Annotated in this window: 83 protein-coding genes, 1 pseudogene and 1 CRISPR repeat array (1 of these 85 running past the window's edge); of the genes and pseudogenes, 60 read left to right on the top strand and 24 right to left on the bottom strand. The window is 60.2% G+C overall.

The genetic code is table 11. From position 1 onward, the window contains the following. The 5 genes from iolG to KTAU_RS19650 all read right to left on the bottom strand — a co-directional run. Positions 1-623: the 5' portion of an inositol 2-dehydrogenase gene (gene iolG, locus KTAU_RS19670; protein ID WP_151729970.1), read on the bottom strand. Its footprint begins 397 nt before the window's first position; only the first 623 of its 1020 coding nucleotides appear in the window; the start codon lies at positions 621-623; its stop codon lies beyond the left edge, outside the window. Positions 624-747: 124 nt separating this feature from the next. Then, entirely contained in the window at positions 748-1698 is a 951-nt protein-coding gene (locus KTAU_RS19665) for a TIM barrel protein (protein ID WP_228026550.1), read from the bottom strand. Positions 1699-1868: 170 nt separating this feature from the next. Next, positions 1869-3755: a 3D-(3,5/4)-trihydroxycyclohexane-1,2-dione acylhydrolase (decyclizing) gene (gene iolD, locus KTAU_RS19660; RefSeq protein WP_228026549.1), complete on the bottom strand. Its 1887-nt coding sequence runs from the start codon at positions 3753-3755 to the stop codon at positions 1869-1871. 179 nt (positions 3756-3934) lie between these two features. Next, positions 3935-4981: a 5-dehydro-2-deoxygluconokinase gene (iolC, locus tag KTAU_RS19655; RefSeq protein WP_151729969.1), complete on the bottom strand. Its 1047-nt coding sequence runs from the start codon at positions 4979-4981 to the stop codon at positions 3935-3937. A 340-nt stretch (positions 4982-5321) separates the two neighbouring features. Next, complete coding sequence (locus KTAU_RS19650) at positions 5322-6395, bottom strand: LacI family DNA-binding transcriptional regulator (protein ID WP_228026548.1); 1074 nt, start codon at positions 6393-6395, stop codon at positions 5322-5324. Positions 6396-6558: 163 nt separating this feature from the next. On the opposite strand from KTAU_RS19650, the gene KTAU_RS19645 reads away from it, so the two are divergent. The 4 genes from KTAU_RS19645 to KTAU_RS19630 all read left to right on the top strand — a co-directional run bounded on the left by KTAU_RS19645 (position 6559) and on the right by KTAU_RS19630 (position 18600). Further along, complete coding sequence (locus KTAU_RS19645) at positions 6559-7458, top strand: SPL family radical SAM protein (protein ID WP_151729967.1); 900 nt, start codon at positions 6559-6561, stop codon at positions 7456-7458. Positions 7459-7702: 244 nt separating this feature from the next. Next, positions 7703-11680: a serine/threonine protein kinase gene (locus KTAU_RS19640; protein ID WP_151729966.1), complete on the top strand. Its 3978-nt coding sequence runs from the start codon at positions 7703-7705 to the stop codon at positions 11678-11680. A 21-nt stretch (positions 11681-11701) separates the two neighbouring features. Beyond that, entirely contained in the window at positions 11702-13414 is a 1713-nt protein-coding gene (gene mads7, locus KTAU_RS19635; RefSeq protein WP_151729965.1) for a methylation-associated defense system protein MAD7, read from the top strand. 29 nt (positions 13415-13443) lie between these two features. Continuing rightward, positions 13444-18600 (top strand): ATP-binding protein, encoded by a 5157-nt coding sequence (locus KTAU_RS19630; RefSeq protein WP_151729964.1) that lies wholly within the window; start codon positions 13444-13446, stop codon positions 18598-18600. Between the two features lie 183 nt (positions 18601-18783). Here KTAU_RS19630 and KTAU_RS19625 read toward each other — a convergent pair whose 3' ends face one another. From KTAU_RS19625 to KTAU_RS19615, 3 genes are all read right to left on the bottom strand, one after another. Next, on the bottom strand, positions 18784-19923 hold the full coding sequence (locus KTAU_RS19625) for a pentapeptide repeat-containing protein (protein WP_151729963.1): 1140 nt from the start codon (positions 19921-19923) through the stop codon (positions 18784-18786). A 5-nt stretch (positions 19924-19928) separates the two neighbouring features. Then, positions 19929-20564 (bottom strand): DUF4388 domain-containing protein, encoded by a 636-nt coding sequence (locus KTAU_RS19620; protein ID WP_151729962.1) that lies wholly within the window; start codon positions 20562-20564, stop codon positions 19929-19931. Positions 20565-20825: 261 nt separating this feature from the next. Then, on the bottom strand, positions 20826-22418 hold the full coding sequence (locus KTAU_RS19615) for a sodium:solute symporter family protein (RefSeq protein ID WP_371875123.1): 1593 nt from the start codon (positions 22416-22418) through the stop codon (positions 20826-20828). Between the two features lie 420 nt (positions 22419-22838). Here KTAU_RS19615 and KTAU_RS19610 point away from each other — a divergent pair, with 420 nt between their 5' ends. Together KTAU_RS19610 and KTAU_RS19605 are read left to right on the top strand one after the other, a co-directional pair. After that, complete coding sequence (locus KTAU_RS19610) at positions 22839-23045, top strand: DUF3311 domain-containing protein (protein WP_151729961.1); 207 nt, start codon at positions 22839-22841, stop codon at positions 23043-23045. A 590-nt stretch (positions 23046-23635) separates the two neighbouring features. After that, positions 23636-25849: a S9 family peptidase gene (locus KTAU_RS19605; RefSeq protein ID WP_151729960.1), complete on the top strand. Its 2214-nt coding sequence runs from the start codon at positions 23636-23638 to the stop codon at positions 25847-25849. 158 nt (positions 25850-26007) lie between these two features. On the opposite strand, the gene KTAU_RS19600 is transcribed toward KTAU_RS19605, so the two are convergent. Continuing rightward, positions 26008-26409, bottom strand: a complete 402-nt coding sequence (locus KTAU_RS19600) for a hypothetical protein (RefSeq protein ID WP_151729959.1) — start codon at positions 26407-26409, stop codon at positions 26008-26010. Positions 26410-26828: 419 nt separating this feature from the next. On the opposite strand from KTAU_RS19600, the gene KTAU_RS19595 reads away from it, so the two are divergent. Together KTAU_RS19595 and KTAU_RS19590 are read left to right on the top strand one after the other, a co-directional pair. After that, entirely contained in the window at positions 26829-28337 is a 1509-nt protein-coding gene (locus KTAU_RS19595; protein ID WP_151729958.1) for an APC family permease, read from the top strand. 149 nt (positions 28338-28486) lie between these two features. Continuing rightward, positions 28487-30052 (top strand): APC family permease, encoded by a 1566-nt coding sequence (locus KTAU_RS19590; protein ID WP_151729957.1) that lies wholly within the window; start codon positions 28487-28489, stop codon positions 30050-30052. 421 nt (positions 30053-30473) lie between these two features. Here the strand turns inward: KTAU_RS19590 and KTAU_RS19585 are convergent, their stop codons facing one another. Beyond that, positions 30474-31004 (bottom strand): hypothetical protein, encoded by a 531-nt coding sequence (locus KTAU_RS19585; protein WP_151729956.1) that lies wholly within the window; start codon positions 31002-31004, stop codon positions 30474-30476. Here KTAU_RS19585 and KTAU_RS19580 point away from each other — a divergent pair. Then, positions 31003-31749, top strand: coding sequence for a hypothetical protein (locus KTAU_RS19580; protein ID WP_151729955.1), 747 nt, complete (start codon positions 31003-31005; stop codon positions 31747-31749). The genes KTAU_RS19585 and KTAU_RS19580 overlap by 2 nt on opposite strands. A 325-nt stretch (positions 31750-32074) precedes the next feature. Here the strand turns inward: KTAU_RS19580 and KTAU_RS19575 are convergent, their stop codons facing one another. The 3 genes from KTAU_RS19575 to KTAU_RS19565 all read right to left on the bottom strand — a co-directional run bounded on the left by KTAU_RS19575 (position 32075) and on the right by KTAU_RS19565 (position 35157). Further along, positions 32075-33109, bottom strand: coding sequence for an NAD(P)-dependent alcohol dehydrogenase (locus tag KTAU_RS19575; protein ID WP_151729954.1), 1035 nt, complete (start codon positions 33107-33109; stop codon positions 32075-32077). After that, on the bottom strand, positions 33106-33915 hold the full coding sequence (locus tag KTAU_RS19570) for an iron-sulfur cluster assembly protein (RefSeq protein ID WP_170293445.1): 810 nt from the start codon (positions 33913-33915) through the stop codon (positions 33106-33108). Before KTAU_RS19570 ends, KTAU_RS19575 begins: the two co-directional genes overlap by 4 nt. A gap of 150 nt (positions 33916-34065) precedes the next feature. Further along, positions 34066-35157: an amidohydrolase family protein gene (locus KTAU_RS19565; protein ID WP_151729952.1), complete on the bottom strand. Its 1092-nt coding sequence runs from the start codon at positions 35155-35157 to the stop codon at positions 34066-34068. A 514-nt stretch (positions 35158-35671) separates the two neighbouring features. On the opposite strand from KTAU_RS19565, the gene KTAU_RS19560 reads away from it, so the two are divergent. The 4 genes from KTAU_RS19560 (at position 35672) to KTAU_RS19545 (ending at position 40692) form a co-directional block, all read left to right on the top strand. After that, complete coding sequence (locus tag KTAU_RS19560) at positions 35672-36574, top strand: IclR family transcriptional regulator (protein WP_151729951.1); 903 nt, start codon at positions 35672-35674, stop codon at positions 36572-36574. Positions 36575-36769: 195 nt separating this feature from the next. After that, the gene (locus KTAU_RS22240) at positions 36770-38638 is read left to right on the top strand and encodes a pentapeptide repeat-containing protein (protein WP_174844079.1); all 1869 of its coding nucleotides are present in this window, start codon (positions 36770-36772) and stop codon (positions 38636-38638) included. 229 nt (positions 38639-38867) lie between these two features. Beyond that, positions 38868-39635, top strand: a complete 768-nt coding sequence (gene fabG, locus KTAU_RS19550; RefSeq protein WP_151729950.1) for a 3-oxoacyl-[acyl-carrier-protein] reductase — start codon at positions 38868-38870, stop codon at positions 39633-39635. A gap of 196 nt (positions 39636-39831) precedes the next feature. Next, positions 39832-40692, top strand: coding sequence for a class I SAM-dependent methyltransferase (locus KTAU_RS19545; protein WP_112426897.1), 861 nt, complete (start codon positions 39832-39834; stop codon positions 40690-40692). A gap of 222 nt (positions 40693-40914) precedes the next feature. On the opposite strand, the gene KTAU_RS19540 is transcribed toward KTAU_RS19545, so the two are convergent. Beyond that, positions 40915-41580 carry a thiaminase II/PqqC family protein gene (locus KTAU_RS19540; RefSeq protein ID WP_151729949.1) on the bottom strand — a complete coding sequence of 222 codons (666 nt, stop codon included), beginning with the start codon at positions 41578-41580 and terminating at the stop codon, positions 40915-40917. Positions 41581-41756: 176 nt separating this feature from the next. Here KTAU_RS19540 and KTAU_RS19535 point away from each other — a divergent pair, with 176 nt between their 5' ends. After that, the gene (locus KTAU_RS19535) at positions 41757-42047 is read left to right on the top strand and encodes a hypothetical protein (RefSeq protein ID WP_151729948.1); all 291 of its coding nucleotides are present in this window, start codon (positions 41757-41759) and stop codon (positions 42045-42047) included. Positions 42048-42245: 198 nt separating this feature from the next. Here KTAU_RS19535 and xylB read toward each other — a convergent pair whose 3' ends face one another. Both xylB and KTAU_RS19525 read right to left on the bottom strand, forming a co-directional pair. Beyond that, complete coding sequence (xylB, locus tag KTAU_RS19530; RefSeq protein WP_151729947.1) at positions 42246-43793, bottom strand: xylulokinase; 1548 nt, start codon at positions 43791-43793, stop codon at positions 42246-42248. Positions 43794-43983: 190 nt separating this feature from the next. Beyond that, complete coding sequence (locus KTAU_RS19525) at positions 43984-45048, bottom strand: sugar phosphate isomerase/epimerase family protein (protein WP_228026546.1); 1065 nt, start codon at positions 45046-45048, stop codon at positions 43984-43986. 561 nt (positions 45049-45609) lie between these two features. Between KTAU_RS19525 and KTAU_RS19520 the strand changes: the two genes are divergently transcribed. From KTAU_RS19520 to KTAU_RS19495, 7 genes and pseudogenes are all read left to right on the top strand, one after another. After that, positions 45610-46932 (top strand): branched-chain amino acid ABC transporter substrate-binding protein, encoded by a 1323-nt coding sequence (locus KTAU_RS19520; RefSeq protein ID WP_151729946.1) that lies wholly within the window; start codon positions 45610-45612, stop codon positions 46930-46932. Positions 46933-47292: 360 nt separating this feature from the next. Next, complete coding sequence (locus tag KTAU_RS19515; protein WP_151729945.1) at positions 47293-48246, top strand: branched-chain amino acid ABC transporter permease; 954 nt, start codon at positions 47293-47295, stop codon at positions 48244-48246. 46 nt (positions 48247-48292) lie between these two features. Further along, a complete protein-coding gene (locus tag KTAU_RS19510; protein WP_151729944.1) occupies positions 48293-50290 on the top strand; it encodes a branched-chain amino acid ABC transporter permease in 1998 nt (665 codons plus the stop codon). A 92-nt stretch (positions 50291-50382) separates the two neighbouring features. Then, positions 50383-50964, top strand: a pseudogene (locus tag KTAU_RS19505) (ABC transporter ATP-binding protein); the annotation flags it as partial. A 6-nt stretch (positions 50965-50970) separates the two neighbouring features. Next, positions 50971-51264: an ABC transporter ATP-binding protein C-terminal domain-containing protein gene (locus KTAU_RS22500; protein ID WP_443098650.1), complete on the top strand. Its 294-nt coding sequence runs from the start codon at positions 50971-50973 to the stop codon at positions 51262-51264. Between the two features lie 72 nt (positions 51265-51336). Continuing rightward, entirely contained in the window at positions 51337-52056 is a 720-nt protein-coding gene (locus tag KTAU_RS19500; protein ID WP_170293444.1) for an ABC transporter ATP-binding protein, read from the top strand. A gap of 232 nt (positions 52057-52288) precedes the next feature. Beyond that, complete coding sequence (locus KTAU_RS19495) at positions 52289-52834, top strand: phosphoribosyltransferase (RefSeq protein WP_151729942.1); 546 nt, start codon at positions 52289-52291, stop codon at positions 52832-52834. A 170-nt stretch (positions 52835-53004) separates the two neighbouring features. Here the strand turns inward: KTAU_RS19495 and KTAU_RS19490 are convergent, their stop codons facing one another. After that, positions 53005-53886: a class I SAM-dependent methyltransferase gene (locus KTAU_RS19490; RefSeq protein WP_151729941.1), complete on the bottom strand. Its 882-nt coding sequence runs from the start codon at positions 53884-53886 to the stop codon at positions 53005-53007. A gap of 235 nt (positions 53887-54121) precedes the next feature. Next, complete coding sequence (locus KTAU_RS19485) at positions 54122-54523, bottom strand: Hsp20/alpha crystallin family protein (protein ID WP_170293443.1); 402 nt, start codon at positions 54521-54523, stop codon at positions 54122-54124. A gap of 255 nt (positions 54524-54778) precedes the next feature. On the opposite strand from KTAU_RS19485, the gene KTAU_RS19480 reads away from it, so the two are divergent. Genes KTAU_RS19480 through KTAU_RS19460 form a run of 5 tightly spaced genes read left to right on the top strand, consistent with a single transcriptional unit; the run spans position 54779 to position 62438 of the window. Continuing rightward, positions 54779-56143, top strand: coding sequence for an SWIM zinc finger family protein (locus KTAU_RS19480; protein WP_151729939.1), 1365 nt, complete (start codon positions 54779-54781; stop codon positions 56141-56143). Between the two features lie 37 nt (positions 56144-56180). Next, positions 56181-57806, top strand: a complete 1626-nt coding sequence (locus tag KTAU_RS19475; protein ID WP_151729938.1) for a DUF5691 domain-containing protein — start codon at positions 56181-56183, stop codon at positions 57804-57806. Further along, the gene (locus tag KTAU_RS19470; RefSeq protein ID WP_151729937.1) at positions 57806-58987 is read left to right on the top strand and encodes an ATP-binding protein; all 1182 of its coding nucleotides are present in this window, start codon (positions 57806-57808) and stop codon (positions 58985-58987) included. Before KTAU_RS19475 ends, KTAU_RS19470 begins: the two co-directional genes overlap by 1 nt. Before the next feature lie 3 nt (positions 58988-58990). Next, positions 58991-61255, top strand: a complete 2265-nt coding sequence (locus tag KTAU_RS19465) for a DUF5682 family protein (RefSeq protein WP_151729936.1) — start codon at positions 58991-58993, stop codon at positions 61253-61255. Then, on the top strand, positions 61245-62438 hold the full coding sequence (locus KTAU_RS19460) for a VWA domain-containing protein (RefSeq protein WP_151729935.1): 1194 nt from the start codon (positions 61245-61247) through the stop codon (positions 62436-62438). The genes KTAU_RS19465 and KTAU_RS19460 overlap by 11 nt, the downstream gene beginning before the upstream one ends. 95 nt (positions 62439-62533) lie before the next feature. Here KTAU_RS19460 and KTAU_RS19455 read toward each other — a convergent pair whose 3' ends face one another. After that, positions 62534-63961, bottom strand: a complete 1428-nt coding sequence (locus KTAU_RS19455; RefSeq protein ID WP_151729934.1) for a mercuric reductase — start codon at positions 63959-63961, stop codon at positions 62534-62536. 195 nt (positions 63962-64156) lie between these two features. Then, entirely contained in the window at positions 64157-64972 is an 816-nt protein-coding gene (locus KTAU_RS19450) for a class I SAM-dependent methyltransferase (protein WP_151729933.1), read from the bottom strand. A 602-nt stretch (positions 64973-65574) separates the two neighbouring features. Between KTAU_RS19450 and KTAU_RS19445 the strand changes: the two genes are divergently transcribed. The 14 genes from KTAU_RS19445 (at position 65575) to KTAU_RS19385 (ending at position 83188) form a co-directional block, all read left to right on the top strand. Continuing rightward, positions 65575-67041: an isochorismate synthase gene (locus tag KTAU_RS19445; RefSeq protein ID WP_170293442.1), complete on the top strand. Its 1467-nt coding sequence runs from the start codon at positions 65575-65577 to the stop codon at positions 67039-67041. Then, complete coding sequence (gene menD, locus KTAU_RS19440) at positions 67022-68863, top strand: 2-succinyl-5-enolpyruvyl-6-hydroxy-3-cyclohexene-1-carboxylic-acid synthase (protein WP_151729931.1); 1842 nt, start codon at positions 67022-67024, stop codon at positions 68861-68863. Before KTAU_RS19445 ends, menD begins: the two co-directional genes overlap by 20 nt. A 2-nt stretch (positions 68864-68865) precedes the next feature. Beyond that, on the top strand, positions 68866-69756 hold the full coding sequence (menH, locus tag KTAU_RS19435) for a 2-succinyl-6-hydroxy-2,4-cyclohexadiene-1-carboxylate synthase (RefSeq protein WP_151729930.1): 891 nt from the start codon (positions 68866-68868) through the stop codon (positions 69754-69756). 36 nt (positions 69757-69792) lie between these two features. Beyond that, complete coding sequence (gene menB, locus KTAU_RS19430) at positions 69793-70611, top strand: 1,4-dihydroxy-2-naphthoyl-CoA synthase (protein WP_151729929.1); 819 nt, start codon at positions 69793-69795, stop codon at positions 70609-70611. Positions 70612-70644: 33 nt separating this feature from the next. Beyond that, the gene (gene menC / locus KTAU_RS19425) at positions 70645-71751 is read left to right on the top strand and encodes an o-succinylbenzoate synthase (protein WP_151729928.1); all 1107 of its coding nucleotides are present in this window, start codon (positions 70645-70647) and stop codon (positions 71749-71751) included. A gap of 38 nt (positions 71752-71789) precedes the next feature. Next, positions 71790-73352, top strand: coding sequence for an o-succinylbenzoate--CoA ligase (locus KTAU_RS19420; RefSeq protein ID WP_228026545.1), 1563 nt, complete (start codon positions 71790-71792; stop codon positions 73350-73352). Between the two features lie 108 nt (positions 73353-73460). Then, a complete protein-coding gene (locus KTAU_RS19415) occupies positions 73461-73775 on the top strand; it encodes an L-rhamnose mutarotase (protein WP_151729927.1) in 315 nt (104 codons plus the stop codon). 247 nt (positions 73776-74022) lie between these two features. Continuing rightward, the gene (locus KTAU_RS21705; protein ID WP_170293441.1) at positions 74023-74193 is read left to right on the top strand and encodes a hypothetical protein; all 171 of its coding nucleotides are present in this window, start codon (positions 74023-74025) and stop codon (positions 74191-74193) included. A gap of 527 nt (positions 74194-74720) precedes the next feature. Next, positions 74721-76229, top strand: a complete 1509-nt coding sequence (locus KTAU_RS19410) for a CoA-acylating methylmalonate-semialdehyde dehydrogenase (RefSeq protein ID WP_151729926.1) — start codon at positions 74721-74723, stop codon at positions 76227-76229. Positions 76230-76825: 596 nt separating this feature from the next. Beyond that, entirely contained in the window at positions 76826-78508 is a 1683-nt protein-coding gene (locus tag KTAU_RS19405) for an ABC transporter substrate-binding protein (protein ID WP_151729925.1), read from the top strand. 282 nt (positions 78509-78790) lie between these two features. Further along, positions 78791-79792: an ABC transporter permease gene (locus KTAU_RS19400; RefSeq protein ID WP_112426947.1), complete on the top strand. Its 1002-nt coding sequence runs from the start codon at positions 78791-78793 to the stop codon at positions 79790-79792. 5 nt (positions 79793-79797) lie between these two features. Further along, entirely contained in the window at positions 79798-80796 is a 999-nt protein-coding gene (locus tag KTAU_RS19395) for an ABC transporter permease (protein ID WP_151729924.1), read from the top strand. After that, positions 80796-82013 (top strand): ABC transporter ATP-binding protein, encoded by a 1218-nt coding sequence (locus KTAU_RS19390; protein WP_308789055.1) that lies wholly within the window; start codon positions 80796-80798, stop codon positions 82011-82013. Before KTAU_RS19395 ends, KTAU_RS19390 begins: the two co-directional genes overlap by 1 nt. Continuing rightward, a complete protein-coding gene (locus KTAU_RS19385; RefSeq protein WP_151729923.1) occupies positions 82010-83188 on the top strand; it encodes an ABC transporter ATP-binding protein in 1179 nt (392 codons plus the stop codon). Before KTAU_RS19390 ends, KTAU_RS19385 begins: the two co-directional genes overlap by 4 nt. Here KTAU_RS19385 and KTAU_RS19380 read toward each other — a convergent pair. The 3 genes from KTAU_RS19380 to KTAU_RS19370 all read right to left on the bottom strand — a co-directional run bounded on the left by KTAU_RS19380 (position 83179) and on the right by KTAU_RS19370 (position 86817). Then, positions 83179-84612, bottom strand: a complete 1434-nt coding sequence (locus KTAU_RS19380; protein WP_151729922.1) for an amidohydrolase family protein — start codon at positions 84610-84612, stop codon at positions 83179-83181. The two genes, KTAU_RS19385 and KTAU_RS19380, sit on opposite strands and share 10 nt — an antisense overlap. Positions 84613-84719: 107 nt before the next feature. After that, the gene (locus KTAU_RS19375; RefSeq protein ID WP_151729921.1) at positions 84720-86075 is read right to left on the bottom strand and encodes a dihydroorotase; all 1356 of its coding nucleotides are present in this window, start codon (positions 86073-86075) and stop codon (positions 84720-84722) included. A 97-nt stretch (positions 86076-86172) separates the two neighbouring features. Next, positions 86173-86817, bottom strand: coding sequence for a cysteine hydrolase family protein (locus tag KTAU_RS19370; RefSeq protein ID WP_151729920.1), 645 nt, complete (start codon positions 86815-86817; stop codon positions 86173-86175). Between the two features lie 380 nt (positions 86818-87197). Here KTAU_RS19370 and KTAU_RS19365 point away from each other — a divergent pair, with 380 nt between their 5' ends. The 16 genes from KTAU_RS19365 (at position 87198) to KTAU_RS19290 (ending at position 104583) form a co-directional block, all read left to right on the top strand. Beyond that, positions 87198-88049: a TIM barrel protein gene (locus tag KTAU_RS19365; protein WP_151729919.1), complete on the top strand. Its 852-nt coding sequence runs from the start codon at positions 87198-87200 to the stop codon at positions 88047-88049. Positions 88050-88165: 116 nt separating this feature from the next. After that, positions 88166-89185: a BMP family protein gene (locus KTAU_RS19360; RefSeq protein WP_151729918.1), complete on the top strand. Its 1020-nt coding sequence runs from the start codon at positions 88166-88168 to the stop codon at positions 89183-89185. 304 nt (positions 89186-89489) lie between these two features. Continuing rightward, positions 89490-90668 (top strand): ABC transporter permease, encoded by a 1179-nt coding sequence (locus KTAU_RS19355; RefSeq protein ID WP_151729917.1) that lies wholly within the window; start codon positions 89490-89492, stop codon positions 90666-90668. 10 nt (positions 90669-90678) lie between these two features. Beyond that, complete coding sequence (locus KTAU_RS19350; protein ID WP_170293440.1) at positions 90679-93375, top strand: ATP-binding cassette domain-containing protein; 2697 nt, start codon at positions 90679-90681, stop codon at positions 93373-93375. 128 nt (positions 93376-93503) lie between these two features. Continuing rightward, entirely contained in the window at positions 93504-94286 is a 783-nt protein-coding gene (locus KTAU_RS19345) for an SDR family NAD(P)-dependent oxidoreductase (RefSeq protein ID WP_069804998.1), read from the top strand. A gap of 107 nt (positions 94287-94393) precedes the next feature. After that, positions 94394-95380: a thiamine pyrophosphate-dependent dehydrogenase E1 component subunit alpha gene (locus KTAU_RS19340; protein ID WP_151730009.1), complete on the top strand. Its 987-nt coding sequence runs from the start codon at positions 94394-94396 to the stop codon at positions 95378-95380. Further along, complete coding sequence (locus KTAU_RS19335) at positions 95377-96408, top strand: alpha-ketoacid dehydrogenase subunit beta (protein WP_151729915.1); 1032 nt, start codon at positions 95377-95379, stop codon at positions 96406-96408. Before KTAU_RS19340 ends, KTAU_RS19335 begins: the two co-directional genes overlap by 4 nt. 90 nt (positions 96409-96498) lie before the next feature. Beyond that, positions 96499-96762, top strand: a complete 264-nt coding sequence (locus tag KTAU_RS19330; protein ID WP_069805002.1) for a DUF2118 domain-containing protein — start codon at positions 96499-96501, stop codon at positions 96760-96762. Between the two features lie 183 nt (positions 96763-96945). Continuing rightward, entirely contained in the window at positions 96946-97779 is an 834-nt protein-coding gene (locus KTAU_RS19325; RefSeq protein WP_069805003.1) for a FadR/GntR family transcriptional regulator, read from the top strand. Beyond that, positions 97767-98018 (top strand): 2-hydroxymuconate tautomerase, encoded by a 252-nt coding sequence (thmT, locus tag KTAU_RS19320; protein WP_069805005.1) that lies wholly within the window; start codon positions 97767-97769, stop codon positions 98016-98018. The genes KTAU_RS19325 and thmT overlap by 13 nt, the downstream gene beginning before the upstream one ends. Further along, entirely contained in the window at positions 98018-98386 is a 369-nt protein-coding gene (locus KTAU_RS19315; RefSeq protein ID WP_069805007.1) for a VOC family protein, read from the top strand. The genes thmT and KTAU_RS19315 overlap by 1 nt, the downstream gene beginning before the upstream one ends. A 337-nt stretch (positions 98387-98723) precedes the next feature. Further along, positions 98724-99839 (top strand): M24 family metallopeptidase, encoded by a 1116-nt coding sequence (locus tag KTAU_RS19310; RefSeq protein ID WP_170293439.1) that lies wholly within the window; start codon positions 98724-98726, stop codon positions 99837-99839. A 16-nt stretch (positions 99840-99855) separates the two neighbouring features. Next, entirely contained in the window at positions 99856-101016 is a 1161-nt protein-coding gene (locus tag KTAU_RS19305; protein ID WP_069805011.1) for a mandelate racemase/muconate lactonizing enzyme family protein, read from the top strand. Positions 101017-101161: 145 nt separating this feature from the next. Next, on the top strand, positions 101162-102256 hold the full coding sequence (locus tag KTAU_RS19300; RefSeq protein ID WP_151729913.1) for an NAD/NADP octopine/nopaline dehydrogenase family protein: 1095 nt from the start codon (positions 101162-101164) through the stop codon (positions 102254-102256). Positions 102257-102377: 121 nt separating this feature from the next. Next, a complete protein-coding gene (gene dpsA / locus KTAU_RS19295; RefSeq protein WP_170293438.1) occupies positions 102378-103331 on the top strand; it encodes a dipicolinate synthase subunit DpsA in 954 nt (317 codons plus the stop codon). Next, positions 103324-104583: an amidohydrolase family protein gene (locus KTAU_RS19290; RefSeq protein ID WP_151729912.1), complete on the top strand. Its 1260-nt coding sequence runs from the start codon at positions 103324-103326 to the stop codon at positions 104581-104583. The genes dpsA and KTAU_RS19290 overlap by 8 nt, the downstream gene beginning before the upstream one ends. Here KTAU_RS19290 and KTAU_RS19285 read toward each other — a convergent pair. Then, positions 104536-106665 (bottom strand): heavy metal translocating P-type ATPase, encoded by a 2130-nt coding sequence (locus tag KTAU_RS19285; RefSeq protein ID WP_151729911.1) that lies wholly within the window; start codon positions 106663-106665, stop codon positions 104536-104538. The genes KTAU_RS19290 and KTAU_RS19285 overlap by 48 nt on opposite strands. Before the next feature lie 184 nt (positions 106666-106849). Here KTAU_RS19285 and KTAU_RS19280 point away from each other — a divergent pair, with 184 nt between their 5' ends. From KTAU_RS19280 to KTAU_RS19265, 4 genes are all read left to right on the top strand, one after another. Further along, on the top strand, positions 106850-107191 hold the full coding sequence (locus KTAU_RS19280; protein WP_069805020.1) for a CU044_2847 family protein: 342 nt from the start codon (positions 106850-106852) through the stop codon (positions 107189-107191). A gap of 131 nt (positions 107192-107322) precedes the next feature. Continuing rightward, on the top strand, positions 107323-108882 hold the full coding sequence (locus KTAU_RS19275; RefSeq protein WP_151729910.1) for a trypsin-like peptidase domain-containing protein: 1560 nt from the start codon (positions 107323-107325) through the stop codon (positions 108880-108882). An 18-nt stretch (positions 108883-108900) separates the two neighbouring features. Then, positions 108901-111960, top strand: a complete 3060-nt coding sequence (locus KTAU_RS19270; protein WP_069805024.1) for a DEAD/DEAH box helicase — start codon at positions 108901-108903, stop codon at positions 111958-111960. A gap of 58 nt (positions 111961-112018) precedes the next feature. Then, positions 112019-113269, top strand: coding sequence for a hypothetical protein (locus KTAU_RS19265; protein ID WP_069805026.1), 1251 nt, complete (start codon positions 112019-112021; stop codon positions 113267-113269). Positions 113270-113677: 408 nt separating this feature from the next. Continuing rightward, a CRISPR array of direct repeats spans positions 113678-114885; the repeat unit is 37 nt; unit sequence CTTTCAGTATCCTCGTGCGGATCGTCCCCTCTGCAAC. Positions 114886-115343 lie beyond the last annotated feature (458 nt).

Here is a 115343-nt window from a genome sequence, read left to right as displayed (position 1 = left end):
ATGTCTGGCTCGTTCAGGGCATGGGCCAGGGCAAAGACCTCTTCGACCTCACTGGCAAGCAAGAAGCGGGCCGTATCGAAATCGTGGATCGTCATATCAAGGAATAGGCCGCCGGAGACTCGAAGATAGGCCACCGGAGGGGGAGCGGGATCACGGCTTGTAATGTGGAGCATCAATGGCAAGCCAATCTCCCCTTGCTCAACAGCCTGCCTGACGCGGCGGAAATGAACATCAAAGCGGCGATTAAAACCTGTCTGGAGCTTGACCCCCGCTCGCTCGACGGTGGCCAGTGCCCGATCAATCGACTCCAGGTCGAGAGCCAGCGGCTTCTCACAGAAGATATGCTTCCCGGAGCGAGCGGCTTCCTCGATGAGCTGAGCATGAGTCGTTGTCGGCGAGCAGATCAGGACAGCCTCGATCTGCGGGTCTGCCAGGATCTCTCGATAATCTGAGCAGAAGCGAGGTATGTCGCACTCGCGGGCACAGGACTCGGCGGCCTCAGCACAGGCGTCGGCCACGACCAGCAAGCAGGCTCGTGGAAGTCGTGTTGTCAGGTGATGAGCATGGAGGCGTCCGATTCGTCCGGCGCCGATCAAGCCAACGGTTAGCTGTCTAGCAGTCATCCCGTTATCCTTTCCTATCCTCTTGTCTGGCTGCTCGTGGCTGGTTTTGGTTAGCAAGCTGACAGGTGTTTCTGAACATCGGCATGTGGGTGCTTCTCCATCTTGGAGAAGGATAGCAGCCGGCCTAGAGACCAAGATCACGTAAGTACTGGCGATTGCGCAAAGCGCTGAGATAGGGGCTGCCCATACTGGGCAGCACATCCTGCTCGACGACGATCCATCCCTGATAGCCATGCAGCTGGAGCCAGGTTACCACCGTAGGGAATGGAACCGCTCCCTGTCCTAGCTCACAAAAGAGGCCGTGGCGCAGTGCAGTGAAGTAGTCCCACCTCTGGGTACGAGCCTCCTGGGCCACTGCTGGCGAGCAGTCTTTAAAATGAACATGCCAGATCCGCGAATCAAAGCGATGGAGGGCCTCCTCGATCAGCCCCGGCTCATTGCTGCCGCTGCCGTAGAGGTAGTGGCCAGTATCGAAAGCCAGGCCGATGACGTTCGGATCGGTCAACTCTAGGAAGCGAGCAATCTCTTCTGGTGTTTCCACATAACCGGCGCAATGATGATGGAAGGCTGTGCGTAGTCCCGTGGTCTCGTAGACCATGCGAGCAACGGTCTCGCTGTTACGAGCGAAGATGCGCCACTCGCGAGCGCTTAATCCCTGGCTGGGGGAAATGCGTCCAGCGCAGGACGTCCGGAGGGGATCACACCCATTCTCATCGGCCAGGAGCAGCAGAGGTCTCCACGTAGCTCCGCCGATCTGGGACACTGCAGCGAGCAAGTTGGCAATACGCAGGGCCTGATCCAGGCCAGCCCGCAGCGCGCTCGTCTCTCTCAGCATCACGGGAATAAAGGCCGCCACAAGCGTCAACTCGCGTTTCTGTAGTTCTGCGGCCAGCTGCTCTGCCTCGGTGGGCAGGTAGCCCCAGTCTCCTAACTCGGTCCCTTCATAGCCAGTGGCCCGCAGCTCATCCAGCATCTGTCTCCAGGGGATAGCCAGCCCCTGCTTCTGGGTCTCATCGAACTCCAGCATCCCCCAGGAGCAGGGAGCGTTGGCTATGCCGATCTTCTCCATTGCCATTTCTACCCGCCTTGTAGCTCAAGCAAGATCAGCCATAGATCAGATATCTACCTGACAGTCCCCGCTTCGATGCTACATGGCTCTCACCATGCGTTGGCGGAGCCTTCTTCGGCGCCTTACCTTCCCAGGGCGGAAGGCGCAGGATCAGCCAGGTACTCCGTATTCTATGACTATAAGAAGTACCGTTCTTCAGCGCGCATTGTCTCCCACTCACGGCGAGCCGCCTGGACCTGGGGACTAGAGCTTACCTCAGCCACGGCCACATCCCACCAGCTTTCATAAGAAGGCACACTCTCATAGCGGTCGCACGGTACATAAATCACCGTTGTGCGGTCCAGCGTGCGAGCAGTTTCCAGGGCGGCCACCACATCGGCGGTATCGCGGCAGCGGATCACATAAGCGCCCAGGCTGCGGGCGTTCTCCGCTAGATCAACGGGCAGTGGCACCACCTCGAAGCCGGCCTCATCGCCGGGCAGGCTTCCATTGCGAGGATAAGCATAGCGCGTCCCAAAGCCGCCCTGGCCGAGCGAGCGGCTCAGCGAGCCGATACTCTTGAAGCCCTGGTTATCGAAGAGCACGATCACCAGCTTATAGCCTTCCTGGATCGAGGTCACAATCTCCCCGTTCATCATCAGATAGGAGCCGTCGCCGACCAAGACATAGACCTCCCGTTCAGGGGAGGCCATTTTTGCTCCCAGGCCTCCTGCGATCTCGTAACCCATGCAGCTATAGCCATACTCCAAGTGGAACTGTTTTGGATGGCGTGAGCGCCAGAGCTTATGCAAGTCGCCTGGCAAGCTTCCGGCGGCACAGACCACGATTCCATCGGGAGAGCCGCATTCATTGACAGCTCCAATCAGCTCGCCCTGCGAGGGAAGTGGCCCATGACGCATGCCGTAGAGGCGCGAAACCTCAGCCTCCCACTCGCGATGCAGGTCTTCGGCACACTGTCGATACTCGGGCGCCACTTGATAGCCTGCCAGCAGCGGCAGCAGCTCCTCCAGCGTCGCCCGGGCATCGCCCACCAGCGAGAGCGCCGAGTGCTTCGCCGCATCAAACTCCGATACATTGATATTGACAAAACGTACCGCCGGATGGCGGAAGGCAGTCTTCGAAGCCGTCGTAAAGTCGCTATAGCGCGTTCCAATTCCGATAATCAGGTCGGCCTCGCGGGCCAGGCGATTCGCCGCGAACGTACCCGTTGCGCCGATTGCCCCCAGATTAAGAGGATGATCAAAGCGCAGGCTGCCCTTCCCAGCCATCGTCTCAGCTACAGGAATTCCCGTCTCGGTCACCAGGCGTTCCAGCAGCGTCCAGGCTTCAGCATAGATCACGCCGCCACCCGCGATAATCAGCGGGCGCTGGCTGGCTCGTATCCAGGCGACGGCCTCGTCCAGTCGTCGGCGATCAGGCCGTGGGCGAGGCACATGCCAGACCCGCTTGCGGAAAAACGCCTCCGGATAAGTGTAGGCCTCCGTCTGCACATCCTGGGGCAAAGCCAGGGTCACTGCTCCTGTCTCCGCTGGACTCGTCAGCACACGCATCGCTTCGGGCAGAGCCGTCAGCAGCTGCTCCGGGCGCGTGATACGATCCCAGTAGCGGCTCACTGGCTTAAAGCAATCATTGACCGAGATATCCTGAGTATGCTCTGACTCCAACTGCTGCAACACTGGAGCCACATTGCGCCGAGCAAAGAAATCTCCGGGCAGCAAGAGCACAGGGAGCCGGTTAATGGTAGCTGTGGCGGCGCCGGTGACCATATTCGTAGCCCCCGGTCCAATCGAGGAGGTACAGGCAAAGGTCTGCAGGCGGTTCTTGACTTTTGCATAGGCGATGGCCGTATGGACCATTGCTTGCTCGTTGCGAGCCTGATAATAACGAAAATCCGGTATCTCCTGGAGGGCCTGGCCAATGCCTGCCACATTGCCATGACCGAAGATCCCAAAGCAGCCCGCGAAAAAAGGCTGCTCTACGCCGTCACGCTCTACATACTGATTGCGCAGAAAGGCAACCAGCGCTTGTGCCATTGTCATGCGTCGGCCAGCATGCTCACTCATCGTTCTCCTCCGGGCAGTCAGCTTGCTCACAGTCAACGAACGCGCTTGCAGGAGAGCGCCCAGGGCAGCAGGATCAGGCAGAAGCCACTGCCCTCCTCTTGCGCTCCTTGTTCCACTTCCGTTCCCTACTGGCGCTGCCCTCCACTTCTCTCCAGTTCATTCCAGTTCAGCTGCCTCACCTAGAGGCCACCGTGTTCCTCGACGAAGGCCATCACCTCAGCATAGGTCGGCATAAAATCGGCGCAGCCATGCCGTGTTACCAGGATCGCACCGCAGGCGTTGCCCAGACGCGCGGCCCGATACCAATCCCAGCCTTGTAACAAGCCATAGAGCAGACCAGCGGCAAAGGCGTCACCGGCGCCCAGAATATTCTGGACAGGCACCGGGAAGCCGGGCACCTCCAGGCAGGACGGAGAGCCGTTCGCCTCGCCGGATGGTGCCTGGTGGACTCGCGAGCCACGAGCGCCGCGCTTTTCCACCAGCGTCCGCGGACCCCGACGTAGCATCTCACGGATCGCCTCTTCGACATCACCGCTCACCCGGGCATCTGAGATCTGAGAGTGTGCCACCTGCACCTGCCTGGCATCGCGCAGCATCGCTGCTTTGATCTCATCCTCGGTTCCGATCACCAGATCGACCAACGGCAGCGCCGAGCGAAGCGCCACGCCGAAGGCGCGCTGATCATGCCACTGGTCGGGACGATAATCGATATCCAGGACCACCATCGTTCCTTGCTCGCGAGCCAGCTCGGCAGCAAAGAGGGTGGCGCTGCGACTGGGCTCCTTGCTCAGACCGGTGCCGGTGATTAGTAAAATACGTCCTTCCCCCAGCGGCGTTGCCAGGACGTCGTCGATCGTCAGTTCAATGTCAGCACAGTGATCGCGATAGTAGGTGAGCGGGAAACAATCTGGTGGCTGGATGCCCAGCACTACGGCGCTGCTCCGATAGCCTGGCTTGCGCACCACGTAACGCGTCTCTACTTCCTCGCGGGCCAAGAAATGGAGAATAAAATTGCCCACCTGATCATCGCCAACGGCGGTTAGCAGCGCCGAGCGCAACCCCAATCGTCGGGCCCCGACACAGATGTTGGTAGGACAACCACCGACGTAGGCGGCAAAACTTTTAATTTCCTCAAACGGCGCTCCGATATCGTTGGAGTACAAGTCGAGAGAGGAGCGCCCTATGGCAACGAGGTCATAGGCTCTCTGCCGCTGTTCTAGCTCCATCGACGAGCCTCCTGTGCGATCTGATCTTCCTTGACCGAATGGACATCCTCACTCTCGCAGCTTTGTCCCAAACAAGGAGAGGCTGACCCAGCCCCACGCCACACTAGTGCATTCTGGCCTGCCGTCACTCCATACTCCGCCGCCACCACCTTTGATCTCAAGTCGCTTGCTTGTTCTGTCCTACGGACAAGCGCTTGTAAGGCCAGATGATGGACTACTCTCCGGCCACTCCGTCTATCCATTCGATCTCACCCTGCCTGGAGATGAATGCGGGTCCGCCAGACGGTCGCCCTGCCTTCTGCCTGTCTGCCTTTCTTTCATCCGCTCCGCCCACCACAGGCTACGAGGCGGGCGGCGGAGCAGTGCTTTCACGCACCACCAGCATCGGGGCGAGGACATGATTGCGCCCCTCCTGTTCATGCAGTAGATCGAGCAAGACCTGCATCGCTAGGCGCCCAAGCTCAATACGCGGCTGACGTACCGTGGTTAAAGGGGGGCTAATATAGCTGGCCATCTCGATATCGTCGAAGCCAACGACACTCAGCTCAGCAGGGACCGCCAGGCCACGACGGTAGCAGGCCATCAGGATTCCGATGGCCATCATATCATTCTGGCAGAAGACAGCAGTCACTCCCGCATCGAGCAGGCGCTGAAGCGCGCGGCGCCCACAAAGGACATCTTCCTGGGGGGAAGCTTCTTCTGCCGCCATGATCGCCACCCACTCCTCGCGTGGCACCAGGCCGGCGCTAGCCAGAGCGGCCTGATAGCCTTCCAGCCGTTGGCGGCAGGAGCGCGGGCGACTATGTGTGCCTAGATAGCCAATGGCGCGATGACCAAGAGCGAGCAGATGCTCAACTGCTAGCCGCGCCCCGAGCAGGTCATCCACCGCCACCCAGTGGAGCAGCTCGTACTGCGACTCAGCCTGGCTGTTGATCAACACCGTCGGTACGCGAATCTGATCAAGTCGCTGCTTATATTCCCCCGTGATGCGCGAAGAAGCCACCAGAATGCCGTCAACACGCCGACGATGGAACGTCTCGATCACCGCAATCTCCTGCTCAGGATCGTTATGCGTGGCGCTCAAGAAGACGCTTAGGCCAGCCGAGCGTGCGACCTCCTCGACCCCGCGCACAACCTCACTCAGGAAAGGATCGGCAATTGAGGTTACCGCCAGACCAATTGTGCTGGTGCGCCGTGTTTGCAAACTTTGGGCGATCGCATTGGGTGTATAGCCCATCTCCAGCGCCAATTGTTGGATACGCTTCCGCGTCTCTTCACTGATCAAGGGGCTGTCGCGTAAGGCGCGCGAGACGGTGGTATGGGAGACACCGGCCACTCGCGCAATATCGGCAATGGAGATTTCACGCGAGCGTTTCGCTCCAGCAACTCGACTTGTGGCAGATGAGCTGCTCACTCTGCTTCTGTTCCTCCTGCTTCCCGATGACAGCCGCTCTGGCTTTGGTTTTGCACACGTGTGCATTAGCAGTATAGTGGATGGCCTGGGTTGCTGTCAAGGGGGATTTGCCGCTTTTTTTTGCCGGCAACAGAAGTTTTTATCCGAGGATGTGCTATCCTGAATGAATGGGCGAGTTTGTGCTTACAATCAGGGGGAAACTATGCATGTCTCTAGTGTGGAGGCCAGCGGCATCCTTACACCGCAGCATGGGGGTTTTTTGGCTGCACCTCCCTATCCGTTTACGCATGCCTTGTCCGCTTATACAGGCTGCGCCTATGGCCAGACAGCGTGTGGCCAGTATTGTTATGCGCGCTTCTTGCCAAACTGGAAGACTGCTGGCCTGGGTGTTCCCTGGGGTCTGGCTGTGCAGGTGAAAATCAATGCCCCGCTGCTATTGGAGCAGACACTGGGTCGTATGTCCCCCGAGCGACGGCGTGGTCTGCGCATTTTTATGAGTACCACCACCGATCCATACCAGCCGCTTGAGCGGCGCTATCAGGTAACACGCCGCTGTCTGGAGGTCTTTGCTTCTTACCCTGACCTTGATTTGTTAGTGGTGCAGACGCGCTCACCACTGGCCGAGCGCGACCTCGATCTACTGCACCAGATTCCCTATGCCTGGCTTTCGGTGACGATCGAGACGGATGATATGGCCTATCTGCGCCAGTTGGGCGGTGGGCCTGCGCTGGAACGCCGCTGGCAGCTGATACGCCAGGCCAGTCGCCTGGGAGTAAAGACACAGATTACAATTAGCCCTTGTCTGCGTTTTACTGATGTCGAGACCTTTGGAGGTCAGCTCCTTGAGAGCGGTGCACGTCGTTTGGTGGTGGACACAGTTGAGGGCGACGGCGCAGGCGGTGAGCGCACGGCACGCACTCCTTTTGCACACCTGGAACCGGCTTGGCAGAACACGCGACCCGCACATGCTCTTTACGCCTACCTGCGTCTGCATGGGCCTAGTCGCGGCCTGGCTGTCGGTTGGGGCGCAAGCGGCTTCTGCGGTATCGCTCCCCGCTCCTAGCCTCCTCCTTTTCACTGCCGTTGCGCACCAGCTAGCAAGGGCCTCGGCTCTTTGAGGCGGACCTGCGCTGATGGTGTAGAAAATGGATGCTTGCTCGCCAGGAGAAAAACATGCTATAATCCGACATCTCTTTTGCAGCCATATGATGGCAATATCACACTGCAATGAGGGCTATTTGGCAAGAGATGCTATGCGTCGTTACTGTCCCGGTCTCTCTTTGACCAAGGAGTAAGGAGGCGCACCTGTGGCTGAGTTGATCAGTACGAGCGACTTCGCAAGCGAGGGAGAGCAGCGGGCAGCTGCGGCCTTGCGCCAGGGGTTGCCCGCCTCGTGGCTGGTGATCTGTAATAAGGTCTTTCCAGCGAAGAATGGGAAATCCTTCGAGATTGATTTTCTAGCAATAGGCCAGCGCTGGATCTTTGTGATCGATGAGAAGTCCTGGCAGGGTCCCTGGCGGGGCAACGAGGAGTTCTGGACTCGGGCCGATGGGACATCAGAGCGGAGTCCGCTGGCAAAGGTCGATTACGTGGCTAAGGTGGTGGCCGGCTCCCTGCGAGAAAAAATCCCTTCTCTGAGGGGGAACGAGCACTTTGTGCACGGCGTTGTCCTCCTCTCTTCGCCAACTGCTCAGCCGATGATTCACGATGTGCGAGCTTCGACGGCCCTTTTTAGGCTGGACGAGGTGTGCGAGCGCCTGCAGGAGTTAGATGAACACCAGGGCAATCCTTTGGTCGGTCAGTTGCATTCGCTGCTGAGAACTACGCTGACGGGCCTGCCCGCGCGCCCCAAGCTTCCACGTCAGATCGGTGACGTGCTTCAGATTGAGGAGGCAGAACAGGTACGTCCGAAGCTCTACCGCTGCCGCGCGCTCGAGAAGGTTTCTGGGACCAATCGACCTCGCATTGTTATGCTCTATGAGCTTGATCTCGATCCACTAGAACGTCAGGAGGCGCAGGAATTCTATACGCGCACGTATAAGGCGCTGGAGCAATTACAGCCAACGGGCCTGGTGCCGCGAGCCGAGACCCCTTTCCCTTGGTCAGATAGGTTTATGGTGGTAGCTATTGTTCCACCCGAGGGCGAGGGCCGTGCGTTGAGCGCTCTGCCGCTGCCGGAGACGCGCGAGGAGTTTCTGAAAGACCTGCAAATGGCGGCAATAGCCTTTAAAGGGTTGGCCCAGATCCATGATCAGGGCGTCCTTCATCGCGCGTTAACTCCCGCTGCGCTCATGGTGCAGTTTCCAAAGGGTCAGCCGCCCCGTGTGCTCTTCACCGACTTTTATGCAGCGCGCGTCAGCGGTATGTCCATTGCGGCGAAGCTCGATAAGACCGCAGTCGACGACCCCTACGCTGCCGAGGATGTGCTTATCGGCTACGAGTTCGCGACACGGCAGACGGATACCTTTAGCCTGGCACTGGTGATGCTTGAGCGCCTCTCCGGTACTCCTATTTCCCTGCTGCGCCCGACAGTCAATGAGCCACCACGTCTGCCCGATGCCCCCCGCTGGCGGTCTTTCCTTCCTCCTGAGCCATCGGCAGCCTTGTCAGAGCTTTTCCGCTCAGTCCTGCTGCCTTCGCGGGAGGAGCAGCCCCCCAGCGCTGAGGAGCTGGCTCAGCGCCTGGAAGAGATCCTACGCCAGGCCCAACAGCCCCAGGTCAGTGAGCTTCCTCAGACCCTGGTGAACGGCAAGTTTATCGTCCACCGCTTGCTCGGCCAGGGAGCAATGGCCCGTACGTATCTGGTGAGCGAGAAAGACCAGCCAGGGCGGGGACAATTGGTGCTGAAACAGTTCCTGCAGCCAACTGAGGCCCATGATCATGCAATTCAAGAATACAAGGCTTTAAAAAATATAAAGAGCAAGTATTTTCCGGCCATCCAGGAGCCAGGGGAAGATCCTCATATTGCGATGGAGTATATCCCTGGCCCGACGCTGCAGCAGCTCGAAGGAGAATTTCCCTGGCCTCTAGAGCGCTGGTGGCCCTTCGCCCAGGACCTGCTGAAGGCCCTGGCGACGCTAGAGGAATATGGCATTCTTCACCGCGACATCAAACCTGCCAATATTATTCTGCACGAGGTCGATAACCATCCAGTCCTGATCGATTTCGGCTTTGCCATCCGGCGAGGCGAAGAGCGTAGCCTGGCTGGTACGCCGCTCTATCTGCCGCCCGAGGCGCTGACTGCTGCCAGTCCGCCCGCCGATTGCGATCGCTATGCGGCTGCTGTCGTGCTTTTTAAGATGTTGACAGGCCAGTTGCCTTTTACCTACAGCACGGAGGGGCAACGTATTCTGCGTCCTGTAGAGGACTTGCCAGGTGCTGATGAGCATGTGCAGCGCCTGGCTGCCGTGCTCTTGCGCGCGCTTGATCCCGAGCCCCAACAGCGACCTGTCAGCGCTCGTCAGTTTCTGGCAGAGTTGGAACAGGCCGAGCTGGCAGCAGTGGTAGCGGCAGAGGAGACAATGCCGGTCCTTGAAACTGGTCAGGAACGGGAGGCGCGAGTCAATCCCTGGGTGGAGCAGGTGCGCGGTCTCTATCGCAAGAGTGCCAGCGGAAACGCCGACAATCGCGGCCTGGACAGCGACTTTGTGCGTCAGACCTACGTAGAGACGGACCTCGATCGGAAGCTGCTGCCGCTTGTGCTGGCCCGGCGCCCGCTCGCGCTTTTCCTCTCGGGCAATCCTGGCGACGGCAAGACGGCTTTCTTGGAGCAGGTGCGCCAGAAGCTGGTTGAGCTAGGCGCCAATCCCGTAGCAGAGCGCTCCGATCAAAGCGGCTGGGAGCTGGTCTATCAGGATCATGTCTTCCGTAGTTGCTACGATGCTTCTGAGGCCCACGGCGGGTTGAGCGCCGATGAGCAGCTTACGCGCCGGCTCCAGGAGTTGGAAGGCTCCGAGCGTCCAGCGGCAGCGCTGACAGTGCTGGTGGCTATCAATGATGGTCGTCTGGCCGATTATTTTGAGCGCTACGGTGAGCGCTTTAGCTGGTTGAAGAGGCAGCTGAGTCGCGCCCGCCGCAGTGAGTCGCTGCGAGAGCAAGAGGTCTGGCTGGTCGATTTGAAGCGACGCGCTTTTGTGGCCTTGCCCGGCGAGCAGGCGCGGGAGCGCTCGCTCTTCCGCCGCGTGCTGGATAGCCTGGTGGCAAAGGAGCACTGGACGATCTGCCAGTCTTGCACTGCCGAGGCCATCTGTCCGATTTATCAGAATGCACAGATGCTGCGTCAGAACCGCACCAAGCAGCGGTTGGAATTCCTCTTGTTGCTGCATCATCTGCGCCACCAGCGTCATATGACGATGCGTGACCTGCGTTCGGCTCTGGCCTTTCTGATCACAGGCAATCTGAGCTGCAGCGAGGTGCATGCTGCTCGCCAGGGCGAAGATGGGGGAGCGGCTTTGCTAGAGCGCGCGTGCTGGCAGAGCGCTTTTGCTCCCGTCGAGGTTGACGATGAGCTGCTGCGCGATCTGCGGGCGTTTGATCCTGCACGCTTTCCTCAGCCTCATCTGGATCGCTTCCTGCATTTCCATCAAGGGTCATCAGATGCCCTGCTGCGCGTTGAGTTGATGGCTGACGGAAAAGATTTGCCGCGCCAGCGTTTCCGCGAAGAGCGCGATTGGCTGGCTGCCTGGAAGCGCCGCCTCTATTTCTATGGTCCGCGTCTGGATGATGAGGATCTGCGTCCAGAACTGCCTTCCGTGCGCTGGCCCGATCTTCTGCCTTACCGCTATGCTCTGCTCTACCTGCAGTTGCTGAAAGGTGAACAGGAAGAGTTGGAGGAGACGCGCCGCAAGCTGGCTCTTGGCATTTTGCGGTCGGATGGGATCAACGCCGATTTGCCAGATGGCCATTTGAGTGTGGTGGTGCGCGCTTCGGAGGAGCAGCAGCTGATTATTATGAAGCAGCTCCCGCTGGAGCAGTTCATTCTGGAACCAGTCGGCACTAGCGATAATGAGGTCGTTGAGACCTTACCCGAGTTCCTGGTACTGCGCCATTGCTCGGGAACGCCTCGCCTGGAGATCTCTCTCGATCTGTTTGAGCTGCTGCTGCGCCTGGCGGATGGTTTGCAGCCAGAGGCTCTAGAGCTGCAGCCGCTGCTGGAGGATCTACGCCATTTCAAGCATGCGGTGCTGCTGATGGAAACAAAGGATCTTGTGTTGATCGAGAAAGGTCAGCACCTGCACCACTTGACGCAGCGCGACGGTAAGGTGATCAGAACAGCCATTGCTTGATCCGCTGGAAGGAGGGCCATCGTGAAGGTCAAGTTGCCGAAGGAATTGCGCGGAGTCCGCTTTTCTCTGGTACTGCCCATTGAGTTGAATGATTTCGATATCGAGCTGTTGCTGCCTATCCTCTTCTTTACTATTCTGGCCGAGGGTCGGGGACGCGCTCGTATACCAAATGACCCTCGGACCATCGATGTCTATATTAATAAGCTTAGCCAGCATCCGGCGCTTGAGGGTTTCACCACTCCTCGCGAACGACGTTTGCTGGAACGTCTGGTACGCACTGCCCTGATCACAACCGGGCATACCGGTCGAAAGCGTGAAGCTGAGCAGATTACCTCTATTGTGACTTACAGCATACTTTCTTACAAGCCTGGCTTCCCCAAGGAAGCCAGTCGCCTGCGGAGCGCGGACCTTTTTCTCTACCAGGCGATGCACAGGTACCTGAAAGGCGATCAGGCCCTGCGCCAGTTTCTCAAAGAGATTTTCGGTCGCGGCGTTAAACTCGGCAAGGCGGGCGACCTGGGTGGGGAATACGATGGCACTACTGAGGTAGATACGTTGACGCGCCTCTCGCTGGCCTTTCTCGATGGCTTTGAGAGTGCCCGGCCAGGCTTGAGTCGTGAAAAAGATGCCCACCCCGGAGCCTGTCCCGGACTGACCTACGAGCTAGCGGCTGACCTTGTGCAATATATGTCGGCTTACCACAGGGCGATGCCCATGCCGGCTTTTATTCATCATCTCTTGACCTTGATCAATTTCGAGCTGTTTATCTACACTCTGAAGGTTGTCTACGCGGTGAATGCATTGGTCGCGCAGCCAGAGAGCTTGCCTCCCGCGATGGGCGAGCCTCCGGCCCCATCACCCCCAACCCTCTATGTGGACTTCACCGGCCAGCCTGGCCCCAGCCAGGAGATGGCCCATGCCTGTGTACGCCGCGATATCGAAGCCTACCAGAGCTTTCTCTCGGCGAATCTGCTGCTGCGCCAGCTGCAAAGCTATGTGGAGCAGCTCAGGCGCAACAGTCGCCGTCGAGCTCTCATAGATGGCCTCCTTGGAGGCGCAACCACAGGCCCTCTTTACCTGCAGCGTTTACTGATGCTACGCGACCAGTCCAGTATCTGCGCCGATATTCAGGCCCAGGCCCGTGATGATACTGACAAGATCTTTGAAGAGAATAAAGATCCAGAAGATCCAGAAAGCAAGCTAGCGATAAAATACCTGGATGAGCTGCTCGCCAGTGCTGAGAGCGATTTAGATGGTCTGGTCATCCTGCTGAAAGAAGGCCAGCGCGATGCCACTCAACAGTTTGTTAAGTGGTACTGGAGCACTGGAGGATTGACGCGCACTGAGGGGCTGCTTCGAGGGCAGCACAAATATCGCCCATCCTGGCAATATGCTCCGACCAACGATCTGTTGGCGGTTCTGGTGCAGCTTGCCGCTGCCCGTCTGAATGACAGCGAGAACGGCCTGAATGGAGACCAGAGCAATCATGGTCCCATGCCCATCCGCCTGCAGGACTTCCTGCGCTTCCTCGACGAGCGCTTTGGGCTGCTGGTTGACCGTCCGCCCGCTCCTTTTGTGGGCGCCGAGTATACTGCCGCGGCCCAGGAGAATCTACGGGCGATGCTGCGCCGCCTGCGCCAGATGGGTATCTTCCGCGACCTCTCCGACGACTTCACGGTCCAGCGTCTGCACCCACCGTATGCGGCCACATCCGCGCTAACCAGCTACTACTAAGAAGCATTGAGCCTGGAAAGGGTCTACCTATGGTAATCTCTTCTCCACAGAGCGAGCTGAAGATCGAGCTACTGGCCGAGGCGCTGCTAAAAGAAATCAGGGGGACAAGCGCCGGCCATTGTGCTCGTATTGACTTCCTGGAACTGGACGATGCGCTGCCCCTCTGCCAACGGCTACGCACAAGTGAGCAGGCAAAGCAGGGAACCATGTTCCATATCCTGGCTACTGAACGCCAGCCTGGACCCGACGACTTGCTCTTTATCACACCTGACCGCGCGATTGAGCTACGCAACCGCAAGATTGGACGCTTCTGCCTCTTCATTCCTGCTGGCAGTGTAGACGCTACTGCCAGCTCGCTGGCCAATGCCTTCGCTCCCATCGATGGACGGGCGCTCTATGAGGCCGCCCTCCAGCAGCTACGGCGCCGACTCCAGGAGCACTCTCCCGAGGCCGCCGCCCAGGTTCAAGCAGTTTTTAGCCACCTGCGCCGCTGGCCTGGCTTAAGCTATGAGCGACGCCTGGACTTCGTTATCGCCGTCTACGCCCATGTACAGGATGGCACAGAGGAGACGATTGGTCTGGAGCTCTGGCGCGTCGGCCTCATCAGCGATGCACGCCCCGATTTCGTCAATTTTCTGGAAGTCAATCGGCGCCTGACGACGCTGTTAGCTCGTCCCAAGAAGTTCGATGCCACCCTGGTCGAGCGCGTGCAAGAGCTGAAGGTTGAGAGCACAACGGCCACAGAGCTGCTGCGCTTCCTCCAGGGCAAAGCCCTCAGCGATGTGCATAACTGGTCACGCGCTCTGGTAGAGAAAGAGCTGACGCTCGATCGTTGGGAATTCGTCCAGCATGAAAAGAGCGACCTGCATAAATTTGAGGTCGAATCTTTCGTCAATGCCAAAGGAGCAGTTGAACACTTCTGTCACCTGGCTCAGCCAGACGGCGTTGGTGGTGCCCTGTACGCTTACTACGGAAGCAACGGTGATGTGGTGGTACGCTGGAAGTGCAAGCCAGATAAGCCGCGCAACCTCGGCGGCTGGCGCGTGGCCATCGTGCCCCAGGACAGCGAGCCAGGTTTCCGCGAAAGCCTGTGGGAGCAGGACTTCACCCCTGGGCGACGCAAGGTCACGATCAAGCTAGAGAAGCTGGGACTCGATAGCGAGGAGCTGCCCGATTATCTGGTCTGCGTGCGCATCGCCCCCTTGGGGCCTGACGGCAATGAGATGGTGAAGGACAACGATGGGGAGAAGCAGCTCTATTACGAAGATAGTCTCGCGTTCTACTTGACCCTTGATCCAGCTCACCTTCCTCCCGAGCAGACTCCCCGCGAAAAGCGCCAGACTGTCCCTACCCTTTCCTGGGGACGGCTCAAAGTCGGTAGCGAGGTCCGCGAGACAATCCTGGAGGAAAGCCTGCCCCAATGGCAGAAGGAGCGCGCCTATTTCAGCCTGCTGCTTAATGGCAAGCACCGACTGACGCTGACACTGAGCGAGACGCTGCAGCAGCTGGAGCAGCGCGTTCTGAAGGAACCGGCTCAGGGTGGCTGTTTTCTTCTGGAAGTTGATGATCTGCAGCCCGTCGATGGGGAAGCTATTCAAGCGTTTCAGCTCGCCGCTGGCGAAAGCGAGAGCTGGCAACATTTCTGGCGCCAGCGCGAGCTGTTCTTCCGACGCCTGCGCCAGTCTGAGGGACGCGACCTCATCGAGGTGGCCGATTGGAGCAACAGCCCTGAGCTGGCCGACGCCGCTGTCCGCTACGCCCAGGCCTACCATGACCTGCTCCAGGACCTGCGAGCACGCGCAGCTGATGAGAGCGAAATCAAACAGGCTCTCTCGATTGACAGCCTGCTCATCCGCTTTCTACATCAGCGGCAGGCCGAAGAGGCCCTGGTCATCCTGCCAACCCACCCGCTGCGTGCCGCCTGGTTTGCCGGCTACACCCGGCTGCTTTCCTCCTGGGAGGAGGAGCTGCTGGAACAACAGGAGAGTCAACGCAAACAGAAAGTCGATCTGGAAGCACTGCGCCTGCTTGTCCCGGCCAACGTCCCTCCCTTTGCCTACCACGCCGCCACACCGACGGTCTTCATTTTCTTCCAGAATCTGCTTTTCTTCCACGGAGTGGCGCTTCCCGCCGATGCCCCTGATCCGCATCGGCGCTATACCGACGTCGCTACTGTGCTCAAGGCCAGCCCGGACCAGGCCGTCCCGGGCGATATCCGTCCTGAGCGGCTTGGCGAGCATCTCAAGCTCTTTCAGGCCCTCCATCCCTACGCCAATCCGCTGGTCTTGACGCTGGTGAACCCGGATCGTGGCGCGCTGCTGGGCGAGGCCCTGAAGGGTCTGGCCCCCTCGCAAAATGAAGCGGAGGAGACAGAGCTACCAGTCGGCACCCTGCCCCTGCTCCAGATCACTTCATACAGCGAAAGCTGGCAGAGCGGCACCTTGCAGACTCTGGCCCAAACGCTGCAACAGCATGGCAACTGGCTCTTCCGAAACGCAGGCTACCAGACGGACCATTTCCTGCCGGCCCTCTCAACCACCGCCCGCCCGCTGCGCCTGTTGCAGGAAGGAAAGCAAGAGCCACCCGAGGCTCACCTGGCCATCGTCAGCGACCTGATGCGTCCTCGCGTCGTTGCGACGTCGACGCCGGGCGCGTCCTCGCCGAGCAGCACAGTTAGCAGCTTCTCCCTCTATGGTCTGCTCGCACGCTTTATCTCCCAGTTCAGCCAGGAGAACGGTACCTTGCTCTGGCGCTACCAGATCAACACCTTCGGCGGTAAGCCCCTTCCTCACCCCGAGGGACCACGCTATAGCGAGACACTGGTCAATCTGCACACAGCGCTTCTGAAAGCCGGTGGCTACTTACTCAGCGGTAGAGCGGAAACTCAGCCCACTCTGGAGGTCGCGCTCACGGACGAGCGCCGCGCCCTGCTGGAGAAGCTCCATCAAAGGACGAACTGGGTCATTACTCTGGACCGCTTCTTTACGCTGGACTACTACGACTCGCCCCACTTGCCCGGACTGGAGGACATAGCCCGTAAGTATGTACTGGACTATTCGCCTGAGTTCACCGAAGGGCTGGGCCATCGCATGATGGTGACCACCTCCTGGCACCAGGAAATCAGCTCGATGCTCGCCCAGGCTATGGACGAGTTGGGCTTCTCGCAAATCGAGGAGAGTGTCAGCCACCTGCTGCACTACTTGAAAATCATCTCGGGACGTCTGGCATTGGAAGCACTGGAGTCCCCAACCAGCACCGCCGCCGCCGTGGGGCTAGGCGTGGTCACAGCCTGGCTCCAACGCCAGGGCCGCCTCAAGCAGGCCGTCCTGCTACCCGTTGACCTCTACCCGCGTATCTTCTCACCGAACAGCACAGGGCAACCCGTCCAGAGCGAGCGCCGCTGCGACCTGGCACTCATCACCCTGAAGCGGAACATTGTCGAGACGACCTTTATCGAGGTCAAGTGGCGTCGCGGCACCGCCCCACTTGAGCGCCTGGCCGCCGATATGGCCTTGCAGATGGAAACGACCGCTGAGACGATGCGTCAGCGCTTCTTCGATCGTCAGCAGCTCGATGGCGCCCTGCAACGCGCCTATCTGGCCAATGTCCTGCGCTTCTACTTCGAGCGCGCCCGTCGCTACCAGCTTTTCAATCCCGAAGCCGAAGGCACTTTCTTGGAAAATCTGGCCCGCTTCGAAAAAGAAGAGCTGGCCTTCCGTCCCAGCTATGAGGGCTATATCGTCAGCCTTGAGAGCGAGCCTCGGAAGCAGCCGCTGATCATTGGAGACGCCCGCATCCGTCTGCTGACTGCCAGCGACTTCCAGAATCTGCCCGAACTTTTACAGGAGCCAGCCCTCAATCTCGAGGAAGAGGCCCTGGTCTCCGAGGAGTGGGCAGAATGGGAACCACAGACGCCTTTCGTCGAGTCTGAAGAGCAGCTGTCAGCAGCCACTCCTTTAGGAAAAGGAGATGCATTTACTGCAGAACCAGCGGGCCGGCCAGCCGCTGAGCCTGGTCTTCTACCCAGACTTGAGCGGCAGTTAGAGAAACTCAGCAGGACAGAAGCAGAGAACACGCTGCTCATTCGCACCGGCCAGAAAGAGAGCCAGATGGCAGCCGGGCCTGTCTCTATGTCCACACGCATTCAGCTGGGGCAGGCCGCCAGTGGCCCAGTTTACTGGAAGCCGGGCATCCAGGGTAGCCCGCATCTCTTCATCCTGGGTATCCCCGGACAGGGGAAATCGTGGACAATTGAGCATCTACTGAGTGCCCTAAGCCAGCAAGGCGTCCCGGCCCTGGTGCTGGACTTCCACGGCCAGTTTGCCGATCCCCAGGGGCGCTACTTCCAAAGCGTTCACCCGCAGGTTCTCGATGCAACGAAGGGCCTGCCTTTCAGCCCCTTTGAATGCAGCGTCTCCGGTCCAGCCTGGCGATCCAACGCCCTGGCAATTTCCGAGATCTTCGCTCAGGTCGCCGGGCTTGGAGAGATGCAACGCGATGTCATCTACACGGCTATCCGTGACGCCTACCGGGTCCACGGCTTTGAGGATGAACTGAGTGCCCAAGAACGCAGCGCGTTGACTTATCCTTCCCTCTACGAGGTCTTCCATCGTATTGAGCGACTGGAGCAGCAGCGCCGGGTGGGTCACGTGACCGCACGCTGCCGGCCATTGCTGGAAATGGACCTCTTCCAACCCGCAGAGTCCCCTGTCAATCTCTCCTCGCTGATCGGGCATGGACTGGTCATCGACCTGCATCAGCTCTACGCGGAGCTGCTGCAGCTCAGCGCTGGCGCCTTCCTCCTGCATAAGATCTACAAAGACATGTTCCACTGGGGTCCTGCCGAGCGGTTGCGGCTGGCCATCGTCCTGGACGAGGCCCATCGCCTGGCCAAGGACAAGACCCTGCCCAAGCTCATGAAAGAGGGACGCAAGTTCGGCATCTCAGTGATCGTCGCCAGCCAGAGCCTGGGCGATTTTCATCCCGAGATTCTCAACAACGCCGGCACACGCATCATCTTTCGCCTGAACCATCCCGAATCGCGCAAAGCCGCGGGCTTCATCCGCGCTGGCCAGGCCAACCAGGTCGCGGAGCGGATCGAGCAACTGAGCGTCGGCTCTGCCTACGTTCAGACCCCCGAAATGCGGCAGGCCCTGATTGTGCGTATGGGAGCTGGCTCCTCATAAACAAGCTGCTGCGTCAAGGGCGGGAGGAATAACGGACAGACGGGCCCTGTGGCAGCAGGAAAGCAGGCTTACAAGGCTGCTCACCAGCTACCAGCAGGACCCGCCTGCAGTCTGCTCCCTCCCCAGCAGCCGCGGAGCATATCCTTCCGATTGCGTTCGCGACAGATCCCTCAAGGTCTCCATTCATAGAGGTCGACGCACCACGTTGGAGCCGATCCCCAGACGCCAGCCGGTATAGGGATCGATCACAATCTCCTCCAGCGCGCTGCGATCAAGGCCATTGAACTGCTCGGGCTCCGCCTGGATCTGTTGCAAATCGGCTCGCACAAAGAGACTATTGGTCAGCACCGCCGCAGTCAGACGCGCCTGCTGCAAATTGGCGCCGCGACAATCGGTAGCGTACAGATAGGCCTCGGAGAGGTCGGCGCCTTTGAGCAGTGCCTCTACCAATGAGGCCCGGCTGAGATCACAGCCACTTAGATCAGCACGCGAGAGATTGGCCCTGGCGCAGTCGACCTTGCTCAGATCGGCCCTCCTGAGCACCGCCTGGAACAGATAAGCGCGATTCAGGCTTGCCCCTCGGAGATTGGCCTCATGGAGGGCCGCATCAACCAGATTGGCGCCATAGAGCGAGGCCCCACAGGCATAGACCCCGTTCAGGTTGGCCTTGCTCAGGACGGCCAGATTGAGACGCGCCCCACTGAGATTAGCTCCACTCAGGTTAGCCTCGCGCAGATGAGCGCCAACCAGATTGGCCCCACTCAGATCAGCACGACTCAGATCGGCCTCGTCCAGAATTGCGCCGCTCAGATCGGCCCCACTCAGATCGGCCCCAGAGAGATTGGCACGGCTCAGATTGGCCAGACTCAGGCGAGCCTGGCTTAAATCACAGCGCCGCAGATCGACCCCAATGAGGCCAGCCTCAACCAGCATCGCCCCGTGGAGATCGGCCCCCCGTAGATCCACTCCTCCCAGATCCGTCGAGCGCAGGTCAGCCTCACGCAGCGAGGCCCCCAGGAGATTGGCCCCAATCAGATTGACCCCGATCAGAAAGGCCTTACTCAGGTTGGCTCGACTGAGATTGGCATGACTGAGATCAGCTTTACGTAGATAGGCCCCGCAGAGATAGGCCCCGCTTAAATTGGCCTCCGAGAGATTGGCCCCGCGCAGATTGCCGCCACTGAGATCTACCTTCTGCAAATCAAGCCGACTCAGATCGGCCCCATCAAGCATAGGAACGCGCTCCTGCCGGTAGGCCTGGACGATCTCCACCAGGGCCTCTTCTCGTCCGAGTCCCCCTAACTGCGGCTCAACCTCAAGCATACAACCTACAATCCTTTCCTCTGAATGATGCCACGTTGTTCCAGATCGCTCAGTAGCTGGCTCACCACCTGCGGCTCCTTGCCCATCAGCTGAGCCAGATCGAGCACCCGGCGCCGGCCATCAATCAGCAAAAAGAGCTGGCGATGAGCGCGCGAGAGATGATACTGCTCGATCAGAAGCAGAGCTTGCTGGAAGGGCAGTACAGGATAAGGCACCGCGTGGTAGGAAGCATCAGAAGAACGAGCACCCCGCAGCCCCGGCCCGCTCGCAGCCACCCCCGGCTGGGAGTCACGAGCCGCGACAGATGGCGGCCCTGACGAGGCCGCTGGCGTCGCTGGACGCGGCGGCTGTGTAATACCAGCAGCCAGCCAGGCCAGTAACTGCTTTGTTGCCTCATCAAGTACCACGGGAGTAAAACTATAGCGACACCTCCCCCAGGTACTCAGCCAATTGAGCGCGGCATGATCTTTGCGGCGACCAGCACTGGCCTGGGTGACCTGACCTTTCACAAAGGTGATCACTCCTTCCTCGAAGAGGTCGCCAGTTCCTCGCCAGGCCGTGAGTGTGCCGCTGCCACGCGCGAGCTGGATCAGCTGAATAATCGTGACCAGGTGATCCGTCACGCCTTCCTGCTCTGACATAAGCCTGCTCCCCAGAGAAACCAGCCATAACCGTCACACCCCAGATCAAGACATCCTTGCCAAAGGACGTACGAGCCTGGATAGCGCCCTCGTAGCAGAACCAGACCATCCGGAAGAGAAGAAAAGGAAAGCGATGCCTGTGTCCAAGCGGCTCCCTTCTGCCGACGTTCTGCCGACGCAAGATGCTCCTTTTCTGACCTGGCGTCTGCCTTCCTTGAGTTGCTTCCTCGCTCGTCTCCGAGCCAGCTAGTAAAACGGGCGCTAGCGGTTGGCCATACGCTCGTCCTCTAGAGGGAACGCCCCGACAGGAGCAGTTTGACGGAGCTGGCGCGCCTGCTGCAGGAGCCGTTCCTCTGAGAAACCGGTCACTGGGCGGATCGCATAATCAGCCGGACTAGTGTTATCCTGCCCACGCGGCAAACCGAGCAGGTCAAAGAGGGGCGTCAGAGCACAACACAGGACCAGATTCAGCACAAGCCCGGCGAAGGCAGCGTAGACATGGAACGAGAGGCCGCCCAGCGTCAGCGGATAGACTGTGCTAAAGTTTTGCGTGAGGACCATCCAGGTGCTAAGGATCATCCCCCCAGCCCAACCACAGATGAGAGCCAGATGATGGAACCAGCGTGTATAGAGGCCCAGGAGCACCGCAGGCAGGATCTGAATGATCCAGGCGTTGGCGAAAAGCTGCAGATTGATGGCGAAATCTGTCGGGAAGAAGAGGATAAACAGCAAAGCTCCAAACTTAATGACCAGGGAGGCTGTCTTGGCTACTGCCGATTCCTCACGCTCTGTACAGTTAGGATGGAAATATTCGCGATAAATGTTGCGGGTAAAGAGATTGGCTGCTGCAATCGACATGACTCCAGCGGGAACCAAGGCCCCAATGGAGATGGCTGCAAAGGCGAAACCGGCCAGCCACGGCGGCAACATGCTGGCGAAAAGCGCTGGCAGGGCACTATTGGTCTTGTAGAGAGGGGATGGCTTGATACCGGCAGCAATGGCCATAAAGCCAAATAAGCCAATGAGCGACTGCAGAAAGGTGTAGGCCAGCAGAAACGGCAGGGTCCGCTTCAACGTACGGCGGCTATTGGCACTTAACATTGCAGTAAAGGCGTGTGGATAGAGAAAGAGCGCCATCGCCGAGCCAAGAACGAGCGTCGAAAAGGTGCTGTACTGTGTAGGAGAAAGGGTCAGTTTATCGGCAGGGACAGACGCGAAGATGTGTGACAAGCCACCCAGGCGGAGAGAGATGATTACAAAGCTGACTATGGCCACCAGCCAGATAGAGAGATCTTTAAAGATAGCGATGAGGGCCGGCCCCCGCAAACCGCTGACATAGGTGTAGAGAGCCAGAATAAGGAAGGCGATGAAGAGGGCCAGCTCGACATTGATCCCCATCTGAGCAATGCAGACCTGGATACCGTAGATCTGAATGGCGATATAGGGCATGGTGGCCATGATGCCGGTGACCGCCACGACCAGCGCCAGCGCACTGCTACCGAAACGCTCACGTACAAAGTCGGCCTGGGTAACGTAGCCACGATGGCGCGCAATAACCCAGAAGCGGGGTATCATGATCAGCGCAAAGACAAAGGCCAGGGTCAGATAAGGCGAGGCAAAAAAGCCCTGCGCGCCTTCGGCATAAACCAGGGCCGGCACCGCCATGAACGTGTAGGCAGTGTAGAGATCGCCCCCAATGAGGAACCAGGACACCACCGGCCCAAAGCGCCTGCCTGCCAGTGCCCACTCCTGGAGCCTGTTCAGATCGCCAGGCCGCCAACGCGAGGCCAATAGGCCCATGATGGTCATTACGATGAAAACGCCTACGAAGACCGCCAGCATTCCCCATTGAATCATATGTCTCTTCTCCTATGGCACGACTCTTTCAGGAAAACACCACATCACAGCGCTGTGCATGCCAAATGAGCCTGACCCGCTCCTATTGTTTTCCTGCGTGAAGAGCCACTCAACTGTAGTGCTTCATTTCCTTAACTGTATCTTGTGTACCTTGCATCCAGGTAATTCAGTCTGTTCCATCCTCTCTCTACCTGGTTCGTTTTTATCATGTTGTATGCTCTTCGATAAGTGTCAGTATAGCACTACATCAAAGTACAGCGCGGGACCATAGCCTTTTTTTCCTAATTCTGACAAGATAAAGTCACGCGAGCCTCTCTCGTGAGCCTATACTAAACCTGAGTAGTCTAGCCTCGGGAAAAGAGCAGTCCCTGTTCCCACAAGGCAAGACGATTATGATCAGGAGAGAGTGAGACGACGATGCTACCCGAAGAATCGCTTCCAAGGCGAGGGCGCCTCTGGCCCTTTGCGCTTTTGCTTATTCCTTTCCTCACGACCGTCTGCCCGGTTCTCTATAACCAGGTAGAGCCAACGCTGTTCGGGGTGCCTTTCTTCTATTGGTTCCAGATGCTCTGGATTATTGTCACGGCCGCCATCGTGGGCCTCGTAGTGCTGCTGACCGAGTAACTGCCAGGAGAGAGGGTCTTCCTTTTAGCAGCGGGTCGCTCGCTTCCTCTACCACCCCTCGCTTCGATGCGGGTAGTAGCTGGGGGTGTGCGCCTTCAGCGGCTCCCCTGGTTAGGGGATCTTCCGTATCTGGCTTGCTCGCCTACCTCCTCGACCACTATTCTCGTCGAGTTTCTATCCTCAGCGGCGACTTCGCTTGCAAGCCGCTGATCTTACCGGCAGCGCCTGTACCTTTCTGAGCGTCGCAATCGGCGCTTGCGTGGTAGTCCTCAATGTGGTATCACTTTCCTATGACACGGCTTGACAGTCTGCCAATAGTAAGTCTCGATCATTGTCGACGACCAAGAGCGCCTTGTTCTCCTACTGCCTTCGGATCAGGTAATCACTACTTTTCCTTTTCTGCATGCCAGTATTTGATACGCCACCCCTCTCTTCAGGTAAATGCCCCCTTCTCCTGCGCTTATCGAGGGCTAAATGGCCATCATCTGCTCGATGGCAGGCAGGACTATTTTCACGCTGCTAGCCGCCTTTTTTCTACTGTTCAGTAGTATGAAGATGATGTTTCTCTTGAACACGTACTGGAGCGAGCAATGTTAGAAGAGCAAGATGAAAACAAAACAGAGCCGCGCCTGGTGCCAGCACAGGTCACCGCGTCCTCCGAAGCTCCCGATCAGGCAGAGCCAGACCAGGAGCAAGCCAGGAGCACGGTCATGCAACCGGAGGTCTCAGACACAGCAACCATCCAGGGCCAGAGTGCTGTGTCCGTTGAGGCCGCTACGGCAGCTGGAACTGGGGTTCCAGCTGCCGTTCCAGCGCCTATGAGGCTGACCTCTGTGACGGTAGAGGAGCTGCTAGATCTGCAGATTGCTTCGGACCCCCAGCTCTCTCCCGATCGCTCCCTGATTGCTTTCACCCTCCAGCGGAACGATCGTAGTACTCAGAGTAGTAAAAGCGCCATCTGGCTGGTTCCGAGCCGTAAAGAGGCCGCCGGTGGTGCGCGCCAGCTAACCGTCGGCGACTACCAGGATTTTGCACCTCGCTGGTCGCCACAAGGTGACTACCTGGCCTTCTTGAGCACTCGCCACGGCGGCCAGCCCCAGCTCTTTCTACTCTCGCTTCATGGAGGGGAGGCACGCCAGTTGACCCATCTGCCCAACGGAGTCAGCGAGTATAGCTGGCGCCCCGATGGTCAGGCCCTGCTTGTACATAGTCCCTGGAAACCAGCTGATGATCAGCGGACCGGCCCAGAGGAGGAGGAGCCGGCACTCGTCTACACACGGCTCGACGAGCAGTGGGACGGGATAGGGCACTGGCATGGGCGCCGGGTGCAGCTCTGGCTTGTTCCCCTGGAGGGAGAAGTGGTACGCCTGACCGCTGAGCCGGTGCACCTGGTGCAGTCATGTTGGTCACCCGATGGTAGCGAAGTCGCTTTCTGTGCCAATCGCCGCCCACAGCCCGACCTCAGTACCAGCATGGCCCTCTGGGTCCTGACGCTGGCCACAGGACAGCTCCGGCGTCTGACTCCCGAGGAAGGGCTGGCTCAGATGCCTTCCTGGTCGCCCGACGGTCGCTATCTCGCCTACTATTACGCCCCCGATCAGACCGAGACCTGCAATATCACCCCCTGGATCGTAGCTGCCGACGGTAGCGAGGCACCGCGCCCCGTCTTTCCGGAGCAGGTCGACTACACGTGCCAGGTCACCATTACTGATGAACTCCGTCCCACCAACGAGTGGCTCACCCGCCCGCAGTGGTATCCCGACAGCCGACAGCTCCTGGTGACAATCCACGAGCGTGGCCAGGCTCACCTTTACCGTGCCGATCACGAGACGCAGCAGCTAACGCCTTTGACCAGTGGTCCCGGGCGCTACCTGAGCCCTCATCTGGCAGATGATGGGTCGCTGATCGCTGTCGTGCGGGCTGACTGGTTCACACCAGGCGATATCTGGTCCTTACGAGGCGATGGTACGCAGCTGCAGCGTCTGACAGGCGTCAATGAGCGCTTTCTGCGCAGCCATCAGCTGATTCGCCCGCGACGCCTGACCTGGCAGGCTGCTGATGGACTGACGATCGAGGGCTGGCTCTATCTGCCGCCGCTGGCCGCTGGTCAGCAGGCCCCGCTGATTCTGGCCGTCCACGGTGGCCCAAGCTGCGCCTGGGGCGACGCCTACGTCCACGAGTTCCAGGTACTGGCTGGCCAGGGCTTTGCCGTTTTGGCCGCCAATCCACGTGGCAGCGACGGGTATGGCGAGGCTTTTCGCCGTCGCATCCTCAACGATTGGGGAGGTGAGGATCTGGGCGATTTGCTGGCTGGTCTGGATTATGTGATCAGCACCGCTCCTATCGATGAGAAGCGCCTGGGTATCACTGGCCTGAGCTACGGTGGCTATATGACTGCCTGGGCTATTACTCAGACGACACGCTTTAAGGCCGCGGTCAGCCGCAACCCGGTGACCTACTTACCTCTCTGCCGTTTGCTTTCGGATCAAGCCCTCTGGTTTGACCTGGCTATGGGCGGCGCTGGAGAAGAGCGCCTCCTTGAACGCTCACCATTGGCTTTCATAGACCGCATCACGACGCCTCTGCTGCTCCTGCACGCCGGCGATGACCTGCGCTGTCCCTTCAGCGAATCGCTGCAGCTGTTCAGCGCCCTGCGCAAACGTCGCCAGATTGTCGAGCTGGTGCGCTATCCGGGAACCAGCCATACGATGGATTGGCCAACGGTTGGCACACCAGCTCAGCGCTGTGATCGATTGCGCCGTACGTTGGAGTGGTTTCAGCGCTTCCTGCTGCAGGAAGGATAGATTGCAGATCATTAATGCTTGCAAGGAGACAAAGACCCGGCCTCTCTCAGAGGAGGTCCGGCGGTACGAGGGGGAGCCAGGCTTCTCTTCCCCCTCGCCCGCCTGGAGATCTGTCCAGCAGCATCTTGGATGAGCGTCGCCCAAGGGCATCAGGTAGGCTAACGACCCGGCAAGAAGATAAGGACCATACAGACAAGAGCTGCGAGAGCCAGGAGCAGGCAGTAGATCCCCCCCAGTAGACGCGAGAGAGTCTGAGAGCTTGGGCTCCAGCTTAGGCTCCGCCAGGCCGTGGCCCCAGTCACGAGGATAATGCCTAGCAGGAGAAGAAAGGCCAGCACACGGCCCTCGACGTTCTCAACAGTACTGCCGGTCAGCAGAACCAGCGGCGTCGCGACCGCCGAGAAAAGGAGAATACCCGCGACGATATCAAGGGCCGCCATGCCCAGAAAGCCGGCCTCATCGAAACGATAGTAGCGCAAGCGCGCTGTGGCCCTGACAAGGGTCACCAATGCAGCAATATATACGAGCAGACTGAGCAGGATAAACAGAAAGATAGACATACCTCGCGTTAGAACAGAAACTTCCTTGGCGGATTACTCTTCTCTATCAGTGCTTCCGTGCCCTATGAAACTGAAACTAAGTTCACTAGAGTAGACGCGTGAGCAACGCTCTGGGTTTCTAGTGGCCCCTTTTTTTCTCTAGATACTTGCTGGCTGGTAGCCCAGCAATGCCGCTCTGATTCCTAAGAATCACAGCTGCTCACAGGCCCGGAGTTGCCCGCCTAGCAAGGAGGAGCCTCCTAGCTTCCTGTAGTTCTGAACTTTACCATCTCTATGCAATCTATCTTGAGTGAATGGGATAAGATACCCTAAAGCATTGACATTTTAGTATAAAAAGGTAGACTTTTATTAAAAGCTCTGCCTTAGGCTCTCCCTGCCAGGAGGCAACGACAAAAGAAAGAAAGAAAGAAAGGGACCTTATGGAAGTGGAGAGTTCTGCTGCCCAGCTAGCAACACATCCACCATCAGGAAGCGCACTACCTTCCGAGCACTACGTGGAACGGGTGATGCCTCCTGTCCTCAGCAAGTTGGACATGACAGCTATCTTCTTTGCAGCCATCTTCTACTTAACGAACAGTGCCACAGCGGCTGCCGCTGGCGTAGTTTCCCTCCTCTACTGGCTGATCTGCGGAGTAGCCTTCTTTCTTCCCTGTGTCTTGAGCACGGCGCAGCTGGGCCTGTTGTTTCCCCACGAGGGCGCTCTCTACAACTGGACCTATCGTACTCTGGGAACCTTCTGGGGTTTCTTTGCTGCCTTCTGTGCCTGGCTTCCAGGCATTCTAGCCCTCGTCAGCGGCTTCGGCACAGCCATTACTTATCTCCAAGGTTTGCACGATGGTTGGCTGACCGCCCCCTGGCAACAGGGAGTGGTGCTAGCCATTCTTATTCTCCTGAGCACTGTCCTGACTGTGCAGCCACTGCGCGTGTTACAAGGAGTGCTGAATGTCACAGTAGGCTTGCTTCTGCTGGCAGTGCTCCTGATCACTGTGGCAACTTTCGCCTGGCTCTTCACCGGTCACGCACCAGCCACCAGCTTCAGTCATCTGGACGACTGGCAACCAGGACCAGCCAACTTTGTGCTCTTCGGCTTTCTCATCCAATCTTACCTGGGCACTGAGGTCCCTCTGGCGATGGCCAGTGAAATCCGCCCTGAGCAGCGCAGGCAAGTGATTCGCTCCCATCTGCGCTGGGGCAGCCTGCTCGTTTTTGCCAGCTACCTTGTGACCACCTTTGCCGTGCTTGTGGTTCGTGGCCCACAGGGAGCCTCTGATCCTGTTGTCTTTATCAGCCTGGTTGATCAGGCACTGGGACGAATCGCAGGCAACGTGACGGCAGTCTGCCTGCTCTGCTTCTTCGTAATCGCCCCGTTGATTTACAATTACACCTTTGCGCGTTTGTTGCTGGTCGCAGCCATCGATGGGCACCTGCCGACAAGCCTGGCCAAGCTGAATCGCGTACGCGCTCCAGCCAACGCCATTTACTTCCAGTCGGCAGTGGCTCTGGTTTTTACCGCCCTTAGCTATTTCGCCCTTCCCTACCTTTTCCCCATTGGTCAGCCTGCCGACTTGTCGACGATCATTTTCACGGTCTCCCTGGCCGCGCTCACGCTGGTCTGGCTCACTTCGATCCCTTTTCTCTTTATCGACGTTCTCGTGGCTGCACGGCGTCAGCCAGCGCTCTTCCAGAAGTACCGGATTCTCCCTTTACCTGTGTTCTGGGTGCTTGCCCTGTTGGGAACCCTCTCCTGCCTGCTGGCAAGTGTGGATACGTTGCTGAATTCCTGGATTCCTGATCTGCTGACTCCCACGGCCTGGTGGCTGGCAGTCGGCGGCACAACACTCGCCTGTCTTACCCTGGGATTGCTGGGCAGTATGGTGGCCCGCAGTGAAGCCAGCTGGGAGCGCTGGCGGGGGCAGGCCGGTTTGTAATCCATGAAAGAGAAGGAAGACAGGCTGCTCATGGGGAAGCAAGTGCCCATCCCATAGTGAGCGGACAGCTTGCCCTCCCTGCTTTCCTTGACTATCTGTCCAGGTTCGGCTGATGATACCGTACAAGATCAATCTTAAGGAGGCTTGCGATGTTAGAGCAGCAACCGCTCATGTTGAGCGAGGCAGCCCAGAAAGAGAAGCGTAAGCTGCGCAAGGAGCTGTCGCTCTTCTTCATGGTCTGTTTTACCTTGACAGCCATGATCAATATCGATACGCTGGGGGCCGTCTCTTCCCAGGGAGGCCAGGTGTTCCCCTGGTTGCTGATTACAGCTCTTACGTTTCTGATTCCATATGGCCTGCTGACGGCCGAGCTGGGCAGCACCTTCCCGGAGGAGGGTGGCATCTACGTCTGGTGCAAGCTGGCCGGCGGGCGCTTCTTTGCAGCCATTGCTTCGATCTTCTATTGGGTGTCTAATCCACTCTGGGTCGGCGGGACCCTGGCTGTGACCACTATCGCCGCTTTGAAGACGTTCTGGTTCGGGAACAGCGATGTGCTCTTCGGTGGAAGTAAAGTTAGCGATGCAATCGTTGAGATATTGATCGCTCTGATCTTTATCTGGTTCACGACCTGGAGCGCAATCGTCTCTCTGCGCATCGGGAAGTGGTTCTCGACGATCGGGATTATTTTGAAGCTCTCCCTGCTGGGGCTGTTTGTGATTCTGGCTTTGGCTTTCTTCTTCGGGGGTAAGGCAAGCGGCGCTCACTTGAGCTGGGGGGACCTGCTGCCGACCACGAATCTGGGGCTCATTTTCAGTAGCATTATTCCGGTGCTGGTCTTCAATTGGGCCGGCTTTGAGCTGCAGAACGGAGCGGGAGAGGAGATGTTTGAGCCTCAGCGCGATGTCCCTCGCTCACTGCTACGCGCCGGTGTGATCGGGGTGTTGGCCTATGCGATCCCGATTCTGGTGATTCTGTTAGCGCTGCCGAAAAATCAGCTCTCCAACGTTGGGGGCTTCCTCGATGCCTACCAGGCGGTGGCGAGTGTTTTGCCCACTCCAGTGGCGACGGCCCTCGGCTGGTTGATCGCCCTGGCTCTGATTCTGACTTTGGCCAGCGCCGGCGGTACCTGGCTGATGGGGGCCGATCGCACCTATGCGGTGACGGCTCTCGACGGGGCCGCCCCGCTGATTCTGGGACGCTTCAGCGCTCGCTTCGGTACCCCACTGGCCACGAACTTGCTTTCGGGTACGGTGGCAACAGTGGCGATGGTGGCAGCGATTCTGGTGACTGCTTTCGGCTCCGGCGAGCTGTCAACACTGTTCTCACTGGTACTGGGCTTCACAATTTCGACAACGGCTCTCTCCTATGCGTTTATCTTCATCTCCTACATTGTCTTGCGTTACAAGTATCCAGAGGTGGAGCGCCCTTATCGGGTGCCCGGGGGCATGGTCGGTCCCTGGATCGTAACTCTGCTGGCTCTGGCGTCAGTGCTGCTGACAGCCTATTTTACATTGGTCCCTACGGACGAAACGGTCAGCGGCTACCAGATCAGTCGCTTGACCTATGAGTTGACTCAGCTGCTGCCGATCGCGATTGTCTTGGTGGTGGCTGTTATCTTCTATCTGTGGGGACGCTTTGAGCAGCAGCGCTCGACTCTTGGGAGTGTCTCCGGCGAACTAGTGACCGACGAGGCCGCTCCCAGTGCCAACCAATAGCTAACGCGGCAGAGGACAGGCTCCGACCCCGCTTTGTTAGACAGAGGAAAGGGAGCGGTCGCCAGCAGCCGCCCTGTCAGTGCGGGCTGCTCCCTGGCCGCTCTCCTCTCTTCTGATCTGAAAGTGGCTACACTGTGCCGCCTGGCTAAGGCCATGAGCCGGCTTTCAGGTGGCATCTGGCAGACGTTCCGCGCCTTCGAAAGCCCAGCGTCACCAGAGCGTGCTTTCCGTGCTCCACTCCAGCCAAACTAGCCCGAATACTAGAAGACAGAGGTTTGTTCCTGGGCGGCTACCTTTACCATCAGGGGGAGACGCCCGGCTTCAAGGCCGTTCAATCTGGCTACCACAAGATGTAATCCTTCAGCTTCAAAGACAGGTTGCACGGCTTCCCGCACGACGGCCTTGCCAGGCGGATAGGTCGTCACATGTTGGCCAAAAAAAGGCTCAAAGGGCGCATCTGCAAGCTCCGGGGAGCGGAACGCAGGACAGAGCGGGCCGGCGTAGCCTGGTCATACGGACCGCTAATTTCAAACGACAGCTCGGGATTCCCTTCTCCACAGACAACACAGTAGATGATGAAGGGAATGAGCTGGGGAAGACGGGCCACCACTACACCGTTGCCAAGGGACAGGAGCAGGCTTACCTGCGGCTGCAGCAGGCCCGGCCAGAACGGCTCATCCTGGATAGTATCTCTGACTGATCGCCCCTCACTGAGAGTCACTGAGGCCCTTTTTCCAATTCTTCGGATATGCCAGGAGGGCTGATTTTGAGGAGGCTTCGGGATCTCTTGCTCTCCAATCGGAATGTCCCCCAGGACATCCTCGCTCCAGGAGCGCGCCTGCTCTCCCCCGAATCTGGAACGCAACTCTTCTGCCAGTTGATCAAAGCCAGGGGGACGCCTTGGAGAGAGCAGCAGCAGTGCTTGAATCCAGGGCTTCATGTGAAGGAACATGGTAATTCTCTCCTTCTCGCTCGCAATGAGCAGGTTTCTCTCAGCCATTTTCCTGGAGAGTGTTGGTCAACCTCTCTCACGAGCGCTGTCGCTCACTCTCTGTCTTTCCCATGAGAGGAGGAAGGTTGTAGCAGGATTCCACCTTCCTCGTGGGGATATGTTGCCTTCCCCCTCCCTTCCCAACTATCAGCAGAGCAGAAGGAAAAAGCCCCTGACCAGATCTAGCTACCCCTTCGTGTTAAGGCTGGAAGGACCAGAGATCAGCATCCTGGAACAACACTGGCCCAGCAAGCCACTCAGCAGCTCCAGTGATGTACATCTCCCAGAAAGAGCCAGAGGCTCCCACGTAACACGCCGTTTCATCCGCTGTAAAAGCGATACCTACCGTATCGGTTCCATCAATCAGATTGCCGTTAATATAAAGATCACCCATCTCACTAACTTCGGCATAGAGAGGATCAGCGGAGGCCAGACCTACGCCATAACCACAGATAAACTGATCCCTATAGAATACATAGTCAATTTCAGCTTCAACAGTGAGAGTAAAGTTGACTGCGGGATGCACCTCCCGACCCTTTCCCAGGATCGGGATTCTTCTACTCTGCCTCACTATGCGGTGTGGTCTGTGGAGTACGCTGGCCAGATCATACTTTTTTATGCCTGTCTGCGTCGTGCCGATCTGACACGACCTTTGGCCAAATCGGTGATGGTAGGGATCGAAGCGGTGGGACTCCAGTCTTTATGAATGCAGCCAGTCTAACTGCTAAATTGGATCTAACTATATTAGTTTATATCATGGGATATTGACAGAATCAAGGTCTTACAGAGATGCTCTTGCTCAGAAGCAACCTCGGATATAGCGCTATAAAGCAGCTCTGCCCTTCGCGCGAATGAGTTGAGATATCAGCCAGCAGCCCGCCCATCTGAGGAGGAAGCCCGACCCTGCTTTGTCAAGAAGAGGAGAGGGGGCCAGTTAAAGACTGGTCCCCCTGCAGGGTGGTGAGCACAGGTGCCTATGACCAGTCCCCTCTCTCCTGCTCACAGGCACTTTGCCAGCGCCTGGTTCCCCTTCAGGCGCCTTCAGGCACCAGAATGCCGCGCCCGTGCAGGCGCCCGCTCTCCAGGTCGTGAATGGCATCCAGGGCCGCCTCTAGTGGATAGACCGCCGTATGCAGCCGGACCTTCCCCTGTGCTGTCAGCGCCATCAGCTCGACCAGATCGTTGTAGGTTCCGACCAGGTTGCCGATAAAGTTAATCTCGGTCGAGATAATATCAATGGTCGGCACAACCAGACGACCGCCGTAGCCGATGACGTAGTAGTAGCCGGCGCGGCGCAGCATGGCAATCCCGCTTTCCAGAGCGCCGCCCTCGCCCACGAAATCCAGGATCACCTCGGCGCCCTGGCCTTCGGTTATCTCGCGCACCCTGCTCACCTCACTGCCATCGGCCAGCACCGTGTGATCCGCTCCCCAGCCGCGCGCCAGCTCCAGAGCTTCCGCCGACTTGTCGACAACGATCACTTCAGCGGGAGTCAGAGCCTTGAGACACTGGACGCCGATATGACCCAACCCACCGGCTCCGATAACCACTGCCTTGGTGCCAGGATAGAGCAGAGGCACGGCCTTCTTAACAGCGTGGTAGGCCGTCAGGCCGGCATCGGCCAGGGCCGCGATGTCCTTGGGAGCTAGAGAGGGATCAAGCTTGACCACCGCGCGCGCCGTGGTCTTTAGAAAAGTGGCCATACCACCATCGGTGGAAATCCCCGGGAAGGCTGAGTTGGCACAGTGCATGTCGTTCCCGGCACGACAAGCCCGGCAGAAGCCACAGGTAATGAGTGGATGCACAATGACCGTATCGCCGATGGCAACGTTGCTGACCGCTGAACCGATGGCATGCACCCAGCCAGCATTTTCGTGCCCTAGCGTATACGGCAGCGTTACACCCGACTTCTCGGCCCACTGCCCTTCGACAATGTGCAGATCAGTGCGACAGAGGCCAGCCCCTCCAATGCGCACAATGACATCGAAGGGGCCACTGATACTCGGTTCAGGCACCTCCTCAACCACTGGCGATTGATTGTAGGCATGGAGACGAACGGCTTTCATAGGGGATTCTCTCCTTCTTCGTTGTGCGCTGTCTCTGCGCCAGCGTGCTGGTAACGAGTGCGAAAGAGAGCGCTACACATAGCCGTATTGAAGAGCAGGCTCAGGCGCACAGAGCGCAGACGGCGCAGAAAGCTCTGCAAATCACCGGCAGGGATAGGCTCCCCTTGCTCGTCGACAAAGAGGGGTCTGCCTGCCCCCAACAATCCCAGGGCCTGCCCACGTTCGACATAGGCCCGGGCTGCCCTGCCCAGCGTCGATAACTGCAAGGTGGCTCCAGGTAGACACACGCAGGCCACATCAGCCGCTTCATCCCAAGAGAGATCTTCCAGACGCCGCGTCCTCAGCACGTCTTCACTCAGGCCAGCTTGCAGCAAACGACGCAGTAGGAGATCCTGACGCGTCAGAAAACCCTTGCGCAGGAAGGTACGCCGCAATTCCTGCAAGTCGCTGTCCGTCGTGACCTCATTGGGAAAAGCTGCAGCAAAACTGAGACCACTATTGACTGCCTCTGAGATGGTTTCTCCTTCACAGTGGTCGAGTAGATGCACTTGAACGCTGCTCACCCCTGGCACGGTTCGCGCTCTCTCGGCCAGGTCTGAGACCATCAGATAAGCAAAGTTGGGAGCACACCAGAAGGTCGGTAGCTTCAAAAAGATGTCGACCTTCGTCCCGCTGATTTCGACACGGTCGACGAACCCCAGGCGTACCAGGGGCGTATCTAGCTCGGGATCAAGGACATCGGCGATGGCCGCCCAGACTTGCTCTGGCCTCACGAGGGGAGCGCTCACGGCTTCTTGGATGGGCATAGTTCGTTCTCCTCCTGTCTCGCCATCGATACAGTCCATCCATTCGGAGAGCGGCAGCCGGGACAGCAGCTGCACGGATAGCGACAGCTCCTGGCAATCAGGCCAGGCTCTGGCCGCCGGCTGAGCTGCCTGGCCGCCGCTCAGCATAGCTCAAGCTCCTGTCTCAGCCCGAGCAGAGCTGCTGGCCTCGCTCGTTTGGGGCCTGCTCATACCTTCTACAGTGGACGCCTGTTGGGCTAGCTCGTCGTTACGTAGCTTCTTAAGCTGCTCCTCGGGGTCAATTCCGTAGAGACGCGCCGCATTCAGACCCATAATTTTGCGCTTCACATCGAGTGTCAAATCAACCTTGAACTCGTCCTTGAGATCCTGGGGCAACTCGAAGGCCATGAAGCGCTCAACTAGCCAGCGCGGCTCCCAGATGGCGTAATCGCTGCCAAAGAGGATCTTATCCGGCCCGACCCAAAAGAGCAGGTTAGCCATGATCTCAGCGAAGTAGCGCGGGCGCGGGTAAATAAAAGGCAGGGCCACCGCCAGACCGGCGTAGACGTTTTTCTCCTGAACAGCAATCCAGCAGAAATCTTCCAGACGCGGCAGGCCGACATGCTCAACGATGAAATTTAGCTCGGGGAAATGGGAGGCAGCATCGTCGACATCAGCGACATCGAAGGCATCACGATTGAGAGGATAAATGGTCGGGCCTTTGTGCACGTGGATATTAGTGATTCCCAACCTGGCACATTCCTCCAGGTAACGATAGGCTTCGGGGCTGGAGAGCTTGTAGCCCTTGGAGGCGCCACGCCACTCCGCGGTGTAGAGTTTGACTCCTTTGATATCCCATTCGTCTTTCTGGCGCCGTAGATACTCCAGGCCCGCATCACCATCGCGCGCATCCCAGGCGCCATTGAGGATAAAGCGCTCAGGATAGCGCTGTTTCATGACACTGTTTTGCTCAATGGTGTTGAAGCCATTGATGAAGAACTCGGTGAGGTAGGTGGGCTGGAGAATGGCCATATCAACATAGCCTTTGACAAATTCATCCTGGGCCATGCGCTCCGGGCTATAGCGCTCGAAGTCGCTGAGCGGCCAGACATACTCAGCTGGGGAAAGGTTGCGGTGATAATCATAGAAGCAGTCGATCCAGCCGCGCCCGTACTGGTTGCGCTGGTTGGCAGGACTGGCGTCCCAGAGGTGAGTGTGGGCGTCAATGATGAAGATCTCTTCGCCCGTCGAGGTACGAAACATTAGCTGGCCTCCTTTGTGTCCAGCAGGTCAACAGCGACCCGGGCAGTGGCTCCTCCGCAGCTCGCTTCGTCGAGACCAGCTTCAGAGCCAGCCCCGGCCCTCAGTAGATTACGAGCAAGCGCAGGAGTCAAAACGCACTACGCTCCCTACTCCTTCAGAACAGGCGAATCCTTTTTGCTTGTTTGCTTGCTGGGCAGTACGACTTGGGGCCATGCCTGCGCAGGCTGATTCGACCCGGCCACAGACTCCAATCAGGGCTGAGGTCGAGCCGGTTCCAGCCACCTTGCCTACATTGCCAGCATAGCACAAAACGGTATCAGTGTGTAGATTGCAATTTCATTATTTGAAATACTGTCTCAATCTGCTTGACACTAGCTTGACACTAAGACGCGGCTCAGTATAATCCCAGGTAAGGAAGACCCTGCTCTATCCGTTAAGGAAGAAGCGTAGCCACTACAGCCAAGCAAGCCAACCGTAGCCCGTACGCCCAGCCGTGCAAAGGAGCAATAGAGTTATGGCCAAGCGCTCTCACGCCCACCATCAAATTCAGACATCGTCCCCTTCCGAGTCTAAGCGTGATATCCTACGCTCGGCGCAGCGCGTGCTTGCAATCCTTGAGCTGATCGCCCGTACTCCTGGTGGACTGACCGTCCGAGCCGTGAGCAAACTGCTACAGCTTAATATCAGCACCTGCTATCACAGTCTGAATACGCTGCTGACCGCTGGCTACGTCGAGCGCCTCCCCAGTGGCCACTACGTGCTCGGGCCACAGATCCCGTACTTGAATGACGCCTACCTGCGCACACTCACCTACGACTGGCCAGCGACGGACCCGCAGGAGAGCTGGCGAGCCGTAGCGCGAGTCCCAGCTCATCAGCCTTCGCTGTCGCAACGGCTGCGCCCCATCCTTCACAGTCTGAGCGAGCGCAGCCAGGAGCCAGCCTATCTGGCTGGCTGGCGCTACGGTGAGGTGGAACTGCAGGCCATCGTCGAGCCAGCTCACGCCGAACGCATTCCAGGCATCTACATTGGCTATCGCGGCCACGCTCATGCCCACGCCCTGGGCAAAGTCCTTCTGGCCTATAGTCCGCCAGCCTTCGTCGAGGACTACCTGGCCCGTCATACTCTGATTCGCCTGACTCAACGGACAATCGTGGAACGTACTCTTCTCTGCGAGGAGCTTCACACCATCGCCCACCAGGGCTACAGTATTGATCGCGAGGAGCTACACGCCGACACTGCCTGCCTGGCAGCGCCTGTCAGAGATGCCCAGGGCCGAGTGATGGCAGCTATCGCTATCTCGTTTCGTAGTGATCTGCTCTCCCGCCGCGGGGAATGGCTCACCGCCCAGGTCCTGCGCGCCGCTCGTCAGGCCAGTGCCGAGCTACGCCTCAGCAGGCCATGCGAGCAATGCTAGCTGGCCTCCCGCAGGCTGGAGAGAATCGGCGCCGTGACCGGTTGACCTCTGGCTATCCGCCCATCCCTCGCAAAAGTCCTGTTCGACAGTCAAAAATAGACCGGGACGTACGTAGTTGTTTATAATAAGGGACACAGGAGCTGCTACCATTCACAATAGTGCGGAGAAGAGAGATCAAGCCAGGAGTCTAGTGCTATGGTCGAAACGTTGATTATTGGGGGCGTTATTATCTTCGTGCTGGCAGGGGGCCTGGGAATTTTCCTCGGCTTGCGTGTTCAGCGCCTGTTCATCGAAAGCGTCCGCAAGCAGCAAGCAGCTTGGGAGCGGGCAGAGGAGGCTCGCCGCCAGGTCTGGGAGCAGAAGCAGCAACGCGAGATGGCAGCCCAGAAACAGAGCCTGGCCAATCAGGTTGAGCAGTTGCGCAAGGCATACGAGGAACGCCTCAATCAGGCAATCAGCCAGTTTGGGGTGGAGCTGGAGCTGGCGCGCCTGCCGCGGGTGGATGAGACCCCCATTCTCTCGAAAGCTGCCGAGGAGGGGGCTGCCATGCCCGCCCATTGGCGGCCAGCAAATCTATATAAGGCCGACCTTTCGCAGCGCGACCTTTCCCATCGTTATCTGGGACGCGCCGATCTCCGTGGGGCCCGTCTGGTCGGAGCCAATCTTTCGATGGCCGATCTCTCGCGCGCCTGCCTGGCTGGCGCCGATCTGACGAGAGCTAATTTGACAGGGGCCAATCTTTCGTACGCTGATCTGCGCGAGGCTAATTTGAGCGAGGCCACCTTGCTGGTCGCAGATCTGCACCAGACCAATCTGATAGGGGCTCGTCTGGATAATGTCTATAGTGTGACAGAGGAGCAGCTGCGCTCGGCCATTCGTGGTTCACAGATTCACAGCGAGCTTGAAGTAGAAGAAACCTCGCCACGCATGCCAGCTGTCCGTCCAACACGTATTATCCCCGAACGCCCGGCTCCTAGCACGGGTAGCAGTGCCTCACGCTCGCGGAGTCACGATGGTTCTGCAGCAGCGGAGACTACCCTTCCAGCTAAGGCAACCAGCACCAACAGCCCACGTTCCGGCTCCGTTAGCGCCTCCCCAGGCGTGGAAGAGGCCGCCTCTTCCTTTGCCAGCGCTGTCATCCCGCCCACGGCTGGTTCCCCGGCCAACCAGGAATCGTCGAATCCGTCGACCTCTTCGCCCTTGTTCACAGCCAGCACAGCCTCTGAATCAGCTTCGGCAGGAGCTTCTCTGTCGGGCCACGAGGAGCAGGAAGAGCCGTCGGCCCCGGCTGCTTTGCCAGACGCCGCAGCCGATGAGACAGGCCAGCGAATGGAGAGCAACGAGGACTATTTTTCACCTGAGAGCCTGGCCTACATGATGGAAGAGCGACCAGCCGGCCAGCAGTCTGAGATCCCTGCCTGGCTGAAGGCCCTTGAAACCTCGGCAGGAGGCGCACCTCTGAATTTCACCACCAGTGCTGAGAGTGAACCCCAGGGCTTCCCTCCGCCAGACAGCGCTGATGAAGAGCATGGAGTGACTGCAGTTGAGAGCGCGGAAACCTCGTTCTACGCCTCCGAGAGCCTTGAGCAGCAGGAGGAGTTTCCCGCCTCTACTACTCTCCCCTGGACAGCTTCTACCTGGGAACGGGCCTGGAAGGAGGCCGTTGAGCGCGTCAGCTCCTTCTCCCAGGAAGAGACAGGCGCAGCTGAGGGGGAGAACAATCAAGAAGCCAAGGGATCGACGGCCAACGCCGCCCCATTCACCTTCCGCGTACCTGATACCGCTTACGAGACTCAGCCCATCAGCGGCAGCGAGGCGCAGGAGGAGCCTTCCGCCTCTGCTTCCTCCGCGACCTTCCCGCAGGTCCCGGAAACACCTTTCTCTGTTCCTACCCTGGATACGCTACCTTTCATCGAGCGCCTGGTTGATCCTCTGCCTCAGTCGGAGCGCACCAGCGCCGAAAGCCTGCTCGATCCCCAGGTGACTGATCATATTGTCGACACCCAGGAGCTGCGGGCGATCAAGCAGAAGTCACCAGCCCCTGGAGAGCAGGCCTCTTCGTAAAGAGGCAGGAGAGACTGGGCTTTCCCCAAACAAACCAAGGCTCCCTTCGCGCTGCAGCGCCCTACAGCGCTATAGAGAGAGTGATGTGCCTCTGCCTGAGGGCGAGCGGGGTGCCCTTGTCAGCTGAACGGCTCCGCCATTCCGACACTTCACAGGCAGCACAAATATGCTATACTAGAGCGGCAAACGGGCGGGGACGCCAAGGTACTTGACAAGGAGTAGATGTTTTATGGCCAGAGAACAGCATCTGCCACTGGAAGGCAAGATCGCGCTTGTGACTGGAAGTAGCCAGGGTATCGGGCGGGCAGTGGCTCTGCGTCTGGCTCAGGCGGGAGCTGATGTCGCCGTGAACTATTATCGCCACGCAGAAGCCGCCGAGGAGGTACGGGCCCAGATCGAAGCCCTCGGCAGGCGGGCTATCATGGTTCAGGCCGATGTGAGCCAGGAGGAAGATGTCATCCGGCTCTTCGAGCAGATCAACCGAGAGTTGGGACCGGTTACTGTCTTGGTGAATAATGCCGGAACCACGCGCGATAAGCTGATTCTACAGATGTCACTCGCTGATTTCGAAGATATTTTGAATATTAACCTTCGCTCAGCCTTTCTCTGCACCCGCGCTGCCCTCCGTTCGATGATGAAGGCGCGCTGGGGCCGGATTGTCAACGTAACTTCGGTCGCCGGCCTTCTCGGCAATGCCGGCCAGGCTAACTATAGCGCATCGAAGGCCGCCCTCATCGCGCTAACGCTGAGCACCGCTCGCGAGATGGCGAGCCGTAACATCACAGCTAACGCCGTGGCACCCGGTTTTGTCCCGACGGAGCTGACTTCCAAGCTGACAGAGCAGCAGCGTAAGCAGATGCTCGACTTGACTCCTCTTGGGCGCTTTGGGACCCCCGAGGAGGTCGCTGCTACCATTTGCTTCCTCTGCTCGCCCGAGGCCGGCTATATCACTGGTCAGGTGATCTGCGTCGACGGAGGCATGGCCATGCATATCTGATCAGCCGGCCTCCCTCTCTATTGGCTCCTCGGTTTCGATCATTCCCTCTGTTGCTGCTCTTCTTTCCTTCCGCCTTGCTCGGCTCCCCTTTTTTTGACAGGAGGATTTTCGGCGCAGGGCGACTGATCCTGAAACAATTTTGGGGCGAACTTGCTCTAATTCGATAACACCGACACCAGCTCAGGAGGCTCAACTGATGGGCTTGATTGAAACCGAGGAAACCAACCAGTTCACATTCGAACCGTTCGCCGCACATCACTTCTATACGGAGATTAATCGCGCGCTCGTGCAGCAGGCCCTGGCTCATTTGGAAGGGCAACCCCGTGAGCAGCCTTTGACCATCGTCGATATGGCCTGCGGCACCGGCGCAGTCACACGCCTGATCGCGGAAGAGCTGACCCGCCGCGGACGACAGGCGCGTCTCATCGGGGTTGACCCTTCCGCGGAGGCCCTACGCCGCGCGCATAAAAGCATGGAGGCCCTGGGAATGCAGGCCGAGTTCATCCAGGGCGAAAGCGAGGACCTGCCACGCATCGTGCAGAATGTTGACATGGCTTTCTTCTGCAACGCCATCCATCTGGTCGCCGACAAGCTGACCGCTTTCCGTCAGATCGCCGCTATTTTGCGCCCGGGCGGTATCTTCGCCTGCAACAGCGCCTTTTATGAAGGCACCTACGTCGCAGGCACCGAGCGCTTCTATCGGATGTGGACGCGCCGCGCTGTGGGTTGGTTGCGCAAGACTCACCCCGATATTCGTCCTTCGCGCGAGACCAAGGCTCAGGCGATGCAGTGGCTTTCTCCCGAGGAATACGCCACGCTTTTCCGCGACGGGGGCTTCAGCCGCGTGGAAATGACACAGAGACAGGTATCAATCTCGCTCGATGCCTGGAAGGACCTGGGCCAGTACTGGCTCTTTATTGAGGGCGCTCTGCCCGGTGTACCGCTGCCGATCGGGGCCCAGGCGCTGGCAGTAGCCGTCTATGAGGCTGGTCAGGAGCTGGGCGTGCAGGAGGTTCCTCGCATGTGGCTCCAGATGGTGGCGATAAAGGATGCCTGACGAAGCCGGCAACGGCGAGCCTACGGGAAGCCACTGCGCCACGGTTCACTGCTCGCTCTCGCTCAGCCAGACAACATGCGCTCTCTACCCATTTTCAATCAGCCGCCGCCGGAGAGGTTCTCCTGGGCTGGGCCACTGGCCCAGGTCACCCTTCCCCTGTCGTGGTCTGAGAGAAGCCGCTCCAGGCGCCGGGATGCCTGCGCTGCTGCTCGCCGGCAGGCATCAAGAGGAGGCAAGCGGCGCCTGGAGTACAGCATCGTAGAACTGTATTTCGTACTGATGGCTGAGACGTATCACCTGGGTCAGGCGCTGGCGCTCTGCCGGTTCGAAGTGCCGTTCGCTGAGCCAGCGCTCCAGGGGAGTGAGGCGCTCACTGATGGCCAGATGGGCACTGAAAAAGGCTACCTGGGAGGCTTCCAGGTTGTAATGGCGCATGAGCGCCGGGTAGACGCGAAGGCAAAGCCGGGCAAAGACTTCCTCGCTGGCCCCCACTGCCACCAGCCACTCCACCGGGGTAGCTGTCTCTACCATCCAGTAAAAGAAATTGAGCAGTGCCAGACAGGCCGCTAATGGCTCAACCTGGGCAAAGGCCGCTCGCGGTACGCCGACCGCCGCTCCGAAGCGCAGCAGCAGCTCAGGACCTCCTTTCTTGGCCGCCAGCTTATCGATGAGCATCTCCTGCAGCTCTAAATTGGGAGCGGCCCGCGCAATGGCCAGACCATCAAGACGATAGGCATCGCGGACAATGAGCCAGTCCTGCAGAGCAAAGAGACCCAGTCTCTCCCGGGCCAGCGTACCTGTCTCAATGCCGCTCCAGAAGGGATGGTGAAGAATGCGCTCACGCAGTGACCGTAGCTCCGGCGTGAGCAGCTGATCAAACCATACCATTACTTAGTTCCCTCTCGGTTGCTCTTTTTTCTTATCTCATGCCGACGGTCCGGCTCAGACAGCTTACGCCGTCTTATTGTTGCCGGGTAGACCACCGATCGGCTACACTGTAAGTGCAGTCGCTGCATACTGCTGCCTGCGCCTGAACAGGATCGGGAGGAGGTGGGAACAGAAGCATGCTGGATAACTTGACGCTTATCCCACTGTTTGCCTTTACCTTAGCCGCACTCATGTTTATGGGACTGGCGATCGACAGCTTTGTTGATCGGGGCCTCTCCTTGTCCAGCCTGGCACGCTTCTGCCTGGAGTTGGCATTGAGCAGTCTGCTGCTCTTACCTGTGGCCTATGTCCTGCTTGACGCCAGCGGCGAGTGGTACATCTTCATCGGAATCACTGCTTTGCTGCTGATAGCAGCACTCTGTGCCCTGCTGGGGCAGCTTGCCCGCCTCATCAGCCCTAGGCGCTAAGTGCGCCAAAGAGAGGGAAGCGCGCCAGACAGGTGTTGGTCAACCTAGCGCAACTTAACCAGAGGGCAGTCACGGCACGGCTGCCGACCTCGACACCGGCGCGCTTCTCTCTTTTGCTCCCTGTGTGCTTGCTCCAACAGCCAGCCTGACCGTTTCAGCCTGCCTTCGAGCGGGAGCTAGGAGGGCAGGAGGCAGGACCTAGCTGAGACCAGCCAGGGCGTGAAAGACGGTCCTGAGAGCAGGATAGAGAGCGCGATATTGCTCATAGAAGCGAGCATAGAGTGTGACCAGCTCGGGCCGCGGCGCCGTGCTTTCGACCACTCTGACAGTGGCCTCACAGGCCGCCTCAACCGAGGGATAGAGGCCAGCCGCCACTCCCGCCAGCAAGGCCGCTCCAAAGGCAGGCCCCTCGCTGGCATTGGTCACGGCCAGCTCTACACCCAGTATATCGGCAATGATTTGCCGCCAGAGAGGACTCTTGGCTCCGCCGCCCGTGGCACGCACCTGCTCTAGCTGCAATCCCTGAGCGGTAATAATGGTGAAGCAGTCCTTGAGACTAAAGGCCACACCCTCCAGGACGGCTCGAATAAGATGGCGGCGATCATGAGCGGCAGTCAGACCGATCCAACCGCCACGGGCATAGGCATCCAGATGCGGCGTGCGCTCCCCTTGCAAATAGGGCAGGAAAAGTAGCCCCGCGCAGCCAGGCGGAGCGCCCTCCGCTTCGCGTGTGAGCAGCTCATAGGCATCCAGATCAGTCCAACGCTCCAGAGCACGCTCAGGCAGTCCCAGATAGTCGCGCACCCAGCGCAACGAGAGGCCTGCTCCCTGTGTTACCCCCATCAGATACCAGGCTCGCGGCACGGCATGATTAAAGGTGTGAATGCGAGGTGTCGGACCTGAGCGATCGACATGAGGGGCCTCAGCATGGGCTAGCACCACCCCACTGGTGCCGATCGAGACCAGGGCAAGGCCAGGCCGCACGACGCCATTACCTACCGCCCCACAGGCATTATCGGCTCCCCCGCCAGCCACTGGAGTACCAGCGGGCAGACCCGTGAGAGCAGCCACTTCCTCCGTAATCGTACCGGCGACGGCATCCGCTGGCACCACCGGCGGCAGCAGAGCAGGGTCAAGCCCAATAGCCTCCAACACGGCGCTCGACCAGCTGCCCTCAGCTACATTCAGCAGACAGGTCCCGGCAGCATCGGAGATCTCCATCGCCATTGTTCCAGTCAGGCGATAACGGATATAGTCCTTGGGCAGCAGCACGGTCCGAACGCGCGCAAACAGCTCCGGCTCATGCTCGCGCACCCAGAGAATCTTGGGCGCAGAGAAACCCGGCAGCGCCGGATTAGAGACCAGCTCGATCAGCCGTGCAGCCCCCACCTGCTCGGTCATCCAGCGACACTGCGGCTCGCTGCGCTGATCCGCCCAGATGATACAAGGGCGAATCACCTGGGCCGCTTCATCTAACAGCACGATGCCATGCATCTGGCCAGAGAGGCCGATCCCCCGCACTGCTGAGGGTTGAACCCCAACCCTGGCCCCCTGCTCCAGACAGGAGCGAATCGCTTTTACCGTTGCCTGCCACCAGTCAGCCGGATTCTGCTCGGCCCAACCGGGACGCGGATGAAAGAGTGGATAGTCCACAAAAGCCGAGGCCAGAGGACGGCCATCCACTGCAGCAAAGATAGCTGCTTTCACGCCAGTGGTGCCCAGATCAATACCAAGTAGCGCTTCCATTGGCATGCATCCTGGAAAAACAGATCAGCAGAGTGGGGTCATGCGCCTGCTGGCCATAGCGGGGACTGCCTCCCATGCCAGGCAATCAGACGCAAGTAGGCCCGCGTCTTGCCTGACGACTGGCTTGCCCCGCACGGGCAACAAGACGAAGACCCCCTCTGCCGTCGCGCTTCAGCCTATTTCGTACTCCTCAGCGCTTCTTACGCTGCTGAATAATGCCATCGATATAGGCCTGATCAAGACCCAGCGTCTCGTAGACGATGCGATAGCCCTCGACAGCGTCGGCCCGCGCCCGCGCCTCGGCGAGAGCCTGGCGATCGATCTTGCGAGCCAGGTCATCGATAAAGGTCCACTGCAGGACTGAGCGACGCACCGCTGCGATCTGGTCCTCGGTATAGGGGTAGAGATCATAGCCAATGCGCTCGCCATGCTGGCCATAGCCAACATCCTGCAGCGTCATGGCCAGCTCCAGGGTCTGCATAAAGAAAGAAGCGCCGACCATATTATCGTCGTCAAAGGTGCCCCAGCCAGAGTTGGCATGCTGATGGCCCAGACGCCCCTCAGCATGCAGGAGGGCAGCGTACTCCGCCAGGTTTTCCCCGTTCATGATCAGGTGCTGCCAGTCCATATTGACCAGCAGCCGCGAAGTATCGACGCCCAGGCGCCCGATGCGCTCGATAGTATAGAGGCAGGCAGCGATATTGCGCATCAGGATATTCATAGCTGGTTCACTATTCTTATGCTCCAAGAAGACTTTGACGCCCTTGGAAGCGGCATGAGCGACAACTTCGGCCACCCCTTCGACAAAGAGATTCCAGGTGTGGGCGTAGTCGCGCTGAAAGTTATAGTTATAGCCCTCGGCCCCGGGCCAGATAATGAAATTGGCGCCCAGGGCGGCGGCCAGATCGACACCCCGCTTGAGGGTTTCGATGCCGCGACGACGCAGGGCCGGGTCGGGATTAATGAAAGCACCGAGTTTGTAGGTGGGGTCAGTGTGGAGGCCGGCGGCGATGCAATAGATATCCATCGGGCCCAGAGCGGCCTTGATAGCCTCGACGGTGTCCTCATTGATCTCGCCGGGATAATGGTACTCGAGGCCATCGACCAGATCGGCCAGTCCATCAACCACGCGCTTCGTGCGCGTGACCATGTCCTCATTAGCCACCTCGGGATGGTAGCCAGGCGGGACAAAGCGCGTGACGTTGGGACCAAAGGCCCAAATCCCAACGCTGTTTTTGATAGCTTGATGTTCCACTGCTCCCTCCTTAGAATGAGATTCCGGTGGACTGTCTCCGGGTACGGTTGTGTCTGTCTGGCCCCCGTTGCCCAGGAAGCAATCGCCGATCCTCCTTTAAGTATACACCCGAGGGGCCAGCAAAGGCGATGGGAAGGCTCGCTCAAGGCGAGTCGTTCTGTTCCCGAGCGGGCGGAGAGCAGCACGCCGGGAAGGTGCCGCTGATCAACCTGGCCAAGCGAAGCGCGCTGGGGAAGGATAGAGCAGGGTGAAACAGAAGTTCCAGAAGAGAAGCATAAAGAAGGTATTGACAGAGAAAACCGGGGGTCTTTATAATCAGCCCATCTACCAGCCTGGTTGATCTTGCAAGCCACATATCCTGCTGGTGGCAAATCCAGGTCACGTCAGCAGAAGGATGGTGGGACGGTGAAAGCAAGGCCGTGTGAGGTTTTACCAGGATCATAGCGTAATGACTCGTAGGGGGTGAATTTGTGCGCTCCCCAAAAAGTTGCGCTCACCGCCCTGCTTTCACCCGCTTTGCGCGGTGCAGACCTGGTATTTGCGAAGGAGGCTGTTCTTCACATGAAGAGAAACTGGTTACGCTTCATGGCGATGACGATGGGTATACCTCTGCTTGTAGTAATGCTGGTAGCCTGCGGAGCCGGCACGACAACAGGCACAAGCACCAGCACAACACAGGGGTCCACCATCATCAAGGTCGCCACTGATTTTCCAGTCAGCGGCGCGGACGCTGGTATTGGAAAATCGACCGAGAACGGAGCGCACCTGGCCGTTGATGAGGCCAATGCTAACCATGTGATCCCCGGCTATACACTGCAGTTCGATCCCCAGGACGATGTTGGTGCCTCGGGCGTCCACGATCCGACGAAAGGCGCGAATAACATGAAGGCCCTGGTCGGCGATGCTCTGGTGGCAGGCGTGGTTGGCCCACTCAACAGTAATGTGGCCCAGGCGGAGATGCCGATCGCTAATCAGGCCCCGCTGGCAATGATCAGCCCGGCGAATACCAACCCCTGCCTGACTAAGGAAGGGGCCGACGTGGGCTGCACCGGAGCAAATGACCTGGTTCCCAAGCTGCGCCCCACAGGCAAGGTGACCTACTTCCGCGTCGCGGCTACCGATGACCATCAGGGGCCCGCAATGGCGGACTACCTGTATAATACGCTGCATCTGCGCACAGCTTACGTCATCGACGATACGGAGACCTACGGCGCCGGCCTGGCTAAGTACTTTGTCCAGGAGTGGACAAAGCTGGGTGGCACGGTGGTCGATGGCAAGAGCCACAGCGTCAAGAGTACTACTTCCTATTTGAATCTGCTGACGGCAGCAGCAGCCTCCAAGCCCGACGTGATCTACTTCGGTGGCAACTACTCGACCGGAGGGCAGTTGATCCAGCAGCAGATGATGACTATCCCCGCGCTGAAGAACGCAGTCTTCGCGGGCGGCGATGGTCTGACTGGTAGCTCGGATTTCTACAAGCAGATCGTCGATTCGGGCGGTAAGGCCTACATGACAGTGGCCGCTCCCGATGTGTCGAAGATCCCCGCCGCACAGCAGTTCATCAAGGACTATACAGCGAAGTATGGCGATGTGGGTCCTTATAGCGCTGCCGCCTACGATGCCATGAATATCCTGATTCAGGCCATCAAGACGGCCCTGACCAAGACTCACACGCCCAAGGATTCAAGCGACGCGGCACAGGCTCAGGTCTTCCGCCAAGCGGTCATCGACGCTCTGAAGACGATTACGTATAACGGTATCACTGGCAAGATTTCCTTCGATCAGAACGGTGACACGACCAATAAGATCTTCACGGTCTATCAGGTCGCCAACGTGAATGGCAAGCCAGACCTGGAGGCGAAGGAAGTCGTCACCGTCCAGTAATACAGCGCAAGAGCAGGCAGGCCAGTCAGGCTTGCACCGTCTAGCCGGCTCTGATTCTCACTGGCCTGCCTTTCAGACTCCTACTTGCTGTAGCTGTTGCAGTCCTCGGTTGGCTGAAGATTCTCCCCAGGCTGGTGTCCCTGCGACTCCTGTTGCTCTTGCAGTGGTTGCTGTTTCTGTAGCCCTCATCGCCCACTTCAGCCGACCTTTCTGGATAAGGCAGGAGAAAGCCAGTCAGTCAGGCAGTTCGTTAGCCCATCAGTCCATCAGCCCCAAGTATTGACCGTTGCTTTCGCCTGCCTTGCCCCTACCCGTCAGATGCTGGTATCATAAACTGGCAAAAGGTGAGGTGCAGGTTCTATGACCCTGTTTTTGCAATTGATCGTCGAAGGGCTTGTCATCGGGTCGATCTATTCCCTGGTCGCCCTGGGCTATACTATGGTCTACGGGATCATCGAGCTGATCAACTTCGCCCACGGCGATATCTTCATGATGGGCACACTGGTAAGCCTGTTTATGGTGACGAACGTCTTTCACCTGACCGATGTTTCCAAGATGTCACTGGGCGGCATGCTCGTCATGCTGATTGTGACCTGCCTGGCATCTATCGTCATCTGTGCACTGCTCGGTGTGCTCATTGAGCGTATAGCCTATCGTCCGCTGCGCAATGCCCCTCGCCTGGCCCCCCTGATCTCGGCCATTGGCGTCTCGCTGGCACTAGAGGATATTGCGAAGGCCATCATTGGCCCTAATCCTGTTGCGGCGCCATACCTGGTCCCCCTGGTCCACTATAGTATCGGCTCGGTCGACATCACAAATACTGATATCATTGTGCTGGTCGTGGCCCTGGTGCTGATGGTGGGCCTGCAGTGGTTGGTCACTAGCACCCGCATCGGGCGCGCCATGCGCGCTGTGGCACAAGATCGTGAGGCCGCAGCCCTTATGGGAGTCAATGTAGACCGCGTGATTGCGATCACCTTCCTGATCGGCGCTGGTATTGCTGGAGCCGGAGGCTTTGTCTTCCTGCTCTCGACTAACAATACTGTCTTCAACATTGGCTTTGAGCTGGGGTTGTTTGCCTTTACTGCCGCAGTGTTAGGAGGAATTGGCAATCTGGTTGGTGCTATGCTCGGCGGTCTGGTGATTGGTCTGATCCGCGCCCTGGTGACCTATATCCCCGATCGCGATCTTCCTTTCGGCCTACCGCACGGTGGTGTTGCCTGGCAGGATGCGGTGGTCTTCGCTATCCTGATTTTGATTCTAGTCTTCCGTCCTACAGGCCTCCTCGGGCAGCAACTGGCAGAGAAGGTCTAGCTGCGAAGCGTGAGCACGCGCACGTTGCTATAAGAGGTACAACACGATGGCTATGTTGGTCCCTTCCCAAATCCTGCCACAGACAGGTGAGACCCGCCGGCTGCTTCTGAAATGGGTCATCGCTTTTTTGGTGCCGGTCCTCGTCTTTACGCTCGTCTGGAGTGGTGAGGCGATTCTGAATGCAGCCCTGCTGGCAATCTTCCTCCCCAGTAGCTTCTCAATTGCGGCGATTGCCGCCGGCCTCTTTATGCTGCTCTTTTACGGCATCATCATGGGGCTGACAGGCTATCTGGTGGCAGCCGACAGTGGTCGTCAGAGTCTGCTGGATCTGTGGATCTCAATGTTCTTCTTCACGGTGGTGCCGATCCTTTTGATCTACATCACCGCTAACCTCTTTGTGGGCCTGGCCGCCTCAGTAGTGGTCTGGGCCTTTTACTATTATGGGCGCCGTCTCGTTCGACGTTTCCGTCCCCCTGCTCCCCTTCCTCCTCTACCAAGCCTGAAAGTGCTTGATGCAGAGATGCGCGCGACCTTGCTGACACGCGCACGCCTCGGCAGTTTCTGGTTCGCACTTTCCTTCTCCTTGATCTGGTTATTGGCCGACCTGCTCTTCTACTTTACCGGCCAGTACGGCCAGGCTTCACTGGTGTTCCTGGTTTGGATCCTGCTGCGCAGCGTGTTGCTGCCTGTCGCTGGCTGGCTGTTAGGAAGTCTGGGCGGCCTGGTGGCGATCCGCCACGCCGTGCCGGCTAATGGCAACGGCAGCAACGGCGATCGTGCCGGTGCGCCAGTCAGTACACGCCGACTGCGCCTGCTCTCAGCAACCCGCGCTCGCGAGGAGGCGCGCGACCTGGTCCCCAATGATCTCCCTCTGCGCAGCACGGGCGCCCGCAATTTCTACCTCCTGTTGCTTCTCGCCCTGCTCGTCTTCTACCCCATGATCGACCCGTTCCTCTTCGGCCCGGGCACAGACTCTCGTCTGGACAACTACGGTAACGCCGGCTACTATGTGATTCTGGCTCTGGGATTGAACATCGTCGTGGGCTTCGCTGGCCTGCTGGACCTGGGCTATGTAGCCTTCTTTGTGATCGGGGCCTACACCTGGGCAATGGTTGGCTCACCCCAGTTGACAGTCCTGACGGGCATTCACATCAATCCCGATATCTGGCCCTGGCTCTTCTGGCCAATGCTGATTGTTGCCGCCCTGATTGCAGCTCTCTGGGGCGTCTTGCTGGGCGCTCCCACCTTACGCCTGCGCGGCGACTACCTGGCAATCGTGACGCTCGGCTTCGGCGAGATCATCCCCATTGTGGTCCAGAACCTGGATAAGTACACCAATGGCACCAACGGCCTGACGGGTATCTACTCTCCGGCCTTCTTTGGGGTACACTGGAATGTCTCGACTTCGGAGCCGTACTACTACTTGATCCTGGTGCTGATCGCCATCGTGTTGCTGGCGAATCTGCGCCTGCGCGATTCGCGCATTGGACGTGCCTGGATAGCGATGCGAGAGGATGAGATCGCCGCTGCCGCCTCGGGCATCAATTTGACGCGGACAAAGCTCCTCGCCTTCGCGGCAGGTGCCTTCTTCTCCGGAATCGCCGGCGCTTACTATGCAGCGAAGCTCAGTACGGTAACATCCGGCAACTTCAGCTTCAGCGACTCGGTAATCTATCTGGCAATGGTGGTCCTCGGCGGCCTGGGAAGTATCCCCGGCGTGGTAGTGGGTGCCCTGGCTGTCTATGCAGTCAACGTCCTGGTCTTGCCCCAGCTCGACGCCCTGGGGAACGATCCTAGCAGTATCATCTACCCGATCTATACGCACATCCTGCAGGTGATCCCCAATTTCTCGTTTAGCAATATCCGTAACCTGATTTTCGGGATCATCCTGGTGGTGCTCATGATCTTCCGGCCAGAGGGACTGATCCCCAGTACGCGCCGACGTCATGAGCTGCACCACACTGAGGCCGAAGGGGCAGAGATTACTTCGCTAGATACTCCACCTGGGGCCCCAGGCTTCGAGTCAGAGATGCGCGTCGAGTAAAGAGCTGCGAGCATGTGTGACGAAGTGCAACAGAGCGAGCGAAGACCCATGCTACCGAATATCGAGGTTGTTCCTAGCTGGAGGCTGCAATCATGACCGCTGAGCACGAGCAGGCCCCTCAGTCCACGCGCCAACCTTTGCTAGAGCTGAAGAAGGTGACCAAGCACTTCGGCGGCCTCGCTGCAGTCCAAGACGTGGACTTGGCCATCTACCCGCAGGAAATTGTGAGTATTATCGGACCGAATGGCGCGGGCAAAACAACGGTTTTCAACCTGATTACCGGTATCTATCTGGCCACTTCGGGTGAGATCCTCTTTGAGGGCCAGCCCCTGAAGAAGGCCTCCCCCCACCAGGTAGTGCAGCGCGGCATCGCGCGCACATTTCAGAACATCCGCCTGTTCAATAATATGACGGTGCTAGAAAATGTGCTGGTGGGCGAGCATCTGCGCCTGAAAGCTTCAATCCTGGACGCGGTCTTCCGCCCCCCCTGGGTCAAACAGGAGGAGGAGGAGGCTCGCCGACGCGCGCTTGAGCTGCTCAGTTTCTTCGGTCAGCATTTGGTCGATCGCCAGGACGAGTATGTGATTAATCTCTCCTACGCCGATCGCCGCCGCGTGGAGATCGCCCGCGCTCTGGCCTCGGAACCTAAACTGTTACTACTCGATGAGCCGACCGCGGGCATGAATGAGGCAGAGACAATGGAAGCCGTGCATTATATCCGCCGTCTACGCGACGAGCTGCATCTGACCATCTTGCTGATCGAGCATAAGCTGATGGTGACAATGGGCATTTCCGACCGCATTGCCGTGCTCGACTACGGACGCAAGATTGCTGAGGGGCTGCCCGATGAGATCCGCCGCGATGAGCGGGTGATTACGGCCTATCTCGGCAAGGCGGCTACCGCCGATCGCCAGACATGGCAGGTGGCACTTCGGCCCCAGCCGGAGGGGGAGGCAAATCATCACCATGAGTGAGACGCTGATTGTGCCAAGGGCTATGCTGCTGTTCGTTGATTACCAAACTGCCTCTTATGTGGGAGGGGATCGATGAACGAGGTGATGCTACAATTAGAGCACGTCGATACGTTCTACGGTCCCATCCAGGTGCTCCACGATATCAATCTGGAGGTGCGCCGTGGCGAAATCGTCTGCTTGCTGGGGGCCAATGCTGCCGGCAAGACGACTACGATGAAGACGATCTTCGGCCTGGTCCGCCCACGTCGGGGAAGGATCACCTTCGACGGACAGCGTATCGATAACCGGCCCGCCAGCGATATTGTCCGCCTGGGCCTGGCTCTGGTCCCTGAAGCGCGCCGCATTTTCCCGCGCATGACAGTATTGGAAAATTTGCAGATGGGCGCCTATACCCGTACGAACAAGGCTGAGATCGAGCAGGATCTCGACCACGTCTGTCAGATCTTTCCACGTATTAAGGAGCGCCTGAAGCAGATAGCGGGAACTCTCTCAGGCGGCGAACAGCAGATGCTGGCTATGGCCCGTGCTCTGATGTCGCGCCCACGGATGATGTGCATGGATGAGCCGTCAATGGGCCTCTCTCCTCTTCTGGTGGAGACAGTCTTTGAGACGATCGTGCGCATTCGTTCGGAGGGCGTCACGATCTTTCTGGTGGAGCAGAACGCCTCGATGGCCTTGAGCCTGGCCGACCGCGGCTATGTACTGCAGACCGGGAAGATCGTGTTGAGCGATACGGCCGCTAATCTGCTGCAGAACGATCTGGTGCGGCAGGCTTACCTCGGCGGCTCTTGAGTCGCAGGCATTCTACCTGACCCCTCTGTACTGCTCCTGCGCCGCTTTGCCCCGGCCAGCCAAAGGATCAAGCCTGCCAAGGCCCGCATAGCTTGCAGCCGGCTCGCTCGCGGGCCTTGGCAGGTTTTTTCTCTTGATGGTTTACCCCCTGTCCATGAGAGCAGGTCAGCTTTGGACCAGCGCACTGCGGATTATCTAGCCAGCGGGGAAGAAAAGGAGGTCATCGGATTTCATGATCCGTAGTTACGATTATGTCCATCGACACGGGGTGCGTTTTTTATCCTGGGAGGAGATCGCTTCATTAGGACGCAAGCTGTGTGAGAGCCTAGCCAGAGAACAGATCGAGGCTGTTGTTGGTATTGCTCGCGCCGGCCTCTTTCCAGCCACGTTAGCAGCCTGCGCACTGCGGCTTGACCTTTATCCAGTGCGTGTGAGTCGACGCCTTGAGGATGAAGTGCGTTTCCCTTCACCGGTCTGGCACGTACCGCTGGTCCCGGATGTCGCCGGCAAGCGTCTTGCTGTTGTTGATGAGATCGCCGATAGCGGGGAAACTTTGGCGCTGGTAGCGGAGCAGGCGCGTGCGCTTGGAGCGATTCATGTCGTGACCGCCGCCCTGGTCAGCCATAGCTGGGCACAGCCACAGCCCACGTGTGTGGCGCTGCAGACGGATGAGCTGGTGATCTTTCCCTGGGACCAGCAGGTGCTGATAGATGGTCGCTGGCAGCTCCACCCAGAGATGGCCAGCGCTATTGAGGCCCAGCAAGAGGCCGATTCCTAAATGAGGCATTGGCCACCCCGGCCAGGTCTCCTGCCTGGCCGGGGAAGTTGTCAGGCGTGCCGTCTAGGGCCATGATCACGCTCGTCTCCAGGCCCCCAGACAAGGCTGGTAGCGATCCGATGATCAGATGCCCCTACGGCAGCAGCCGGGCGGTTGGATGGCGCACAAGCTCAATGGCTCGTTGGCTCATTAGGATTAATAGCCCAGGCCGTTAGTCCAAAGCCCACGATAGTGTAGTCTTCTGCCGCCATTTCCTGCAGCATTTGCCGATAGACCTGCTCAAATTCGGCGTCGTCAATGACACCGCTGGCTAGCAAGAAGGGCTTGGTCAGGCAAAAAAGGGCTTGCATGTCTCTGTAGCCACTGTCATGCATGGGCATACCATAGGAACCGTCATAATAGAAGGCCCGGCGCTGGATGTCGATAAAGCCAGCTTGACGCAGGAGGCGCGCCAGCATGTAGACGATCCCCGTGGAGCTGCCGTCGACGGAAAAGGTCCGTTTCTGGAGGGCCAGCGCACGGTTGAGGCAGTTGTAAAGGCGCTGATACGCCGGGCTATTGCTCACCGGCGTTTCTATCTCGGTGAGACGGATGATGCCACCGGGACGGAGCAGGCGCCGGCATTCCGCAAGAAGGGCAGGCCAGGTCCGCTGATCCATAAAGGCCATAATCAGTCGGGCATTGACCAGATCAAAAGAGGCATCATGAAAGGGAAGGCGCTGGCGAGCATCCGCCACTTCGAAGGTGACATTGGGCAGTTCACGCACACGGGCAGTAGCGAGGGCATAATCGATCATGATCGGGTTGATATCGATCCCCACCACCTCCAGGTGAGAGTAGCGCGCCGCTAGCTCCAGGGCCCAGCCTCCAGGGCCACAGGCAATGTCGAGCACATGCCGAAGTTGACTGAGATCATCTAGCTCGGGCAATAAGCCCCCCATCGCTTCGCTAAAGAGCCGCTCCTGCTCAAGCAGCCGGGCAGTCTCCGCTCCTTGCTCGATATCGATGAAATAGCGGTTCTCCCCCGTGGAAGAGGTGAAATCGGCAGCCACGGTGCTTCTTCCTCCTTGTCCTTTGCAGCTCTACTTGCCGGTAACTCTCCAGAAGCCAGGCCAGTGCACGATCGCCAGAGAGATCGCACATCAGCCATCTCCGGGAAGGTGACTACAGACAGCCAATAATGACCTTCCTCTATGTTACCGCAGCGAAGGCAAACGCTGCCAGAAGCGCTCAGGGGAAAAGAAAGGCCAGGAGAGACATGAGCCGCCTGCGCTGAGGCAGCGTTGTTCAGGCCCAGGTGGAGGGATGGCCTGCCCCGCCCTGATGCAGGCCACGTGCCTGACCATGAGCCGAGAGTGTGAGATGAGCCGGGCGCATGGTGACGCTCAGCGGTAAGGCTACGACCAGGACACCGTTTCCATAGGTGACGGTAGCGCGCTCGCCATCGACTGGTTGCACCAGCTGCAGCTCGCGATGGTAGGCACCGATGCTCCATTCATCGATCAGCAGTTCTTTGACGTCTTTAAGCAGAGCACGCATATCTCCGTGCAGGATCAGGCGCCCGTCTTCTTGTAACTCAATGTGAATGTCTTCCGGCTCCATGCCTGGCATGGGAGCCGCCACCACTAGACGCTCGTTACTCCGGTACATCTTAACGGGTACGTGATGTATCTTTCGTCTCTCTTGCATGATCAATCCTCCTGCCAAGCTCAGAAACATGCTCAGCTGAGTTCGTTCGATCGCTTTACTGGTTGACTCTCTCTGCTTCTAAGAAGAGGCACGACACCCAGCCAGCAAGAGTGTCAGGCTCTGCTGCAAGCCGGGCGTACCATCCACTTATTGGTCTGTTTCCATGTTGACGCAGAACGAAAAGAACCCTCCTACAGAGCATGATCTCCTGCATATCCCCCATAGGAAGACGAAAGAGGGAAGAGAGATAAGACAGTGGAGACAGCATTAACGCCTGCAGTTCTTGCCAGTCTTGCTCCCGACGGGCAAGTGATGAAGGCGGGGCAGGAGCTGGCCAACCAGAGACACTGGCAGACTCTGGGTCAGGATGAGCGGGCCTTCTGGGGAGAATGCCAAGGCAGTGCTCTCTATCGTGTCTGCATCGACAAGCTCTCGCTGAAGACCTCCTGTACCTGCCCCAGTCGCAAGATCCCTTGTAAGCATAGCATCGGGCTACTCTATCTGGCAATGTCCAGCGCGGATACTGTGCCAGTCGCCGCGCCCCCAGAGTGGGTAGAAACCTGGCTCAAACGCCGTACAGCGCACAGGCAGGGAGGAGATCAGCCACAAGCGGCTCAGGAGGATAAAGGAGCCGCGTTAGCGATGACGCCAGAGGGGGAGCCAGAGCGTCAGCGGCGCAGTCAGCGACGCCAGCAACGTATGTTGCGGGGCCTGGAGCGCTTTGATCTCTGGCTCAGCGATGTGCTGCGCAATGGACTGGCCGATTTGCAAGGTGAGACGCTGCACCAGTGGGAGCAGGAGGCTGCCGCTCTGGATGATGCCCAGCTTCCGGGCCTGGCTTCTCGCCTACGCGCCTTGATCGCAATGCCGTATAGCCATCACAACTGGCCAGAGTCCCTGTTGCGTCAGCTCGGTAAGCTCGCTTTGTTAAGCGAGGCTTTTCGCTATATGGAGCGTCTGGAGCCTGAGCTGCAAGAGGATGTCAGGCAAGCGTTGGGCCTCCCCCTGCAATCAGAGGAACTGCTCTCCCGCGGGGAGCGCGTCCGCGATTACTGGTTATTCCTCGGTCAACGTGTGGAGCAAAGAGATCAGCTCTGGCAGCAGCGCACCTGGCTGCTTGGGCGACAGACAGGCCGCCAGGCCCTGCTCCTGCAATATGCGCCAGCAGGTAGGCCCCCAACCTTTACAGAGCATTACCCACTTGGCAGCGAACAGGAGGCCGAGCTGATCTTTTGGCCAAGCGCTTATCCGCAGCGCGCCCGGCTGCTAGAGGCCATTAGCCCTGCCATGCCGCTCGGTAGCTCGCCGGGGGCCGCGAGCTTCGCCGAGTTCCTGGCAACCGTGGCGGCAGCCCTGGCACGCCAACCCTGGCTTGAGCGCTTCTTGTGCGTGCTCAGTGAGGCAACGCCTATCTGCCTGGATAAGGGCCAGCACTGGTATCTACGCGATCGCCACGAGCAGGCTTTGCCGCTGAGTCGTGGTCCACACTGGCAGCTCCTGGCCCTCGCGGGCGGCCATCCGGTGACTTTCATCGGCGAGTGGAACGGAGAAGAGCTGTTTCCGCTGGCCATGATCAGCCCAACCGGGGGCTTTCAATCGCTGTTCTCATTCAAGAAGTAATTCGTCGCCATTTAGAGATAAAGCTTAAGTGATGCCTATGAGTCGCTTGAGGCCGCTGATCCATTATGCCTTGATCGGCACACGTCAGGAGCAGCCTCCCCCAGATATCGCCTCCGCACCTTTCGATCGACTGGTTGACGAACTGCCGGCGACCTTGTCTCTGGAACGCAAGCTGCTCTTGCTGGCCGGGTCGGAAGCTGTCTATGCCGTTGCGGGGGCCAGTACCTTGCCTTTGGGAGTGACAATGGCCGCTGCACCTCCAGAGAAGCTGCCTTCATGCTCATGGCAAGCCGCGGCATTGATCCAGAGTGCTCTGCAGCAGTCTAGAAGAGAGCAACAGGTCCAGGCTCTGGAGCTAGTAGCCCGACACGGTCGTCGGCTGCCTTTTGACCTGTTGCCCACTCTCTTTGAAATGCTGTCCAATGAAGGGCTGTCCAGCCAGACTGTTGCCGCTCTACGGCCCGTTTTAGCCTCACTGGTAGGGGAACGCGGACGCTGGCTGGCCCGCTTCCACCCTGCCTGGCACAAGGTGCTGATCAGCAGTCTGCCTGCAACCGAGTTGAGCGAGCAAGAACTGAGCTTGCTCTGGCAGGAAAGTAGTACCCCTGAACGGCTGGCCCTGCTGCGCCAGCTACGCGTCTACAATCGTCCCCTGGCTCGCCAATGGCTGGCAGAAGCCTGGCCGAAGGAGCGGCTAGAGCAGCGGCTGGCCTTATTGGGGACATTTGAGATTGGCCTTGAGAAAGCCGATGAGGTCTTCCTGGAAAAGGTACGTGATCAGCGCAGCTACCATGAGCGCCGTCTGGCCGCCGCATTGCTGGTACGCTTGCCTTCCTCTGCCTGTCACCGCGAGCTGCTCCTGGTGGCTCAGGGCCTACTGCAAAGAGAGGAGCGGTCAGAGGACGGTGGCGTCGTACATGCTGTTCTACCAGCGGCGTATTCACCAGCATGGCGCCGCTTTGGCATCGAGCAGTTGGGTTCATCACAGGAAAATCGCGCCATGTGGCTGCAAGCATTGATCAGCCTGGTCCCGCCCAGCTTTTGGGAGGAGCAGCTGCAGCTCTCGCCCGCCAGCATTATACGCCTGCTTGAGTGCGACTGGCGCTCTCAGGTGCTCGCGGGCCTCATACAAGCGACGTTGCTTCATCGGGCAACCTCTTGGGCGCGTGCGCTCCTCTCGTGGCTTGACCCGGACCAACGTCAGCCCCTCGCCGAGGCCGAGGAGCTACTCAGCTGCTTAGAACAGCCGGAAGCAGAGCAGTTTCTGTTGCATGCGCTGGCCTCTCCTGAGCAGCCTTGGTCGAAGCGCTGGCTAGCGCTCCTGGCCAAACTGCCCCGACCGTGGAGCGCCGCCTTTGGGTGCAGCTTCATTGAGTATCTACAAGGCCGGTTTCAACAGCTGATACAACGCTCGACACAGGCGTCATCGCAGGTAGAACCCTGGGAGCTTGTAGAGGAGTGGCAGCAGTGGGAGAAAGGACTGAAAATCGCCAGCAATGCCTTGCCTGAAGCCTGTTTCGATTTCGCCCTGCAGGTGCTCCAGCCAATACTGCCACAGAAAACACAGAGTTACTACGTTCGAAATAATATCATTCCATCTTTTAATGCTTTTCTAGAAGATAAAGCTTTTCTTTCCAATTTATTGAAGGAGCTGGAGAGATAATGAAAAAGGATGCGAAGGAACAGCATCATCACAGCGAGCAGGACACCACGACCTCAGTTGACGGGCAGGCTCAGACCCAGTCTGCAGCAGCGGCGCAGCAGGTCAGTGCCCTGCTGCGCCAGCATGCCGAACAGCAGTTTGCTAAGGAGCTGGAGGAGCTGACCAGAGTTGACAGGCGCCAGCGCCCTCCTAACTGGCGCCTCTCGCCCTGGGCCGTGCGCACCTACCTGCTCGGTGGACGTCTAGCGAACGGCTTCGAGGTCTCTCCCAAGTACATCGGCAACGCACGTCTGATCGAGATCGCGATCAGTACCCTGGCGACAGACCGCGCCTTGCTGCTCTACGGTCTGCCTGGGACGGCCAAGTCCTGGGTCAGCGAGCACCTGGCAGCGGCCATCTCTGGTGACTCAACCCTGCTCATCCAGGGTACGGCGGGCACAGACGAGAGCGCCCTGCGCTATGGCTGGAACTACGCCCGGCTGCTCGTAGAGGGGCCGACGCCGGCGGCGTTAGTGGCCAGCCCGCTGATGACGGCTATGCGAGAAGGCAAGCTAGCCCGTATCGAGGAGCTGACGCGCATCTCCAGCGAGGTACAGGATACGCTCATCACTATCCTTTCGGAGAAGACGCTCCCCATCCCCGAGCTGAATATGGAGGTGCAGGCGCGCAAGGGCTTCAATGTCATTGCCACGGCCAACAATCGCGATAAGGGCGTCAACGATCTTTCAAGTGCCCTGATGCGTCGCTTCAATACAGTGGTGCTTCCGCTCCCCCCGAATCTGGAAGAAGAAGTACGTATTGTAGAGCGACGCGTGGCGGACCTGGGCCGGGCCCTGGAGTTGCCCGCCGAGAAACCGGCGCTGGAGGAGATCCGGCGCGTAGTGATGATCTTTCGCGAGCTGCGCGAGGGGAAAACGCTCGATGGCAGCCTGAAGCTCAAGGTTCCTAGCGGCACACTCTCGACCGCAGAGGCGATCTCGGTCATTAACAGCGGCCTGGCCTTGGCTGCTTATTATGGCGATGGGACGCTTAGGGCTGGGGATCTGGCCGCTGGCCTGACGGGCACCATTGTCAAGGACCCGGTACAGGATCGCGTTGTCTGGCTGGAATACTTGCAGACGGTGATGAAGGAGCGCCATGACTGGCAAGACCTCTACCGCGCCTGCCGGGAGGTGATTTGAGCAGTGAGCTTCCATCTGTTCGGCATCCGCCATCATGGTCCTGGCTGTGCGCGCAGTCTGCGCACAGCTCTCCAGGAGCTGGCCCCCGACCTGGTGCTGGTCGAAGGCCCTGCTGACGCTCAGGAGATTATACCGCTGCTCAACCATCCACACATGCTGCCGCCAGTAGCTTTGCTCATCTATCGGCCTGACCAGCCGCGCCAGGCCCGCTACTACCCACTGTCAGCCTTCTCGCCCGAGTGGCAGGCGCTACGCTATGCCCTCCAGGAAGGCATCGCAGCCCGTTTCATTGATTTGCCATTGGCCCTACGCTTCGGCAGCCAAGCTCAGGAGGCAGAGCGTGAGGAAGAAACCTCCTTGTCCCCTTGCGTCCCTAACGAGGAGGAGCAGGAGCCGACGGTGGAGATCGCTAACGATCCGCTGAGCCTGCTCTCCTTCGCTGCCGGCTACCCCGATCATGAACTGTGGTGGGAACAGCAGATCGAGCAACGGCAAAACGCGCAAGGATTATTCGATGGTATCCGTGAGGCAATGCGTGCGCTACGCGATAGCCGCCCGCCACGCAATGAGGAGGATGCCTGGCGTGAGGCTCATATGCGTCAGATGCTACGCCGGGCCAGGTCGGAAGGCTTCCAGCGCATTGCTGTCATCTGCGGGGCCTGGCACTTGCCAGCCCTGGAGAAGCTCGATGCCTTTTCTGAAGCCGATGACCGCGGCCTGCTGCAAAGCTTGAAGCGCGTGAATGTCGCGGCAACCTGGATTCCCTGGAGCAATGACCGTCTGACCTACGCCAGCGGCTACGGCGCGGGCATCACCGCCCCCGGCTGGTATGAGCTTCTCTGGTCGGCTCCAGCGCAGGCCGGGCTACGCTGGGTGATACGCGCCGCTGAGCTGCTGCGTCAGGAGGGGTTCGACGTTTCAACGGCCAATGTGATCGAGACCGTACGCTTAGCAGAGGCCCTGGCGGCATTGCGCGATGCGAGTGCTCCAGGTCTGGTAGAGCTGCAAGAGGCTATTCAAAGCGTGCTCTGCCGCGGAGAAACGGTCCCTATGCGGCTGATTGAGCAGCGGCTGGTCATCGGCTCGCGCATGGGGAAGGTCCCTCCGGAAACACCTGCGGTTCCTCTGCAGCGCGACCTGGAGCAACAACAGCGACGCCTGCGTTTGAAGCCCTCTCCCGAGGTCAAAGAGCTGGAGCTGGATCTGCGCAACGAGACTGACCGCGCCCGCAGTCGTCTGCTCCATCGTCTGCGTCTGCTGGGCATTCCCTGGGGCGAGCCACAGGCCATCGCCGCCAGCAAGCGCGGTACCTTCCATGAGCGTTGGAAACTGCAATGGCAGCATGAGTTTGCTCTGCTCATCATCGAAGCCAACGTTTGGGGCAATACGTTGGAAAGCGCTGCTACAGGCTTTGCCCTCGACGCGGCAGAGCACTACGAGCAACCGGCGCAGCTCACGGAGCTACTGGATCAGGTCCTACAGGCCGAGTTGCCGGCGGCCCTTGAGCGGCTGCTGGAACGCGTTCATGCCAGCGCCGCCCTGGCCAGCGATGTGCGCCATCTCATGGATGCCATGCCAGCGCTGGCGCGCGTCGCCCGCTATGGTGATGTGCGCGGAAGTGATACACAGCAGGTGCGCACCGTTGTTGAGGCTTTCTTCGCCCGCACACTGATCAGCTTGCCGAGCGCCTGCCTCTCTCTCGATGAGGAGGCAGCTCGGACGCTCCTGACCAGTATCCAACATATGGACAGCAGCATCCTCACACTTGCCGACGAGGATTTACACAAGGAGTGGTGCGCTCTGTTGGAACGCTTGAGCGAGGAAGAGCGACCCCACCCCCTCCTGCGCGGATACTTCTGCCGGCTCCTCCTGGATCGGCAGAAGATGGAGACCGCGACCCTGTCCAAACTGGCCCGCCGCCAATTGTCTCCCGCCGTGCCAATCGAGGAGGCCGCCCTCTGGCTGGAGGGCCTGCTCAGTGGCCGAGGCCAGCGCTTGCTTGCACTGGATGAGCTGTGGTACGTGCTTGACCAGTGGTTACAGCATTTGATCACTGAGCAGTTTATGCTGCTTTTGCCTCTACTGAGACGGGCCTTTCAAGGCTTTACCGACGCCGAGCGGCAGGCTATGGGTGAGAAGGTTCGCTATCTGTACCGTCCTCGCCCAGAAGAGGGCAGCTGCGATACTGTCGGACTCGATGAGAAGCGTGCACGCCTCGTTCTGCCTATCCTGAGCCGTTTACTGGAGGTACCTCTGCATGCCGATTGAGGAGCAGGAGCGCCTGCGTCGCTGGCGCCTCATTCTTGGCCGTCAGGCAGCAGCCGCGCTCGGATTAGGGGCCGGCGAGTCGTCAGAGAGGCAGTCATCTTTCGGTGGCGATGATGAGAGAATCGATCGCGCCCTGGAGATGCTCTATGACGCCGAGCGCACCGGTGGGCTAGGTCCTTCAAACCCCTATATCCCGCGTTGGCTGGGAGACATTCGCACCTACTTTCCTACTCCAGCGGTGCGCATTCTCCAGCAGGATGCTCTCAAAAAACTTAATTTAAAGCAATTGCTGCTAGAGCCAGAGCTATTAGCCTCGGTTGAGGCCGACCTGCAGCTCGTGACAACTCTGCTCTCGCTCAAGAGCGCCCTGCCCGAGCGCACGCGCGAGACAGCGCGCAGTGTGGTGCGCAAGCTAGTTGAGGAACTGGAACGTAAATTAGCCTATCGTCTGGAGCAGGCGGTGCGCGGCAGCCTGCTCCACATCAGTCGAACCATGCGTCCGCGTCCCCTTGATATCGACTGGGACCGGACTATTCGCCTTAATCTCAAACACTACCAGCGAGAGCAGCGGACAATCATTCCAGAGCGTCTTATCGGGCACCGACGGCGACAGCGGCAGGCTGCCCTGCGCGATATCGTGCTTTGTGTTGATCAGAGCGGTTCGATGGCCCCTTCAGTCGTCTACGCTTCGATCTTCGGGGCAGTCCTGGCCTCGCTGCGAGCCATTTCGACACGCATGATTGTCTTCGATACCGCAGTGGTCGACCTCAGTGAGCACCTGCAAGATCCGGTCGACCTGCTTTTCGGTGCTCAGCTCGGTGGCGGCACTGATATCAACCGCGCCCTGGCCTATTGCCAGCAGCTTATCACGCGCCCACGTGAGACGGTCCTGGTACTGATCACGGATCTCTACGAGGGAGGGGACGCTGAGCAGATGCTCAGGCGCGCTGCGGCACTGGTAGACAGCGGCGTCCAGTTCGTCTGTTTGCTGGCACTGAGCGATCAGGGGACACCGGCTTTTCACACAGCACTGGCCGGGCGTCTGGCCGCCCTGGGCATCCCCACTTTCTCTTGCACGCCAGAGCTTTTTCCCGAGCTGATGGCCGCTGCCCTGCAGCGTCGTGACCTGAACATGTGGGCCGCCCAGCACGACATTGTCGCCGCCCGCCCCATCCAGTTCTGAGAACGCTCAGACGGCACCGGACCCCCGCATGGCGAGCAGAAGATAGTGGTCCCTTGCTCGCCATGCAGCTTGCTCTACCCGGCAGCGGGGACCAATTACTGAGTCTCTGCTTCATCGGCCAAGGAGCTAAAGAGATTGTTGAGAGCTTCGGCTAAAGTAGGATGAGCAAAGATAGCGTCGCGTAGGACCGTGTAGGGCAGTTTGCCGAGCATGGCGATCTCTAGCATGGCCATGATTTCGCCGCCCTCTATACCGAGAATAGCCGCCCCTAGAATCTGCCCGTTGTCGGCATCGACGATAGCTTTCATGAAGCCACGGGCCTCATCCACTTCGAGCGCGCGCGCAACTGCGCTCATCGGCATGCTGGCCACCTGAATGCGCCGTCCATCCGCTCGTGCCTCGGCTTCTGTCAGGCCAACGCGCCCGAGCTGGGGATCAATGAAGATGGTGTAGGGTACCAGACGGTCGCGGGTGCTCGCCCGGCCCCCTTCCAGCAGATTGGTGCGCAGGATGCGGAAGTCATCGTAAGAGATGTGGGTAAAGGCAGGGCCAACACGGGCGTCGCCGATGGCATAGATGCCTGCTACGTCAGTTTCGAGGTGTTCGTTGACCAGGATGCGCCCGCGCTCGTCGGTGCGCACGCCACAGGCTTCCAGATTGAGGGTGTCGGTATTGGGTTGGCGCCCAGTCGCCAGCAGGAGATGAGAGGCGCTGACCCGGCGCTCGCCCTGGGGAGTAGTCACGCTCAGGCGAAGCTGACCATCAGGGAGCTGCTCTATCTGCTGAGGAACGCTCTCCATCAGCAGCTCGATGCCATCTTCGCGCAGAATATGGGCTACTGCCTCGGCTACATCGTCATCTTCGTGCGCCAGCAGGCGCTTGCCACGATGGACAAGCGTGACATGGCTGCCAAAGCGACGAAACATCTGGCCAAATTCGAGGCCAACATAGCCCCCACCGATGATGAGGAGATGAGGCGGAAGGCTATCCAGCTCCATAATGGAGGTCGAGTCTAAGGCAGGCACCGTCTCTAAGCCCGCCAGCATTGGCCGGGCTGGTCTGGCTCCGACGTCGATGACAATGATTTCAGCGCCCAGATGGCGGAGCGTACCATCGGCTAGCCTCACTTCTAGCTCCTTGGGTGCGACGAAGCGGGCGCCGCCCCTGAGCAGGTCGAGACCCTCCACTCCTTTGAGTCGACGCTCGCTTCCCTGACGGAAGCTCTCAACAATGTCCCGCTTGCGTTGACGCACCCCCCTCATCTCTATCTGCGCCTCGCCTCCAGGAAGGCGCACCCCATAGCTGGCGGCACGACGAACCAGATAGGCGACGCGCGCACTGGCTATCATGGTTTTGGTGGGAGTGCAGCCCGTGTTGATACAGGTACCGCCAACATGCTCACGCTCGATCAGGGCCGTCTTGCGCCCGGCCTGGGCCAGCGCCGTGGCCAGGGGGCCGCCCCCCTGCCCGGCGCCGATGATGATAGCATCATAGACTGCCAGAGACGCTTCAGTGCTGGTCATTGCTGCTGCTCTCTTTCTTTTGCTCTTGCAAGCTCGTCCGTTAGTCAGCTCGCCTGTTTCCTCGGCTGTGCCCCGATACTACAGCCAACACGCAGGGCGGCGGAATATCGTGTCAGCTGATGTATCTCTCAGCAGGAGACTCGCCTGCCTTAGCAGGAGTAGCTGCGCTGCGTGGGCTGGATGAGCCAGATAGACTTAGAGCACCTGCGTCCAGATAGCCATGCAGAGCCAGCTTGTTCTGTAACATTCCCATTCTGTCGGCAGCTCGCTGAGGACCTGCGTTATTTCCTGGGAAGTCAGTCCAAGATGGTCCACAAGCACCGGCAGCAGATGACGCAGGGCCTGGAGCACATCGCAGCAGCAGAGTTTCCCGATGTGTGGCCCCCAGAGGGGTACTACAATTTCTCGCACCTGTGGCATCAGACCAAGCTTCATGAGGCGTTCGGGCAGCTCCAGGACCAGCGAGAGCCGAATGCCCTGGCAAAGGAAGAGTCGGCGCAGCCAGTGCTGCACCAGTAAGGTTTGGGGACCGGGATTCAGACAGCGATCGCTCAGCTCGACAAATTCGATCCAGCCGGCAATGGCCGTCACGCGCCTCAATTCTTTGAGCACCTGGTCCCAGGCTCCCAGAGGAATGGCCTCCGCCAGAAAACGCTGGTGGGTATAGTCACTCACGCCATCGTCCACCGGTAGCCCTTCAAGCAGGCTGGCCCGCATCACCTGGCAATTGGGCGGCAACCTGCGCAAGAGGGTCAGGTTGCTGTCAATCGTCAGGACAGCGGCCTCCCGCCAGCGCCGTGCTGCCTCTTTAGCCCAGATCCCGGTCCCCGTCCCTACATCCAGAATGACGCGCGGACGCTCGACCGGAGCCAGGAAATGGGTACCCAGGAGGCGGTAGAGGGTATAGTGCTGAAATTCCAGGCGATCCTGCTCGCTGGCTGTACGGGGCAACAGATAGGCATCATCTACGTCAGGTCGGGCCTGCTGGCCCCGGTGAGAATCATTGAGCATGGCCAAACCTGCCTCTCTACGGTTATGAGAGCAACAACCAGATGAGGATTCCTGAGCAATATAGGCCCTTGGCCGTCTGATGTGTGCGCATCAGACGGCCAGAGGCCTTGATAGCTGCCTGGCTTGAGGTAGCTGCTCGCACATCTTCGCGCTCAAGGGTAGCCCGATAAAGGGAGGGCGTCAAGAGCATTGATGCTGTCTGGCTCCCGTCAGCACCAGCCAGCGGCCTCACTTCAGCGCAGGGAAACTCGTGGCGTGCCGTGGGTTCTCTCCTGGTCAGGATAGCCAGCGCGCACTATAATAACTACAAGGCAGTGCTTTCAGATCGAGGGCCGCTCGCTTCAGCAGGGCGGCCTTTAGCTTGTCGCTCCGGCCTTCGCGCCGTGATCAGCCTCCTGTGCTCCCAAGTCATGAAGCGGGCGACTACGCCACTACTTCTGCTGGATAGGAATGATTCTGAATTGATGAGGAACGCCTTTAGCAGCACTCTGGGCACGAGTACAGAGTCAGAGCCTGCGTTTTTCCCTTGGCAGCGACAGCACTTGCTTCCTCTGCTGACGGAGGCCCGCGAGCGCGCTCTGCGCACAAGGCGCCCCACACTTGTGAGCGTTAGCGGCCCTCTTACGCTTGCCAGGCACCTTTGGTCTTTTTCCATAGCCCATCAGCTTCCGGCGGTCGAGAACGCTAACGGGACAGAGCAATCAACCGCAGCAGCTTCAGCCGGGTTTGATCCTCTGCTTTGCTTCGCCATCGGGCCATCCCTTGGCTTCACAGAGCGTTTCTACTGGCAAGAGCCAGGAGGGCAACGGATTCTGGTTGGTCTAGGCAGCGCAGCTACGCTGGAGGCCCAGGGGCCGGAACGCTTTCGCCAGTTGGCTGGGGCCTGGCAACGCCTGGCCTCAGAGGCCCTGGTCGCGGCGAAGCCAGCTCCCACAGATCCCAAGCCCCCCCTGCTGTTCGGCGGCTTCGCTTTCGATCCAGACCAGCCGCGCTCAGCGCTTTGGGAAGGATTCCCCGATGGGCTACTGATGCTTCCCGCTTTCCTGTTTACCTTTGCGGCCTCTGGACCCACCTTAACGCTCAACGTACTGGTCGCGGCAGACAGGGACCCGCTCCAGCTAGGAGACGATATTGTCGCGCAATTGGAAGCCCTGGCCCAGGCGCTGAGCAGTCCCCCTGATGTCCTTCCCGCCATGCCTGCTGTCACAACGCCGTCCTCTCTGCACCTTGAGTCGTTGTTGCCGCCAGCAGTCTGGATGGAACAGGTTGCTCAGGCAGTCCGTCAGATCCGCCGTGGCGCCTACGAAAAGGTGGTGCTCGCCCGGGCAGTCCGGCTGCTCCGCCAGGATAGGAGCTTTGAGCCAGAGCCAGCTCTCCGGCGTCTACGCGAGGGGTACCAGGAGGCCTACCTCTTCGCATTCAGCCGCGCCGGAAGCTGCTTCCTGGGAGCGACGCCCGAACGTCTTGTGCAGGCTCAGGGAGGAGCACTAGAGACTATGGCCCTGGCTGGTTCCGCACCCCGTGGTCGCACCCCCCACGAGGATGAGCAGCGAGCCCGCGAGCTGCTGTGCAGCAGCAAGAATCAACGCGAACATCAGATCGTGGTGGAGATGCTCCGGCAAGCCCTCGCCAGCCTGTGCACCGCGATTCACAGCGATCCCGAGCCGCACCTGCGTCGTCTGAAGAATATTCAGCATCTGGAGACGCGCATTACCGGTAGATTGCAGCCTGGCCGGTCCATATTGGAGGCACTGGAAGAGCTACACCCCACGCCAGCGGTCGGCGGCTTTCCGCGTGCCGCTGCTCTGGCAGCGATTCGCGCCGGTGAGCAGCTTGACCGCGGCTGGTATGCGGCTCCTATTGGTTGGGTGGATGCCGCCGGTAACGGGTCCTTCGCTGTGGCCCTGCGCTCAGCCCTCCTTCGGGACCACGAGGCGACGCTCTTCGCCGGCGGCGGGATTGTAGCCGATTCTGATCCGGCCAGCGAGTATGCTGAGACTCGCTGGAAATTTCGCGCCATGCTAGGGGCGCTGGGAGTGGAAGAAGACGATGACGAGAACAGCTTCTGATAGATCGACACCACCCAATCCACTCTACGCTTATGTTGGGGCCTTTGTCTCCGAGCTGCGGCGGGCAGGCATTGCCCATGTGGTAATCTGCCCTGGCTCGCGCTCAACACCGCTCGCGCTGGCCTGCGCAGAGGAAAAGGGCCTGCGCGTCTGGATGCACCTCGATGAGCGCGCGGCAGCCTTCTTTGCTCTCGGCATGGCCAAGCGGCTGGCCTCACCCGTGGCTTTGCTGTGCACCTCGGGCACAGCGGCAGCAAACTTTTTCCCGGCCATTATCGAGGCCAAGCTGACGCGCGTACCACTGGTCGTTCTGACTGCTGATCGCCCTCACGAGCTGCGCGACTGCGGGGCCCCCCAGACCATCGATCAGAACCGCCTCTATGGCGTCTATGTGAAATGGTTTATGGACGTGGCCCTGCCCGAGGCCACAACGACAGCCCTGCGCTATATCCGCACGCTGGCCAATCGCGCCGTGGCCCTGGCGCGCGCCAGACCTGCCGGCCCGGTCCATCTCAACCTGCCTTTCCGCGAGCCACTGACGCCCGAGCCACAGCCGCAGCTGCTCCCTCCGGCCACCGAGCGTGAGCCGCTCGCCTGGGCGGGACGGGCTGAGCAGGCTCCCTATGTGCGGGTCACAGAGGCAGAAGGCGCCGGCCTGCCCACGGCAACGGTGGCGCGTCTGGCAGCCCTGCTGCGCCAGTATCGTCGCGGCCTGATCATCGTCGGACCGCAGAGCGAACCGCGTCTGGCTCCGGCACTACAACGGCTAGCCGAGCGCTGCGGTTACCCATTGCTGGCTGATCCGCTCTCGCAGGTACGCAGCAGTGGTCAGTCCACTGGTCTAGTTCTGCGTAGCTACGACGCTTTCCTGCGCAGCGAGCGCTTTGTCGCCAGTGCCGCCCCCGATCTGGTGCTGCGCTTCGGCGCAATCCCTACCTCTAAGCCGCTCTTGCTCTATCTGCAGCGCTATGGCGATCGGCCTCTGCTGGTGGTCGATGGCGCCGGCGGCTGGGAGGAGCCGACGCAGCTCGCCGGCGAAATGCTCCATGCCGATCCAGTGGCCGTCTGCGAGCAGTTGGTCGAGGCTCTGGCTGAGACTAGTGACGCTGAGGAGCATCATGAGCCTTGGCTGGAGCGCTGGCAGCAGGCTGAGCGGCTGACGCAGCAGGCCCTGCGCCGTACAATGGAGACATTTAGTCAACTGTTCGAGGGCCGGGTCTTTAGCGAGCTGGCCGAACTGCTGCCCGACGGCAGCACGCTCTATGTGGGCAATAGCATGCCCGTTCGTGACCTGGATACCTTCTTCTGGAGCGAACGCCCCATTCGCTGTCTGGGGAACCGCGGCGCCAATGGGATCGATGGCGTCCTCTCCAGTGCCCTCGGGGTTAGCGCTGCTCAGCAGGCCCTGGCTGACCCGGCGCCCGTGGTGCTGGTCATCGGCGACCTGGCTTTTCTCCACGATCTCAACGGCCTGATAGCTGCCCATCTGCATCAGTTGCCGTTGCTGGTCATTCTGATCAATAACGATGGCGGCGGGATCTTCTCGTTCCTCCCCCAGGCAGCCTACCCGGAGCACTTCGAGCAGCTTTTCGGAACGCCCACCGGCTTAAACTTCGCTCCCGCCGTAGAGATGTACAGAGGACGCTTCCGCCGCATCAGCTCCTGGGAGGAGTTCCGCAGCGCCTGCCGAGAAGGGCTGAGTCAGGGCGGACTCCAGGTGATCGAGGTTGTCACAGAGCGAGTGAGCAATGTAGAGCTTCATCGCCAGCTCTGGCGAGCGGTGGATCAGGCATTGTGCCGAGAGGCCAGCGAGGAAGTATAATAATGAAGATACAGGTTGAGCGTCTTCTTCTCCAGGTCAACGGGCTGCAGCTCAGTCTGCTCCAGGCTTGCCCGACGGACCGGCGAGATCAGCCGACGTTGATCCTGCTACACGGTTTCACAGGCAGCGCTCTCAGCTGGGGTTCTTTACTTGAGGAGTTTGCCAGCGCGGGTCTCAGGGTCATCGCTTTTGATCTGCATGGCCACGGCCTCTCAGAGGCCCCCGCGGCTCCCGAGCGCTACAGCATGGAGCACTGCCAGGCCGATTTGCTGGCAGCCTTGCGGCAGCTCGGGATTGCCCCCGCCGAGGCCATTCTCCTCGGCTACTCGCTGGGTGGACGTATCGCGCTCTACTGTGCCTTCTCCGGCTTCTTCCGCGCCCTCATCCTGGAAAGCGCCTCCCCCGGTATCGCCGATCCCCGGGAGCGCGCGGCTCGCCAGCGCCAGGACGAGGAGCTGGCCGCCAGCATCGAGCGCGAAGGGATAGCTGCCTTTGTCGCACGCTGGGAGCAGCAGCCGCTCTTTGCCAGCCACCAGCGGTTGCCGGAGGCACGCCGGGCTGCTCTGCGCGCCCAGCGCTTGACTAATCGTCCGCAGGGTCTGGCTGGCAGCCTGCGTGGCGTAGGCACGGGAGTGCAACCCCCGCTGCATGCACGGTTGCCGGAGCTATCGCTGCCGGTCTTGCTGATCTGCGGGACCCTGGACGAGAAGTTTTGCGCCATCGGCAAGGAGATGGCTCGCCTCCTACCCAGAGCCACCCTAGCTATCGTGCCAGACGCCGGTCACACGGTTCATCTGGAGCAACCAGCGCGCTTCGCTGAGCTGGTTCTCTCGTTTTGTGCCAATCTGGTGCCCTTGCGCGGGCAGGGCCCTGACGCCACATCAGGGCAGTAATTATGATCAACTGAGAAAGGGGAATACTACCAAGCTATGCCTGTCAACTGGCAAAAGGTCTGCGATTATCAGGACATTATTTTCGAGAAGGCCGAGGGTATCGGCAAGATCACCATCAATCGCCCGGAAGTGCATAACGCTTTCCGCCCGGAAACCCTGAGCGAATTGATCGACGCCTTCAACCGCTGCCGCGAGGACCCCGAGATTGGGGTGGTAATCCTGACGGGTGCAGGCACAAAGGCTTTCTGCTCCGGCGGCGACCAGCGCGTGCGCGGCGAGGGTGGCTATGTTGATCAGAGCGGCGTACCCCGCCTCAATGCCCTCGATCTCCAGAAAGTAATCAAGTATCTACCTAAGCCCGTCATTGCAATGGTGGCCGGCTACGCCATCGGTGGCGGCCATGTGTTGCATGTGCTCTGCGATCTGACAATTGCCGCCGACAATGCGCGCTTTGGTCAGGCCGGGCCGCGCGTGGGCAGCTTCGATGCCGGTTGGGGTGCGACCATGCTGGCGCGGATCGTCGGCCATAAGAAGGCACGCGAGATCTGGTATCTGTGCCGCCAGTATACGGCCCAGGAAGCCTACGAGATGGGACTGGTCAATAAGGTAGTGCCGCTGGAACAGCTGGAGGAGGAGACCATTAAGTGGGCCAAAGAGCTGCTGGAGAAGAGTCCCACAGCGCTGCGCTTCCTCAAGGCAGCTTTCAACGCCGATACCGACGGCCTGGCTGGTCTGCAGGACCTGGCAGGCAATGCGACCATGCTCTTCTATATGACTGAGGAGGGCAAAGAGGGACGCAACGCTTTCCTGGAGAAGCGCAAGCCGAATTTCTCCAAGTTCCCGCGCCTCCCCTAGCCGGCCATCCAGGGGATCAAGGACGTAGTCGCGATGGCTGCCGATCTCACGCTTGAGCGTATCCACTGGCAGGTCTATTGCCTGCCGCTACGCGCGCCCTTTCGCACGGCCCACGGGCTGCTGAGCACACGCTGGGGAGCAATTGTCGAGGTGAGCAGCGCCGGAGGTAGTCTCCAGGGCTATGGCGAACTGGCTCCGCTGCCGCCTTTTAGTCCGGCGCTGAGCAGCGTTCTGGCAGCTCTGCCTGCTCTGGCGAAGAGCCTGGAGGGGAGCACGCTGACCGAGGCCCTGGCCCGGCTCCTGGCAGCACAAGAGACAGGGCAGCTACCGGCCCCGGCGACCTTCGCGCTGGAGGTGGCTTTGCTCGATCTGCGCGCTCGCGCGCTTGGGCAGGGATTGCTCGCTCCCTATGCCCGCCGCGCTGTACCCGTTAATGCGGTCATTGGCGCATCCAAGCCTGATGAGGCAGCGGAGGCCTCTCGCCAGGCCGTGGCCGCCGGCTTTCGCTGCCTCAAGCTCAAGCTAAGCGGCAATGAGCAGCAGGACGACGAGCGCCTGGCAGCGGTGCGCGCCAGCGTGGGAGGGGCTATCGCACTGCGCCTGGATGCTAATGCCAGTTGGAGCCTGGCACAGGCCGAGCGCCTGCTACGGGCCTACGCCCCCTATGACATCGCCTACGTCGAGCAGCCCCTCGCTGCCGAGGATCTGGAAGGACTGCGTCAGCTGCGCCGTCGCTCTCCCATTCCTATCGCAGCCGACGAGAGCCTGAGCGGTCTGGAAAGCGCTCGCCAGGTGCTGCAGCTGGAGGCCGCCGATGTGCTTATCCTGAAGCCGCAGTTTCTCGGCGGCCTCCGACCAACCTTACAGATCATCGAGGAAGCCGCTACGCGCGGGGTGACCTGCGTTCTCACCAGCGCTCTGGAGGCTGGTATTGGCATCTGCGCCACCCTTCACCTGGCCGCCGCTCATCCCGCCCTGACTCAGGCCGCCGGCCTGGCCACCCTTTCGCTGCTGAGAACAGACCTGCTCTCAGAGCCGCTCACCTACAACGATGGCCAGCTCCAGCTACCGTCAGGGCCGGGCCTGGGCGTCAGACTAGACCGGGCCGTCCTGGCCCGCTATTCTTCAACACTACTATAAGAAAAGGTGTCATGAAAGGAGGGAGAAGAGAGAGAAGCATGGATATGGACTCTCCCCAGACCGCAGCGGGTTCCGTCCTCTTGCCCGACTGGCTGCAGCGCTGCGCAGAAAATCGTCCCCAGCATCTGGCCGTTCAGAGCGGAGCCTTGCGCTGGAGCTTCGCCGAGTTGGCGCAGCAGGCCACCTATCTGGCTCAGCAGCTCGCTGCGCTCGGCGTCCGTAGCGGCAGCCGAGTCGCCCTGCTAGCCGCCAACAGCCCGGCTTACGTTGCCTGCGTCCACGCCCTGACCCGCTTGCGGGCCATACTTGTCCCGCTCAACACGCGTCTGAGTGAGACCGAACTTGGCTGGCAGCTGCAGGATGCCCGCGTCAATCTGCTACTCAGCGATCCCGGCCAGGCGGACCGGGCTCGCCGTCTGCTTGCTGTCCGGCCACAGCTCGCCTCAGCCATCCTGCAGCTGCGACCCGATGGCAGCGTCGAACTTGATCCGTTTCCCCCACAGACGTACACCACAACCTTCACGCCCGCCCCACTGATCGATCTCAACGCCGTGCAGGCGATCATGTATACGTCCGGCACCACGGGCCAGCCAAAGGGCGTGCTCATTACCTATGGGATGCACTGGTGGAACGCTATCGGCTCGGCGCTGAACCTGGGCCTCCACCTCGACGACTGCTGGCTGGCGTGCCTGCCTTTCTTCCACATCGGTGGCCTGACCATCATCATGCGCAGTGCCATTTACGGCATCAGCATCAATGTTCACGAGAAATTTGACGCCGGAGCCATCAATCACTCTATCTTCAGTGAGGGCGTCACGATCATCTCAGTCGTGGCTGTCATGTTGCAGCGCATGCTGGAAGCGCTGGAGGGCGAACAACCAGGAGCAGGCTATCCAGCGCACCTGCGCTGCGTTCTCCTCGGTGGAGGGCCGGCGCCGCGCCCCTTGCTCGAAGCCTGCGCAGCGCGCGGCATTCCCGTCGTCCAGACCTATGGCCTGACTGAAGCCTGCTCACAGGCGGCCACACTTTCGCCCGCCGATGCCCTGCGCAAGCTCGGCTCTGCCGGGCGCCCGCTACCGCCAGTGCAGCTGGAGATCCGCCAGGATGGCCGGCAAGCCGCTCCCGGGGAGGCCGGGATGATTTATCTCAAAGGCCCGACTATCACGCCAGGCTATCTCGACCGTCCCGCGGCAACACGCGAGGCGCTGCAGGATGGCTGGCTGGCAACCGGCGATATTGGCTACCTCGATGAAGAGGGCTATCTCTACGTGCTCGATCGCCGCTCCGATCTGATTATCTCGGGCGGAGAGAACATCTATCCTGCAGAAATTGAAGCCGCCTTGCTGAGCCATCCCGCCGTTGCGGAGGCCGGCGTCTGCGGCCAGCCCGACCCGCGCTGGGGCCAGGTGCCGATCGCTTTCGTGCGCCTGCACCCGGGCCAGTCAACGAGCACTGAGTCGCTGCTCTCTCACCTGCAAACACGTCTGGCACGCTATAAGCTGCCACGTGCTATCTACTTTGTGGGCGAGCTGCCGCGCAACTCCTCCGGCAAATTATTGCGTCGCCAGCTTCCCTCTTTGCTCGATCATGCGCTAAACTGAGAGGAAAGTCGCCCTGGCAGTACTGTAGGTAGCTCACCAGCGACTTCGACCTCAGTACGCCTGGCTCGCAGAGCCAAGACGCGAAGGAAGGAGAAAGGAGCCACCCCAGTGCAACGTATCGCCTTCTTGATGAGCGTGAAGCCCGGCTACGAGGAGGAATATAAGCGCCGTCACGATGACATCTGGCCAGAGATGCTGGAGGCGCTGCAGCGCGCCGGCGCCCGCAACTATAGCATCTTTCGCCACGGGACCCAGCTCTTCGCCTATCTGGAAACCGATGACTTCGAGCGCCTGGCCAAAACCCTGGCAGCGGACCCGACCAATCAGCGCTGGCAGCAGTGGATGGCCGAAATCATGACCCAGGAGCTCGATCCACAGACCCAGTGGCCGCCACTACTACCCGAAATGTTTCATATGGATTAATCTTGCAGCTGACCTCTTATTTAAGCCACTCTCTGGGAGCGGGGTCGCCCAGGCCCTCGTGGTCTTGCGCGGCCTCGCTTTTTTATGAGCTGGGCACCCCAGACGTTCTTTGCCAGATCCGGCGACCAAGGCAATGGTTCAGTTCTCCCCTGTCTCTCCCTTACCACCCACATTCGTGTTGAGAGAGGTGATGCATCGCTTGAGATGAGAAACTCGACCATTGTCACAGCACGTCATGGAGGTTACCATGCCCGACAAAAAGCCCCTCAAAGGGGTAGGAGAAAAAGAAGAGCGGCAGTACGAACACATCAAAGAAGAGGCCGAGAAGCGCGGTCGCTACGGCAAGCGAGCACGTGAGGTAGCGGCCCGCACTGTCATGAAGCAACACCACGAGAAAGGGCACAAGCCAGGCGAGTAGTATCTCGCCTCTTCACCGCCCATTCCGCTGCAGAGAGGAAGTGCTCGCCCGAGGCCAGGGAAAGCAGCCTTCTCCTCTGCCAGCGCCTGTGATCTGGACAGGCTCAAAGGAGCCGACTGCCAGGAGGGCCCCTGCATTGCCCTGTCTTCCTCATTTCTCGGGACTTACCACAAGCAAGACAGCCTCCGAAGCCATTCGCCCTTGACACTCCCGCCGCCATTGCCTATAACTAAACCAACAAGAAAGGTGGAAGTTTCCCGGTCCATTCCTGGGCAGCCAGTCCGGGCGGGAGGAGTGCCAGCCCCCACAGTCCCCCCGCCTGGCAGGGCTGGGATCAAACCAGAGATGCAGCCACAACCCAAGAGCAGTCACGGCAGCGCAGCCAGGCCACATCACGCAACGCCAGCGAGCAGTGGGCCGCCGCAGGCCGCCGATGAGCGTCCTCTACACTCGTAGGAGAGCCGCAACCGGCCACAACACCCAGAGACAGCTCAAGCCAGACACACAAGCGACAGGAGTAGAGAGCGATGGTCTCACCGATAACCCAGCCACCGGTTCTGCGCAACTATATCGGCGGTAGCTGGTGCCGGGCCGACGCCAGTGACACCCTTGAAGTGCGCAACCCCGCCACTGACGAAGTGCTGGCACTCGTCCCCCTCAGCAACGCCCGCGACATCGAGGCCGCCGTCGCCAGCGCCGCCACCGCCTTCCCAGGCTGGCGCGCCACGCCGCCCCAGGAACGTGTCCGCTATCTCTTCAAACTACGCGTCTTGCTAGACGAGCAACGCGAAGAGCTGGCCCGTCTCATCACCACCGATATGGGCAAAACCCTCGACGACGCCCGCGGCGAGGTCCAGCGCGGCCTCGAAAATGTCGAAACCGCCTGCGGCATCCCCTCGCTCATGATGGGCTATGGTCTGGAAGACGGGGCCGCACGCGGCATCGATGAAGAAGTCATCTACCAGCCGCTGGGCGTCTGCGCTGCCATCACTCCCTTTAACTTCCCCTTCATGATCGCCTTCTGGTTCTGGCCCTATGCCATTGCCTGCGGCAATACCTTCATCGTCAAACCCTCTGAACAAGATCCCCTCGTTCAGCAGCGCGTCTTTGAACTCATCGATCAGGTCGGCTTTCCGCCCGGCGTCATCAACCTCGTCAACGGCGGTAAAGAGGCTGTCAACGCCCTGCTCGATCATCCGCAGATCAAGGCCATCTCCTTCGTCGGCTCAACCCAAACCGCAGCCTACGTCTACGCCCGTGCCGCGGCCCAGGGCAAGCGTGTCCAGGCCTCGGGCGGGGCCAAGAACGCCATCGTCGTCATGCCCGATGCAGACCTTGATAGCCACCTTGGAACCATCATGAACTCCTGTTTTGGCGCCGCAGGCCAACGCTGCCTGGCTAACTCGCTCATCATGCCCGTTGGCGAGGCCCACGCTCGCACCCGCCTGCGCCTGAGCGAAGCCGCCGCCCGCCTGCACCTGGGTAATGGACTCGAACCGGGCGTCGATATGGGACCCGTCGTCTCAGCTCAGGCCCGCGAACGCATTGTTGCCGCCATCAGCCAGGGTATCGCCGAAGGGGCTCAGCTAGCCCTCGATGGGCGCCACGTCAGCGTCCCCGCCTATCCCCACGGTTACTTCGTCGGCCCCACCATCCTCGACGAAGTACGCCCCAGTATGCGGGTCTACCAGGAAGAGATCTTTGGTCCCGTCGTCAGCATCGCACCGGTTGCCAGCCTCGACGAGGCCATCACCCTTATCAACGCAGGCGACTACGGCAACGCGGCCTCGATCTTCACCGACAGCGGGGCTGCCGCTCGCGAGTTTCGCTATCGCGTCGAGGTCGGTAACGTGGGTATCAATATCGGTGTGGCTGCTCCTATGGCATACTTTCCCTTCAGCGGTACCAAGCGCTCCTTCTTTGGTACCCTCCACCCCCAGGGACGCGACGCTGTGCGTTTCTTCACCGAGAGTAAGGTGGTCATCTCACGCTGGGGGAGCGACGGCAGCAGCCGTGTGAGTGGCATTGGTCGTTAAGAGAGGCAGTAGCTGCACGAAGAGACCGCGGGCAGCCGCCATCGCCTCGCCTCCTGGTTGCGCGGGCCCTTGCGGGGGAGGTGCCTGTCAATTTTTGGTCTAGTGGTCTAGATGTCTTGACAGATTGCCGTAAAGGGGGTATAGTTTCTAGAGAACTGGTCTAGACGATCTGTCATATTTCTCAAAAGAGGGGTCGGAGGCAGGAGGGCTGCGCCGACCGGGAAAGGAGTGACGAGAGCCGGGCACGGCCTCGCGGTGGCGCCCGCAGCGGGGAGCGGGCAAACAAGCGTGCGTTCGTGACACCGATCCGCAGAGACACGAGACGAGAGGGGCAACCATTACCTCAGCATAATCGACAACGACCAGAGCAGCTCAGCTTGGGCCGCGCCCGAGGCGAACTGTCAGGCGAGGTGTAACTCGAACTCGGGTGCGGCAGAAGCCAGAGAGCATGGGGAACAAATTCCTCGCTGGCCAGGGGCAGGCTGGTACGGTACTCCATGAGAGCGTTCTCCAGCCTGCGCTGATCAGGCCCACGCGGAGCATCAACAAGCGGTCGATACTCACCGTATTTCAAGAGCCGTTACAGGAGGTTCTTTGTGTTTGGCAATTCAGAGCGCAAAACAGGCATGAAGCGCAAGGCCGGCCCCCTGTGTCTCAGCCTCCTGGCCATCCTTGCGCTGCTGCTCACAGCCTGCGGCGGGAGCAGCTCGCAGAGCAGCCAGTCCGGCAAAAAGGTCCTCACCCTGGCTGCACAAGCCAGCGCCTTCACTGACCAGGGCTTTAACCCCTACGCCCCCACACCGAATATTGGCATCAATGGCTTTGTCTACGAGACACTTGAATTCTGTAACGTCAACGACAACACCTATCATCCTCTACTGGCGCTCAGCCACCAATTCAACAGCGATTACACCCAGGTTACCTTTCACCTGCGGCAGGGCGTCAAATGGAACGACGGCCAGCCCTTCAGCGCCGATGATGTTGTCTTCACCTTCAACGCTCTTAAGCAATATCCTGCCGCGGACCTCAACGGAGACTGGGGCTATCTCAAGAGTGTCACGGCGCCCGATGCCAACACAGTCGTCATGACCTTCCAGAAGCCCTTCCCCGGGGCGATCTATTACATTGCCGGCCTGACGGTCATCATTCCCAAGCACATCTTCGAATCGGTCGGCGATATCACCAAATATTACAGCAGCAAGCCAGTCGGCACTGGCCCCTTCGTCGTAGCCAAATACACGTCTGATCTTCTGGTACTTGACAAGAACCCCAACTACTACCAGGCCAACCTGGTCAAGGTCGACGAAATCAAGGAGCCACGCTACAAAGACAACGATGCCTTCAAGCTGGTCATGCCCAGCGGGCAGGTCGACTGGTCGGGCTACTATGCAGACAACCTGCAACAGAACTTTGTGGCCAAGGACCCGCAGCACTTCCACTACTTCATGGCACCCGTTGACGAGTTTGGCATCTTCATCGACGTCCACGATCCACTGCTGAGCGACGTAGCAGTACGTAAGGCGATCAGCGTGGCCATTGACCGACAAGCGGCAGCCCAGCAGGGCGAGTCGGGTCTCGTGCCCCCTGTACCGCAAACTGGTCTCCTCCCCACGCCAGGCAATCAGCAATATATCTTGCCGGAATATGCCAATCTGTCTACCGCACCCAACGCCAGCCAGGCCCAGCAGATCCTCAAGAGTGCCGGCTATACCCAGGGAAGCGATGGCATCTTCACCAAGAATGGTCAGCGCCTCTCCTTTGAACTGATCTCGGTCGCCGAGTACTCTGACTGGAACAAGTGGGCCCAGGTAGTGCAGAGCAACCTCAAGGCCGCTGGCATTGATATCCACATCAAACTCATGCCGGAGGCGCAGTATCTGACCTTCCGCGCAGAAGCGAAGCCCTACCAGCTGATGATCAGCGGTGTGGGTGGTGGCCCAACTCCTTACTTCATTTACAACGGCACCCTGAGCAGCCAGAGCCTCCCGCCCAATGGGCGCAACAGCAGCTACTGGAAGGATGCCCAGACCGATCAGCTCCTCCAGCAGTTCGCCTCGACGATGGACCCCGCGCTCCAGAAGCAAGCGATCCAGGGTCTGGAACGCATCATGGTTGAGCAGGTGCCCTGGATTCCGGTGGTGGCCGGCGCTCGCTGGTTCGAGTACAATACCATGCGCTTCACTGGCTGGCCCGACCAGCAGAACCAGTACGCCGTCGGCTCACCCTACTCCTACCCCGATAATGAGATTATCGTGATGCACCTGCAGCCCGTTTCGTAGGCTCCTTTCCCTACTTCCGGGACCTGCCGAGCAGGGGAATGGCCTCTTGGCTCTGGCCTGAGAGGCCATTCCCCTTGTCTGAGGCCAGTCCAGGCCAGAGAGACGGCGGGCAAATGTAATTGATCACTACCTTGACCGTTGTTCTGCTTCGATCTTGATGGTATACTCCCCCCAGATGGGGAGAATCTCTTAGGAGCGCGCCTTACCTAGCTGCGCTGTTCTCCAGACCCGATGACAGCCCTGGCGCAGCGCAGATCATGGAAGGTACGAAGGAGTCCCTGAATGCGCCACTTGCTTCGTCGCATTCTGTTCTATCTGTTCGCCGCCTGGGCGGCAATTACCTTGAATTTCGTGATTCCACGCCTGGCTCCAGGCGACCCGGCAGCGGTACTGTTGGGCAATCTACAGAGTCGCGGTATTCATGTGGGCGCCGCCTATTTGAAGGCTATCCAGGCGGAGCTGGGCTACAATACCGGCGATCCGCTCCCCATCCAGTACCTCGACTACCTCAATAGCTTGTTGCATGGCAACCTTGGCGTGGCCGTGACCTCCTCGTTCGAGCCGGTGACAAACGTTATCGGGCGCGATATCTTCTGGTCGCTGGGCCTGGGCCTGGTCTCAGTCATCCTCAGCTTTGCCCTCGGTTGCCTCCTGGGCATCGTCATGGCCTGGAAACGCGGCTCGTTGCTCGATACGATCTTGTCACCGCTGCTGAATTTTCTGTCGGCAATCCCTTACTTCTGGATGGCCCTCCTGATCCTCTACATCTTCGGCTTCGAGCTGCGCTGGTTTCCTCTGACCGGCGGCTATGATGAGCTGAACGTCGACCCAGGATGGACGCTTGATTTCATCGCGAGCGTGATATATCATGGGATCTTGCCAGCCCTGACGATTGTTATCGCTTCCGTCGCCGGCTGGATGCTCACCATGCGCAACTCGATGATTACTACGCTTTCAGAGGACTACGTGCTGATGGCCAAGGCCAAGGGCTTGCGTACCAGTCGCATTATGTTCGCCTACGCGGCTCGTAATGCGATTCTGCCCAATGTGGCCGGCTTCGCCATCTCGCTGGGCTTCATTGTCGGCGGCCAGCTGCTGACGGAGATGGTCTTCTCCTACCCCGGCATCGGCTATTCCCTGCTGCAGGCGGTCCAAAACCAGGACTATTCCCTGATGCAGGGCATTTTCCTGGTCGTCGCCCTCGGCGTGCTCGGCGCCAATTTCCTCGCCGAGCTGAGCTATGCCTTCCTCGATCCCCGCGTCCGCCTCGAAAGGAGCGCCTGACAACCATGAGCCTGGGTAAGGATCTTAAGCACGTAGCTACTCTGGAGCCGGAAACGATCCCGTCAACGTTTCCAAAAAAGTTTCCACGCAGGGATTCGCGGCTGGCCCGCCTGGGTGAGAACCTCCGGCTCGTCTGGCGGGTTTTGACGAGCAATCGCAAGGTGGCGATTGGCAGCAGCATTGTCGCCTTCTTCTTGTTGGTGGCCATCTTCGGGCCACTGCTGGCCCCTTATGATCCCACCGCGACCTCCAGGCTCTCGGAAACGCCGCCCTCGGCAGCCCACTGGCTGGGCACGACGGCCACGGGTCAGGACATCTTCTCGCAGCTGCTCTACGGCACGCGCAGCAGTGTGTTCTGGGGTTTCCTGACCGGCCTCCTGGTGACACTGGTCTCGGTCGTGGTCGGCCTGGTGAGCGGTTACCTCGGCGGGATCATCGACGAGATTCTCTCGCTGGTGACCAACGTCTTCCTGGTGATCCCTGCGCTCCCACTGGCCATTGTGGCGGTCGGCTACTTCCCCAAGGGGCCGTTGACGATCGCCCTGGTGATTATCCTCACCAACTGGTCGTTCAACGCCCGGTTGCTGCGAGCACAGACGCTCTCGATGCGCAGCCGGGAGTTTGTGACCGCGGCGCGGGCCAGCGGTGAAAGTGTGTGGCGCATCATTTTCTTCGAAATTTTCCCCAACGAGATCGGCATTGTGGCGGCGGCTTTTGTGAGCACAGTGATTTTTGTGCTGTTGGCCTGGACGGCACTGGAATTCCTGGGTCTGGGTGATATCAATACCGTAAGCTGGGGAAGTATGCTCTATTGGGCTCAGCAGTCCGATTCGATCTTCTCTGGCCTCTGGTGGTGGTTCGCTCCCCCAGGCTGCTGCATCGCCTTGCTTGGTGCCGCCCTGGCGCTGATTAACTTCGGTATCGATGAGATTGCCGATCCGCGTCTACGCAGCGAGATCAGCGAGCATGTGCCGAAGGAACTCAAAGAGAAGGCGGTAACGTAATGCCTATGACGGACAACCAGTCTCTCCATACCCCCAACAATCAGAGCAATGACGTCCTTCTGGAGGTCCGCGATCTGAGCGTTGACTACTACGCGGTCAACGGCATCGTGCACGCGGTCAAAGAGGTGAGCTTCGAGCTGCGGCGGGGCGAGATTCTGGGGTTGGCGGGCGAGAGTGGCTGCGGCAAGTCGACTCTCGCTTACGCGATCTCACGCCTCTTGCGTCCACCGGCCTATATCACTGGCGGCCAGGTGCTCTATCACCCACGCAAGCCTGGCAAGCGCGAAGCAACCTCTCACATTGTGGCAGTCAGCGATCTGAGCACCGGTCAGTCGTCTCACAACGGGACTGCAGCAGCTTCGTCTCTCCCTTCACCGGAGACCATCGATGTGCTGCGGCTCTCGCCAGCTCAGCTGCGGGCCTTCCGTTGGAATGAGATGGCCATTGTCTTCCAGAGCGCTATGAATGCTCTCAATCCGGTGATGACGATCGGCACTCAGATTATGGATGTGCTGAAAACGCACTGCCCAGAAATGAGCGCCGCGCAGCGCAAAGAGCACGCTGCCGAGCTTCTGAAGCTGGTTGGTATCGCTCCCGATCGTCTCCGCAGCTATCCCCACGAGCTGAGCGGCGGTATGCGCCAGCGCGCGGTGATCGCCATCGCTCTGGCTCTGACGCCAGAGTTGATCATTATGGATGAGCCGACGACGGCCCTCGATGTCGTGGTCCAGCGCGAGATTCTCGATCTGATCAGCTCGCTCTGCCGCGAGTTCTCCACGGCGCTGATCTTTATTACACACGATCTGTCGCTGCTGCTGGAACTGGCCGATACGATTGCGGTAATGTATGCTGGCAAGATGGTGGAGAAGGCCAGCAGTCGGGAGTTCTACGCTCACCCGCGCCATCCATACAGCTACGGTCTGCTGAATTCCTTCCCCAAGTTGCACGGCCCTATTCGCCGCATGGCCGGGATTCCTGGCTCTCCTCCCGACCTGCGTTCCGTCCCCGCCGGGTGTGCTTTCCATCCTCGCTGCCCCTTTGCCTGGCAGCCTTGCCAGCGGCTTGAGCCCCAGTTGCTGCCCTCGACTGCTGAGACACCACGTCAACTGGTGGCTTGCCATCTCTATGATGCCCATCAACGTCCAGAAGGGCCGCCGAGCAGCGCCGAGTTCGCGGCACGCTACGAGGCTCTGGCTGAAGGGAGTGCAATCGTATGAGCGTTTCCGAGCAGCTGACGGTGCAACAGACTCCAGAGAAGGTATTGGAACCCGTGCTGGAAGCGGAGCATTTGCGCAAGGATTTTCCGCTGCGCACAGTTCGCCTCTTCGGACCTCCGCGCGCTGTCCACGCCGTGGAAGATGCTTCGCTGGCCCTCTACCCCGGGCGCGCCACGGCAGTGGTAGGTGAGAGCGGCAGTGGTAAGACAACGGTGGCCCGCATGTTGGCCCGCCTCTATGACCCGACCTCGGGGGTCATTCGCTTCCACGGCCAGCCAGTCAATCTCAAGGCGCGTGGCCAGGCCCTGCGCGCTTATCGGCGCCATGTACAGTTGATTTTTCAGGACCCCTTCGCTTCTTTGAATCCAATCCATAGTGTCCGCTATCACCTCAGTCGCCCCTTGCGAGTGCATGGCCACGCTCATAACCGCCAGGAGGAGACCGAGCAGATTCTGGCCCTGCTACGCCGCGTGAGCTTGACGCCCGCCGAGCAGTTTATCGAGAAATATCCTTACCAGCTCAGCGGTGGTCAGCGTCAGCGTATCGCTATCGCCCGCGCCCTGGCCGTGCGCCCGGAGGTCTTGCTGGCCGATGAGCCGGTCTCGATGCTGGATGTCTCTATCCGCCTCGATATCCTGAATCTGCTCCTACGCCTCAAGGATGAGGAACAGCTCGCATTACTCTATATTACGCACGATATCGCCAGCGCTCGCTACTTCGCAGAGGAGACGCTGGTGATGTACGCCGGGCAGATGGTGGAAGGAGGCCCAAGTGAGGAGGTAACGCAGCGCCCGAAACACCCCTACACCCAGCTGCTGCTGTCCGCGGCCCCTGATCCTGATCGCATGATGGCTGGCCAGAAGCTACAGCTGCCGGCGCGCGGCGAGATCCCCAGTCTGATCAATCCGCCCAGCGGTTGCCGCTTCCATCCGCGCTGTCCTCATGCGATGGAAGTCTGCCGTCAGCGTTTCCCACGTCGCACTCAGCTGGGCAACGGCCACTGGGCCCATTGTTTCCTCTATGGCGATGGCGACGGGGAGCCGGTGGTCAGCGCACGCCTGAAGACCGCAAGCAGCACTGGGGCAGCAGAGTCGACGGCAACAGACGGCGCTGGCCTCGGCACTTCTTCTCTGACTCCCCCCTCAAGTGGTGCCAGCCCCTCTTCTCAGTCGTAGAGGCTGGTGGTAATGGGAATCTGACTGCGTTTGAGGCCCGAACGCGCGACGACTCGCTCTGTGAGTCGTCGCGCTTGTTCGATGACTTCGCCCTCGTTCAGGGTAAGGACGCGGCGATTCTCCATGACCAGGGTGCCGTTGATCATGCTGTGCTTGACGCTGCTGCCGGTGGCGGCGTAGACCAGGGTCTGCACGGGATCATTGCAAGGCACCCATTCGACCTGGTTGAGGTCGAAGAAGATGAGATCAGCTCGCTTGCCAACTTCGACAGAGCCGATTTCATCCTCCCAGAGGAGGGCGCGCGCGCCTTCGATGGTGGCCATGCGAATGGCCTGTCGAGCCGGGATCATAGCAGCGTCCATGCGCGCGTCTTTGAAGAGGCCCGCCGCCAGGTAGAGCTGGCGTGTCATGTCAAGGGCGCCAGCGGCGGAAACGCCGTCGCAGCCAAGGGCGACAGTGATGCCGGCTGCCAGCATTTCGGGATATTTGCCAATACGTGTGGCCCCCTTGGCAATCTTGAGTGAGGTACCGGGACAGAAGGCGACTTTGGTGCCCCGCTGAGCCAGAAGGTCAATCTCGTGGTCTTTGATGGCCACGACATGGGCCAGGACGAGATTCGGCCCCAAGGCGCCAATGCGCTCCAGGCGCTCGACCGGCCAGAGACCATATTTCTGCTCGCTGACACGCGCTTCTTCGATGGAGGAGGCAATATGATAGGTGGTGCCGACGCCGAGCCGCTCGGCTAGCTGGCGGGCGCCACGGTGCAGCTCGGGACTGCATGGCTCTTTGCCTTCGATGTTGACCCAGCAACGGATGCGTCCGTCGGCATAGCCGTGCCAGCGCTTGACACAGGCTTCGAGGGCGGCCAGGGCTTCGTCGGCGTCGCGGAAGAAGTGATGGGCGACCATCTCAGGGGTCCAGTAGGGTGGGATGACCTCCGGTTTGACGTCGGCGGCGTGGCGGCCCGTGATGCCGCGCATGCCAGCCTGGGCCGCCGCCCGGACGGTGATACCGGCGTCGTTCTGGGAACCCATGTCCAGGAAACAGGTGGTGCCGGTCTTGATCATTTCGAGACAGGCTAAGAGGACACTCCAGTGCTCAGCCTCTTCGTCGACGGCAGCGTAGAAGGGCTTGGCCCAGTTGAAGACCCAGGGCCGCGTGGTGAGGCTATCAGGAAAGAGGCCGCGACTGAGCTGCTCAGAGAGATGGACATGGGCTTCAATGAGACCGGGCATGAGCAGGGTGCGTCGCCCATCGATGATGCGGTCGAAGTGGCTACCTCGGTAACGGGCGGCGATGTCGTCGGCCCGGCCTACGGCGGCAATGCGCGTGTCTTCGATGACGACCGAGGCGTGCTCCAGGACACTGTCATGTTGATCAACGGTCAGAAGATAGTCAACGTTATCGATGAGGATGCGTGTCATCGCTTCGTTCCTCGCTGTTTTCTGGCTCTCTGGTTTGATCAGCTGACGAGACGGCAGACTGCTACCGTTGGGCTGCCGCCCGGTCTGGCCGGCAGCCCTCTCCTCGCTTAGGGATAGGAGCGCAGGACGCGCCCGATGCCCGGCTTGACGAGCAGTTGGCCCTCGCGATAGACAAGTTGGCCCCCCTTGATGGTAAGCACCGGCCAGCCTTTGACTGTCATGCCGTTGGCTGGCGTCTTGAGCTTGGAGAAGGTGGTCTCGGGACTGACGATACGCTCGGCTTCCATGTCGACGAGGACGAGGTCGGCGTCTTTGCCAATGGCGATGGAGCCTTTGCGGTCGTCAATGTGGTAGAGGCGGGCAGGATTGAGGGCCGCGACTTGGACGAGTTGCTGCAGGGTGATACGGCCTTTGTGAACGCCTTCGGAGAGGAGGAGCGGGAGGGCGACTTCAATGCCAGGCATGCCAGCGGTAACGCTCCAGAGGTCATCGGTTTCGTGCTTTTCGCAGGCGATGTGGTCGGTGCCAACGGTGGCAATGGCTCCACGGCGAATGGCTTCCCAGAGGCGCTCACCGTTGGCGCGGTCGCGCAGGGGCGGATTCATTTTGCCGATGGCTCCGATGCGCGCGCCAGCCTCCTCGGGGAAGACTGTCAGAAACTGGACGAGGGTTTCGAGCACGGGCGGGACCTTGGTCCAGCGGGCCGCGGCATCTACTCCGTCGGCGGTGCTGAGGTGCAGGACGACGATGCGGCAGCCGGTGAGTTCGCTGAGGTAGGCCATCGTGTGGATGTCGGCCACTTCGCAGAAGGCAGGCCTCCCATCGCTCCAGGCTTGCAGGTCTCTGCGCCCGGTGGCCTGGATGGCTGGCAAGGTGTAGCGCACGATTTCGACATCTTCGCAGTGAAGAGCCACTAGCCCATTGAAGGGCGCGCATTGCTTCATGGTGAGATAGGCATCGCCATCATCCAGTGGCTCGATGTCTAGCTCGGCCACCGCAGGCGCACGGTAGTCGAGATGGAGCTTGTAGCAGAGGACGCCAAAGCGCTCGTGATAGAGAGGGATTTCGTCGATGTGCTGCCGGTTCTGGATCTGCAGGTGAATGACCACGTCGCAGTAGGAGTGCTCGGCGATGCTACGCTCCCAGCGCGGGTAGACCTCTAGATAGGAGGCCTTGGCCCGGTTGTGCGGCATCATGACGGTAGTTCCCCCGGCGATGGCGGCGGCACTGGTCTGCTCGACGTCTTGATCAAAAGGATAGTGCACGCCAAGATGAATGTGGGGCTCGACTCGCCCGGGGAGTAAATAGTGACCGCGCCCGTCGATGGTCTCTTGAGCCACTGGCGGGCTGTCGTCGTCACCGAGGGCGCTGATTTTGCCGTCGCGCACAGCGAGCCAGCCGCGGAAGGTGGTGGTGGGCGTGACGATGTGACAATTCTTAACGACCAGGTCCGCTTTTGCCATGATAGTGCACTCTCCTCTCTTCTCGTCTATGCTCTTGATGAACTTATCGACCTCGTCCTGGTGAATCACGCGCGGATGGGCCAACCTTCGCTATGGCTCAGCCCTTGTGCTCGACCTGGGGGGCAACTTGCGCCAGGGCAGGCAAGAGCTCCTCCAACGAGACAACGGCACCAATGTAGCGTTCCCAGACAGCGAGAGCCATGTCATGCCAGGCCGGATCAATGCCTCCGATGCATTCGCGGACAACGACGATGTCGTAGTCGCGCATGTAAGCCTCGCGGACAGTGGTGTCAATGCAGGCGTTGGTGGTGGTGCCAGTGATGAGCAGCAGCCGCCGCCCAAGGATACGCAGGAGGACCTCTAGCCGCGTGCCGTAAAAGGCGCTGAATTTGTGCTTTTCGATGAGATGGCTGCGCTCGTCGATGAGGGGCTGCAGTTCGGCAACGATCTCGGCATCCCAGGTGCCAGGCTGACAGGCGATGCGGGCCCGCTTCTGGGTGTGCGGAGTGATACGATGCAGCGCCCGTGTGTGATCCTCGGCGAAGTGATGCTGGATGGTCCAGATGTCGGGGATGCCACAGGCTTTGCACATTTCCACCAGACGGCGAATGTGGGGGATAATGGCCGCCAGCGGTCTGGTGTCAACCCCACTGAGACCCAGCGTTCCCTGCGGATGACAGAAGGCGTTTTGGACATCAATGACGAGCAGGGCAGTTTCGCGAGGGTCGATCTGGAAGTTCATCTCGCTCCCTCTCTTTCCTGATTGCTTGTTACTGCGCTGCGCCAGCTCCACCTGTCCGAGGCCGGGCCGCTCCCCAAGCTGATCTGATCAGTTGGGCAGGCCAGAGCAAGCGGCTGGCACAGACCGACCTTGCGCTACGACAAGCCGCTCTGCTTCCTTCTCTCCCAAGGCCACCTCGACCACGGGAACGGCGAGAGGCTTGACGGGTTCCGCAAAAAGTGGTATAGTGATTATACCACATTGGCAGCGGCAAAGAGAGCGCCCACCTCTGTCCTCCTCAGTCGAGGACCGGGTTGATCGCTGCCAGAAGTGGTATAATCACTATACCACATCAATGGAGGCCCGGCGCAAGCAAGGGACGCCAGCGAGAGGATGGCACGATGCAGTACATTGCCATGATCGAAGCGATAGCGGATGCGCCGCAGTATCAGTTTCTCTGGCATGAGTTACCGGTTGAGGAGCGCCTCAAAGAGGCGGCGCGTGCGGGTTTTGCTGGTGTTGATTTCTGGGACTGGATTGACAAGGATATTGACCATCTGGCCCAGGTGGCTGCCGACCACGGGATCTTTATCAACTCGGTCTTCGGCTCGCGACGCGGCTCACTAAGCAACGCTGCCGACCATGACCGCGTCCTCGACCAGTTCCGCGAATCGCTGGAGATGGCTGCGCGTTGCGGCATTCGGGCCCTCTTTGTTCAGAGCGATGAGGTCGGTCCTGGGGGGCAGGTGGTGCCTCCGGCTCGGCCCTTGAGCGTGGCTGAGCGCTGGCAGGCGTTAGAGGAAGGACTCTGGCGCCTGGTGGAACTGGTCGATAGCTCAGGACTGGAGGTGACGCTCTTGATTGAGCCGCTCAGCAAGCTGCACGTGCATGGCTATTTGCTGCGCAGCGTCCTCGACGCTGCTCGTCTGGTCCAGCGTCTCAATTCACCCCGGCTGAGGCTGGTTTTTGACCTTTTCCACCAGCAGATCAACGAAGGGAACCTGATCAATAACCTGCGAGCGACGATTGATCTCGTCGGCGCGATCCACATCGCCGATGTTCCCGAGCGTGGTGCCCCAGGGACGGGGGAGATCAATATTGCCAGGATCTACCGTGAGATGCTCGCTCTTGGCTATGATGGCCAGATCGGTTTCGAGTGTGTGCCGGGGCACCGTTCAACCGCGGAGGTATTGGCAGCCATCCGCGCTATTTTCCCCTTCCCCGATCCTGATTCTGACGCTGAGCGGCGCTAGCTGGCACGGTCATCGCGCGCTCTCGCCTGCTGTTGTTGTCCGTGCATTCCGTTCCGTTCGGTTCGTCCTGTCAGAAGTCGCTGGCTCCAGCTCATGGAGCGAAAGGTTGGCTGGCTATGCTGAAAGGCTCTCGGCTTCGGCTCTTCGGGATACCTTTATTTCTCCTCTTCTTGCTTCTGCTCAGCGCCTGTGGCAATCAGGGAACTTCCTCTTCTTCGGGAAGCTCTGGCGGTTCGCAGCCAATCCGGGTGGCGATGGTCACCAGCGGCCCGGTCAATGATCACAGCTGGAATGAGGATGCGCTCAAAGGAGTGCAGCTGATCAAGGAGCAGCTGGGCTGGTCGTTCGCCTATTCGGAGAACGTCTCGCAGGCAGAACAGGCGAACGTGCTGCGTCAGTACGCGCGCCAGGGCTATAATCTGATCTTCGCCCACGGCTTCGAGTACGCTGACTCGGTGAAGGCTGTGGCTCCGGAGTTCCCCAATACGCATTTTGTGATTATCAATGGCACAGGGTCGCTGCCTAATTTGAGCGGAACGGAATTCCGCTATGGCGAGCTGGGCTATTTTACTGGCATGGCCGCCGGTCTGGTGACAAAGAACAATAAGATTGGCATTGTGGCCGCAGTCGATGCGCCCCAGGTGACCGCTGATATCGACACCTTTAAGAAGGGCGTGGCTGCGGTTAACCCGCAGGCCAGCGTCAGTGTGGCCTTTGTTGGCTCTTACGATGACGTGGTCAAGGGTCAGCAGGTGACACAGGCTCAGCTTGATCGTGGCGTGGACGTCCTCACGATTATGGGCAATGCCTTTGATGGGCCGGCCATTAAGCTGGCTCAGCAAAAGGGCGTGAAGGTGATCGCGGGCTGGTCGACGGATGCCTATTCACTGGCCCCCAATACGATTGTGACGAGCGGCGTGCAGGAGGTGCCGGGCCTTTATCTGCAGATCGCCAAGCTCTTTAAGGAGGGTCAGCTGAAGGGGAATACAACCTATCAATTCGGCTTCAAGGAGCAAGTGCAGCATCTGGGACAGTGGGGCGACTGGGTGCCCCAGGATGTACGCACCCGCGTGGAGGCAGCGGTTCAGCAGTATCTGGCCGGGAAGTTGAATATCGGTTTGCCAGCCTCCGCCTAGGGCCGAGGCTATTGGCTGAGCGAGTCTCAATGGCTCGTGAGACGCTTTTCCCTTCTCGCCTGCGCCTGCCTGGCCTTCACTTCAGGCGCCTGTGCGTCCGTCCAAGGCAGAATCCGCGCTACCAGGTCGGAGAACCAGGGTAGGTCAGCCAGGCGGGAAGGGGACCCCATTCCTTGCTGTCATTGCGATGCTCCTCTAGTGTGAGCCGCAGGGTGAGAGGGCAAGGAGGTGAAGCGTTGCGCTTCTCTCGGGTAGCGACACGCACCTCTTGCTTGCCCCTCTCACTCCTTGGGAGCAATTGGCTATGGCTATGATGCGTGTTGTGACAGGTGCGCGCTTCGGCCTCGGGCGGCTGAGGCGCTGGTGGCTCTCGCTCGTGCTGCCGCTGCTGGCCATCGGCCTGGCGCTGCTGCTCGGAGCCGTGGTAATGCTCATCAGCGGCTTCAGCCCGCTCGATGCTTACTCTGGCCTCTTTCAAGGTGCTTTCGGGACGCTGCCTCAGTTCGCCGAGACCCTCAATGAGGCAACGCCGCTGCTGCTGATTGGCCTGGGGATCGCGGTCGCTTTCCGGGCAGGGGCCTTCAATATCGGCGGCGTGGGTCAGGAATACCTGGGCGCCCTGGCAGCAGTGGTTGTCGGCGGCAAGTTCACCGGCCTGCCAGGTTGGCTACATCTGGCATTGGCGACCGCCGCTGGCTTCGTGGCTGGGGGGCTGTGGGCTGCGCCTGCGGCCTTGCTGAAGGTCCGCTTCGGCATCAATGAGGTCATCACGAGCATCCTGCTCAACTACATTGCGATCTATTTCATTGACTATATGATCTCCGGCCCAATCCATGCTCCGGGTTTTACGGCTGCCCCGACCTCATTCCCGGTCCAGCAGGATGCCACCTTCCCTATTCTGGTACGAGGCAGCGATCTAAACGCTGGCTTCTTCCTGGCTCTGCTGGCTCTGTTGGTGATCTTTGTCTTGCTGCGCTACACGACTTGGGGCTACCGCATGCGTCTGGTGGGTCTGAACCGCGAGGCGGCCCGTCATGCCGGGGTGCATGTTGACCGCGTCTACCTGCTCTCCTTCTTCATCAGCGGGGCGCTGGCCGGCCTGGCCGGGGCAATCGAGATCCTGGGCTATCGCTACCAGCTGATCACTGGCTTCGCTCCAAATACGGGCTATGATGCCATCGCTGTCGCGCTGCTCGGTGGCTTGAACCCCGGTGGCGTGGGGCTGGCAGCCCTCTTCTTCGGAGCTTTAGCCAACGGTGCTTCGGCTATGGAGGCCATCGCCCAGCTGCCATCACAGCTGGCGGACATTGTACGGACCCTGGCGATTCTGGCTGTACTGGCTGTTTCGTCACCGGTCATTCTCGATCTGGTGCGTCGGCGCCAGAGCGGTGGAAAGGAGACGGATGGGAGCGACCCGTCTGTCAAGGCCACCGGAGCGGATGGGCAGCCGCCGACGAGTACTGAGACCTTTGTTGCAGAGTGAGGGAGTGCCTATGCGCAAGCAACAGTCCCGACGGTGGCTCTGGGTCGTCCTGACCATCGTGCTGCTGCTGGTCTGTCTGATGATTCTCAATGTGGTGACGGGCCGCCGATCCGGCAATGGTCAGGGGGTCGGCGGTCTGATTGCGCTCCTCACTTCGCCTGATTTCGTGGTGGCTTCGCTGGTGGCCATGACGCCGCTGCTGCTGGCTGCGCTCGGCGGGCTTTTCAACGAGCTGGCGGGAGTGCTGAATCTGGCACTGGAGGCTATCATGCTCTGCGGGGCCCTGGCGGCCTATGTGGGCGCGTTGGTCGGTCATAGCCCCTGGGTCGGTCTGCTGCTGGCAATTGTGGTCGGGATGTTGATCGCTCTGGTGCACGCCTGGTTCTCGGTGACGCTCCGCGTCGATCAGATCGTGAGCGCGGTCGGCCTCAATCTCTTCGCACTGGCGGCTACGGCCTATGTGTTTCGCCTGCGCTTCGGCAACATGTCGCAGTTTCCTTCGGCCCCCGGGTTCGGGACGCTTTCATTTCCGCTCCTCAGCTCGCTTCCCTACATCGGACCGGCCTTCTTTCAGTTGAATGCCCTGGTCTACATCGCCCTGGCCTTGGTCCCGGTGACCTGGTTTGTTCTTTATCGCACCACCTGGGGCCTGGCCCTGCGCGCGGTTGGCGAGAAGCCGCTGGCGGCGACCACGGTCGGCATCGAGGTACAGCGCGTCCGCTATCTGGCCTTGCTGGTCTGCGGGGCTTTGGCTGGCGCTGGCGGCGCGGCCCTGGTGAGCGCCAGTGGTGTGAATGCTTTTCAGGAGAATATGACTGCCGGGCGCGGCTATGTGGCCTTTGCGGCGATCGTCTTCGGGCGCTGGCATCCTCTGGGCATTCTGTTGGGGGTGCTGCTCTTCGGCTTTGGCGATGCCTTGCAGATTCGCCTGCAAGCCTACGGTGTCAATGTGCCTTATCAACTGCTGGAGACGCTTCCTTATGTGATCACGCTGCTGGCGCTGATGTTGCTGATGCGCAATGCCCGCGGCCCGGCGGCCAGTGGCCAGCCTTATAGCACCGAAGGAGCGCGCGCTTTGCTCAAGGGTGCCACTGCTCGCGAAGAGCAGGCGACAGAGGAGACGGCGCCAGCAACAGCGGGGACTGTGCTGGAGCTGCGTCAGATCGTGAAGCGCTTTCCGGGAGTAGTGGCCAACGACCATGTGACGCTGGCCATTCGCAGGGGAGAGATCCATGCCTTGCTTGGTGAGAACGGTGCTGGTAAGACGACGCTGATGAATATTGTCTACGGCCTCTATCGCCCTGATGAGGGCCAGATCCTGGTTGAGGGGAGGCGCGTGCAGATCAGGACACCGCGTGAGGCCATGCAGCTAGGTATTGGCATGGTGCATCAGCATTTCATGCTGATTCCCGCCCTTTCGATCCTGGAAAACATTGTGCTGGGAACGAGGCCGGAGCGGGCGCCCTTGCTTGACTTGCGCCAGGCCGAGCAGCGTATTGCTCAGCTCGCTCAGAGTCTCGGGCTGGAAGCCTCACCCTATGAGCGCGTGCAGAATCTGACGCTCGGGCAGCAGCAGAAGGTCGAGATCATGAAGGCGCTCTATCGCGGGGCCCGCTTGCTGATCCTCGATGAGCCAACGGCAGTGTTGACGCCCCAGGAGAGCGAGGAGCTGTTTGCTCTCTTGCGCCGCCTGCGCGCCGAGGGTGTGACCATTATCTTCATCAGCCACAAGTTGAAAGAGGTGATGGCCATCAGCGATCGCGTGACGGTGATGCGCCTGGGGCGAGTGGTGCGCACGCTGGAGACGCAACAGGCGACGCCATCCGAGCTGGCGCGGCTGATGGTGGGACGGGCGGTCGCGCTGACGGTGGCCAAGGAGGAGGCGGTAGCCGGTGAGGTCCGCTTGCGGCTGGAAGAGGTGCAGGCACGTGGGGGCAATGGCCAGGCTGCCTTGCGCGGCATTTCGCTGGAGCTGCGCGCCGGGGAGATCCACGGTCTGGCGGGCGTTGATGGCAATGGTCAGAGTGAGCTGTTGGAGGTTTTGATGGGTTTGCGCCGCGTCGAGACGGGCCGCATTCTTTTCGAGGGGCGCGATATTACGCTGCTCGATACGGCGGCGCGTCTGGATCTGGCCCTGGCCCATATTCCGGAGGATCGCCATCGGCAGGGCCTGATTCTCGATTTGACGGTGGCTGAGAATATGGTGCTGGATGTCTTTGACCACCCGCCCTATGCGCGCTATGGCTGGCGTCGTTTCAGGGCAGTGGTGGCCCGGGCGCGGCAGCTGATGGTGGCTTTCGATGTGCGGGCTCCGGGTCCGCTGACTCCCATGCGGCATCTGTCGGGTGGCAACCAGCAGAAGGCCGTGCTGGCCCGCGCTTTGGGCCGCGAGCCACGCTTACTGATCGCCATGCAGCCAACGCGCGGCCTGGACGTCGGGGCCATCGCCTATGTCCATCGGCGCATTGTCGAGGCTCGTGATCGTGGCTGCGCGGTGCTGCTGATCTCCTCTGATCTCGACGAGATTCTGGCTCTGAGTGACCGCATTAGTGTGATCTATGAGGGGCGTATTCTGGAAACGCTGCCAGCAGCAGCGGTCGATTTGACGCATCTGGGTTTGCTGATGGCGGGCACGCGCCCGGAGCAGGTGCCGCAGCTACAGCCACAATCGCAGCGGCTGGCCAGCGGCGACTGGCCGGTGACTTAGCCGGCATTGGAGACCGGGGCCAGGCTTCCGGTCCGACCCCGGCCCACTGGCCTGGACCAGTGAACTCTCTGGCTGAGTAGACTGTGTGTAGCGCTGCGGGATGCATTCGCACGCAAAGGGGGAAAACAATGACGTTGACGTTGGAAGGACACACCGCTTTGGTAACTGGCGCCGGGCGCGGGATGGGACGCGCGATCGCGCTGCGCCTGGCCCGCGAGGGAGCGCGGATAGCAGTGGCTGATATCGATGAGCAGGGTACCGCCGCTGTGGCTGAGGAGATTCGGGCCGCAGGTGGTGAGGCGCTGCCGATACGACTGGATGTTAGTCGGGAGGAGAGTGTGAATGAGGGAGTACAGCAGGCCCGCACGCGGCTGGGTCCGATCACGATCCTCATCAATAACGCCGGGATTTTCCGTGATACTCCTCTTCTGGAGTCTTCCTTGCAGGATTGGTATTTGAGCCTGGCTGTCAATCTGACCGGTCAGTTGCTCTGCGCTCGGGCAGTGGTACCCGATATGATTGCTCAGCGCTGGGGGCGTATTGTGAACCAGGCTTCGATGATGAGCAAAGTGGCGTTTGGACGCGACTATGCCTACTGTGCCTCTAAGACGGGGGTGCTGGGCCTGACGCGCTCATTGGCGGTAGAGCTGGCCGGCTACAACATCTGTGTTAATGCCCTCTGCCCGGGCAATATTATGACCGCCATGCTGGAGGAGGTCGACCGCGCGGTGGCAGTGCGCGAAGGGAAGCAGCCAGGCCAGTTTCTGAGCGAGCGCCCGCGGGACATTCCTTTGGGACGGCTGGGCAAACCGGAGGATATTGCCGGCGTGGTGGCCTTTCTGTGTGGGCCTGACGGGAGCTATATCACCGGGCAGGCGATCCATGTCGACGGTGGCCTCTATATGGCCTGACCCCATCTGGCTCGGGCAGATCTGGCAGGTCAGTCCAGGAAGGAGCAGAGAGCGTGCAATCGTTGGCCAGCTATACGCCAGCTTTTCTCAAGGAACTGTATCGCAAGATGGTGCTGATCCGCCGTTTCGAGGAGCGGGCGGCGGAGCTGCGCAGCCTGGGTTACATTCCGGGCTTCTTGCATCCCTATATCGGCCAGGAGGCGGTGGCCGTGGGAGCCTGCGCGGCGCTTGGTCCTCACGACTATATTACCAGCACTCACCGCGGACATGGTCACATTTTAGCGCGCGGAGGCGACCCACGCTACATGTACGCCGAGCTGTTCGCCCGTCGCGATGGCTACAACCGCGCGAAAGGCGGCTCGCTGCATATCGCTAATATCGAGCTGGGGATCATCGGCGCTAACGGCATCGTCGGGGGCGGCATCCCGATCGCTGTGGGGGCCGGTCTGGCCCTCAAGCAGGCGCGCCAGATCGCCGTTCACCATCCCGACGATCCGCGGGCGCGGCGCGCCGATGGAGTGGCGGTGACCTTCTTTGGCGACGGCGCCTCTAATCAAGGAGCCTTCCATGAGTCGCTCAACCTGGCCGCCCTCTGGCGCCTGCCGGTGATCTTCATCTGCGAGAATAACCTCTATGGCGAGTTCACGCCGCAGCACAAGCATCAGACGATCCGCGATATTGCCACGCGCGCCAGCTCCTACGCCATTCCCGGCCTGATCGCCGATGGCAACGATGTACTGGACGTCTATCGCGTGGTCAGCAAGGCAGCCGAGGATGCGCGCAAGGGGCGTGGGCCAACCCTGGTCGAGTGCAAGACCTATCGCCATCGTGGTCACTACGAAGGGGATATGGGCCAGTACCGCCCTGCTGAGGAGGTGGCTTTCTGGCTGGAGGCCGATCCCATCAAGAACTATCGCCGCCTGCTGCTGGCCGGGGCAATCTGCACCGAGGACGAGCTGCGGGCGCTTGATCAAGCGGTTGAGCAGGAGTTAGAGGAGGCCGTGGCGTTTGCCAAGGCCTCGCCGCATCCAGCGCCCGAGGAGGCACTGGAGGATGTCTTTGTTGAAAGCTATGGGGGGAGGGCCTTACTATGACTGCTACGCCCAAGGCGGAGAAGGAGCGCCGCTTGACCTATGCGCAGGCCATCCGTGAGGCGCTGGTCGAGGAGATGGAGCGCGATCCCTCGCTGCTGCTGCTCGGCGAGGATATCGGCGAGCCAGGGGGAGTCTTTGGAGTAACCCAGGGCCTGCTCCAGCGCTTTGGGGCCGAGCGCGTGCTCGATACGCCGATCTCCGAAGAGGCCGTCATCGGGACAGCGCTCGGCGCAGCGCTGCTCGGTGTGCCGACGGTGGCGGAAATTATGTTTAGCGATTTTGCCACGCTGGCTATGGATCAGATTGTCAACCAGGCTGCGAAGTTTCGCTACATGACCGGCGGCCGGACGAGCGCGCCCTTTGTGATCCGCATGGTGACGGGCACGGCAGGCGCGACGGCGGCCCAGCATTCGCAGAGCCTGGAAGCCTGGTTCACGGCCACACCGGGGCTGAAGGTCGTGACTGCCTCGACGCCCGCCGACGCCAAGGGCCTGCTCAAGAGCGCTATTCGCGATCCCGATCCGGTGCTCTTTTTCGAGCATAAGCTGCTCTACAATAGTCGCGGCGCGGTACCGGCAGGGGTGGACTCCCTCATTCCGTTGGGTGAGGGTCGCGTGGCCCGCGAGGGCAGCGATGTGACGCTGGTGGCCTATCTGTATATGCTGCCGCGCGCGCTGAAGGCAGCGGAGGCGCTGGCCGGCGAGGGGATCTCTGTCGAGGTGTGGGACCCGCGTACACTGGTGCCTTTCGACCGCGCTGGTCTGCGTCGCTCGCTGGAGAAGACTGGCCGCCTGGTGATTGTTCAGGAGGCCCCGCGCCGCAATGGTTTTTGTGCGGAGATCGCCGCCATTGCTGCTGAGGAGTTTTTCCCGCTGTTAAAGGCGCCGATCAAGCGCGTCTGTGGCACGAATACGCCTATGCCCTATGCCCCTGAGCTGGAGCAGTTTGTCATTCCCGATGAGGAGCGCATCGCCGCCGGGGTGCGCGAGGTGATGCGCAACGCGGTACGCAGCGCATCGGGTAGCTGATGTCAGGGCAGCCGCGGCGCCTGACTAGCCAGGCCATGATGGGCGCGAGGCGCCGCAATGGATGGGCGAGGAAGAAAGGAGTCAGCCGCTATGGCAGAAACCATTGCCATGCCGAAGTGGGGCCTGACGATGGAAGAGGGGACCATCGTCGAGTGGATGGTCGGCGAGGGCGATACGGTCCAGAAAGGGGATGTGCTGGCAGTCGTGGAGACCGAGAAGACCTCTGTCGAGCTGACATCGCCTTTTAGCGGCGTGGTGGCCCGCGTCCTGGTGGCCGATGGGGAGACGGTCCCGGTGGGCACGCCGCTGCTGATCCTGGCCAGCAGCCAGGAGGAGGCCGCTCAGCTCCGCTGACGGCGCGCGAGTCTTCCCCTCCTGGCCCGCTCTCTGGGGAGAGGCCACTGCCGGCGAGCGCTTCGACGTGGGGAGCAAGGAGCGCCCGCCAGAGTCTGTACGTCTTGCGGGGAGTCATATTAAGATATATCTGCTAAGGAGTATAACCGCATATGAGACTACACAGATAGAGGAATCTCAGAGATGAGTAAAACTGAAGCGGAAGCGGCTATCAGGCCACTTCATTTGTCCACCGCGCGCAGCAGCGCAGCCGAGCAGTTACGGCAACTGATCGAGGGCGGCCATTTTGCCCCTGGCGATCGCTTGCCCAGTGAGCGCAAGCTGGCGGAGTTGCTGGGTGTCAGCCGCACAATGGTGCGCGAGGCTATCAGTACTCTGGAGGCCATCGGCCTCATCGAGGTGCGCCACGGCAGTGGCAGCTATGTGACCGCGGAAGTGCCTCAACACAGCGTCTCTGCCATGTGGAGTGCCTGGTACATCGCCCATCGTCAGGACTTGATTCACCTGCTCCAGGTACGGGAGGCCCTGGAGAGCAAGGCCGCCGCGCTGGCCGCGCAGCGGGCGCGTCCGGCACTGGTCATGCGGCTGCGCAAAATTCTGGAAAGGATGCGCAGCGCCGGCGAGCAAGGCCAGATCGATGAGGTCTCCGCTCTCGATAGCGAGTTTCACAGCGCTATTGTCAAGGCAAGCGAAAATCCGATCCTCATTCAACTGCTACTGTCGCTCAACGCTGTGCTCGATAACGATCGGCTGGTCGTTTTCAGTCTGCCCGACCGTCTCCAGCGCTCGCTGCACGACCACGAGTGCATCATTCGGGCAATCGAGGAGCGTGATCCTCTGGCGGCTCAGGCCGCGCTCCACGAGCACTTTGAGAGTGTCTTGAAGGATGTTGAGTCGCCACGACGGCAGGCTCAGGCTGGTAGCGCGCATAGCCAGGACCAGGAAGGGTCTCAGTCGAAGTCGACGGTCCCTGAGCCTGTTCCGGTCACAGGAGGGCGAGAGCCATGCCAGTCGTGATCATCGAGATGTATCCGGGGCGCACGCCCGAGCAGAAGCGAGCCTTAGTGAAGGCGATCACGGAGGCAATGGTCGAGCATGCTGGGGCACGCCCCGATCATCTGCATGTCATTTTGCACGAGGTCGCACCGGAAAACTGGGCCCTGGCCGGGCGCCTGGGGACTGAACGCGACTCGGCCAGCGGCCTCCCCGGCAGCGGTGGCGACACGCCATCTACGCCGGAGAAAGGAGGAGGCTAATGGCGACGATTCGCGGAGTCTCCCATCTCTTGTTGCAGACCAGCGATCTGGCCCGCGCTGAGCGCTTCTATGTGGAGGTGCTCGGCTTCCATGTGCGCGAGCGCACGACCTTCCGCGATGGGCGCCCGCTGGTGGTCATGCACGAGGGGCTGGGCCTGACCGAGCTGACCGAGGAGGGGAAGCGTCTCCGCCAGGAAGCGGGCCAGAGTTTAGAGCATGTGGCTTTTCGCGTCGAGAATATCGCTCAGCTTGAGCACGAGCTGCGCGCCGCTGGGGTGAAGATTGTCGATGGACCCAAGCCAACCGCTTACGGGACTTCGCTCTATTTTCTCGACCCCGACGGCGTCCGCATCGAGTGCCACGATTAGGTCGCTGCCAGTCGACCAGACCGAACGCCGACCGCGACGCCCATCCAGCGTTAGCGGCGGTGGGCGGTATGGCCCGTATCATTCGGTCAGCCTGTATTGGAGGCAACCTGATGGGTAGACAATCGGCTTCCCGTCAGGAAGGTTTTCCCGTTCCCGTGCCGGCTCGCCGGCTACAGAGAGGGCAGTCACTGGGTGGCTGCTGCATATTAGCTCCATAACAGGGCTTAAGACAAGAAACAGGCAAACTGCACAAATTATGCACAATGTCCCTCCTGTGGAGCAACGCCGCTCCCGCGCGAAGAGAAGGGCAGGGTGCAGCCTATTGAGGAACAGCTCTATGTCCAGCGAGATTATTGTCAGGCAGCGCGCCGCCATGCAGGAGCGCGGGCTAGACGCACTGGTCATTGCCTCGCCCGAGAACATCGCTTATACAGCGGATGTTGTCGTACCATCGCAGACCATTGTGCGCCATCGCCTGGTCTACTGTCTGGTGCCACTGCAGGGCGAACCTGAAATCATTGTCGTTGATATCGAGGAGAGCTTTGTCAGAGGCACAGCCTCGATTGCTTCGGTCATAGCCTACAACGAATTTACCGAAGATCCTACGCGCCTGTTAGCCGAGCGTTTGCGCGCCGCCGGTCTGGCTCAAGGGCGCATCGGTCTTGAACTTACCGCCATCGCGCAGAAGAGCTACGAAACACTGCGCGAGGCCCTGCCACGGGCGACGTTTGTGGCCAGCGACGCGCTGCTGAGCGAGTTGCGGATGATCAAGACGCCGGGGGAGCTGGCGAAGTTGCGCGCTGTTGGCAAGGCGGCGGAGCGGGCGGCCCGTCAGGCTTTCGAGCAGGCGCGCGTCGGTATGACTGAGATGGAGCTGGGCCAGTTGATCACCGATGCCTATCTGGCCAACGGCGGCGATCGTCTGACGATGCTGGTCGTCGGCGCAGGCGAGCGCAGTGGTCTGGCCAATGCGGCTCCGACGCGCCGTCCTCTGCGCGGCGGCGACCTGGTACGCATCGATGTCATCGGTACCGGTCAGCTCTACTATTCCGATGTGGCGCGGACCGCTGTCGTCGGGAAGGCCAGTGAGGAGCAGCTACGTACCTGGTCGCATATGGTGGAGGCCCGCAAGGCTGCTCTCGATGGTATTCGTCCCGGCCAGAGTACGCGCGCCCTCTACCAGCGCTACGCGGCCCAGATGGAGCGCTGGGGTCTCCCTCCGATCAAATTCCTTGGGCATGGTCTGGGCCTGACCCTCCACGAGGAGCCGTATCTTGGCCCCTATACCGATATCACCTTGCAGCCGGGCATGGTCCTTTGCATCGAGCCGCTCTGCTGGTATCCCGATCGCTGGGGCGTGCAATACGAGGATGAGCTGATCGTGACGGAGGACGGCTACGAGCTGATTACGGATCAGTATGATGCTTCGGAGCTGTTCGTGATCCCCGCTTGAAAGGACGAGCAGATCGGTGAAGATTACTGGTTATCGCTGCTATCTGGTGACCTTGCCGTCGCGCCGGGTCCATAACTGGGCGAGTAAGATGGAGACGCCGATCGGGAGCCATCTCCTGCTGCGCCTGGAGACCGATGAGGGCTTGATCGGCTGGGGTGAGGCGCCGGCCATCGCGACCTGGGGCGGCGCTCATATGACCTATTTCGGCGAGACGCCGCGGACGGTGCACCACATCATCGCCGACTACCTTTTTCCGGTCATCGTCGGCCACTCGCCGTTAGAGATCGGCCCGCTGCATGCGGCGATGGATCGGGTGGTCAAGGGCCATCCCTATGCGAAGGCGGCGGTTGATATGGCGCTCTACGATCTGGCCGGTCAGGCGCTGGGGGTGCCGGTCTACCAGCTGCTCGGCGGGGCTTATCGCGATCGCCTGCCGATCGCCCACAGCCTGGGTATTATGGAGAACCGTCAGGCGGTGGCAGAGGCCGAGCGCGCGGTCGCCGAGGGTGCGCGCACCATTAAGGCCAAGACGGGTCTTGATCCGGCGCGCGACATCGAGCTGGTGCGCCTGCTACGCGAGGCTCTGGGTCCTGGAATTCAGATTCGCGTCGATGCCAACGAGGGCTATCGCTCGGTGAGCGAGGCGGTCCGTGTGACACGCGCGATGCAGTCCTTCGATCTGGCCTTCACCGAGCAGCCGGTGGCTGATGTTGAGGCGCTGGCCTTGATTGCGCGTCAGGTGGCGGTGCCGGTGATGGCCGATGAGAGCGCCTGGACACCGCAGGATATTCTGCGCATTCACGCCTTGCAGGCTGCTGAGCTGATCTCGCTCTACGTCACCAAGCCAGGGGGCCTCTTCCGCGCGCGCGAGGTGGCGGCGGTCGCCGAGGCTGTTGGCCTGCGCTGCGATATCGGTGGCTCGATCGAGATGGGTGTGGGCAATGCGGCGAATCTGCACCTGGGAGCGGCGACGCGCATTGCTGAGCTGGCCAGCGTCTGCCCGGTGAGTCGTCCGGCGGAGGCTCTGGATGGGCAGATCGCTGGAGTCTATTATCTCGACGATATTATCAGCGAACCTCTGGCCTACGAGGATGGCGCGGTGCTGGTTCCGCAGAGGCCGGGCCTGGGGGTGCAGGTTGATGAGCGCAAGCTGGCGAAGTATGCCGTGGCGCTCTGACCCTCTTTGAGCTATCGACATACCGTGCGGCCTCACGGCTGGACGCGGGCGCCAGGCAGGGCCGGCTGCAGATGGGAGCGCACTCGCCGGCCCAGTCCGCTCGTATGGCTGGAGGGATGATCAAGCTGAAAGGAGCGCGTTGAGGATGGCAACCATTGCAGTGCTCGGCGGAGGCAATGGGGGCTTCGCCGCTGCCGCTCATCTCACTGCTCTCGGTGAGCGAGTTCACCTGTACAGCCGTTCAGCGGAGACGCTGCGGGTGGCGCGCGAGCGCGGCGGTATTGCCTACAGTGGCGCTGCTGGCGAGGGTCTGGCGCCGGTGGCCTGTCTGACCAACGACCTGGCCGAGGCGCTGGCTGGGGCTGAGCTGGTGATGCTCTGCGTGCCGGCCACGGCCTTCGCCGATCTGGCGCGGGCCCTCGCGCCCTTGCTGGCCCAGGCCGGCGGGCCGCCCTTGCTACTCAATCCCGGCAATACTGGCGGCAGCCTGGTCTTCCGCCGCTTGCTCATCGAGGCCGGTTGTGCTGACCCGCCGCCTATCGCTGAGACCAATACGCTGACCTACATTTGCCGGAAGCAGGGTGAGGGAGAGGTCTATATTTCTTCACTGGTGCAGCACGTGCGTCTGGCCACCCTGCCGGCTCCGGCGGTCGAGACGCTTTGGCCGCTGCTGAGCCGCCTCTATCCCTCGCTGCGACCGGTGGAGCATGTGCTGGTGACGGCCCTGAGCAACGTCAATGCAGTGCTGCACCCGCCAGGGATGGTGTTGAGTGCGGCCTGGATCGAGCACAGCGGCGGCGATTTTCGCTACTACTACGACGCTGGCACGCCGGCGGTGGCCCAGGTGATGGCCGACCTTGACCGCGAGCGCCTGGCCGTGGCCGCGGCCTGGGGCCTGGCTTTGGAGCCTTTTCCCAAGCTGTTCGCCGATCTCGGCTCGACTTCGCCGGAGGCGGGGGCCAGCGGCTCGTTTCTACGCATGTTGCGTGAAAGCGCCCCCAATCAATTTATTAAGGCGCCCGCCAGCCTGGATAGCCGCTATCTGCATGAGGATATTCCCTTTGGTCTGGTGCCGATGAGCGAGCTGGGGCGGGCCTTGGGTGTGGCGACGCCGGTGATGGACGCGCTGGTGACGTTGGCCTCTTCTATGAACCGGCGCGATTACCGGGCTACGGGCTGGGGACTGGCGCGTTTGGGTCTGCCGCCTGCGCGTGAGGCGGCGCTGGCGTTGCTCCGCTGAAGAGGACGGCCAACGGGCAGCAAGCCGGGACCAGGGCGGCGCTCATCCCTGCGCGCTGGTCCTGGTTGGAGCGGCGCGCAGAGCACTGAATGCGGGATCGTCTCACACTATGGAGCAGCTTATGATGGGAGCAGCAGCAGCAGGCAATGAGAGAGGCGAAGAGCGACCTGGACTGAGCGGACTGCAGGTCGCCGTGATCGGAGGCGATGGGCGCGAGCTGGAGGTGTTGAAAGGTCTGCTGGCCGAGGGGGCTAGCGTGCGGGCCTGCGGCTGTCCGCCGGCGGCAGCCGAGATCATGGGGTGGCCCCAGTGCCGGACGCTGGCCGAGGCCATTGCCGGCAGCGATGTCATCATTGCTCCGGTGCCGGTGATCGCCCCGGATGGGAGCCTCTACGCGCCTCAGTGGCCGGAGCCGCTTTTTTTGGATGCGACGGCCCTGGCCGAGGCGAAGCCGGGGGCGCTTTTGTTGATCGGTACCAGTACGCCGCAGTTGAATGCGCTGGCGCAAGAGCGCGGCTTGCGCATTCAGGAGTATGGCGATGACGATGAGCTGATGATTCTGCGGGCGCCGACGATTGCTGAGGGGGCCATCGGTCTGACCATCGCCAATACGGAGGTATCCATCCACGATGCCCAGGCGCTGGTGGTTGGCTTCGGGCGCATCGGCTTTACGTTGACGCGGCTGTTGTTGAATATGGGGGCTCATGTGCGTGTGGCGGCGCGTAATCCGGTGCAGCGCGCGCGGGCCTGGGAGTTGGGAGCGCGTCCTCTGCCGCTGGAGGAGCTGGCGACGGCGGTGGCTGACTGTGATATGGTCTTCAATACGGTGCCGGCCCTGGTGCTGACGCGCGCGGTGCTGGAGCAGATGCGACGCGATGTTTTTGTGCTGGATATCGCTTCGGCCCCAGGTGGCACTGATTTTGAGGCGGCGCGCGAGCTGGGCATCAAGGCGATGCTGGGGCGTGGCCTTGGCAGCCGGGCCCCGCGGACCGCCGGACGCAGTCAGTGGCAGGGACTGCGTAAGCTGATTTTGGCGGCTCTGCCCAGCCTGCGACGAGGTGAGAGGCATGGCTGATTTACTGCTGCGTCGGGCGCGCCTGGCGCTGGAGCAGGTCGCCGGGCCTGACCCTGTGGATATTTTGATTCGCTCCGGTCAGATCGCGGCTCTGGCTCCCAGCCCGACGGTCGCCGAGAGCGACATCCCTGTCCTCGATGTGGCAGGACGCCTGGTGCTGCCGGGCCTGGTTGAGGGCCACATTCACCTTGATAAGGCTCTGACGCGCGATCGCATTCTCAATCGCTCGGGGACGCTGGCCGAGGCCATTCGCTGCAATCTGACGCTGTCGTCGAGCGTCAGCGAGGAGGATATCGTGGAGCGGGCGACGACCACGGCACTGTGGGCACTGCGCTGCGGGACGACGATGCTGCGTACCCACGTCAATGTCGATCCGCAGATCGAGCTGCGCGGCCTGCATGCCCTGCTGCGGGTGCGCGAGCGGCTGCGCTCGTTGCTGGATATTGAGATTGTGGCCCTGCCCAATCGCTTGCTGGGAGAGCAGGGACGGCGCGGGCGCGAGCTGCTGGCGGCAGCCCTGGAGGAGGGGGCCGATGCGATTGGCGGTACTCCGCTAGTCGAGGAGGATCAGCGTGGGTTGATCGACGAGGTCTTTCGTCTGGCCCGGCGCTATGGCCGTCCTCTGGATCTGCACATCGATGAGTCGGAGTCGCCTGCCGATTTCGTGCTGCCCTATCTGGCGGAGCGCACGCTGCAGGAGGGCTACGAGGGTCGGGTGGTGGCCGGTCATTGTTGCTCGCTGGCGGCGGTTGACGATGCCACCGCGGCGCGCACCATCGAGCTGGTGGCGCGGGCGCGCATCGCGGTAGCGACTTTGCCGGCGACCAATCTCTACCTGCAGGGTCGTCGTGATCGCCAGCCGATTCGCCGCGGGATCACGCGCGTCAAGGAGCTGCTGGCGGCGGGGGTGACGGTCTTCTGTGGCTCGGACAACATCAAGGATATGTTTAACCCCTTTGGCAGCCCCGATCTGCTTCAGATGGCGCAGCTGCTTGGCTATGTCGCGCAAATGGGCAGCCCCGAGGAACAGCGCTGGCCGCTGGAGAGCATTACGAGGCAGGCAGCGGCGGCCCTGGGCCGGAGCGCCGGGTTGAGCGTGGGAGAGCCTGCCGATCTGGTGGTGCTTGACTGCCAGCGTCGCGAGGATATTCTATCGGATCTGCCCGCCCGTCTCTATGTGATCAAGCGCGGGCGCATCGTCTGGTCAACCCCTGGGGCTGGACTTGATCCGCTGGCGCAGGAGGCGCGTTGAGTTGGCCAGGATGCCCAGGTCGGGCAGGGACTGCGCCGCGGCGGCGACGATGGGCGGGAGCAGTCCCCAGGCGGCCAGGCTCAGCCCGAGCAGGTTGTAGAGCAGAGTGAAGACCAGGTTGAGCCGCACAACGCGCATGGTGCGCCGTGCGATTTGCACCAGGGCCGGTAGCAGGCGCCAGTCTTCGCGCAGCAGCGCCACATGGGCCGCTTCGAGGGCGACATCTGTCCCTACCACGCCGAGCGCGACGCCGACGTCGGCCTGCGCCAGGGCCGGAGCATCATTGATGCCGTCGCCTACCATGATGACGCAGTGCCCCTGCGCCTGATAGGCTTTGACGATGGCGATTTTATCTTCGGGCAGCAGCCGGGCGCGATAGCTGATTCCCAGTGGACCCGCCAGGCTGGCGGCGGCCTCCTCATGATCGCCGGTCAGCAGTTCAATCGATTGGAAGCCAAGGGCGCGTAGTTGGGCCAGGGCCTCCACCACCTCGGGACGCAGTCTATCGCTGGCCGCCAGGATGCCGATCAGCGCTCCCTCGCAAGAGACAAAGAGCAGGCTTTTGCCCGCCGCGGCCAGGTTTCGGGCCGCAGCGGGCTGCTGTCCCTCTGGCAGGAGGGAAACATTGCCCACGCTCACCAGGCGGCCCTCGATGCTGGCGCGGACGCCCCGTCCTGGCAGCACTTCGAAGGTCTCGGGATCGCTCAGAGCCACCCCTTCGTCGCGTGCTGCTTGCCGTACGGCCTCGGCCAGCGGATGCTCCGAGTAGCGTTCGGCGCTGGCGGCCAGGTGCAGCAGCTGCTGGCGTGTCATCCCTGCTAACGGGAGCACATCGCAGATCTGCAGTGTGCCGCTGGTGAGCGTTCCTGTCTTATCGATGAGCAGGACATCCGCTTGCGCCAGGCGCTCCAGATGAGCCCCGCCTTTGATCAGCAGGCCGTGCGAGGCGGCGGCAGCGATCGAGGCCAGCATGGCGATTGGTGTCGCCAGCGCCAGTGAGCAGGAGCAGGCCACTACGAGCACCGCCGCCGCGGCCAGTGGATCGCGCCTTAGCAGCAGGGCCAGCAGGGCAACGGCCAGGACAACCGGCAGGAACCAGGCTGAGAAGCGATCGGCCAGACGTTGCACGGGGGCGCGCTGGGCCTCGGCCTCCTCGACGAGCGCCACAATCCGCGCAAAGGTGGTGTTGCTGCCGGCCCGTGTTGCGCGAATGCGCAGGCTTCCCCCTTGCACGAGGGTGGCAGCAAAGACCCGGCTGCCCGGGGCGGCTTCCAGTGGGAGGGCTTCACCCGTGATGGCAGCCTGGTTGACGGTCGCCTGGCCGGCAACGACCTCGCCATCGACGGGGATGGCCTCACCAGGACGCACGACAACGATTTCGCCAGGGGCTACCTCTTCGACCGGGATAACTTGCTCTTCTTCCTCTCGGATGACGCGCGCCTGCTGGGGCGCCAGAGCGGCCAGGCGTTTGAGGGCCTGGCGCGAGCGCTCGCTGGTCAGGCGTTCGCTGTATTTGCCGACGTGCATGAAGAAGACCACGACGGCAGCTGTGGGCCATTGGCCGATGAAGAGGGCCGCCAGGACGCCGAGCGACATCAGGGTATGCGAGATGATGCGTCCGCGCCGGGCCGCTTGCAGCACGTCCCAGAAGATGGGGGCCCCGGCGAGCAGGGTCAGGCCGACCCCAATCGGCCAGGGCAGGCGATCGGTGAGGCGATCGAGCAGGCCCAGCCACTCGCCCACGATGATCAGCAAGAGTACGGCCCCGAAGAGGAGGCCATAGAGGGTGAAGAGGGTGCGCGTCAGACGCCGCTGGGACTGTTCGGCGAGGCTTGTCGCTGTCTTCTGCTGAAGAAGCGGGGGTCTGGCCTGGTAGCCGGCCCGTTCGACGGCCTGGCAAAGCGCTGGCAGGTCAACGCGCGCGGGATCAACCGTCAGGAGAGCCTTTTCGGCGCTCAGTAGTACGCTCACTTCGTGCACGCCCGGCAGCGCTTCCAGAGCCTGGCGCACGTGTCCGGCGCACTCGGGACAATCCATCCCTGTCACCATGAGTTCGAGCCGGCGTGTTCCTGCTGGCTCCATCTCCTGCCTCCTTCCGCCCTTTGAGAGTGCTGCTCTTGTCCGTCTTTTCTATAGAAGCACAGCCTGGGCAAGGAATGCAAGGCTTGTCATAGGCTGTGCTTTTCCCGTCGAATTCGTACGCTGTTTACCTCTGGTAACTTCGTTCATATCAGAAAAAGAGAAGTATGAGGAGAGAGAAAAGCCTATGAAGAAGCTGGTTGCCTTTCCCCTGGAGGATGGTGGGCAGGTGGTGATTGAGGTTGAGGAGCCGGAGCCGGAAGGGGGCGAGCGGGTCCCGGTCTCCCGCCGCCTGACGAGGCCGGAGCAGGCGTCGGAAACGCTGGAGAAGGCGCTGCAGAAGGTCCTACCGGCCATCAAGGCGGTGGCAGAGAAATTACATCATCTGGATCTCAAGCCCGACGAGGTTGAGATCGCCTTTGGGATCAAGCTCAGCGCTTCGCTGGGCGCTATTCTGGCCACTGCCGGCAGTGAGGCCAATTTCGATATCACGCTGCACTGGTACGGCAAAGATCGCCCAGTGCGCTAGCGCTGCTTAGTGGGCCGTGGGAGCTGCCGCACCGCTCCTGCGGTCCATTGACATCCAGGGTGACAAGCTGTATATTTGAGACGCATTCACCAGGAGTAATATTGACCTGTCTGGAATGCTGAGTCATCTCGATGCCAGCTTTTGAAGAGGCTATTCGGCGCGCTATTGTTCGAATCCTTGCTTCGCCCGAGCATACAAGTGTCTGCGGTGCCGGCTTTCTGATCGCCCCGCGCCGGCTTCTGACCTGTGCTCACGTGGTGAGCACAGCTCTGCAGTGCTGGGAGCCAGAGGAGCTGAAGAGGCACGCAATACTGCTTGACTTCCCTTTTCTCAATGCTCGTGAGCCGTTGCATGCCTCCATTGTCCACGTGGACCCTTCTCAACAGCACGATCTGGCCGTCCTTGAGTTGCGCGACCGGGCACCGGCGGAGGCCCGGCCCGTGCCTCTGAAGCGGTGTGGGACTTTCTGGGATCATCCCTATCGTGTGTTGGGCTTCAGTGATCAGTTTGGAGAAGGCGTTTGGGCCGAGGGCCACCTCCAGGGAGAGGATGGAACGGGCGCTATCCAGATGGCCAGCCATTCTGGTTCTGAGCATGTTATTCGGGAAGGTTTCAGCGGCGCACCCGTTTGGGATGAGACAGAGGAGGCCGTGGTTGGGATGGTAAGCGAGGTCATTCGGTGGGGCTCGTATGACAGCCGCCCCGTGATGCTGCCTCTACGGCACCTATGCCAGAGCTGGCCGGAACTCGTTACTTACCTCATTCGCGAGCCGTCTGCGCCTGTTACAGCGCCCCGGGCTCCTGCCGATCCTTTCATAGAGCAAGAGTGGCAGTCTGGTCAGCTCATCACAATTGACAGCGGGCAGTATCTGCTGACCGAGCGTTTGCGAGAAGAGACCAGTTCCGACCCGCCAGCCCTGGAGCGCTGGTATCTGGCTCGCCCTTTTCCGCCGAAGGAGCAGAAACGACGCCGGGGCATTGAGCATGTGCTCATCAAGCAGATCGTCCTTCGCCTCCCAATGGCAGAGGGAGCGCGTTTGTTACAACAATTGCGGAATGAGAGTGAGCTACTGATGCGGCTTCGAGCGGGTACGATTTTCCCTGCTCTCCTGGTGACCGAGACCGGCTCCCAGAGCTTTACGCTCGTGCAGCGCTATCCCCCAGGTCGGCCTGTAAGTCGCTATTTCCCCGAGCAAGATCAGCCGGCTGACCTTTTTAGAGCGCGGGAGCTGTTACGTGCATTGCCGCCTTTTTGCAGTCAGTTGGCCGCGCTGCACCGGCTTGGGGCTGCCCATCGCTATCTTTCTGGTGACAGCCTGATCATGGAACCGCGCCGGCATGGCCCACCTGTCTTGCGCTTGCGTGATCTTGGACTGGCCACACGACCCGCCTGCGCTGGTGAGGGGCCCCGAGGGTATGCCGCCCCCGAGCAGCTCTACGCCCGCTATTCGATACCCGGCACCGACCTCTATCAGCTGGGGGCCTTGCTCTACCATCTGCTGACCGGCAAGTTGCCCGGCTCCTTCATGTATGGGTTAGCGCCTCCTTCCAGCTTGCAGCCGGAGCTTGCCCCGGCGCTCGATTCTGTCATCATGCGCGCACTTGCACGAGAGCCGGCGCAGCGCTGGCCTGACCTGGACACTTTTGCCAAGGCTCTCAACAGCGTCTTGCAAGACTGGTCTCGCGCGTGAGGAGGAGGCAGCCAGGGAATGCAGGAAAGCAGTTTCAAGCTCCGTGTCCTTGTGCTTGTCGTTGGCAAGCTCGCCCTGATCTTGCCGGAGCTGCGGCGGCGCTATCCCGCCTGGCCTGCCAATGTGGAACGTCTCCAGGAGGAGCTGGAGCGCTCCTATTCCCGGATTCCTGTCCTGGTGCGCCCTGATCGGGAGCGCGGACAGCCGTATCTTCTGCTCTGCACCGGTACCTATGCCTTGAAAGTGGTCCTTTCATCCCAAGGCGACGCCTACATCGTCCTGAGCCTGCAGCCGCTTGGCCACCGGGAGCATGATGCCCTGGCTCGCGGCGAGGCCCTCATGCTGGAAGTGGGAAGGTGGTATCTTGTCAATGGGTTTAATGAGATCCCGCGGGCATGGCAAGAGTGGCTCATCAATGACTATAAGCAAATCATCGAGGCCAGTCAGAGACATCAGGCGAGGCTGCGCGCCCGGCAGGCGGCCCTGGCAGAGGCCCTGCTCGCTCAGGCAGAACAGGAGGCTCTCACTCCGGCCCAGGAAGCGCTACTAGCGACCCTGGAGCGCACCATCCACTTGACACGCGAGATTGAGAAGGCTAACGAGGAGAGCAAACAGCCCATCTTCTACAGGCAGGTCGATGCCGCCGGTGAGGCTCGCTACAGCAGCCGCGATATCTATATATTTAGCTTGGTCGATCCTTCCCAGGCAGCGCAGTTAGAGCGCGGCCTCTTTCTGGCGCTGGAAGAGCGCAGAGAGCTACGCGGCCATGTCCTGGACGTTCAGGGCGATCGCTTCATCGTTCAGTTTGAGCACGCTATCGATCTCGATGATCTGCGCCCGCCGAAAGCCTTCCTGCTGCTTGGCAGTGAGGCAGCCTTTCGCGTGCAGCAGGAGGCCATCGAGAGGCTGCGCATCGGAGAGGCAGAGAATCCTTCTCTGCTGGCGGTCCTGGCAGAAGGTCGCTATCAGCCCTATTCAGAACCTCTGCCCCAACCTCACCCGCACCTCAACGCGGCTCAGGCGACCGCCTTCCGGCGGGCTTTAGCTGTCAAGGATCTGCTGCTGGTGCAGGGACCGCCGGGGACGGGCAAAACGCATACGATCAGTGAGATTGTGCGCGCTTGCGCCCGCCGAGGTGAGCGCGTGCTGGTAACCGCGCGTACGCATAAGGCGGTCGATAACGTGCTCCAGAGCCTTCCTCGGGAGCTGGATATCTTGCGTGTCGGTCAGGAGCTGCTGGTCTCGCCAGAAGTGAGATCGCTTTTGATCGATGAGCGCGCCCGTTCGTTGCAGACTAGCCTGCTCAAGGCAACTGCAGAGCTGCTCCAGGCGTACGAGAAGCTGGCCGCACACCAGGATGAGATCGATCGTTTTGTGGCACTGGGTCCTCGGATTCAGGCGCGGCTCGCAGAGCTGAACGCTGCCTGTAGGATGAGCTGGATGCGCTATAGCCAGGAACAGCAGCGCCTACAGGCAATGTTCAGCCAGGAGCGCGAGTCTCTCCAGCAGCGTTATGCCGCGAGTCAGCAGCAGCTGGAGAAGATCCGCCGGCGCGGTGAGCGCCTGACTCGCAGCGTCACCAGGGCCAGGAGTCGTCAGCATTGGCCGCTGCTGGGCGCTTTCTGGCGCTGGCGCCTGCCGCGCTTGCAGCGGCGCCTGAGAGAGCTGCAACAGGCTTTTCAGACCACCAGTGGGCAGTTACAGCAGCTAGCCTCTCATCTGGCTGTCCTGGACAGACGCTTTGCTCAGCTTGAGCAGGAGGAGCCGCTCATCTCTCTGCGACGCCGCTACGAGCAGGCAGCGAGCGCTTTCCAGCAGGAGCAGGAGCATGCCTCACGCCAGCTCAACCGCCTTCTGATGGACTTGAGGGCGCTGTTTCCAGCTCAGGAATTACCCGCGCTGGCCAGCGATTATGCTTCGTTGTTGCAGTCGCTACAGGACTTTGCGCAGGGCTGGTCGCTTCGCCTGCGTTCTCTCTTCACCCACCGGCTGCAGTTGTTACGGGACTGGCATCATACGCTGGAGGTTCGTCACCAGGACCTTTATCCGTCTCTGTTGCGTATGGCTAACGTGATCGGCGCTACCTGCATTGGCTCGGCGACGGCACGCATTCTTTCCGATGTGACCTTTGATCTGGTGCTTGTCGATGAGGCGGGTCAGATCAGTCTCGCTGATCTGCTAGTACCGCTGGTGCGCGGCAAACGCGCTGTGCTGCTCGGCGACCATCAGCAGTTGCCGCCGATCGTCGATCAGACGGTGCGCCAGCGCCTGGCTGCTTTGAGCCAACAGGCGGCGATAGGCGAAGAAGAGGGCGGCGAGGAGGCGGTGAGCGATATTGAAACGCTGCTCTCTAAGAGCATGTTCGAGATGCTGGTTGAGCGGGTTGATGAGCAGCATTTCGTCATGCTCACTGAGCAGTATCGTATGCCCGAGCGCATTGCCCGCTTTGTCTCAGCGCAGTTCTATGGCAACAGGCTTCGGACTGCCAGTCTCCCTCGTTTGTGGCATGCTCGCTGCGAGAGCGATCCTTTGTTTCCTGCCTCTTTTACCTTTATTGATACGGCGGAGATGGAGAGTTCCTATCGCATGGAGCGCGGCCACTATTACAACGATGCCGAGGCCAGGATCATTGTTGAGCTGGTGCTGCGTGCGCTGCAGCAGGGGCGGGATTGGCGCATTATTGTGCCCTATCAGGAGCAGGCCGCTTACATCCGCGAGTTACTCAGGCAGGCAGCGAGCGAGTACGGTCTTGAGCTGCAGGCGCTGATCGCGACGGTTGACTCGTTCCAGGGGGGCGAAAGTGATCTGGTGCTCTATAGCTTTACGCGCAGTAACCGCCGTCATGCGATCGGGTTTCTGCAAGAGCACCGGCGCTTGAATGTGGCGCTGACGCGGGCGCGTGAGCAGCTGATCCTCGTCGGGGATAGCGATACGTTGCTCAATGCGATGAGCGGAGGCAGGCCCGCCGAGGATTTTCGCCGGTTGATGCGGGATCTACTTGAGTATGCTCGCTGTCAGGGGGAATGCTTGAGTTTCCGCACCTGTCGGGCCCGCCTGGCGCGCGGCAGCGTGGCCTGAATGAAGCTGGGCAGCATCGTGCGGCAGGCGGGCGAGAAGCAGGAGAGGGGTCCGTCTGATGGAGACGAGAGGGGAACGTCTCAGGAATCTTTTTGTTTCTCCGAACCGCGTCGTCGAGATCGTGCAGGCTATGGGGGAGCTGGTGCCGCTGCGTCAGTTTCGCCTGCTGTTTCCTCTGTGGCGGGTGAGTATCAGTGGCCGTCAGTATGAGAAGCGCCCTTATGAGTTGCTGGAGCGTTTTCTTGAGCGCGCGATCGGTGAGGCGGAGCTGCGAACAGCAGCAGAGCTGGTGCGCTTTTTTGGGCTGCCGCCGGCAGCCGTTGCGAAGATGCTGGACTTTTTGCGGACGGTGGGCCATGTCAGCGGCGATGATGCGGATTTGCGTCTGACCGAGCTGGGACAGGCTTCGCTGCAGAGTGGGCTGTTTCTGCGTCCGTTGGAAAGTCAGCGCTTGCTCTATTTTGAGGCGTTTGATTCGCAGCCGCTGCCACGGAGCTACTATGAGCGTGAGTCACTGATTCTCTCGGAGGTGGAGGCGGAGGCGGCGCGATTGGGCGACCGCACGATGACGCGCCTGTACAGTGACTCGTACTTCGATCCTGAACGGTTGCGGCAATTGGCCAGGCGAGGTGACCGGGAACAGTATAATTTGCCGTCTGAGCTGGAGCTGGGGCCTAATGCAATCCGGCAGGTGGCGCGGGCCTATTTTCCGTTGACGGTGGTCGAGGCTCACGCTTATGATGAGCACTATCGGCATGCTGTAAAGAAACGCTATCTGGCGTTCTCTCCTGTCGCTGGTTATCGTGATCTCTTTTTCGAGCGGCTGATTCAGGGGAAGCCGGCGATTGCTTATTCGTTTCCTGAGCTGGACGAGGGCAACGTTCCCAAGGTCATCGAACGCTATGCTTCGCGTCAGGGGTTGCAGCTTCCGGATGAGGCGCGGATTGCGCGCAACGCTGCTGGCCTGTGGCAGCTTGTGCTCTCGCCGCGCCTTTTTCAGGCGGCCAGCACAGGCGAGCGGCAGCCTTTGCGCCCGAGCGATGTGGGCAATGTGCGTCAGGAGAATGGGTATTTTTTCCAGCTCTGGTGTAAGGACGAGCAGCTGCGGCGCCGTAGTGCTCTGGAGCAGACGCTGCTCTTTGTTGAGCGCGAGCAGCGTCGGAGACAGCCGCTTTTCCGCGGGTCCTTGCTTCAGGTAATGGGGCATATTTGTAAGCGTCTGGCGGTGCCGGTGCCGGATTGGCCGGAGCTGGTAGATTTTGCGCGAGAGCAGGGACGCGAGGACCTTCTTGAGGAGTTTGAAGCGTAAACTATTTGGCCGGCGGGCGCTGCGAGCGCTAAGGGAAGCTGATGGCTGGCCTCTCGTCTGCCGGCCAGCCAGGGATCAGTGCTATCCACCATTACAGACATCTGTGCTTTAGCCAATGGCTATGTGCAGTCAGTGATCTCTCGCCCTTCTCTGAGCATCCTCTTTAATCAGCTGTTCAGCATACCTCATTCCAGTATCCTCGTGCGGATCGTCCCCTCTGCAATGTCACAACCTGTACTATCTGGAATACGAGCAAGACCTTTCAGTATCCTCGGTACAGATCGTCCCCTCTGCAACACTCGCGTGAAGCCTGCCACACTCGCTGGCTACAACCCTTTCAGTATCCTCGGTACGGATCGTCCCCTCTGCAACATTTCTGCAGCCAGCAAGTAGATGCTTCCTTTAAGTCTTTCAGTATCCTCGTGCGGATCGTCCCCTCTGCAACTTGCGATATCGATCCGGTGAATCGCTCCCGTTGCCCCTTTCAGTATCCTCGTGCGGATCGTCCCCTCTGCAACCTGGCCTGGGCCACTGTCAAGATGCATCAGGTATACCCTTTCAGTATCCTCGTGCGGATCGTCCCCTCTGCAACTAATAGAGATACGCCCCCTGCAAGTCTGCGAACATCTTTCAGTATCCTCGTGCGGATCGTCCCCTCTGCAACTTGCGATATCGATCCGGTGAATCGCTCCCGTTGCCCCTTTCAGTATCCTCGTGCGGATCGTCCCCTCTGCAACGTTGTTCGGTTGTGCTTTTGAGCGCTTTTTGCGCTCCTTTCAGTATCCTCGTGCGGATCGTCCCCTCTGCAACTGAAGCGCTTGATCCGCCGGCGTCCTGCGACTATTGTCTTTCAGTATCCTCGTGCGGATCGTCCCCTCTGCAACTCTCTCCTCAAAAGAGTCCTGTTCCTATTCCCTTGCTTTCAGTATCCTCGTGCGGATCGTCCCCTCTGCAACTGCTGCACATATGGAACAGACAAGCGCCAGAGAAACTTTCAGTATCCTCGTGCGGATCGTCCCCTCTGCAACCATTTTTGTGCCACTGCGTATACACGTCTTTGGCGCCTTTCAGTATCCTCGTGCGGATCGTCCCCTCTGCAACGCTATACTGAGAACAGAAATGAGAGCGGTCAGCCGTCCTTTCAGTATCCTCGTGCGGATCGTCCCCTCTGCAACCGTCTTCACTAGATGTCTGAAATACCTCTGAAACGTCCTTTCAGTATCCTCGTGTGGATCGTCCCCTCTGCAACGAAGAGAGACATCTTTTGATGGCTTGTTGAATCCACCCTTTCAGTATCCTCGTGCGGATCGTCCCCTCTGCAACTCAATCAGACTATACATTAGTGCTTACGATTAATCCCTTTCAGTATCCTCGTGCGGATCGTCCCCTCTGCAACACACCCACTCGTCTGAGCCAGCCAGGTACCCGGCATAACTTTCAGTATCCTCGTGCGGATCGTCCCCTCTGCAACTTTCGTGATGCCAGTGCCTTTACATCCCTGCTTCATCTTTCAGTATCCTCGTGCGGATCGTCCCCTCTGCAACTCCAGGCGCCTGCGGTGCTGCTTTCTCCAAATACCCTTTCAGTATCCTCGTGCGGATCGTCCCCTCTGCAACCGCGCCCAACGAAAGCGAACCCGGGATACTTCTTCCATAGACTACAACGATTGAGGCCCCGTTTTTGGCATCTGAGAGGCTCGTTTTTCTCTCCCTCCCCCTCTCAAAATACATCGCCTTACGATATTTCTCGAAACTCGTTTTTTGCAAGCCGCAAGGGGCGAGTTTCGAGAGCGCATAAGCCTTATCTTCATCATAGAAAGAGTAAAACATGCACACTTTCATGGTAATGCGGTCAGAATCTGACCGCATTTAGTTGCTGGCTCCGGAGAGTTTCGAATCGATCGCTCATACGACCCTCATCGCCAGGGGTTTCGGCCCGGCCTGCAACTTTGAAGGTGGAGGAAGGAGCCTTCGGCCTCCCCCTCAACCCTCTCCCGCCAGCTTAAGCCCGAGACGCCCTGTTCTGCTATGTGATAGATACCGACTATGTCTATCGGAAAGGGAGAAGCGCCGGC

It is taken from the genome of Thermogemmatispora aurantia (assembly GCF_008974285.1).
GTDB lineage: Bacteria > Chloroflexota > Ktedonobacteria > Ktedonobacterales > Ktedonobacteraceae > Thermogemmatispora > Thermogemmatispora aurantia.
The sequence above is the reverse complement of the archived record's forward strand: the minus strand, read 5'-3'. Positions and strand labels throughout refer to the sequence as shown.

Bases quoted from the DNA above. Each gene is read 5' to 3' on its own strand.
- KTAU_RS19625 (WP_151729963.1), bottom strand. From the start codon at position 19,923: ATGCTTGAGGTTGAGCCGCAGTTAGGGGGACTCGGACGAGAAGAGGCC.
- KTAU_RS19380 (WP_151729922.1), bottom strand. From the start codon at position 84,612: ATGACACGCATCCTCATCGATAACGTTGACTATCTTCTGACCGTTGAT.
- KTAU_RS19645 (WP_151729967.1), top strand. From the start codon at position 6,559: ATGAATGGGCGAGTTTGTGCTTACAATCAGGGGGAAACTATGCATGTC.
- KTAU_RS19345 (WP_069804998.1), top strand. From the start codon at position 93,504: ATGACGTTGACGTTGGAAGGACACACCGCTTTGGTAACTGGCGCCGGG.
- KTAU_RS19565 (WP_151729952.1), bottom strand. From the start codon at position 35,157: ATGTTTCGTACCTCGACGGGCGAAGAGATCTTCATCATTGACGCCCAC.
- KTAU_RS19385 (WP_151729923.1), top strand. From the start codon at position 82,010: ATGAGCGTTTCCGAGCAGCTGACGGTGCAACAGACTCCAGAGAAGGTA.
- KTAU_RS19375 (WP_151729921.1), bottom strand. From the start codon at position 86,075: ATGGCAAAAGCGGACCTGGTCGTTAAGAATTGTCACATCGTCACGCCC.
- KTAU_RS19290 (WP_151729912.1), top strand. From the start codon at position 103,324: ATGGCTGATTTACTGCTGCGTCGGGCGCGCCTGGCGCTGGAGCAGGTC.
- menD (WP_151729931.1), top strand. From the start codon at position 67,022: ATGACGAGAACAGCTTCTGATAGATCGACACCACCCAATCCACTCTAC.
- menC (WP_151729928.1), top strand. From the start codon at position 70,645: ATGGCTGCCGATCTCACGCTTGAGCGTATCCACTGGCAGGTCTATTGC.
- KTAU_RS22500 (WP_443098650.1), top strand. From the start codon at position 50,971: ATGAATGAGGCAGAGACAATGGAAGCCGTGCATTATATCCGCCGTCTA.
- KTAU_RS19620 (WP_151729962.1), bottom strand. From the start codon at position 20,564: ATGTCAGAGCAGGAAGGCGTGACGGATCACCTGGTCACGATTATTCAG.
- KTAU_RS21705 (WP_170293441.1), top strand. From the start codon at position 74,023: ATGCCCGACAAAAAGCCCCTCAAAGGGGTAGGAGAAAAAGAAGAGCGG.
- KTAU_RS19475 (WP_151729938.1), top strand. From the start codon at position 56,181: ATGAGTCGCTTGAGGCCGCTGATCCATTATGCCTTGATCGGCACACGT.
- KTAU_RS19310 (WP_170293439.1), top strand. From the start codon at position 98,724: ATGTCCAGCGAGATTATTGTCAGGCAGCGCGCCGCCATGCAGGAGCGC.
- KTAU_RS19560 (WP_151729951.1), top strand. From the start codon at position 35,672: ATGGCCAAGCGCTCTCACGCCCACCATCAAATTCAGACATCGTCCCCT.
- KTAU_RS19285 (WP_151729911.1), bottom strand. From the start codon at position 106,665: ATGGAGCCAGCAGGAACACGCCGGCTCGAACTCATGGTGACAGGGATG.
- KTAU_RS19605 (WP_151729960.1), top strand. From the start codon at position 23,636: ATGTTAGAAGAGCAAGATGAAAACAAAACAGAGCCGCGCCTGGTGCCA.
- KTAU_RS19400 (WP_112426947.1), top strand. From the start codon at position 78,791: ATGCGCCACTTGCTTCGTCGCATTCTGTTCTATCTGTTCGCCGCCTGG.
- KTAU_RS19455 (WP_151729934.1), bottom strand. From the start codon at position 63,961: ATGACCAGCACTGAAGCGTCTCTGGCAGTCTATGATGCTATCATCATC.
- KTAU_RS19330 (WP_069805002.1), top strand. From the start codon at position 96,499: ATGGCAGAAACCATTGCCATGCCGAAGTGGGGCCTGACGATGGAAGAG.
- KTAU_RS19515 (WP_151729945.1), top strand. From the start codon at position 47,293: ATGACCCTGTTTTTGCAATTGATCGTCGAAGGGCTTGTCATCGGGTCG.
- KTAU_RS22240 (WP_174844079.1), top strand. From the start codon at position 36,770: ATGGTCGAAACGTTGATTATTGGGGGCGTTATTATCTTCGTGCTGGCA.
- KTAU_RS19590 (WP_151729957.1), top strand. From the start codon at position 28,487: ATGTTAGAGCAGCAACCGCTCATGTTGAGCGAGGCAGCCCAGAAAGAG.
- KTAU_RS19520 (WP_151729946.1), top strand. From the start codon at position 45,610: ATGAAGAGAAACTGGTTACGCTTCATGGCGATGACGATGGGTATACCT.
- KTAU_RS19595 (WP_151729958.1), top strand. From the start codon at position 26,829: ATGGAAGTGGAGAGTTCTGCTGCCCAGCTAGCAACACATCCACCATCA.
- KTAU_RS19335 (WP_151729915.1), top strand. From the start codon at position 95,377: ATGACTGCTACGCCCAAGGCGGAGAAGGAGCGCCGCTTGACCTATGCG.
- KTAU_RS19470 (WP_151729937.1), top strand. From the start codon at position 57,806: ATGAAAAAGGATGCGAAGGAACAGCATCATCACAGCGAGCAGGACACC.
- KTAU_RS19575 (WP_151729954.1), bottom strand. From the start codon at position 33,109: ATGAAAGCCGTTCGTCTCCATGCCTACAATCAATCGCCAGTGGTTGAG.
- KTAU_RS19570 (WP_170293445.1), bottom strand. From the start codon at position 33,915: ATGCCCATCCAAGAAGCCGTGAGCGCTCCCCTCGTGAGGCCAGAGCAA.
- KTAU_RS19600 (WP_151729959.1), bottom strand. From the start codon at position 26,409: ATGTCTATCTTTCTGTTTATCCTGCTCAGTCTGCTCGTATATATTGCT.
- thmT (WP_069805005.1), top strand. From the start codon at position 97,767: ATGCCAGTCGTGATCATCGAGATGTATCCGGGGCGCACGCCCGAGCAG.
- KTAU_RS19485 (WP_170293443.1), bottom strand. From the start codon at position 54,523: ATGCAAGAGAGACGAAAGATACATCACGTACCCGTTAAGATGTACCGG.
- KTAU_RS19325 (WP_069805003.1), top strand. From the start codon at position 96,946: ATGAGTAAAACTGAAGCGGAAGCGGCTATCAGGCCACTTCATTTGTCC.
- KTAU_RS19275 (WP_151729910.1), top strand. From the start codon at position 107,323: ATGCCAGCTTTTGAAGAGGCTATTCGGCGCGCTATTGTTCGAATCCTT.
- KTAU_RS19280 (WP_069805020.1), top strand. From the start codon at position 106,850: ATGAAGAAGCTGGTTGCCTTTCCCCTGGAGGATGGTGGGCAGGTGGTG.
- KTAU_RS19585 (WP_151729956.1), bottom strand. From the start codon at position 31,004: ATGTTCCTTCACATGAAGCCCTGGATTCAAGCACTGCTGCTGCTCTCT.
- KTAU_RS19545 (WP_112426897.1), top strand. From the start codon at position 39,832: ATGGGCTTGATTGAAACCGAGGAAACCAACCAGTTCACATTCGAACCG.
- KTAU_RS19420 (WP_228026545.1), top strand. From the start codon at position 71,790: ATGGATATGGACTCTCCCCAGACCGCAGCGGGTTCCGTCCTCTTGCCC.
- KTAU_RS19580 (WP_151729955.1), top strand. From the start codon at position 31,003: ATGGTAATTCTCTCCTTCTCGCTCGCAATGAGCAGGTTTCTCTCAGCC.
- KTAU_RS19500 (WP_170293444.1), top strand. From the start codon at position 51,337: ATGAACGAGGTGATGCTACAATTAGAGCACGTCGATACGTTCTACGGT.
- KTAU_RS19340 (WP_151730009.1), top strand. From the start codon at position 94,394: ATGGTGCTGATCCGCCGTTTCGAGGAGCGGGCGGCGGAGCTGCGCAGC.
- KTAU_RS19410 (WP_151729926.1), top strand. From the start codon at position 74,721: ATGGTCTCACCGATAACCCAGCCACCGGTTCTGCGCAACTATATCGGC.
- KTAU_RS19355 (WP_151729917.1), top strand. From the start codon at position 89,490: ATGGCTATGATGCGTGTTGTGACAGGTGCGCGCTTCGGCCTCGGGCGG.
- fabG (WP_151729950.1), top strand. From the start codon at position 38,868: ATGGCCAGAGAACAGCATCTGCCACTGGAAGGCAAGATCGCGCTTGTG.
- KTAU_RS19540 (WP_151729949.1), bottom strand. From the start codon at position 41,580: ATGGTATGGTTTGATCAGCTGCTCACGCCGGAGCTACGGTCACTGCGT.
- menB (WP_151729929.1), top strand. From the start codon at position 69,793: ATGCCTGTCAACTGGCAAAAGGTCTGCGATTATCAGGACATTATTTTC.
- KTAU_RS19265 (WP_069805026.1), top strand. From the start codon at position 112,019: ATGGAGACGAGAGGGGAACGTCTCAGGAATCTTTTTGTTTCTCCGAAC.
- KTAU_RS19390 (WP_308789055.1), top strand. From the start codon at position 80,796: ATGCCTATGACGGACAACCAGTCTCTCCATACCCCCAACAATCAGAGC.
- iolC (WP_151729969.1), bottom strand. From the start codon at position 4,981: ATGGAGCTAGAACAGCGGCAGAGAGCCTATGACCTCGTTGCCATAGGG.
- xylB (WP_151729947.1), bottom strand. From the start codon at position 43,793: ATGGAAGCGCTACTTGGTATTGATCTGGGCACCACTGGCGTGAAAGCA.
- KTAU_RS19535 (WP_151729948.1), top strand. From the start codon at position 41,757: ATGCTGGATAACTTGACGCTTATCCCACTGTTTGCCTTTACCTTAGCC.
- KTAU_RS19460 (WP_151729935.1), top strand. From the start codon at position 61,245: ATGCCGATTGAGGAGCAGGAGCGCCTGCGTCGCTGGCGCCTCATTCTT.
- KTAU_RS19665 (WP_228026550.1), bottom strand. From the start codon at position 1,698: ATGGCAATGGAGAAGATCGGCATAGCCAACGCTCCCTGCTCCTGGGGG.
- menH (WP_151729930.1), top strand. From the start codon at position 68,866: ATGAAGATACAGGTTGAGCGTCTTCTTCTCCAGGTCAACGGGCTGCAG.
- KTAU_RS19495 (WP_151729942.1), top strand. From the start codon at position 52,289: ATGATCCGTAGTTACGATTATGTCCATCGACACGGGGTGCGTTTTTTA.
- KTAU_RS19360 (WP_151729918.1), top strand. From the start codon at position 88,166: ATGCTGAAAGGCTCTCGGCTTCGGCTCTTCGGGATACCTTTATTTCTC.
- KTAU_RS19270 (WP_069805024.1), top strand. From the start codon at position 108,901: ATGCAGGAAAGCAGTTTCAAGCTCCGTGTCCTTGTGCTTGTCGTTGGC.
- KTAU_RS19510 (WP_151729944.1), top strand. From the start codon at position 48,293: ATGGCTATGTTGGTCCCTTCCCAAATCCTGCCACAGACAGGTGAGACC.
- dpsA (WP_170293438.1), top strand. From the start codon at position 102,378: ATGATGGGAGCAGCAGCAGCAGGCAATGAGAGAGGCGAAGAGCGACCT.
- KTAU_RS19315 (WP_069805007.1), top strand. From the start codon at position 98,018: ATGGCGACGATTCGCGGAGTCTCCCATCTCTTGTTGCAGACCAGCGAT.
- KTAU_RS19370 (WP_151729920.1), bottom strand. From the start codon at position 86,817: ATGAACTTCCAGATCGACCCTCGCGAAACTGCCCTGCTCGTCATTGAT.
- KTAU_RS19300 (WP_151729913.1), top strand. From the start codon at position 101,162: ATGGCAACCATTGCAGTGCTCGGCGGAGGCAATGGGGGCTTCGCCGCT.
- KTAU_RS19365 (WP_151729919.1), top strand. From the start codon at position 87,198: ATGCAGTACATTGCCATGATCGAAGCGATAGCGGATGCGCCGCAGTAT.
- KTAU_RS19630 (WP_151729964.1), top strand. From the start codon at position 13,444: ATGGTAATCTCTTCTCCACAGAGCGAGCTGAAGATCGAGCTACTGGCC.
- iolD (WP_228026549.1), bottom strand. From the start codon at position 3,755: ATGAGTGAGCATGCTGGCCGACGCATGACAATGGCACAAGCGCTGGTT.
- KTAU_RS19450 (WP_151729933.1), bottom strand. From the start codon at position 64,972: ATGCTCAATGATTCTCACCGGGGCCAGCAGGCCCGACCTGACGTAGAT.
- KTAU_RS19610 (WP_151729961.1), top strand. From the start codon at position 22,839: ATGCTACCCGAAGAATCGCTTCCAAGGCGAGGGCGCCTCTGGCCCTTT.
- KTAU_RS19395 (WP_151729924.1), top strand. From the start codon at position 79,798: ATGAGCCTGGGTAAGGATCTTAAGCACGTAGCTACTCTGGAGCCGGAA.
- KTAU_RS19350 (WP_170293440.1), top strand. From the start codon at position 90,679: ATGCGCAAGCAACAGTCCCGACGGTGGCTCTGGGTCGTCCTGACCATC.